The sequence below is a fragment of the Actinokineospora baliensis genome (assembly GCF_016907695.1).
GTDB lineage: Bacteria > Actinomycetota > Actinomycetes > Mycobacteriales > Pseudonocardiaceae > Actinokineospora > Actinokineospora baliensis.
Map to the genome: position 1 here is coordinate 3497843 of NZ_JAFBCK010000001.1, position 115343 is coordinate 3613185.

101 protein-coding genes (1 of these 101 cut by a window edge) are annotated in these 115343 nt (G+C 70.1%); 46 read left to right on the forward strand and 55 right to left on the reverse strand.

Annotated features, from left to right (window positions below; all coding sequences use genetic code 11):
- Positions 1-264: 264 nt before the first annotated feature.
- The 4 genes from JOD54_RS16590 to JOD54_RS16605 form a co-directional block, all read right to left on the reverse strand.
- Positions 265-1116: an LLM class flavin-dependent oxidoreductase gene (locus JOD54_RS16590; RefSeq protein WP_204451397.1), complete on the reverse strand. Its 852-nt coding sequence runs from the start codon at positions 1114-1116 to the stop codon at positions 265-267.
- Between the two features lie 40 nt (positions 1117-1156).
- Positions 1157-1552 (reverse strand): DUF5313 family protein, encoded by a 396-nt coding sequence (locus JOD54_RS16595; protein ID WP_204451398.1) that lies wholly within the window; start codon positions 1550-1552, stop codon positions 1157-1159.
- On the reverse strand, positions 1549-2058 hold the full coding sequence (locus tag JOD54_RS16600) for a MarR family winged helix-turn-helix transcriptional regulator (protein ID WP_204451399.1): 510 nt from the start codon (positions 2056-2058) through the stop codon (positions 1549-1551). The genes JOD54_RS16595 and JOD54_RS16600 overlap by 4 nt, the downstream gene beginning before the upstream one ends.
- Positions 2059-2168: 110 nt before the next feature.
- Entirely contained in the window at positions 2169-3131 is a 963-nt protein-coding gene (locus tag JOD54_RS16605) for an ABC transporter substrate-binding protein (protein WP_204451400.1), read from the reverse strand.
- A gap of 116 nt (positions 3132-3247) precedes the next feature.
- On the opposite strand from JOD54_RS16605, the gene JOD54_RS16610 reads away from it, so the two are divergent.
- The 8 genes from JOD54_RS16610 (at position 3248) to JOD54_RS16645 (ending at position 10071) form a co-directional block, all read left to right on the forward strand.
- Positions 3248-4051 carry a siderophore-interacting protein gene (locus JOD54_RS16610; protein WP_204451401.1) on the forward strand — a complete coding sequence of 268 codons (804 nt, stop codon included), beginning with the start codon at positions 3248-3250 and terminating at the stop codon, positions 4049-4051.
- On the forward strand, positions 4048-4851 hold the full coding sequence (locus JOD54_RS16615) for an ABC transporter ATP-binding protein (protein ID WP_204451402.1): 804 nt from the start codon (positions 4048-4050) through the stop codon (positions 4849-4851). Before JOD54_RS16610 ends, JOD54_RS16615 begins: the two co-directional genes overlap by 4 nt.
- Before the next feature lie 186 nt (positions 4852-5037).
- Entirely contained in the window at positions 5038-5826 is a 789-nt protein-coding gene (locus JOD54_RS16620; protein WP_204451403.1) for a 2,3-dihydro-2,3-dihydroxybenzoate dehydrogenase, read from the forward strand.
- A gap of 75 nt (positions 5827-5901) precedes the next feature.
- The gene (locus JOD54_RS16625) at positions 5902-7026 is read left to right on the forward strand and encodes an isochorismate synthase (protein WP_204451404.1); all 1125 of its coding nucleotides are present in this window, start codon (positions 5902-5904) and stop codon (positions 7024-7026) included.
- Positions 7023-8600, forward strand: coding sequence for a (2,3-dihydroxybenzoyl)adenylate synthase (locus JOD54_RS16630; RefSeq protein ID WP_204451405.1), 1578 nt, complete (start codon positions 7023-7025; stop codon positions 8598-8600). Before JOD54_RS16625 ends, JOD54_RS16630 begins: the two co-directional genes overlap by 4 nt.
- Positions 8600-9235, forward strand: coding sequence for an isochorismatase family protein (locus JOD54_RS16635; RefSeq protein ID WP_204451406.1), 636 nt, complete (start codon positions 8600-8602; stop codon positions 9233-9235). The genes JOD54_RS16630 and JOD54_RS16635 overlap by 1 nt, the downstream gene beginning before the upstream one ends.
- Positions 9232-9444: a phosphopantetheine-binding protein gene (locus JOD54_RS16640; RefSeq protein ID WP_204451407.1), complete on the forward strand. Its 213-nt coding sequence runs from the start codon at positions 9232-9234 to the stop codon at positions 9442-9444. The genes JOD54_RS16635 and JOD54_RS16640 overlap by 4 nt, the downstream gene beginning before the upstream one ends.
- Before the next feature lie 135 nt (positions 9445-9579).
- Positions 9580-10071, forward strand: a complete 492-nt coding sequence (locus JOD54_RS16645; RefSeq protein WP_204451408.1) for an RICIN domain-containing protein — start codon at positions 9580-9582, stop codon at positions 10069-10071.
- A 65-nt stretch (positions 10072-10136) separates the two neighbouring features.
- On the opposite strand, the gene JOD54_RS16650 is transcribed toward JOD54_RS16645, so the two are convergent.
- Positions 10137-10301: a hypothetical protein gene (locus JOD54_RS16650; RefSeq protein ID WP_204451409.1), complete on the reverse strand. Its 165-nt coding sequence runs from the start codon at positions 10299-10301 to the stop codon at positions 10137-10139.
- Positions 10302-10436: 135 nt separating this feature from the next.
- Positions 10437-11354, reverse strand: coding sequence for a TauD/TfdA dioxygenase family protein (locus JOD54_RS16655; RefSeq protein WP_307860111.1), 918 nt, complete (start codon positions 11352-11354; stop codon positions 10437-10439).
- Positions 11355-11631: 277 nt separating this feature from the next.
- Here JOD54_RS16655 and JOD54_RS16660 point away from each other — a divergent pair, with 277 nt between their 5' ends.
- The 6 genes from JOD54_RS16660 to JOD54_RS16685 are packed head-to-tail and all read left to right on the forward strand — an operon-like array spanning position 11632 to position 20170.
- The gene (locus JOD54_RS16660; RefSeq protein WP_307860112.1) at positions 11632-12882 is read left to right on the forward strand and encodes an ROK family transcriptional regulator; all 1251 of its coding nucleotides are present in this window, start codon (positions 11632-11634) and stop codon (positions 12880-12882) included.
- Between the two features lie 19 nt (positions 12883-12901).
- On the forward strand, positions 12902-14470 hold the full coding sequence (locus JOD54_RS16665; protein ID WP_204451410.1) for an ABC transporter substrate-binding protein: 1569 nt from the start codon (positions 12902-12904) through the stop codon (positions 14468-14470).
- Positions 14467-15426, forward strand: a complete 960-nt coding sequence (locus JOD54_RS16670) for an ABC transporter permease (protein WP_204451411.1) — start codon at positions 14467-14469, stop codon at positions 15424-15426. The genes JOD54_RS16665 and JOD54_RS16670 overlap by 4 nt, the downstream gene beginning before the upstream one ends.
- Positions 15423-16277 (forward strand): ABC transporter permease, encoded by an 855-nt coding sequence (locus tag JOD54_RS16675; protein WP_204451412.1) that lies wholly within the window; start codon positions 15423-15425, stop codon positions 16275-16277. The genes JOD54_RS16670 and JOD54_RS16675 overlap by 4 nt, the downstream gene beginning before the upstream one ends.
- Positions 16278-16293: 16 nt before the next feature.
- Positions 16294-18603, forward strand: a complete 2310-nt coding sequence (locus JOD54_RS16680) for an arylsulfatase (RefSeq protein ID WP_204451413.1) — start codon at positions 16294-16296, stop codon at positions 18601-18603.
- On the forward strand, positions 18590-20170 hold the full coding sequence (locus JOD54_RS16685; protein ID WP_204451414.1) for a dipeptide ABC transporter ATP-binding protein: 1581 nt from the start codon (positions 18590-18592) through the stop codon (positions 20168-20170). Before JOD54_RS16680 ends, JOD54_RS16685 begins: the two co-directional genes overlap by 14 nt.
- Here JOD54_RS16685 and JOD54_RS16690 read toward each other — a convergent pair.
- The 4 genes from JOD54_RS16690 to JOD54_RS16705 all read right to left on the reverse strand — a co-directional run bounded on the left by JOD54_RS16690 (position 20167) and on the right by JOD54_RS16705 (position 23772).
- Positions 20167-20997 carry a LamG-like jellyroll fold domain-containing protein gene (locus JOD54_RS16690; protein WP_204451415.1) on the reverse strand — a complete coding sequence of 277 codons (831 nt, stop codon included), beginning with the start codon at positions 20995-20997 and terminating at the stop codon, positions 20167-20169. The genes JOD54_RS16685 and JOD54_RS16690 overlap by 4 nt on opposite strands.
- Positions 20994-21845 carry a S24/S26 family peptidase gene (locus JOD54_RS16695; protein ID WP_204451416.1) on the reverse strand — a complete coding sequence of 284 codons (852 nt, stop codon included), beginning with the start codon at positions 21843-21845 and terminating at the stop codon, positions 20994-20996. The genes JOD54_RS16690 and JOD54_RS16695 overlap by 4 nt, the downstream gene beginning before the upstream one ends.
- A gap of 4 nt (positions 21846-21849) precedes the next feature.
- On the reverse strand, positions 21850-22497 hold the full coding sequence (locus JOD54_RS16700; RefSeq protein WP_204451417.1) for a hypothetical protein: 648 nt from the start codon (positions 22495-22497) through the stop codon (positions 21850-21852).
- 450 nt (positions 22498-22947) lie between these two features.
- Complete coding sequence (locus JOD54_RS16705) at positions 22948-23772, reverse strand: ArsR/SmtB family transcription factor (protein WP_307860113.1); 825 nt, start codon at positions 23770-23772, stop codon at positions 22948-22950.
- Between the two features lie 202 nt (positions 23773-23974).
- Between JOD54_RS16705 and JOD54_RS16710 the strand changes: the two genes are divergently transcribed.
- Positions 23975-25756 carry a PLP-dependent aminotransferase family protein gene (locus JOD54_RS16710; RefSeq protein ID WP_204451418.1) on the forward strand — a complete coding sequence of 594 codons (1782 nt, stop codon included), beginning with the start codon at positions 23975-23977 and terminating at the stop codon, positions 25754-25756.
- 54 nt (positions 25757-25810) lie between these two features.
- Here JOD54_RS16710 and JOD54_RS16715 read toward each other — a convergent pair whose 3' ends face one another.
- The 5 genes from JOD54_RS16715 to JOD54_RS16735 form a co-directional block, all read right to left on the reverse strand.
- A complete protein-coding gene (locus JOD54_RS16715) occupies positions 25811-26407 on the reverse strand; it encodes a hypothetical protein (RefSeq protein WP_204451419.1) in 597 nt (198 codons plus the stop codon).
- Between the two features lie 14 nt (positions 26408-26421).
- Entirely contained in the window at positions 26422-27117 is a 696-nt protein-coding gene (locus JOD54_RS16720; protein ID WP_204451420.1) for a hypothetical protein, read from the reverse strand.
- 315 nt (positions 27118-27432) lie between these two features.
- Complete coding sequence (locus tag JOD54_RS16725; protein ID WP_204451421.1) at positions 27433-28254, reverse strand: glycosyltransferase family 2 protein; 822 nt, start codon at positions 28252-28254, stop codon at positions 27433-27435.
- 379 nt (positions 28255-28633) lie between these two features.
- Positions 28634-29167 (reverse strand): DUF11 domain-containing protein, encoded by a 534-nt coding sequence (locus JOD54_RS16730; protein WP_204451422.1) that lies wholly within the window; start codon positions 29165-29167, stop codon positions 28634-28636.
- A gap of 141 nt (positions 29168-29308) precedes the next feature.
- Entirely contained in the window at positions 29309-30427 is a 1119-nt protein-coding gene (locus JOD54_RS16735) for a substrate-binding domain-containing protein (protein ID WP_204451423.1), read from the reverse strand.
- A gap of 47 nt (positions 30428-30474) precedes the next feature.
- On the opposite strand from JOD54_RS16735, the gene JOD54_RS16740 reads away from it, so the two are divergent.
- Complete coding sequence (locus JOD54_RS16740; protein ID WP_204451424.1) at positions 30475-30903, forward strand: MarR family winged helix-turn-helix transcriptional regulator; 429 nt, start codon at positions 30475-30477, stop codon at positions 30901-30903.
- Positions 30904-30913: 10 nt separating this feature from the next.
- On the opposite strand, the gene JOD54_RS35060 is transcribed toward JOD54_RS16740, so the two are convergent.
- A complete protein-coding gene (locus tag JOD54_RS35060) occupies positions 30914-31036 on the reverse strand; it encodes a hypothetical protein (RefSeq protein ID WP_275592662.1) in 123 nt (40 codons plus the stop codon).
- Between the two features lie 203 nt (positions 31037-31239).
- Here JOD54_RS35060 and JOD54_RS16745 point away from each other — a divergent pair, with 203 nt between their 5' ends.
- Both JOD54_RS16745 and JOD54_RS16750 read left to right on the forward strand, forming a co-directional pair.
- Positions 31240-32625 carry an APC family permease gene (locus JOD54_RS16745; protein WP_204451425.1) on the forward strand — a complete coding sequence of 462 codons (1386 nt, stop codon included), beginning with the start codon at positions 31240-31242 and terminating at the stop codon, positions 32623-32625.
- Complete coding sequence (locus JOD54_RS16750) at positions 32622-33620, forward strand: acetamidase/formamidase family protein (RefSeq protein WP_204451426.1); 999 nt, start codon at positions 32622-32624, stop codon at positions 33618-33620. The genes JOD54_RS16745 and JOD54_RS16750 overlap by 4 nt, the downstream gene beginning before the upstream one ends.
- Positions 33621-33672: 52 nt before the next feature.
- On the opposite strand, the gene JOD54_RS16755 is transcribed toward JOD54_RS16750, so the two are convergent.
- Positions 33673-35082, reverse strand: coding sequence for an ATP-binding protein (locus tag JOD54_RS16755; RefSeq protein WP_204451427.1), 1410 nt, complete (start codon positions 35080-35082; stop codon positions 33673-33675).
- Positions 35079-36758, reverse strand: a complete 1680-nt coding sequence (locus tag JOD54_RS16760; protein ID WP_204451428.1) for an NAD(P)/FAD-dependent oxidoreductase — start codon at positions 36756-36758, stop codon at positions 35079-35081. The genes JOD54_RS16755 and JOD54_RS16760 overlap by 4 nt, the downstream gene beginning before the upstream one ends.
- A 314-nt stretch (positions 36759-37072) precedes the next feature.
- Here JOD54_RS16760 and JOD54_RS16765 point away from each other — a divergent pair, with 314 nt between their 5' ends.
- Positions 37073-37549 (forward strand): helix-turn-helix domain-containing protein, encoded by a 477-nt coding sequence (locus JOD54_RS16765; RefSeq protein WP_307860543.1) that lies wholly within the window; start codon positions 37073-37075, stop codon positions 37547-37549.
- A gap of 420 nt (positions 37550-37969) precedes the next feature.
- On the opposite strand, the gene JOD54_RS16770 is transcribed toward JOD54_RS16765, so the two are convergent.
- On the reverse strand, positions 37970-40876 hold the full coding sequence (locus tag JOD54_RS16770; RefSeq protein ID WP_204451429.1) for a BTAD domain-containing putative transcriptional regulator: 2907 nt from the start codon (positions 40874-40876) through the stop codon (positions 37970-37972).
- A gap of 507 nt (positions 40877-41383) precedes the next feature.
- Between JOD54_RS16770 and JOD54_RS16775 the strand changes: the two genes are divergently transcribed.
- Entirely contained in the window at positions 41384-43030 is a 1647-nt protein-coding gene (locus JOD54_RS16775; RefSeq protein ID WP_204456324.1) for an MFS transporter, read from the forward strand.
- Between the two features lie 121 nt (positions 43031-43151).
- Positions 43152-44363, forward strand: coding sequence for a trypsin-like serine peptidase (locus JOD54_RS16780; protein ID WP_307860114.1), 1212 nt, complete (start codon positions 43152-43154; stop codon positions 44361-44363).
- Positions 44364-44428: 65 nt separating this feature from the next.
- Here the strand turns inward: JOD54_RS16780 and JOD54_RS16785 are convergent, their stop codons facing one another.
- A complete protein-coding gene (locus JOD54_RS16785) occupies positions 44429-45622 on the reverse strand; it encodes a helix-turn-helix domain-containing protein (protein WP_204451430.1) in 1194 nt (397 codons plus the stop codon).
- A gap of 150 nt (positions 45623-45772) precedes the next feature.
- On the opposite strand from JOD54_RS16785, the gene JOD54_RS16790 reads away from it, so the two are divergent.
- Positions 45773-46090, forward strand: a complete 318-nt coding sequence (locus JOD54_RS16790) for a DUF6191 domain-containing protein (protein WP_204451431.1) — start codon at positions 45773-45775, stop codon at positions 46088-46090.
- On the opposite strand, the gene JOD54_RS16795 is transcribed toward JOD54_RS16790, so the two are convergent.
- Positions 46087-46740 (reverse strand): M15 family metallopeptidase, encoded by a 654-nt coding sequence (locus JOD54_RS16795; RefSeq protein ID WP_204451432.1) that lies wholly within the window; start codon positions 46738-46740, stop codon positions 46087-46089. The genes JOD54_RS16790 and JOD54_RS16795 overlap by 4 nt on opposite strands.
- Before the next feature lie 68 nt (positions 46741-46808).
- Positions 46809-47444 (reverse strand): DinB family protein, encoded by a 636-nt coding sequence (locus tag JOD54_RS16800; protein ID WP_204451433.1) that lies wholly within the window; start codon positions 47442-47444, stop codon positions 46809-46811.
- A 112-nt stretch (positions 47445-47556) separates the two neighbouring features.
- On the opposite strand from JOD54_RS16800, the gene JOD54_RS16805 reads away from it, so the two are divergent.
- Entirely contained in the window at positions 47557-48345 is a 789-nt protein-coding gene (locus JOD54_RS16805) for an META domain-containing protein (protein ID WP_204451434.1), read from the forward strand.
- Here the strand turns inward: JOD54_RS16805 and JOD54_RS16810 are convergent.
- Positions 48338-48865, reverse strand: a complete 528-nt coding sequence (locus JOD54_RS16810) for a TetR/AcrR family transcriptional regulator (RefSeq protein WP_204451435.1) — start codon at positions 48863-48865, stop codon at positions 48338-48340. The genes JOD54_RS16805 and JOD54_RS16810 overlap by 8 nt on opposite strands.
- A 76-nt stretch (positions 48866-48941) precedes the next feature.
- On the opposite strand from JOD54_RS16810, the gene JOD54_RS16815 reads away from it, so the two are divergent.
- Positions 48942-49391, forward strand: a complete 450-nt coding sequence (locus JOD54_RS16815; RefSeq protein WP_307860115.1) for a nuclear transport factor 2 family protein — start codon at positions 48942-48944, stop codon at positions 49389-49391.
- A 47-nt stretch (positions 49392-49438) separates the two neighbouring features.
- On the opposite strand, the gene JOD54_RS16820 is transcribed toward JOD54_RS16815, so the two are convergent.
- Positions 49439-50329: a phosphotransferase gene (locus JOD54_RS16820; RefSeq protein ID WP_307860116.1), complete on the reverse strand. Its 891-nt coding sequence runs from the start codon at positions 50327-50329 to the stop codon at positions 49439-49441.
- Positions 50326-51609 carry a helix-turn-helix domain-containing protein gene (locus JOD54_RS16825; RefSeq protein WP_204451438.1) on the reverse strand — a complete coding sequence of 428 codons (1284 nt, stop codon included), beginning with the start codon at positions 51607-51609 and terminating at the stop codon, positions 50326-50328. The genes JOD54_RS16820 and JOD54_RS16825 overlap by 4 nt, the downstream gene beginning before the upstream one ends.
- Before the next feature lie 524 nt (positions 51610-52133).
- Between JOD54_RS16825 and JOD54_RS16830 the strand changes: the two genes are divergently transcribed.
- Entirely contained in the window at positions 52134-53318 is a 1185-nt protein-coding gene (locus JOD54_RS16830; protein ID WP_204451439.1) for an MFS transporter, read from the forward strand.
- Between the two features lie 4 nt (positions 53319-53322).
- Here the strand turns inward: JOD54_RS16830 and JOD54_RS16835 are convergent, their stop codons facing one another.
- Positions 53323-54753, reverse strand: a complete 1431-nt coding sequence (locus JOD54_RS16835; RefSeq protein ID WP_204451440.1) for a M20/M25/M40 family metallo-hydrolase — start codon at positions 54751-54753, stop codon at positions 53323-53325.
- 121 nt (positions 54754-54874) lie between these two features.
- Positions 54875-55054 carry a hypothetical protein gene (locus tag JOD54_RS16840; protein ID WP_204451441.1) on the reverse strand — a complete coding sequence of 60 codons (180 nt, stop codon included), beginning with the start codon at positions 55052-55054 and terminating at the stop codon, positions 54875-54877.
- Between the two features lie 31 nt (positions 55055-55085).
- Between JOD54_RS16840 and JOD54_RS16845 the strand changes: the two genes are divergently transcribed.
- On the forward strand, positions 55086-56669 hold the full coding sequence (locus JOD54_RS16845) for a methyl-accepting chemotaxis protein (RefSeq protein ID WP_204451442.1): 1584 nt from the start codon (positions 55086-55088) through the stop codon (positions 56667-56669).
- 62 nt (positions 56670-56731) lie between these two features.
- Here the strand turns inward: JOD54_RS16845 and JOD54_RS16850 are convergent, their stop codons facing one another.
- A complete protein-coding gene (locus JOD54_RS16850; RefSeq protein WP_204451443.1) occupies positions 56732-57706 on the reverse strand; it encodes an AraC family transcriptional regulator in 975 nt (324 codons plus the stop codon).
- Positions 57707-57831: 125 nt separating this feature from the next.
- Here JOD54_RS16850 and JOD54_RS16855 point away from each other — a divergent pair, with 125 nt between their 5' ends.
- From JOD54_RS16855 to JOD54_RS16865, 3 genes are all read left to right on the forward strand, one after another.
- Positions 57832-58629 carry a Rossmann-fold NAD(P)-binding domain-containing protein gene (locus tag JOD54_RS16855; RefSeq protein WP_307860117.1) on the forward strand — a complete coding sequence of 266 codons (798 nt, stop codon included), beginning with the start codon at positions 57832-57834 and terminating at the stop codon, positions 58627-58629.
- A gap of 4 nt (positions 58630-58633) precedes the next feature.
- Complete coding sequence (locus JOD54_RS16860) at positions 58634-59020, forward strand: DUF4345 domain-containing protein (protein ID WP_204451445.1); 387 nt, start codon at positions 58634-58636, stop codon at positions 59018-59020.
- A 74-nt stretch (positions 59021-59094) separates the two neighbouring features.
- A complete protein-coding gene (locus tag JOD54_RS16865; protein ID WP_204451446.1) occupies positions 59095-60129 on the forward strand; it encodes an SDR family oxidoreductase in 1035 nt (344 codons plus the stop codon).
- Between the two features lie 718 nt (positions 60130-60847).
- Here JOD54_RS16865 and JOD54_RS35550 read toward each other — a convergent pair.
- From JOD54_RS35550 to JOD54_RS16905, 8 genes are all read right to left on the reverse strand, one after another.
- Positions 60848-61591 carry a GNAT family N-acetyltransferase gene (locus JOD54_RS35550; protein WP_204451447.1) on the reverse strand — a complete coding sequence of 248 codons (744 nt, stop codon included), beginning with the start codon at positions 61589-61591 and terminating at the stop codon, positions 60848-60850.
- Between the two features lie 26 nt (positions 61592-61617).
- Positions 61618-62664, reverse strand: coding sequence for a transporter substrate-binding domain-containing protein (locus tag JOD54_RS16875; RefSeq protein WP_204451448.1), 1047 nt, complete (start codon positions 62662-62664; stop codon positions 61618-61620).
- Positions 62664-63911, reverse strand: coding sequence for a GlnX family signal transduction membrane protein (locus tag JOD54_RS16880; RefSeq protein ID WP_204451449.1), 1248 nt, complete (start codon positions 63909-63911; stop codon positions 62664-62666). Before JOD54_RS16880 ends, JOD54_RS16875 begins: the two co-directional genes overlap by 1 nt.
- 66 nt (positions 63912-63977) lie before the next feature.
- Positions 63978-65579 carry a dipeptide ABC transporter ATP-binding protein gene (locus JOD54_RS16885; protein WP_204451450.1) on the reverse strand — a complete coding sequence of 534 codons (1602 nt, stop codon included), beginning with the start codon at positions 65577-65579 and terminating at the stop codon, positions 63978-63980.
- Positions 65576-66412 (reverse strand): ABC transporter permease, encoded by an 837-nt coding sequence (locus JOD54_RS16890; RefSeq protein ID WP_307860118.1) that lies wholly within the window; start codon positions 66410-66412, stop codon positions 65576-65578. The genes JOD54_RS16885 and JOD54_RS16890 overlap by 4 nt, the downstream gene beginning before the upstream one ends.
- Positions 66405-67364, reverse strand: coding sequence for an ABC transporter permease (locus JOD54_RS16895; RefSeq protein ID WP_204451451.1), 960 nt, complete (start codon positions 67362-67364; stop codon positions 66405-66407). Before JOD54_RS16895 ends, JOD54_RS16890 begins: the two co-directional genes overlap by 8 nt.
- On the reverse strand, positions 67361-68974 hold the full coding sequence (locus JOD54_RS16900; protein WP_372440323.1) for an ABC transporter substrate-binding protein: 1614 nt from the start codon (positions 68972-68974) through the stop codon (positions 67361-67363). The genes JOD54_RS16895 and JOD54_RS16900 overlap by 4 nt, the downstream gene beginning before the upstream one ends.
- Positions 68975-69157: 183 nt before the next feature.
- A complete protein-coding gene (locus tag JOD54_RS16905; protein WP_204451452.1) occupies positions 69158-69748 on the reverse strand; it encodes a TetR/AcrR family transcriptional regulator in 591 nt (196 codons plus the stop codon).
- Between the two features lie 83 nt (positions 69749-69831).
- Between JOD54_RS16905 and JOD54_RS16910 the strand changes: the two genes are divergently transcribed.
- Together JOD54_RS16910 and JOD54_RS16915 are read left to right on the forward strand one after the other, a co-directional pair.
- On the forward strand, positions 69832-70578 hold the full coding sequence (locus JOD54_RS16910; RefSeq protein ID WP_204451453.1) for an SDR family oxidoreductase: 747 nt from the start codon (positions 69832-69834) through the stop codon (positions 70576-70578).
- A gap of 195 nt (positions 70579-70773) precedes the next feature.
- Positions 70774-71964 (forward strand): esterase-like activity of phytase family protein, encoded by a 1191-nt coding sequence (locus tag JOD54_RS16915; protein WP_204451454.1) that lies wholly within the window; start codon positions 70774-70776, stop codon positions 71962-71964.
- Between the two features lie 52 nt (positions 71965-72016).
- Here the strand turns inward: JOD54_RS16915 and JOD54_RS16920 are convergent, their stop codons facing one another.
- Positions 72017-72631 carry a DUF4230 domain-containing protein gene (locus JOD54_RS16920; protein WP_204451455.1) on the reverse strand — a complete coding sequence of 205 codons (615 nt, stop codon included), beginning with the start codon at positions 72629-72631 and terminating at the stop codon, positions 72017-72019.
- A 588-nt stretch (positions 72632-73219) separates the two neighbouring features.
- Here JOD54_RS16920 and JOD54_RS16925 point away from each other — a divergent pair.
- Entirely contained in the window at positions 73220-73873 is a 654-nt protein-coding gene (locus tag JOD54_RS16925) for a helix-turn-helix transcriptional regulator (RefSeq protein WP_204451456.1), read from the forward strand.
- Here JOD54_RS16925 and JOD54_RS16930 read toward each other — a convergent pair.
- Both JOD54_RS16930 and JOD54_RS16935 read right to left on the reverse strand, forming a co-directional pair.
- Entirely contained in the window at positions 73870-75372 is a 1503-nt protein-coding gene (locus JOD54_RS16930) for an FAD-binding oxidoreductase (RefSeq protein ID WP_307860120.1), read from the reverse strand. The two genes, JOD54_RS16925 and JOD54_RS16930, sit on opposite strands and share 4 nt — an antisense overlap.
- Positions 75373-75455: 83 nt before the next feature.
- Positions 75456-75920 (reverse strand): carboxymuconolactone decarboxylase family protein, encoded by a 465-nt coding sequence (locus JOD54_RS16935; RefSeq protein WP_204451457.1) that lies wholly within the window; start codon positions 75918-75920, stop codon positions 75456-75458.
- Positions 75921-76059: 139 nt separating this feature from the next.
- On the opposite strand from JOD54_RS16935, the gene JOD54_RS16940 reads away from it, so the two are divergent.
- A complete protein-coding gene (locus tag JOD54_RS16940; RefSeq protein ID WP_307860121.1) occupies positions 76060-77232 on the forward strand; it encodes a 4-hydroxybenzoate 3-monooxygenase in 1173 nt (390 codons plus the stop codon).
- A gap of 12 nt (positions 77233-77244) precedes the next feature.
- The gene (locus JOD54_RS16945) at positions 77245-78420 is read left to right on the forward strand and encodes an MFS transporter (RefSeq protein WP_204451459.1); all 1176 of its coding nucleotides are present in this window, start codon (positions 77245-77247) and stop codon (positions 78418-78420) included.
- On the opposite strand, the gene JOD54_RS16950 is transcribed toward JOD54_RS16945, so the two are convergent.
- The 3 genes from JOD54_RS16950 to JOD54_RS16960 are packed head-to-tail and all read right to left on the reverse strand — an operon-like array spanning position 78417 to position 81413.
- Positions 78417-79427: a methyltransferase gene (locus JOD54_RS16950; protein ID WP_204451460.1), complete on the reverse strand. Its 1011-nt coding sequence runs from the start codon at positions 79425-79427 to the stop codon at positions 78417-78419. The two genes, JOD54_RS16945 and JOD54_RS16950, sit on opposite strands and share 4 nt — an antisense overlap.
- A gap of 25 nt (positions 79428-79452) precedes the next feature.
- A complete protein-coding gene (locus tag JOD54_RS16955; protein WP_204451461.1) occupies positions 79453-80208 on the reverse strand; it encodes an aminotransferase class IV in 756 nt (251 codons plus the stop codon).
- Positions 80208-81413: an FAD-dependent monooxygenase gene (locus JOD54_RS16960; protein WP_307860123.1), complete on the reverse strand. Its 1206-nt coding sequence runs from the start codon at positions 81411-81413 to the stop codon at positions 80208-80210. Before JOD54_RS16960 ends, JOD54_RS16955 begins: the two co-directional genes overlap by 1 nt.
- A 49-nt stretch (positions 81414-81462) precedes the next feature.
- On the opposite strand from JOD54_RS16960, the gene JOD54_RS16965 reads away from it, so the two are divergent.
- Genes JOD54_RS16965 through JOD54_RS16985 form a run of 5 tightly spaced genes read left to right on the forward strand, consistent with a single transcriptional unit; the run spans position 81463 to position 88547 of the window.
- Positions 81463-82794, forward strand: a complete 1332-nt coding sequence (locus JOD54_RS16965) for a 3-deoxy-7-phosphoheptulonate synthase (protein WP_204451463.1) — start codon at positions 81463-81465, stop codon at positions 82792-82794.
- Between the two features lie 21 nt (positions 82795-82815).
- Positions 82816-84900: an aminodeoxychorismate synthase component I gene (gene pabB / locus JOD54_RS16970; protein WP_204451464.1), complete on the forward strand. Its 2085-nt coding sequence runs from the start codon at positions 82816-82818 to the stop codon at positions 84898-84900.
- Complete coding sequence (locus JOD54_RS16975) at positions 84900-86381, forward strand: class I adenylate-forming enzyme family protein (protein ID WP_204451465.1); 1482 nt, start codon at positions 84900-84902, stop codon at positions 86379-86381. The genes pabB and JOD54_RS16975 overlap by 1 nt, the downstream gene beginning before the upstream one ends.
- Positions 86374-87909 carry a class I adenylate-forming enzyme family protein gene (locus JOD54_RS16980; protein ID WP_204451466.1) on the forward strand — a complete coding sequence of 512 codons (1536 nt, stop codon included), beginning with the start codon at positions 86374-86376 and terminating at the stop codon, positions 87907-87909. The genes JOD54_RS16975 and JOD54_RS16980 overlap by 8 nt, the downstream gene beginning before the upstream one ends.
- Positions 87909-88547, forward strand: coding sequence for a class I SAM-dependent DNA methyltransferase (locus JOD54_RS16985; protein ID WP_204451467.1), 639 nt, complete (start codon positions 87909-87911; stop codon positions 88545-88547). Before JOD54_RS16980 ends, JOD54_RS16985 begins: the two co-directional genes overlap by 1 nt.
- On the opposite strand, the gene JOD54_RS16990 is transcribed toward JOD54_RS16985, so the two are convergent.
- Positions 88524-89714: an MFS transporter gene (locus JOD54_RS16990; RefSeq protein ID WP_307860125.1), complete on the reverse strand. Its 1191-nt coding sequence runs from the start codon at positions 89712-89714 to the stop codon at positions 88524-88526. The two genes, JOD54_RS16985 and JOD54_RS16990, sit on opposite strands and share 24 nt — an antisense overlap.
- 195 nt (positions 89715-89909) lie before the next feature.
- Between JOD54_RS16990 and JOD54_RS16995 the strand changes: the two genes are divergently transcribed.
- A complete protein-coding gene (locus tag JOD54_RS16995; RefSeq protein WP_204451469.1) occupies positions 89910-90788 on the forward strand; it encodes a hypothetical protein in 879 nt (292 codons plus the stop codon).
- 515 nt (positions 90789-91303) lie between these two features.
- On the opposite strand, the gene JOD54_RS17000 is transcribed toward JOD54_RS16995, so the two are convergent.
- The 4 genes from JOD54_RS17000 to JOD54_RS17015 all read right to left on the reverse strand — a co-directional run bounded on the left by JOD54_RS17000 (position 91304) and on the right by JOD54_RS17015 (position 93942).
- The gene (locus JOD54_RS17000) at positions 91304-91801 is read right to left on the reverse strand and encodes an energy-coupling factor ABC transporter ATP-binding protein (RefSeq protein WP_307860126.1); all 498 of its coding nucleotides are present in this window, start codon (positions 91799-91801) and stop codon (positions 91304-91306) included.
- Positions 91798-92352: a biotin transporter BioY gene (locus tag JOD54_RS17005; protein WP_204451470.1), complete on the reverse strand. Its 555-nt coding sequence runs from the start codon at positions 92350-92352 to the stop codon at positions 91798-91800. The genes JOD54_RS17000 and JOD54_RS17005 overlap by 4 nt, the downstream gene beginning before the upstream one ends.
- Positions 92353-92362: 10 nt before the next feature.
- The gene (locus JOD54_RS17010; RefSeq protein WP_204451471.1) at positions 92363-92959 is read right to left on the reverse strand and encodes an energy-coupling factor transporter transmembrane component T family protein; all 597 of its coding nucleotides are present in this window, start codon (positions 92957-92959) and stop codon (positions 92363-92365) included.
- A 134-nt stretch (positions 92960-93093) separates the two neighbouring features.
- Positions 93094-93942 carry a DMT family protein gene (locus JOD54_RS17015; RefSeq protein WP_204451472.1) on the reverse strand — a complete coding sequence of 283 codons (849 nt, stop codon included), beginning with the start codon at positions 93940-93942 and terminating at the stop codon, positions 93094-93096.
- 169 nt (positions 93943-94111) lie between these two features.
- Between JOD54_RS17015 and JOD54_RS17020 the strand changes: the two genes are divergently transcribed.
- Positions 94112-94735 carry a dihydrofolate reductase family protein gene (locus JOD54_RS17020; protein ID WP_239573400.1) on the forward strand — a complete coding sequence of 208 codons (624 nt, stop codon included), beginning with the start codon at positions 94112-94114 and terminating at the stop codon, positions 94733-94735.
- Here JOD54_RS17020 and JOD54_RS17025 read toward each other — a convergent pair.
- From JOD54_RS17025 to JOD54_RS17035, 3 genes are all read right to left on the reverse strand, one after another.
- Positions 94716-97538 (reverse strand): hypothetical protein, encoded by a 2823-nt coding sequence (locus JOD54_RS17025; RefSeq protein WP_204451473.1) that lies wholly within the window; start codon positions 97536-97538, stop codon positions 94716-94718. The two genes, JOD54_RS17020 and JOD54_RS17025, sit on opposite strands and share 20 nt — an antisense overlap.
- Before the next feature lie 860 nt (positions 97539-98398).
- Complete coding sequence (locus JOD54_RS17030) at positions 98399-99751, reverse strand: NACHT domain-containing protein (RefSeq protein WP_204451474.1); 1353 nt, start codon at positions 99749-99751, stop codon at positions 98399-98401.
- A 38-nt stretch (positions 99752-99789) separates the two neighbouring features.
- On the reverse strand, positions 99790-100770 hold the full coding sequence (locus JOD54_RS17035) for an SEFIR domain-containing protein (RefSeq protein ID WP_204451475.1): 981 nt from the start codon (positions 100768-100770) through the stop codon (positions 99790-99792).
- A 212-nt stretch (positions 100771-100982) separates the two neighbouring features.
- Between JOD54_RS17035 and JOD54_RS17040 the strand changes: the two genes are divergently transcribed.
- The 4 genes from JOD54_RS17040 to JOD54_RS17055 are packed head-to-tail and all read left to right on the forward strand — an operon-like array spanning position 100983 to position 106862.
- Positions 100983-101561: a toll/interleukin-1 receptor domain-containing protein gene (locus JOD54_RS17040; RefSeq protein WP_239573401.1), complete on the forward strand. Its 579-nt coding sequence runs from the start codon at positions 100983-100985 to the stop codon at positions 101559-101561.
- Positions 101561-103174: a tyrosine-protein kinase family protein gene (locus JOD54_RS17045; RefSeq protein ID WP_204451476.1), complete on the forward strand. Its 1614-nt coding sequence runs from the start codon at positions 101561-101563 to the stop codon at positions 103172-103174. Before JOD54_RS17040 ends, JOD54_RS17045 begins: the two co-directional genes overlap by 1 nt.
- A gap of 2 nt (positions 103175-103176) precedes the next feature.
- The gene (locus tag JOD54_RS17050) at positions 103177-103812 is read left to right on the forward strand and encodes a hypothetical protein (protein ID WP_239573402.1); all 636 of its coding nucleotides are present in this window, start codon (positions 103177-103179) and stop codon (positions 103810-103812) included.
- Positions 103809-106862, forward strand: a complete 3054-nt coding sequence (locus JOD54_RS17055) for an ATP-binding protein (protein WP_204451477.1) — start codon at positions 103809-103811, stop codon at positions 106860-106862. The genes JOD54_RS17050 and JOD54_RS17055 overlap by 4 nt, the downstream gene beginning before the upstream one ends.
- A gap of 4 nt (positions 106863-106866) precedes the next feature.
- Here the strand turns inward: JOD54_RS17055 and JOD54_RS17060 are convergent, their stop codons facing one another.
- A complete protein-coding gene (locus JOD54_RS17060; RefSeq protein ID WP_204451478.1) occupies positions 106867-107694 on the reverse strand; it encodes a GNAT family N-acetyltransferase in 828 nt (275 codons plus the stop codon).
- A gap of 183 nt (positions 107695-107877) precedes the next feature.
- On the opposite strand from JOD54_RS17060, the gene JOD54_RS17065 reads away from it, so the two are divergent.
- Complete coding sequence (locus tag JOD54_RS17065; protein WP_204451479.1) at positions 107878-109833, forward strand: SpoIIE family protein phosphatase; 1956 nt, start codon at positions 107878-107880, stop codon at positions 109831-109833.
- A gap of 489 nt (positions 109834-110322) precedes the next feature.
- Here the strand turns inward: JOD54_RS17065 and JOD54_RS17070 are convergent, their stop codons facing one another.
- The 4 genes from JOD54_RS17070 to JOD54_RS17085 all read right to left on the reverse strand — a co-directional run.
- Complete coding sequence (locus tag JOD54_RS17070; protein ID WP_204451480.1) at positions 110323-111843, reverse strand: sensor histidine kinase; 1521 nt, start codon at positions 111841-111843, stop codon at positions 110323-110325.
- A gap of 121 nt (positions 111844-111964) precedes the next feature.
- Positions 111965-112684 (reverse strand): type VII secretion target, encoded by a 720-nt coding sequence (locus tag JOD54_RS17075; protein WP_204451481.1) that lies wholly within the window; start codon positions 112682-112684, stop codon positions 111965-111967.
- Positions 112685-112854: 170 nt separating this feature from the next.
- Complete coding sequence (locus tag JOD54_RS17080) at positions 112855-114987, reverse strand: carbohydrate binding domain-containing protein (protein ID WP_204451482.1); 2133 nt, start codon at positions 114985-114987, stop codon at positions 112855-112857.
- Positions 114988-115224: 237 nt separating this feature from the next.
- Positions 115225-115343, reverse strand: partial view of an XRE family transcriptional regulator gene (locus JOD54_RS17085; protein WP_204451483.1) — the 3' portion only. It continues 772 nt past the right edge of the window; 119 of the gene's 891 nt are visible here — the last part of the coding sequence; its start codon lies off the right edge, out of view; it ends in the stop codon at positions 115225-115227.

The following is a 115343-nucleotide window of genomic DNA, read 5'->3' on the forward strand; positions in this document are numbered from 1 at the left end:
TGCAATGCCCGGCTGTCGTGCGCGGCTTCGCCGCACCGTGCGCCTAGTGGCCCGCTGGTGGGCCACTAGGCATCCCGAGCGGCGGCTGCTTCGGTGGTTGGGGATTAGTTCGCTGTGCGTTGTCCTGCCACGTTGCTCAGATCTCGGTGCCGCGGCTTCACCGGCTCATTGCGCCTGCCAGCCGCTCCGTGGCGCGGCACAGGATTGGCTCCAGCCGGTCGAGGTCAGGTTGGCCCGCGTGGTGGTGGCAAGGAACCGCCTCGGTCACAGCTCCGGCGGGCCGCTCTCCACCCGACGCAGGACCGGTTCTAGCCGGTCGAGGTCTGGGCTTGTTTGCAGGGTTCGTTCGTCCCACCAGGTGGCTCCGAGGTCGGCTAGGGGACCGATCACGTCCGCTGCTGTGTGGGGGTCTGTGGCGCCGCCGAGCACGATCTCCATAGGGGTTGGGCGGAGGTCGCGTACATATGTGATCAGCTCGCGCGCCAACGGAATCGGTGGCACCACGCCGTGGCGTGCCTGGTCGAACAAGGGCACTACGCCGTCCCACCGCACTGCGCGGCGGATCGGGCGGCGGTGGGGCCAGAAGCCGCCTACCCACACCGGGGGCCTGGGGCGCTGAACGGTGGCGGGCAGCAGCGTCACGTCCCGCACCGTGTAGTGCTCGCCGTCGTGGTTGACGGGTTCGCCGGACCAGTAGCGGTTGAGCAGTTCCAGGCCCTCGTCGAGTTGTGCGGCTAGGACGCGGGGGTCGGTTTGCCCGCCGAAGCTGCCGTACTCGTCGGCGACGGGGCCACCCAAGCCGGTGCCGAACACGACCCGGCCGCCGCTGAGCGCGTCCAGGGTCGCGACCTGCCGCGCCAGCTGCTCCGGTCGCCGCCTGGCCACCGGGGTGACCAGGGTGCCCAGCTTGATCCGCGAGGTCGCCAGCGCCGCCGCCGTCAGCGCCATCCACGGGTCGCTGAACGGGACACCTCCGCTCGCGGCCTTGTCGTGCACGACGTGGTCCCAGATGAACAGGCCGTCCCAGCCCGCTTCCTCAGCCGCCGCGGCCACCCGCGCCACCGCCCGGACATCCGCGAAGTCCCCGAAGTTCGGGATGTTGATCGAAAAGCGCATCCAGCCATGCTGCGCCGCCCACCCCGACCCGGCAACCTGATTACTGGCGCCAAGCCGCCGCGTAACGCTCTTCCCGCAAGCGATCCCGCTCCGCTGTACGCGCCCGCCGCGCCTGCTGCGCCGATCCGTGCGGGTGGCCATAGCGGGTCATCCGGTACTCGGTGCTCTCGATGGCGTAGGACAGCATGAAGTACACGCCGACCACCAACCCCAGTGCGCCGCACGCCAGCGCTAGGCCAACCGGCGCGTCCAGGCCGAGCAGCAGCCCCAGCGTGATCACCGCGGTGAGCGGGACCATCCGCAGCAGCGTGCGCAGCGCGAACCACGCCAGCCAGGACGGGCGGGCCGCGTCGGTCAGGACCCACTCGCGGTAGTGGTCGGGGACACGGCCGCCCAGTAGGTACCAGGCGCGCAGCAGGGGGCCGGGGGTGTTCATGGTTGTCCCTTCTCGCCCGCCGCTGTGGTGTCCCGCTCGCCTGCGGCTGTGATGTCCCGCTCGCCTGCGGCAGCGATCACGCGGGTGAGCGAAGCGTGCAGCAACTGCAAGTCCTCGATCCGCATCCCCAGCTTCTCGATCACCGCGGCCGGGATCGCCAGCGCCCGCTCGCGCAAGTCCGCACCGGTCGGGGTCAGCGTGACGGCCAGTTGCCGCTCGTCGGTGACCGCTCGGTCGCGCCGGATGTAGCCCATCGCCTCCAGGCGCTTGAGCAGCGGCGACAGCGTGCCGGGGTCGAGCGCCAGCAGGCCGCTGAGCTCCTTGACCGACAGCGGGGTGCGTCCCCACAGGGCGAGCATCACCAGGTACTGCGGGTGCGTCAGGCCCATGGGCTCCAGCAGCGGCCGGTACAGGCCGATGACACTGCGGGAGGCGATGGCCAACGCGAAGCAGACCTGCCGCTCCAGCGCCAGGGGGTCCTCGTGGTTGCTTGGTGTGCTAATCATTAGGGCACCATGTTATGTCACGCGCGCCTGCCGCGACAGTGCGAGCCGCGACACAGACGACAAGGCGGGGCCAGTCCACAGTGGACTGACCCCGCCTGGTGCGAGTGGGCTCAGAGCTTGCCGAGCACCGCGTCGACCTGGTCGAGCACGCGCTGCGCGTCGCCGTAGTCGATGATGTTGTACTCGCCGTCGAACACCTTGCCCGCCTTGACCGCGGCGATCGAGGTGAACAGCGGGTCGGCCTTGAGCTTGGCGCCCGCGCCCGGCGCGGTCACCGGCGGGCCGAGGTCGTCGAACAGCAGCACGGTGGCGCTGTTGAGCTGGTTGAGCTGCTCGATGGAGTACTGCGACAGGTTGGCGTCGGCCACCTTCGTGGTCGCCTCGTCGAACTGGATGCCCAGGTCGGCCAGTGCGGTGGACGGGCCGCCGACCTTGTCGTAGAGGTACCAGCCGGACCCGTCGTAGGTGCCCAGCGTCGCCCACTTGCCCGCGGCGATCTTGTCCTTGTGCTTGTCCTTGATCTCGGTCACCCGAGCCTGGTACTTCTTCTCCAGCTCGTCGACCTCGCCGCCCTTGCCGATCGCCTCCGCGACCGCCTTGACCTGCGGCTTCCAGCCGGGCTGGTCGCCAGCGGCCGGGATCAGCACCGTCGGGTAGCGGTCCTTGAGCTTCTCGTACTCCGGCTCCTGGTAGTCACCGGCGAGGATCAGGTCCGGGTCGAGCTCGGCGATCTTGTCGTAGTTCAGCTCGCCCGCGTCGGTGCCGATGATCGTCAGCTGCTTGAACGGCTCGCCGTCCTTGGCCGCGGTCAGGTCGATCGCGCCAGCCAGGTTCGCCTTGAGGTCGAGCAGGATGTAGGGGATCTGGAAGTCGATCGCGACGATCTTCTTCGGGTCGCCCGGCACCTCGACAGGGCCCTTGGGGGTCTGCACCGTGCGCTTGGCCGGGGCGGCCGCCGCGGCGCTGGACTGCCCGCCCGCGCCGGGGGTGGGTTCCGTCGAACCGCAGGCGCCGACCGCCAGCAGGACGGCTGTGCCCAGTGCGATCAGGCGCGAATGGGCTGTCGCTCTCATGTGGCTACTCCAAGTGACTTCACGCATCGCCCGAATGGGCGGCGATGACGCGGAGATTAGGTGAGGCTATCCTATGTTGACAACGCGTCCGCTGTCACAGGAAGGGCTCGGGCACCATGACCGCATATCGCGCGACAGTCGTGCGGACTGCCGCGATCACCCCGCTGATGCGGCGGGTGACCCTCGGCGGTGACGCGCTGCGCGACTACCAGGGCAGTGGACTGCCCGACGAGTCCTGCCGGATCGCCTTCGGTGCCAACCTCACCCGAAACTACACGATCCGCCGTCGAGATCCACTCGCCCAAGAGATCGACATCGACTTCGTGCTGCACGAAGGCGGCGTCGCGGCGACGTGGGCGCGCACCGTCCACCCGGGTGCGCAGATCACCATCAGCGGTGCGCCCGCTGGCAAGTACGCGCCGGACCCCGCTGTCGCATGGCGACTGCTCGTCGGCGACGCGACCGCGCTGCCCGCCATCGGCCGTGCCGTGGAAGAACTCCCCGCCGGTGCGCGGGCGTCCGTCGTCGCCATCGTCGACAACGCGGACGAGCGGCAGACCTTCGACACCAACGGTGACGTCGGCATCGAATGGGTGTACGCCCACTCGGGCGAAGCGGGGAATGCCTTGCGCCGCGCGGTCATCGACCGCGCGTTGCCCGACGGTGACGGCTACCTCTGGGTCGCGGGCGAGGCCGCCGCGACCCGCGACATCCGTCGCCACCTGCGCCACACCCTGGGCCTCGACGCCGACCGCTACGACACCATCGGCTACTGGCGCCTCGACGCCGAGCGGTGGGAGCGGCGCTACCAGCAGGTGGCCGCCGAGATCGACCCCCGGCTGGCCGCGGCCGACGCGATCACCGACGACGAGCAGTACTTCGACGCCGTGGACGACATCTACGCGGAGGTTGGCCTGTGACCCGGTTGCGCGCAGACGGTGTGACGCTCGCTTACGACAACCGCGTGGTGGCGAGCGAATTGGACGTCACCATCCCGGACGACTCGTTCACCGCCATCGTCGGTCCCAACGCGTGTGGCAAGTCGACGCTGCTGAAAGCGTTCGCGCGCGTGCTCAAACCCGCCAAGGGCGCGGTCTACCTCGACGGTGAAGTCATCGCCTCCTATAGGTCCAAGGAGGTCGCCCGCAGGCTGGGACTGCTGCCGCAGTCGTCCATCGCGCCGAGCGGGATCACCGTCGGCGACCTCGTCGCCCGCGGCCGGTACCCGCACCAGGGCCTGCTGCGCCAGTGGTCGACCGACGACGAGGCGGTGGTCACCGAGGTCATGGCCCGCACCGGCGTCACCGAACTCGCGGGCAGGCTGGTCGACGAGCTCTCCGGCGGCCAGCGGCAGCGGGTGTGGCTGGCCATGGTGCTCGCGCAGCGCACCTCGATGCTGCTGCTGGACGAGCCGACGACCTTCCTCGACATCGCCCACCAGGTCGAGGTGCTCGACCTGTGCGCGGAGTTGCACGAGCAGGACGGGTTCACCCTGGTCGCCGTGCTGCACGACCTCAACCAGGCCTGCCGCTACGCCACCCACATGATCGCGCTGAGCCCCGGCGGGATCGTCGCCGCGCAGGGCCACCCGACCGAGATCGTCACCGCCGAGCTGATCGGCGACGTCTTCGGCTTGCGCTGCCGGGTGGTCGAGGACCCCGAAACCGGGACGCCCATGGTGGTCCCGCTCGCCCGAGTGGCGCAACGGGTGTCCACGTAGGACCTCCGGGGACCGCGACGATGGCCACACCGGCTTGACCGGGGACTGCCGGAAAAAGGTAAGTTAGGCTAACCTAAATGACGCGGTGATCACCTCATCCGGTGATCACCGGCGTCGCCGCCGCCACAAGGGGTCAGCCATGGCACACCGAGCCGCCGCCGTCCCGTTATCCCCGGGAGCCCACTGATGTCCGGTCACCCAGCCCGCTTCGGTGACCGGGTCGCCGTGGTCACCGGCGCGGGCCAGGGCATCGGCGCCGCCGTGGTCGCCGCGCTGGCCGCCGAGGGCGCCACCGTCGCCGCGGTCGACCTCGACCAGGTCCGGGTCGCCGCCGTCGCCGCCGAGCACCAGGCGCAGGGCCGCCGGGTCCGGCCCTACCCCGCCGACGTCTCGCACGCCGACGCCGTCGAGCGGGTCGTCACCCAGGTCGAGGACGTCCTGGGTCCGATCGACGTGCTGGTCAACGTGGCCGGTGTGCTGCGGCCCGGCCCGGTGGTCAAGTCCACCGACGAGGACTGGCTGAGCACCTTCGCGGTCAACTCCGACGGTGTCTTCTTCTTCTCCCGCGCGGTCGCCCGCCGGATGGTCCCCCGCGCCGCGGGCGTGATCGTCACCGTCGGCTCCAACGCGGTCGGCGTGCCCAGGATGGACATGGCCGCCTACGCCGCGTCCAAGGCCGCCGCCACCATGTTCACCCGGTGCCTGGGCCTGGAACTGGCCCAGCACGGCATCCGGTGCAACGTCGTGTCCCCCGGCTCCACCGACACCGCCATGCAGCGGTCGTTGTGGACCGGCGACGGCGCGCGGCGGGTGATCGAGGGTTCCCCGGAGAGCTTCCGGGTGGGCATCCCGCTGGGGCGCATCGCCGACTCGGCCGACATAGCCGACGCGGTGCTGTTCCTGGCCTCGGAGCAGGCGCGGCACATCACCATGCAGAACCTCTACGTCGACGGCGGCGCGACCCTGGTCGGCTGACCCTCCATTGTGGATAGAGATCCAGTGGACACCTGATCACACAAGAGTGGACACCCGATCAGAACGGAGCAGTCTGTGCCTGTCCTGGGAACCCTTCCCGTCGAGGCCCGTCCCGAGGAGCTGACCGCGGCCTACCGGCCGGGCGCGTTCCTGTTCACCTCCCCGACCGGGGTGCTGCTGGCCGAGGGGGAGCGCGCCGTGCTGGGCTCCCCGGTGGAGGCCGCCGGTGCCCTCGACGACGGCGAGATCGTCGTCGGCGCCCTCCCGTTCGACCCGGCCGCGCCGAGCAGGCTGGTGATCCCCGAGCACGTGCGCCGCGCGGGCCCGCTGCCCGCCGTCGCCAGGCAGGCGCCCCGGGTCGGTGCCCGCTGGCTGGCGCAGCACACCGACGCCGAGGCCTACCGCACCGGCGTGCGCCGCGCGCTCGCGCTGATGGAAGCCGGTGAGCTGAGCAAGGTCGTGCTCGCCCGCAGGCTCGACCTGGTCGCCGCCGAGCCGGTCGACGTGCTCGACCTGGTCCGCGCGCTGGCCGCCCGGGACCCGCGCGGGCACACCTTCGCCGCCGACCTCGGTGACCGCACGCTGCTGGGCACCAGCCCGGAACTGCTGGTGCGCAGGCAGGGCCGGATCGTCTCGTCCAACCCGCTGGCCGGGTCGCGGCCGCGCTCGGAGGACCCGGTGCTCGACGGCCGCAACGCCACTGAGCTGCTCGGCTCCGCGAAGGACCGCCGCGAGCACGCCCTGGTGGTGACCGCCGTGGCCGACGGCCTCGCCCCGTACTGCAAGCAGCTCACCGTGCCCGCCGAGCCGGAACTGCTGCCCACCCGGGCCATGTGGCACCTGTCCACCCAGGTCACCGGTGTGCTGGCCGACCCGGACACCCCGGTGCTGGAACTGGCGACCGCGCTGCACCCGACGCCCGCGGTCTGCGGGTCGCCGACGGCCACCGCGCGCCGGGTGATCGGTGAGCTCGAGCCGTTCGACCGCGGCTTCTACACCGGGGTCGTCGGCTGGTCGGACGCGCGCGGCGACGGCGAGTGGGTCGTCACCATCCGCTGCGGCGAGGTCCGCGGCGCGACGCTGCGGCTGTTCGCCGGTGCCGGGCTGGTCCCCGGGTCCGACCCCGAGGCCGAGCTGGCCGAGACCGGCGCGAAGCTGCGCACCCTGCTCGGCGCGCTCGGCGTGGAGGAATCGGCGTGACCGACTGGGTTCCGTTCCCGGACGACCTCGCCGCCCGCTACCGCGAACTCGGGTACTGGGCGGGGGAGACGTTCGGGCAGTTCCTGGCCGACCGCGCCGCGCGCTTCGCCGACCGGGTCGCCGTCGTCGACGACCGCCAGCGGTGGACCTACCGGGAACTGGACGAGCGGGCGACCCGCATGGCGCACGGCTTCGTCGCCAGGGGGATCGAGCCGGGCGACCGGGTCGTGGTGCAACTGCCGAACGTGGCGGAGTTCGTGTCCGTCGTGTTCGGACTGTTCCGCGCGGGCGCTGTGCCGGTGTTCGCGTTGCCGCCGCACCGGTCCAGCGAGATCTCGTACTTCTGCGCGCACACCGGGGCGGTCGGCTACGTGATCGCCGACAAGGTCGGCGGGTTCGACTACCGGACGCTGGCCGAGCAGGTCGGTGTGCGGGAGGTGTTCGTGCTCGGGGATCCCGGGCGGCACACCGCGTTGGCCGACGTCCCGGTCGACCCGTCCGGCGAACTGCCCACAGTGGACCCCTCCGGTCTCGCGTTCCTGCAGTTGTCCGGTGGTAGCACGGGAGTGCCGAAGCTGATCCCGCGCACGCACGACGACTACCTCTACAGCGTGCGGGAAAGCGCCGACATCTGCGGCCTGGACACCTCGTCGGTGTACCTGGTGGCGCTGCCGGTCGCGCACAACTTCCCGATGAGCTCGCCGGGGATCCTGGGGGCGCTGCACGCGGGGTCGACGATCGTGCTCGCGTCCGCGCCCAGCCCGGACGTGGCGTTCGGGCTGATCGAGCGCGAGCGGGTGACGATCACCGGGGTGGTGCCGCCGATCGCGCTGGTGTGGCTCGACGCCGTCGCCACCCGCTCGGAGGACCTGTCGTCGCTGCGGGTGCTGCAGGTCGGCGGGGCGAAGTTCGCCGAGGAAGCGGCGCGCCGGGTCCAGCCGGAGCTGGGGTGCGCGCTGCAGCAGGTGTTCGGCATGGCCGAGGGGCTGGTCAACTACACCCGCTACGACGACCCGGACGACCTGGTCGCCCTCTCGCAGGGGCGGCCCATCTCGCCGGACGACGAGCTGCTGGTGGTCGACGCCGACGACGTCCCGGTCGCCGCCGGCGAGGTCGGGCACCTGCTCACCCGCGGGCCGTACACGATCCGCGGCTACTACCGGGCCGCCGAGCACAACGAGGTCGCCTTCACCGACGGCTACTACCGGACCGGGGACCTCGTGCGGGTGCTGCCCTCCGGGCACGTCGTGGTCGAGGGCCGGGCCAAGGACCAGATCAACCGCGGCGGCGAGAAGGTCGCCGCGGAGGAAGTCGAGAACCACTTGATGGCCCATCCCGCCGTGCACGACGCCGCCGTCGTCGCCGTGCCCGACGCGTTCCTCGGCGAGCGCACCTGCGCGTTCGTGGTGACCGCCGCGCCCGTGACCGGTCCCCAGCTGCGGGCCTTCCTGCGCGAGCGGGGCCTGGCCGCGTACAAGATCCCCGACCGGGTGGAGTTCGTCGACGAGTTCCCGCAGACCGGCGTCGGCAAGACCAGCCGCCGCGACCTGCGCCAGGCGCTGGGGGGCCGGTGATGGGTCTGCCCACGATCGCCCCGTACCCGATGCCGACGTCGTTACCCGAGAACCGGGTCCAGTGGACGCCGGACCCGGACCGCGCAGTGCTGCTGGTGCACGACATGCAGAACCACTTCCTGCGCGCGTTCGCCCCCGGCGCCCAGCCGCTGGTGGACCTGGTCGCCAACATCAGCACGCTGCGCGAGGCGTGCAGGCGCTTGGGCGTCCCGGTCGTGTTCTCCGCCCAGCCCGGCGGCCAGAGCCCCGACCAGCGCGGCCTGCAGCTGGACATGTGGGGGCGCGGCATCGGCCCGGACCCGGTCGACGCCGAGATCACCGCCGACCTGCGCCCAGGCGGCAGCGACCGGCTGATGACCAAGTGGCGCTACAACGCCTTCCACCGCACCGAGCTCGAAACGCTGATGGAGGGCCGCGACCAGCTCATCGTCACCGGCGTCTACGCCCACATCGGCTGCCTGATGACCGCGACCGACGCGTTCATGCGCGACATCCAAGCCTTCCTCATAGCCGACGCCGTCGCCGACTTCTCCCCCGAAGACCACGACATGGCCCTGCGCTACGCCGCCACCCGCTGCGCCACCACCATGATGACCACCCAGGTCATCGACCTACTCACCCGAGGCCCCCGATGACCCCAGAAGAGCTCCGCGCCCAGGTCGCAGCCCTCCTCGAAGTCCCCGCCCGCACCATCTCCTTCGACGACAACCTCCTCGACCACGGCCTCGACTCCATCCGCGTCATGACCCTCGTCGAGTCCTGGCGCACCCCCACCATCGCCTTCGCCGACCTCGCCGAAACCCCCACCATCACCGCCTGGGCCGCCTTGCTCAACCGTCAGTAACGGTGTCCCGGTAGCCGTCGCACCGCACGCCTGAGGCCACCCGATCGGGTGGGAAGTGGGGGTGGGGCGGGTCGGGTGGGCCGGTGGGCGGCAATGTCCTGAGTGGACCTGTGTCGATCCCTCAGGAGGAAGACCATGCGCGCGTTGTTGCTTGCTGCCGGACTTCTGGTGCTCACCCCCGCCGTCGCGGTCGCCGGGCCCGTGGCGGGTGTCGGGCCGGTGGAGGGGGAGGTGCACGTGCGGTCGGTGTCGACCGGGCAGTGCCTCACGCGGCCGGTGGAGGCGGGGGTGGTCTCCGGTGAGGCGTGCACCCCGCTGGACCGCCAGGCCTGGCAGTTGACCGCCACCGACGACCTCCGGGTGGCCATCACCGCCGCCGGGACCGACCTCTGCCTCTCCCACACCGACCTCGACGACGTCGTCACCCGCCCGTGCGACGAACTCGACAAACCCCAGGCCTGGCGACTCGTCGAACAGGACAACGGCTACTGGCTCCAAGCGACCAAGGACGACGCCGGGATGGCCTGGTGCCTCTGGCACGCCGCCGACAGCCAATACATCGGCCTCCAACCCTGCGACGGCTCGGTCGAGGGCGAACGCTGGGAGCTGCCCGCCTTCGGCAGCTAACCACCCGTCCCCGGCTCCACCACACCGCAATGACCCGTGTGGTGGAGCCGGGCAACAGAACCGCCCTAGTCCGGGCCGAACGCCAAGCTGTTGCCGAGATCCAGTGGCCACTGTGGACCAATCCCGTCCGTCTGGCCCCGCAACCACTCCACCACCCCAGGCCCCACCAACGGCCCCTCGACGGCGCCGATGTCGAAGTGCCTCACGACCACGACTCGCGTCCCGTTCACCAACATCCCCGACACCGCACCGACTCGGTCTCTGGCCGTACGCGGGCACCGGTGCGGTTCGGGAGTTCCTTGACGGGGCGGCGGTTCTCACCGGGTGAGGTCCGACTCACCCGGTGAGACCACAAAGGACAGTGGTCACACGGTCGAGAAGTGTGACGCGTCTCCGGTGCGCACGGCGCTGGGGGTTCCGTCGATGCTCACCGGGACGTCGCCCGCGAGGGTGATCCGGTGGAGGCGGCGGGGCTGGTCGTCGTAGTCGGCGATGGCGTAGTGCTGGGTGGCGCGGTTGTCCCAGATCGCGACGTCGCCGTTTTGCCAGTGCCAGCGGACGGTGTTCTCCAGGCGGGTGATGCGGTTCTGCAGCAGCTGGTACAGGGTCTGGGACTCCACTGAGGACACGCCGATCAGGCGCTTGACGAAGTGGCCGAGCAGCAGGGAGCGCTCGCCGGTCTCCGGGTGCACGCGCACGACCGGGTGTTCGGTCTCGTAGAGGTCGGACTGGAACTCGGCGCGGTACTGCTCGGTCTTGACGTCCACGCCGCCGATGCGCAGTTCGTCGATGTTGGCGGCGTAGTCGTAGGCGTTGGTGTGCACCGCCCACAGCCCGTCGACCAGGGCCTTCAGCGACAAGGGGAGCGACTCGTAGGCGGCGACGGTGTTGGCCCACACGGTGTTCCCGCCGTAGGGCGGCAGGTGCACCGCGCGCAGGATGCTCACCGACGGCACTCTGTCCACAAAGGTCACATCGGTGTGCCAGCTGTTGGCCTTGCCGTACTCCGAGTCGATCGGCAGCACCTGGGGGTTGACCACCCCGCGCACGGTCGGGTGCGCCAGCGTCACCTCGCCGAGCAGCGACCCGAAGGCCAGCTGACCGGCGTCGTCGAGGTGGTCCTGGCCGCGGAAGAAGATGACCTTGTTCGCCAGCAGTGCCGCGCGGATCCGCGCCACCACCGGGGCGGGCAGCTCGCCACCGAGGCGGACGCCGTCGATGCGCGCGCCGATCGACGAACCCAGCTTGACGACCGACACCTCGGTCTCCACGGTCTGGCTCACGGTAGGGGTCCTTTCCTGCGGTGGTGGGGTGGTCCGAACCTACGAACGCCGCGGCGGGGCCAACAAGCTTCCGGCAAGCACTGAAATAAAGTGGGCACCCCGGTTCCATATCCCGGACGCCGTTGACATCCCCTGTGGACAAACGGATTCTTGCCCTTGTGCGCCGTTGTCGATGATCGCCGCTGTCTCGCCGCCCACCGCGTGGGTTCGTCTCCACGTGAGTTCTTTACCCGCTCGAACAAAAGCGGGTGACCCCGTGCCCTGAGGAAGGTCGACCGTGCCAGACACCCCGCGCCGAACCGGTGTGCGCGCCGCCAACGCCGCGGCCGTGCTCGCGGTGATCCGCCGCGACGGCCCGCTCTCGCGCGCGGCCATCGGCGAGCGCACCGGGTTGAGCATGCCCACGGTGAGCAGGCAGGTCGGGGTGCTGATCGAGTTGGGTCTGCTGCGCGAGTTCCCGGAACTGGTCCCGGTCGGCGCGATCGGCCGCCCCCGGGTGCCGATCCACCTCGACGACACCACGTTCGCCGCCTGCGGGGTGCACATCGGGGTGAGCACCATCACCTACGGCCTGGCCGACCTGCGCGGCACCCTGCTCGACTCCGAGGAGATCCCCACCCCGCCCGGTGGACCCGAGGACGTCGTGGCCCACATCGCGGGCAAGGTCCGCGCGTTCCTGCGCCGCTGGCCGCGCCGCCGCGTCGTGGGCATCGGCCTGGCCAGCGGTGGTCTCGTTGACGCCGAGCACGGCCTGCTCGACCACGACCGGCTCGGCTGGCACCGGGTGCCCGCCGCGGACCTGCTGCGCCGCGCCACCGGCTACCCCGTGCACCTCGACGGCCACGTCGCCGCCATGGCCAACGCGGAGCTGCTCTTCGGGTGGGGGCCCAGGGTGTCGAGCCTGCTGTACTTCTACGCCCGCGAGGTCGTGGGCATCGCGTTCTCCATCGACGGTGTGCTGCACCGCGGCCCCGGCGGTGGCGGCAGCATCGCGCACCTGCCGATCGGCGGCGACGTCCGATGTCCGTGCGGGGCCACCGGGTGCCTGGAGGCCACGGTCGCCGACCGCACGGTCGCCGACCGGGCCCTCGCCGCGGGCGTGGTCGACGAGCCGGACATCCGGTTGGTCCGCGCCGCCGCCACCGCCGGTGACCCCACCGCGTCCGGTCTGCTCGCCGACCGCGCCGCCGCGCTGGGTCGGGCCGTCGGCCTGCTGCGCGACGCGCTCAACCCCGACCGGGTGGTGCTCGGCGGGCAGGCGATCACCGACCCGGCCGAGCGGCTGCCCGACCTGCTGCGCGCCTTCGCCGCCACCACGACCCTGCCCGGCACCGACATCGTCTCGGTGACCAGGTTCGGCCCGACCCTGCAGGCCACCGCCGCGTGCACCGGCCTGCTCAACCGCCTCTTCGACCACCCGCTCGACCTGCTCGACCAGGCTCCCCGCCCCGACCAGGTCGCCGGGACCCACCAGCCAGCCCACCCCCGAACGCCCCCGCGCACCGCCGACCCGGTCGGCGCCCCGTGAAGCACAGGAGATCGCCCCGATGAACCCACCGTCCAGACGCCAGGCGCTCAAGGCCGCTGCCGCCGCCGCACTGCTGCTCGCCGCGACCGCCTGCCAGTCGGCCGTGGACGCGCAGACCAGCTCCGCGGGCGCCTCAGCGGCCCCCAAGCCGGGTGGGGTCGCCGAGGTCGGCGTCACCCTCGACCTGGTGCCCGCCAACCTGTTCACCAACAGCAACGTCTCGATCACCACGGTCGTCGGGTTGGTCTACGACACGTTGGTGCGCTACGACCGCACCACCCTGGAGCCCAAGCCCAGGGTCGCCACCGAGTGGGCGCAGTCCGACGGCGGCAAGACGGTCACCCTGAAGCTGCGCACCGACGTCAAGTACCACTCCGGCCGGACCCTGACCTCGGCCGACGTGAAGTTCGCGCTGGCCAACTACGCCGACCCGAAGTGGAACGGACAGCTGCTCAGCACCGCCAAGATCATCACCTCGGTCGACACGCCCGCCGCCGACCAGGTGGTGCTGCACCTGGAGCACCCGGTCAGCAACCTGTTCGACCTGCTCGACACGGTGCCGCTGGTCGACTCCGAGACCGTCGCCGACATCGCCACCGGCAAGAAGTTCGTCGGCACCGGCGCGTTCACGTTCGACTCGTGGCGCCCCAACACCGACCTGACCTTCAGCAAGAACGCCGACTACTGGGGCGGTTCGCCCTACCTCGACGGCGTGCACGTGCGGGTCATCCCGGACGCCCAGTCGCTGGCCGCCGCTGTCAAGTCCGGTCAGGTCCACCTCGGGCGCGGTGTGGGCTACCGGGACGCGGAGTCCCTCGCGGGCACCCCCGGCGTCAAGGTCACTTCCCTTGAGGGCGCTGAGTTGCAGTCCTACGTGGGGCTCAACGTCACCGCTCCCGGTCTCGACGACCCCAAGGTCCGCCAAGCCATCGCCTACGCGCTGGACAAGGAGCGGATCATCAAGGAGGTCTTCCGGGACAAGGGCTACCCGATCTCCCTGCCGTGGCCGCGCACGAGCCCGGCCTACGACCAGGAGCTCGACAGCCGCTACCGGCGCGATGTCGCCAAGGCCAAGCAGTTGCTCGCGGAGTCGGGCAAGCAGGTGCCGGAGATCCCGCTCGCCTACGTCGGCAACGACGGCGTCTACACCGCGATCGCGCAGATCATCCAGAACAACCTGGCCGAGGCGGGCATCAAGGTCACCCTCACCCCGGTCGACTCCACGCAGTTCGTCAAGCAGCTGATCGGCGCCCAGTTCCCGGGTCTGTGGACGACGAGCCACTCCTGGGCGCAGTTCTCGCCGTCGACGCTGACCGTCAGCGCGTACCCGTTCAACGCCCGCCGCAACGCCTCCAAGTTCAGCTCGCCCGCCTACACCGCGGCCGCGGAGAACGCGTGGAAGTTGGCGTCGGCGACCGGCCCCGAAGCGACCGCCGCCTACAAGGAGCTGTCCACCCAGCTGCTCGACGGCGCTTTCCTCGCCGAGATCGGGGTCGTCTACGAGCTGGCCGCCACCCGCGACACCCTGCACGGCCTCGACTGGTCGCGCAGGCGCGAGCTCGACTTCTCCAAGGTGTTCCTGGCATGACCCGGTACCTGCTGCGCCGCGCGCCGTCGGCGCTCATCGTGCTCTGGCTCGCCTCGGTGCTGATCTTCCTGGTCATCCGGGCGATCCCGGGCGACGCGGCCGCGGCGATGGCAGGTCCGGACGCCTCGCCGGAGGTGGTGGCGGCCATCCGCCACGACCTCGGGCTCGACCTGCCGGTGGCCACCCAGTACCTGCACTGGCTGGGCGGGTTGTTCAGCGGTGACCTCGGCAGGTCCTACCTGATCGGCGGCGACATCGCCGACCTGGTGGCGGAGGGCTTCGCGAACACCCTGACGCTCACCCTCGCCGCCCTGCTGATCGCGGTCCTGGTCGCGCTGCTGTTGGGTCCACTGTGGGCGGCCACCACCAACCGCTGGGTTGACCGCGTGCTCACCGGTTTCCACACCGCCGCGGTAGCGCTACCGCCATTCGTCACCGGCGTGGTGCTCGTCATCGTGTTCGGGGTGTTCTTCCGACTGCTCCCCACGGGTGGTGTTCCGCCCAAGGGGATGTTCGACCGCCTGGACATCACCGCGCAGTACCTGGTGCTGCCCGCGGTGTGCCTGGCGCTGCCGGTGGCCGGGGTGCTCACCGGTTTTCTCGCCGAAACCCTGCGCGGAGAACTAAGGCAGGACTACGTGACGACGGTGCGCGCAGCAGGAGTGAAGAAACGGGAGGTGGTCGTACGGCACGCAATGCGCGGCGCGCTTCCGGTCGCCATCACCACGCTCGGCCTGCAAACCGGTGCACTGCTCGGTGGCGCCGTCCTCGTCGAGTCGATCTTCTCCTGGCCGGGGCTCGGTCTGCTGGTCGAGCAGGGCATCACCCGGCGTGACTACCCGGTGGTCCAGGTGCTGCTGATGCTGTCGGTCGCGGTCTTCGTCCTGGTGCAACTACTCACCGACGTCATCCACGCCGCGCTGGATCCGAGGATCAGGTTGGGAGCCCAGACATGACCGCGACCCTGGAAACGCCAGAACCGGTCGAGGTCGCCGTCCCCGTCCGGCCCAAGACCTTCTTGCGGGGCAAGGGACTCGTCGGCCTTGTCCTGGTCGGCTTGGTGATCGCGGCCGGGCTGATCGGGCCGCTGCTGGTGTCCTGGGACCCCTACGAGCAGATCGCGGGGGCGAACCTGCTCGGTCCGTCCGCGGCGCACCCGCTGGGCACCGACGACCTCAACCGCGACGTCCTCGCCCGGCTGCTGGCCGGGATCCGCGTGGACCTGCTGATCGCGTTCACCGCCGTCCCGGTCGGTGCGCTGATCGGGTGCGCGATCGGCGCCCTGGCCACGGTCAACACCGTGCTCGACGTCGCCGTGCAGCGGCTGTTCGACGTTCTGCTGGCCTTCCCGCAGCTGATCCTCGCCATCGGTCTGGCCGCGGTGATCGGACCGGGCACCACCTCGGTGGTCATCGTGATCGTCTGCGTGGAGATCCCGATCTTCGGCAGGCTGTTGCGCACCGCGGTCCTGCGGGTGCGCGAGTCACAGTTCGTGACCGCCGCGGAGGTCATCGGCGCGGGCAAGGCCCACGTTCTTCGCCACCACGTCCTGCCCAACTCGCTCGAGCCGGTGCTCGTGCAGCTGGCGCTGTCGCTCTCGGTAGCGGTGTTCATCGAGGGCGCCATGAGCGTGCTGGGCATCGGGGTGAGCCCACCGCACCCCTCCATCGGCGCGGTGCTCACCACCTCATTGCGCTACCTCGATCTCAACCCACTTTTCGCAATCGGACCACTGGTGGTGACAGCGGTGCTCGTGTTGGGCTTTCAGTTGATCGCCCAGGCCACGAACGCCGCGCGCGGCGCATGACCAGGAAGGGCTAGACATGACCTCCTCGAGCAACATCCCGGACCACGCTCGCGGCTACGACGGCTTCACCGGTTCCATCGGCCGGGTCTTCGCCGAGTCGCGGCCCGGGTGGCCAGCCGAGCCGCGCGCGAAGGGCCCCAACATCGTCGTCGTCCTCGTCGACGACCTGGGCTACGCCGACATCGGCCCGTTCGGCGGCGAGATCGCCACCCCGACCCTGGACGCGCTGGCGGCGGGAGGGCTGCGGCTGACCAACTACCACACCACCCCGCTGTGCTCGCCCTCGCGCGCGGCGCTGCTGACCGGCCTCAACCCGCACCGCGCGGGGTTCGCCTTCCCGGCCAACTCCGACCCCGGCTACCCGGCGTACTCCTTCCAGTTGCCCGACAACGCCCCGTCGTTGCCCGAGTCGCTGCGCGCCGCCGGGTACGCCACCTTCGCCGTCGGCAAGTGGCACCTCACCCGCGACGCGGCGGGCCACGACGCCGCCGACCGGTCGTCGTGGCCGCTGCAGCGCGGCTTCGACCGGTACTTCGGCAGCCTGGAGGGCCTGACCAACCTGCACCACCCGCACCGGCTGATCTGGGACAACAGCCCCTACGAGGTCGACGCGGGCGGCGGCTACCCCGAGGGCTACTACCTCACCGACGACCTCACCGACCGCGCGGTGCGCATGATCGACACCCTGCGGGCCAGCGACCCGGACAAGCCGTTCTTCCTCTACTTCGCCCACCACGCCATGCACGGCCCGCTGGGCGCGAAGGACACCGACCTGCAGCACTACCGCGGCCGCTACGCCGAGGGCTGGGACGTCATCCGGGAGCGGCGCTTCGCCAAGCAGTTGGCCGAGGGCCTGTTCCCGCCGGAGACCGTGCTCGCGCCCCGCAACGGCGAGCCCGGCCGCGACGTGCGGCCGTGGGACGAGCTCTCGCGGGAGCAGCAGGAGCTGTTCGCCAGGTACATGGAGGTCTACGCGGCGTCGCTGGACAACGTCGACCAGAGCCTCGGCCGGATCGTGGACACCCTGCGCAAGCACGGCGAGCTGGACAACACGATCATCGTCTTCACCTCCGACAACGGCGCGACCGCCGAGGGCGGGCCGGAGGGCACCCGCAGCTACTTCAGCCAGTTCGTGCACGTGCCCGGGGTTCCATCCACTTGGGAGCGCGACGTCGAGCGGGAGCTGGACCTGCTCGGCGGGCCGCGCACGACGATCCACTACCCGCGCGGCTGGGCGCAGGCGTCGAACACCCCGTTCCGGCTGTTCAAGTTCGACACCTACGCGGGCGGCGTGCGGACCCCGTTCATCGTGCACTGGCCCGCCGGGCTCGACGCGGGCCTGCGCCACCAGTACGTCTACGTGACCGATGTGGCGCCGACGCTGCTGGAGCTGGCGGGTGTCGACCGGCTCGGTGACCGCCAAGGCGTTAAGGCCGTCGAGCAGGACGGCGTCAGCGCGGTGCCGGTGCTGCGCGAGGACGCCGCGTCCGGGCACACGACGCAGTACACCGAGACCGGCGGCAACCGCGGCTACTACGCCGACGGGTGGAAGATCGTCACCCGGCACATCCCCGGGAAGCCCTTCGACGACAGCGAATGGGAGCTCTACCACGTCGACTCGGACCCGACCGAGACGACCAACGTGGCCGCCGAGCACCCGGAGAAGCTGGCCGAGCTGGCCGCGGCCTGGGAGCACGCGGCGTGGCACAACACGGTGTTCCCGCTCAACGACCACAGCCCGGCCAACCACCTGCGCCGCCCCGCCGACGCCCGCTTGGAGCGGCCGGTCACGCTGTACCCGGGGACGCCGCTGCTGGAGCGGTACCGTTCGGCGCAACTGGTGCAGTTCCGGAACTTCACCGCCGAGGCCACTATGGACTCCGAGCCCGGTGACCGCGGTGTGCTCTTCGCGCACGGCGACCAGGGTGGTGGCTACGTCGTCTACATCGAGGACGGGGCCGCGCACCTGACCTACAACGCCTACGGTGTCCTGCACCGCAGCGGCCCGGTCCCGCTCGGTGGCGGGACGGTCCGGTTGTCGGCCACCGCACTACCCGACTTCCAGTGGTCCTTCGTGCTGGAGACCGGGGCGGGCTCCACGACCCTCGGGCCGGTCGCCCAGTTGATCGGCCTGGCCCCGTTCACCGGGATCAGCGTCGGCGCCGACCGCGGCGGCCCGGTCGACTGGGACCTGCACACCCGCGAGGCCACCTTCCCCTACACCGGAACCCTGCACCACGTCCGCTACGAGCCGGGCGCGCAGGCTGACTACGACCCCAAGCTCATCGCACGACTCTGGGCGGAGGCCGAACGTGTCTACGACTGATGTCCTCGCGGTAAGAGGACTTCGGGTCTCCTTCGGCCAGGTGGAGGCGGTGCGCGGCATCGACTTCACCGTGGCCGGAGGGGAGATCCTGGCGCTGGTGGGGGAATCCGGCTCCGGCAAGTCGGTGACCGCCCGCGCCGTGCTGGGGCTGCTGCCCGAGACCGCTTCGGTGCGCGGTAGCGCGCGGCTGGGGGACCGGGAACTGGTCGGGGCAGGCGAGGAAGAGCTGCGGCGGGTGCGGGGGCAGCAGGTCGCGATGGTCTTCCAGGAGCCCGCGACCGCCCTGAACCCGGTGCACACCATCGGTTGGCAGATCGCCGCCGTTCTGCGCGCCCACCAGCCGCTCACCAAAGCGCAGGCATTGGCCGAGGCCGTCCGGCTGCTCGACCTCGTCGGCATCCCCGATCCCGCGACCAGGGTCCGCCACTACCCGCACCAGCTCTCCGGCGGCCAGAAGCAGCGCGTGGTGATCGCCATCGCGCTGGCCAACAACCCGCGGCTGATCATCGCCGACGAGCCGACCACGGCGCTGGACGTGACCGTCCAGGCGGAGATCCTGTCCCTGCTGCGCGACCTGCGGGACCGCCTGGGGACCGCGATCCTGCTCATCACCCACAACATGGGCGTGGTGGCCGACCTGGCCGACCGGGTCGTCGTCATGCGGCACGGGGAACTCGTCGAGCAGGCACCTGTCGAGGACCTCTTCGCCCGGCCCGCGCGCGCCTACACCCAGGAGCTCTTGGCCGCCGTGCCCCGCTTGGGTCACCGCGCTCCCGCGACCGTTGCGGTCGACGGACTCGCATTGCACCTGGACCAGGTCGTGGTGCGCTACAAGGACTTCCTCGCGGTCGACGGGGTCGACCTGCGTGTCGGTCGGGGTGAGGTCGTCGGCTTGGTGGGGGAGTCGGGCTCGGGCAAGTCCACCATCGGCAAGGTCGCGGCGGGCTTGCTGCGCCCGTCCTCCGGCTCGGCGACCGTCCTCGACGGCGACCCGGTGGCCGCCCGCCGTGCCATCGGGTTCATCTTTCAGGACCCCGGTGGCTCCCTCAACCCTCGAATGTCCATAGAGGACTGCATCGGCGAACCCCTGCGCGTCCACAAGGTCGCCCGCGGCAAGGCGTACCGCGACCGCGTGGCGGAGCTCTTGGACTCCGTGCGTCTGCCCACCTCATACGCCCACCGCCGACCCCGCGAGCTGTCCGGCGGCCAACGCCAACGTGTGGGCATCGCCAGGGCTCTAGCTCTGAACCCCGCGCTGCTGATCGCCGACGAACCCACCAGCGCGCTCGACGTCTCGGTCCAAGCGGCTGTTCTCGACCTGGTGACCGACCTGCAGCGGACCCTCGGCTTCGCGTGCCTGTTCATCAGCCACGACCTGGCCGTGGTCGACAACCTGGCCCACCGCGTGACTGTTCTGCACCAGGGCCGAGTGGTCGAGGAGGGACCGCACCACGAGGTCCTCAGAACCCCGAGCGCGCCTTACACGCGCCGCTTGGTCGCTGCCGTCCCCATCCCCGACCCGGTCGAACAGCGCCGTCGTTCCCGGGAGGCCGCCCCGGTTCACTAGTTGTGCAGGGCGTAGTGCTGCGACACCTGCGTGGCCGACAGCGCGAAGGGGTAGTACGACACGAACGCCATGTAGTCCCAGAAGTGGGCCAGGTCCTGGTCGGTGCCGAAGCCGTTGGTGAAGCCGTTGGTGTTCTCGTAGCCGATCCGGAAGTACCCGGTCAGCGCCGAGGGGTGGCCGTTGACCGAAGCCCGCTGCACCCCGTCGACGTAGAGGATGAGCCCCGACGCCGCGTCGTGCACCCCCACGACGTGGTGCCAGGCGCCGTCGTTGAGCGAGTACGAGGTGGCGATCTCGTAGTTCGACGTGCCCTTCACCAGGAACGCCACCCGGCCGAGGCTGGTGATGATCAGCAGATTCGTCTTGTTGGTCGACGCGCCGGTCTGCGTGCTGCCGAAGCCGCAGATCACGCCCTGGCTGTTGACCGTGCGGAACCAGGCCTCCTGGCTGCTGCTGGTGCCGGGGGCGATCGAGATCGTGCCCGGGGTGGAGACCCAGTGGGTCTGGTCGAGGCGGGCGTACCAGTCGATCGGCCGGGCGCACGGGTAGGGGTTGGCGGCGTTGGAGTTGCGGCCGCCCTGGTAGGTGCCGTCCGCGCCGGTCGGCGAGGCGTCGTAGGCGATGACGCCGCCCGCGCCCTCGTTGAGCGGGTAGTGCCGGGTGGCGCCGTCGGCGAGGGGGACCTGGGTGCAGTCGAGGATCGCGGACTTGATCGTGTTGGTGGTGTTGACCACGCGCGCCAGGAAGGCGCTGACGGTCGGGCTGGTGCCCAGCCAGGTGACCAGCAGCAACACGCCGACGAGCGCGGCGAGTCGGCGTCTGGTCATGTCACCACCCTTCGACCCAGCAACAGCGACGCCCCCAAGGGGACGCAGCACAGCCCCAAGCACACTGTCCACCACTGCCACCCCATGTGCGCGTCGATCGTGAGCGGCACTTCCCCGGAGGCGTTGGCGATGTGGCTGACCAGGTCGGCGACCTGGCCCGCGTGCAGGTCGGCGTAGACCCCGTCCGGGTCGGCGACCCGCACCGGCAGGACGCCGGTGCCCACCACGGTCGCCGTCGTCGACCCCTCTTCGCCCAGCGTCATCAGCAGGCTGGCGTTGACCAGCGGCCGCAGCACCAGGATCGCCGCGCACAGCACCAGCGGGACCCCGACCAGCCGGGCAGCGGTGCGCCAGCGCGGCGCCGCCCAGCTGGTCAGCAACCACACCAGCGCGGCACCGGGGACCACGATCGGCAGCGACCGGACCACCCACGCCATGCCCCACCAGCGGGCGACGACCTTGCCGACCAGCTTGTCGCCCGCCACCGGCCACGGGTCCTCGGCGCCGTTGATGTCGCCCTTGGTGTACACCCGCCCGTCGGCCACGCGCGACACCCGGTGGGTGTGGATGGGCCCGCCGTCGGGCGGGGTGAACGAGACGATGTCGCCGACGCGGACCTCGGCGAGCTCGACGGGCCTGGTCAGCACCAGCGTGCCGACCGGGGCCGCCTCGCCCATCGACGGCGTGTCGACCGAGAGCCACCGGCCGCCGGTCACCCACCAGCCGACCGCGAGTGCGATGCCCAGCAGCACCAGGGCGGTGCTCGCGGCCAACCGGGCCCGGGCGCCCGGGAGCCGGGCGGCGCGGTGCTTGCCACCACGCCGCCCGGCTGCCGGGTCGGTGTTCATCGGATCAGGAGCTGAACGTCCAGGTCAGTGCCTGGGACGCGGTCAGGCCCATGTAGCTGTTGCCCAAGCCGGAGGGCAAGCTCACCACAAAGGTGTACGGCTGGGACCCCGCCGGGGCCAACGCGGTCAGCGAGAGCGGGGTGGTGAACGCGGACAGCAGTCCGTTGTAGATGGTCGGACCGGTCGCCGTGGCCGCGGTGTAGATCTTCAGCGTCACCTGGGCGCAGAAGTCCGACGCGGGCGTGATGCCGCTGACCGAGCCGGACTGGCTGCAGGTGCCCGGGGTCAGGGTGAAGGTGGCTGGGGTGATGGTGCCCTGGTTGGACAGGGTGACCGTCTTGGTCGCCGACCCGCCCGGCAGCAGCGTGTTGCCGGTGTACTTGTTGATCGTGGCGCAGTTCGCCGAGTTGGTCGACGAGCTGTTGCTGGTGCAGGTGTTGCTGCCGTCGGTCTCCTGCATGATCAGCGAGCCGGTGGACACGGTGTCGGTGGTGTTGGTGATGGCCGCGGTGAACGCCGAGAGGGTGCCGGTCAGCGACAGGGTGAGCAGCGTGGTGCCGATGAGACCGCCCAGGACCACGATCAGCGCTGTCCTGCGGTCGCGCGCGCGCCTGCGCGCCGCCCTCGGTGTGGGGCTCGACTGAGCGGTCATGGCAAACCCTTTCTCGGTCCGGCATGGGTGGTGCCGGCTGGGCGGGGACGCGGTTCTCGCACGGGTGCACCACACAGTCCATCGCGGACCGTGGGGCATTCCTTATGCGTTGACACGTACGAGTTTGCTCCGGGTGACGGCGGAGCCCTTCCCGTCCGGGTGATGTGGACGGTCCAACTCGGACGCTCTGTGGCATTGGCGATGCGGCGACCCCGCTCACTGCCGTCTGGGCAGCCTTGAGCGGGCTATAACTACACGCTGAGTGTGAAAATCGGCGCAGTGAGCGCGCTTGAGTCGCTGAATCGGGTGAAGTTCGCCGATTTCGCGATGATCGACCGGGTCAGGTTACCTGGGTCACACCATGTGGTGGTTCCTGTTGTGCACCCGGTTACTTCACCACCCCTGGGTGGGCGATCCCGGTGTACCTCGGTAGCGGGAGGGGTGCGCAGACTACCTCGTGGCGGCGGGCAGCGGTTCCCCGGTTTCCAGCAGCGTCTTGAGGCTGGACACGATCTCCGGCCACCCCTGGCTCACGCCCGCGACCAACTCGCTGCCCGGCTCGAACCCGTCGTGGGTCACCGTCAGCCGCACCCGGCCCGCCAGCGCCTCGATGTCGAAGGTCACCTTGGACCGGCGCTGCGCGGCGAGCACCGCGATCTCCGCCGGGTCGAACCCGTGCGAGTCGCGCCACTCGTCGCTGAGCGTGTGCCAGGTGTAGGACAGCCGGGTCGGCCGGTCGGCGACCAGCACCACCTGCTCGGGGTCGGTAATCGTCACCCCGTTCTCCCGCCAGCTCATCGGCGCGCCCGCGACCCACTCGGTGGTGAGCTCCACGCCCCAGTACCGGCTGGTGAACGCCGGCTCGGTCAGCGCCTGCCAGAGCTTCTCCGGTGTGGTGTCGATGTAGGTGGTGTAGACGAACTCGGTGGGGCCTTCGGTGCTGCTCACGGGCTGCTCCAGTGCTCGTTTCAGGTCGGCGAGCGCGCGCACGCGCCCCCGGTCGTACTGCTTGATCCAGCGGTCGGCGATGGCGTTGACCGGCTCGGCGTTGAGGTGGTGCAGCTTCTCCCTGCCCCGCCACACGGTGCTGACCAGGTTGGCCGCCGCCAGCACGGCCAGGTGCTTGCTGACCGCCTGCCTGCTCATCGCCACCCCGGCGCACAGTTCGCGCAGGCTCAACCCGTCGTGCTCGTTGAGCCGGTCGAGCAGTGCGCGCCGGTGCGGGTCGGCCAGCGCGCGGAACACGTCGTCGACGTCCCCGGTCTCCACGTCCACCCCCAAACAGGCAACCCGGCGGCTGCATGTTCAGCATAGGCAACTGCTGGGTTGCCTGTAAACCCCGGCCGGGTGGCCACCGGACCCGGGCGGGTGGTCTCGCCCGCGCGCCGTTCAGTCCGCCCGCCCGCTCCGGTAGGCCGGGGTGGTGGCGCCGACCGCCCGATCGGCACCGAACCCGAGGAACGAGGGAAGGACCGCCATGACGCAGGTCGACAGCCGCCCGGCCGCGGTGCGCGGCGACGTGTTCACCGAGGACCTGGTCGTCGGGGACCAGGAGATCTGGACCCCCTACCCGTCAGCGCCGCCGACCGCCGAGCAACTCAAGCTCAAACGCACCGGGCTCACCCCGGCCGAGCGCGCGGCCGTGCTGGACCGGCTGGCCGCGCACCTGGAGCACAAGCGCGACCACCTGCTCGGCTACCAGGTCAACGAGAACATGGACGGCTACGCCGAGGACCTGGGCCGGTTCCTGCGCACGCACATCAACAACATCGGCGACCCGTTCCAGGACGGCGGCTTCAAGGTCAACTCCAAGGTCGTCGAGCAGGCCGTGCTCAACTACTTCGCCGAACTCTGGCGCGGCAAGCCGTACGCGCGCGCCGACCGGGAGTCCTGCTGGGGCTACGGGCTGAGCATGGGGTCCACCGAGGGCAACATGTACGCGCTGTGGAACGCCCGCGACTACCTCTGCGGTCGGCGGCTCCTCGGGGAAGAGGAGTCCGACAGCGCCTCGCTGACCTACGCCGACCCGCACGACGCCGCCCCGGACAACACCGCCTACCAGCCGGTGGTCTTCTACTCGGAGGACACCCACTACTCGTTCAACAAGTCCGTGCGCGTGCTCAACCTGCCGACCTTCGGCGAGTTGGGCCGCAAGCTCTACCCGAAGCAGTGCCCCATCAACGACGGCGTCTGGCCGGACGAGGTGCCCTCGGCGCTGCCGAGCACCACCCACCGCGACGAGCAGTACTCGACCTACGGCCCCGGCTCGATCGACGTCGACAAGCTCGTCACCCTGGTGGACTTCTTCGCGGGCAAGGGCCACCCGATCATCGTCAGCCTCAACTTCGGCAGCACCTTCAAGGGCGCCTACGACCCGGTGCGCGAGGTCGCCGACCGGCTGCTCCCGATCTTCCACCAGTACAAGCTCATCGACCGCGAGATCCACTACGGACCCGGCCGCCGGACCGACCACCGGCGCGGCTTCTGGATCCACGTCGACGGCGCGCTCGGCGCGGGCTACGTGCCGTTCCTGATCAAGGCGGAGCGGGACCCCAAGTACGGCTACACCCCGGACGCGCCGGTGCCCGAGTTCGACTTCGGCATCCGCTCCCGGTACGCCCCGGCGGGCGCCGACCCGGTCGAGCTGGACATGGTGGCCTCGATCGTGGTCAGCGGGCACAAGTGGATGGGCGCGCCGTGGCCGTGCGGCGTGTTCATGACCAAGGTCAAGTACCAGATGCAGCCACCGAGCAAACCGGACTACATCGGGTCCCTGGACACCACCTTCGCCGGGTCCCGCAACGGGTTCTCGCCGATCGTGCTGTGGGACCACATCGCCAAGAACCCGGACGGCAAGCAGATCTCGCTGGCCGTGCACTCCCAGCGGATGTCGGCCTACCTCGTCGAGCAGCTGCGCAAGGTCGAGGCCTACCGGCAGCTGAAGTTCAACGAGGACACCCTGTTCATCGACCGCACCCCGCTGGCGATCACCGTCCGGTTCCGCCGACCCAGTGCCCGCCTGGTGGCCAAGTGGTCGCTCTCGACGGTGAGCACGCGGATGAAACCCGGTGACGACGGCAGCATCCGGCACCTGGCGCACGCGTTCCTGATGGCATCGACCACCCAGGACAAGATCGACGCGTTCGTCGCCGACCTGTACGCCTACGACGCGTTCGACGCGATCGACACCCACGTCGAGCTCTACCGCGCCGCCGCGGTGGTCGCCGACACCCCGTTCGTCGACCGGGGATTCGCCTGATCCACAGTGGACCGAGGCCCGATCCCCCGGTGGGACCGGGCCTCGGTGCCTGCTCTAGCCGATCTTCACCGTCACGTCATCGATGTAGTACGTGCGGGTGTTCGGCCACGTCGCGCCGATGCCCGCGGCCACGTGGAGTTCGTAGGCCGACAGCGTGTTCACCGTGGTGGTGAAGGTGTACTTCACCCACGTGTTGGACGTGTGCGTGATGGACTGGTACTGCCACCCCGCGCTCGGCGACCCGGAGTCGCTGTGCGGGTTGACCGTCGAGGCGTACGCCGCGGCGTTCCACGAGTTCACCGGCCCGCTGCCGGGGGAGCGCACGTAGAAGCTGATCTCGATCGGCAGCGCCGCCGACTGCTGCGGGCTGGGGTAGAACCACTGGATCCACGGCTTGCCCGAGGAGGTGTAGGAGCGGATCCGGAACCGGGCGGACTGGGTGCCGCTGCGCGCGGTGGTGGTGTCCTTGTCCACCCACCAGCCCGAGGAGCCCCCGTCGTCGTGCTGCATGACGTCGTCGAGGTTGTCGAAGTCGTAGGTGTGGGTCACCGCGGCGGCGCCGGTCGGGCTCGCCGTGGCGTCCGCGGCGAACACGGCCGCACCGGCGGTCAGCACGGCGGCCGTGACGGCCGCGATCTTCCTGCTCAGCATCGTTTCGCTCCCGATCAGCCGATGGTGACGGACACGTCGTCGAAGTGCAGGTAGTCCCGCACGGTCTCGAAGTTCGCGTGCAGCGCGATCGCGACGTTCACCGTGCCGCCCGAGGTGATCGTGTTGACGTTCGCGGACTTCGTGTACTGGTGCCAGCCGCCGTAGTAGTTCTCCGGCGTGGTGTCCCAGGTGCCCAGGTTGTCCCACGGCGGGTTCGACGCGGTGGCGCCGAGGTCGTGGTCGGTGCCCTTGATGGACGCGGTGGTCAGCCAGGTCCCGGCGCTGGGGCCCGCGCTGGTGGGCGACCAGGCCCAGTAGGTGACCGTCACCGGGACCGAGGTCCCCGACGGGGCGCTGAACTGCCGCTCGATCCAGATGGTGCCGTTGTCCCAGGTGCCGTCCAGTTGGTAGTTCAGCGACTGGCTGCCGCCGTGCGCCTGCGCGGTGGTGTGGTCGATCCACCAGCCCCTGGTGTTGCCGCCGTCCTCCGGTGACCAGCCTTCCCAGTCACCGCCTTCGAAACCGCTGGTGTAGGTGGTCGACGTGGCTCCCGCCGGTGCCGCGGGCGCGGTGTGCGCCGTCGGTGCCGCCAGGGCTGGTGCCGCAGCGCCGAGCGCGGCGACGAGCCCGACGCCCGCGACGAGGGCGGCGAGTCTGGCCGTTGTGGACTTCCGGTGCGCTGACCGCGTCGGCGGCCGTCGTGAAGACATGCGTGTCCTCCCAGTGGTGGTGCCAGTGGTGTGGTGCCGCTTGCCCTGCGAATGCCCGCGCGGCGACGACCGGTGGACACGGCGCGGCGCCGTGCCAACCGGTGGTGTACCGCGGGTTTCGGTGGTCGATCTCCCCAGATGCCTTCCGAAACCCAAGCTAGCAGCACCCCGAGGACGCCAGTCAGCGCCGATTGGGTGTATCCCAATAAAGGGTAAAGAACCCTTCCGGTAGTGGCGCGCGTGATCGGCGCCAGAATTCGATATTCCTCAATGGACCATTTGTGGGTCGATTCCGCCGCTCGGCGCGACAGCCCCTCAGGCGCGAACCGCGGTCCGGCTGGAATGGTCGGTGCCCCAGCCGACCTCGCCGCGGTGGGCGCTGACCCACAGCCGGGCGAGCAGCGTCACACCGACGAACACCGCGGCGTCGAGAAGGTAGGCCTGCCTGGTGCGCACGAGGCCGAGCACCGTGGCCAGCCCGGTGCCCGCGGCGCTGCTCTGCTGGATGCGCGCGTTGCCGCTGTGCACCCGCGCGCGCCTGCGGACCAGGCTGCGCAGGTCCCGCGGCGCGGCGATGGTGACCCGGGCGCTGTCGACGACCGCGCGCACGGGTACCAGCCGGGAGACGTACCCGTCGTCGCTGATGAGGTCGGCGGGCAGCGGGAACACCCGCTCGTGCGCGTCGCGGCCGAGCACGTAGACGCCTCGGCCCGCCGACGAGCTGTGCACCGAGGGCAGTCGCTGCCAGACCGCGTAGTAGCGGCGCACCAACCAGGACGCCCCGGTCAGGTCCAGCCGCGCCGCGGGGATGGACGCCTCGACGCCCGGTTCCCGCGCGGCGTGCGCGAGCGCGTCCAGATCAGCGCCGCCGAGTTCGATGTCGGCATCGATGTAGGCTCGCGGAAAATCGACACACACCGCGTCGCCCGCGTTCAAAGCCCCTGCTTTTCCCGGTTGTTCGACTTCGATGACGATGGGTGCGCTGAAGTGCGCGCGGGCCAGTTCCGCGGTCCGGTCGGCACATCCGTTGGCGACCACCACCACCCTGTTCACCTGGGTCGACTCGGCGAGTCTGTCCAGGCACCCGGTGATGCCGAACTCCTCGTTGTGCGCGGGCACAACGACATCCATGTCCATCCCCCTCGGCCATCCCCCGATGATCACGCGACGCACTGAGAGTCGCCCGGAACCGGTTGCTGTTACTGGGTTCTCGGTATCGCAACGCTAGCGCGTCAGGTGATCGGCGGTGGCCGATGGGCCGGATGGGGATCAAGATCAACAGACAATTCGGTCAATGCCGCACGAAATCGGAGATCGTCTTCACTGAATGTGCGGGTCACAGCCGTGGGATTGCTCCTGCCGTGTCCACCGGCCCGTTCGCGGCTACTCACGGTTTGCTGCTTGTTCGGCTTTCCGCCGACCGGATGTGATGATGTGACATTGCCGACGTCGGCTCGGCGGATTCGGCCGACCGGCGCATTCCGGACAGTAGCAACCGGCCTCGGCGCGGGTTCGGTCAGTCGGTGCCCTCGCGCGAGGACAACCGGCGCCTGGCGAAAAGGGCGATTCCGGCGGCCGCGATGAACCCGCCCGCGATGTACCACCGGTTCCTGGTCACCCAGGACTCCGCCGCCGCGGCGACCACCCGGGCCGAGTGCGACGCGCACACCACCGGTGGCCCGTCCTGCGTGGTCCGCGCGCACGCGGTGGTGGCCACCCTGGGGTGCTCGCCGACCACGGTCATCGTCGAGCGGATCACCGCCTCGCCGCCCGCGGCGAGGTCGACCGACCACGCGACCGCGGTGGTGCCCGCCGTGCCGCTCGGCTCGGCGGCGTCGAAGCGCAGCCCGGTCGGCACGCTCTGGGTGAGCGCGAGGTCGTCGACCGCGCTCGCGCCGAGGTTGCGCAGGGTCAGCGTGTAGGTCAGCCGATCGCCCTCGGTCGCCGCCGCCGCCGCGTTGTCCACCGTGATGCTCAGCCGCGGCCAGGAGTCCGCCGGGGCGGGGAGCACGGCCAGCAGGACAGCGGACAGTACTGCGGTCGCGATCACGGCGGCTCCTCGGCTGGGATTTCCCCGCGCTGGCCCTCGGCATTGTCGCGGCATTTCCACGCGGTGCGGCCCCACCTTACGGATCACCGCTGAAATCGCCCTTTCCTGCCACCCGATCGTGTAGCGGAAATGGGGGTGCGGTCAGGGCAGGGAGGTGATGACCGTGAGGTCCAGGCCGGTGGCGCGGGCGAGGAACGTGCCCGCCCTGGGTGGCCCGAGCGGTGCGGCGGACCAGGGGCGGCGGTCGCCCGAGGTGAGCAGGGCCGCGGTGGCGGACTGGGCCAGGGCGGCGGTGAGCGAGCGCGTGCTCGCCAACGCCGCGGCGAGGTGGACGCCGTCGTAGCAGGCTTCGGCGTAGGCGTCGAGGACGGGGGCTTGGTCGCCGAAGAGGGTGTGGTGGCGTTCGGCCAGGGCCATACGGCGTTCGTCGCCTTGGCCCGCGAAGGAGCGCATGGCGGCGTAGAGCTCACCGGTGTCGTCGCCGCCCGCGGCCAGCAGGCCGTTCTCCTCCAGCGAGCCGGAGAGGCGGACCACGCGCTGCGCCAGGGGCGAGGCGGCGAACGCGCGGTTGAACTGCGCCAGGTCCCGGCCGACCAGGCTGAGCAGGACCGCGTCCACCCGCTCCCTGGCCAACCCGGCCACGATCGCCTCCGCGTCGATCCCACTACCCGGGAACGGCACCAGCCGCCGCGACACGACCTGCGCGCCCAGCCCACGCACGATCCCCGTCGCCGCCTGGTGCACCGCTCGCGGCCAGATGTAGTCGCTTCCCACCAGCGCCCACCGCCGGGCACCGCGCCGCGCCACCAGCCAGCGGACCGCCGGGGCGAGCTGCCTGGTCGGGCTGTCGCCGAGCAGGACGACCCCGGCTCGGCGGCCGCCGCCCTCGTGCGGCGGGGTGAAGATGTAGGGCACCAGCCCGCCCAGCGCGACCTCCAGCGCCCGGTGCACGTCACTGGTGTGGAACCCCACGAAGGCGTCGACCAGACCCACCAGCGCGGTGGCCTCGGCGGCGACCTCGACCGGCGCCCTGCCCGCGTCCACCAGCACCAACTGCACCGGCCGCCCGAGCACCCCGCCCGCCGCGGTCAGCTCGGTCGCCGCCAGCGCCGCAGCCATCAACCCGGACGGCCCGGTCAGCCCCAGCGCCCCCGACAGCGGCAGCAGCAGCCCGATCCGCAACACCGCCGGGTCCGGTCCTGTCAGCGCGACCTCCACCCGGTCCCGCACGACCGCGCGCACGACCGAGGTGGAGTCCATGACCGGACAGTATGCTCGCCGAGAGGTATCCCGGCGAAAGGCTCGTCATGGCCGCTCAGCGCGACACCCAGGTCCCCGACCTGGTCGACCTGCTGACCCGCGCGCAGCGCGCCCTCGCCCGCGACCTGGGCACGGTGCTCGAAGAGGAAGCCACCACCGTGGACCAGTGGCGCGTGCTGCGCGCCCTGTCCACCGCCGCCGACGGCTGGTCCATGGGCGAACTGGCCATCACCGTCGAGATCCCGCACCCCACCCTGACCCGCCTGGTGGACGCCCTGGTCGACTCGGCCCTGACCTACCGCACCCAGTCCCCGGAAGACCGCCGCCGGGTCTCGGTGCACATCTCCGAACTGGGCCGCGCCAAGCTCGACCGCCTGGAAGCCCTGGCCGCCGCCCACGAGCGCACCCTGGTCGACCGCCTCAGCGCCGACACGGTGACCACGCTGTCCGCATTGCTGCGCGACCTGCGCCTCTGAGCCCCGCCGGTCAGAGGTCGGTGCGCTGCAGGGGGTCGTCGGTGGTGGCGGGGGCCAGGGCGGTGGGTTCCAGCCGCTGCATGCCCACGGCCCCCAGCATCAGCGCGAACGGGATGGCGAGCGCGATCCACATGGGATGGTCCTCTTCTCCGCCGGTCGGTCTGGTTCACCGAGCAGGTACCCCCGGGCCCGGCGGCCTACACCGGACGGGTGTCGATGTGGCCCCGCTCACCCGGTCGCGCACCGACCGTGGCCGAAACCGGCCGGGTCGAACTATTTCCAAATGGAAGTAATCGCTCTACGCTTCGCGCACCACGGGCGATGTTGGAGGCAACGATGAGCGAGGACGGTGGGCTCGGCCGCTACGGCTACACCCAGGAACTGCGGCGCACGCTGGGCTTCCGCGACCTGCTGGTGTACGGGATGATCTTCATGGTGCCGATCGCGCCATTCGGCATCTTCGGCAGCGTGTTCTCCGGGTCCGGCGGCATGATCGCGCTCGCCTACGCCATCGGCATGCTGGCCATGCTTTTCACCGCCAACTCCTACGCCCAGATGGCCAAGGCGTTCCCGATGGCGGGCTCGGTCTACACCTACGCCGGGCGCGGCATCGCCTCCCCGGTCGGTTTCCTGTCCGGCTGGATGATCCTGCTCGACTACGTGCTGGTGCCCAGCCTGCTGTACCTGATCGCCGGTATCGCGATGAACTCGCTGCTGCCCGCCATCCCGGTGTGGCTGTGGCTGGTGGCCTTCGTCGTGCTCAACACCGCGGTCAACTACCTCGGCATCGAGATGACGGCCAAGGTCAACCGGGTCATGCTGGTCGCGCAGCTGGCCATCCTGGCGATCTTCATCGTGATCGGCGTCGTCGCGCTGACCCAGGGCAAGGGCCGCGGCTTCAGCTTCACCCCGCTGTTCGACGGCGGCACGTTCTCCTGGGCGCTGGTGTTCGGCGCCGTGTCGATCGCGGTGCTCAGCTTCCTGGGCTTCGACGGCATCTCCACCCTGGCCGAGGAGAACCGCGACTCGGCGCGCGCGATCGGCCGGTCGATGGTGGCCGCGCTGCTGGTCACCGGGGTGCTGTTCATCGTGCAGACCTGGGTCGCCGCGCTGCTGGTGCCCGACCCGGCCGGGCTGATCGCCAACGGCGACGCGGCGGGGACCTCGTTCTACGACGCCGCCCGGGTCGCCGGTGGCGGCTGGCTGGCCGTGCTGACCGCCGCCGCGACCGCCGTGTCCTGGGGTTTCGCCAACTCGCTCGTCGCGCAGGCCGCGACCTCCCGGCTGCTCTACGCCATGGCCCGCGACCGGCAGCTGCCCGGCTTCCTGGCCAAGGTCCACCCGACCCGCAAGGTCCCGGTCAACGCGACCCTCTTGGTGGCGGGCGTCTCCCTGGCGCTGGGCCTCTACATGCAGTCGCGTGACGACGGCATCACGCTGCTCAGCTCGCTGGTCAACTTCGGTGCCATGACCGCGTTCCTGGTCCTGCACGTCTCGGTGGTCGTGCACTACGTCGTGCGCTCCCGCAGCCGCGACTGGTGGAAGCACCTGATCGCGCCGGTCATCGGGTTCGGCATCCTGGCCTACGTCGTGATCAACGCGAAGGTCGCCGCGCAGGCGCTCGGCTTCGTCTGGCTCGGCATCGGCGCGGTCGTGCTGGTCGGCCTGCTGCTCACGGGGCGCAAGCCGGTGCTCGCCGGGATCTCGGGGGAGGACAAGTGAGGGTAGAACAGCTGGTCTCCGAGCCCGCCTACACCTTCGGCGGGCGACCCGCGGCGCTGACCGTCGCACCCGGAACGGTCGTCGAACTCTCCACAGAGGACTGTTTCGGCGGTGCCGTCCGCGGTGTCGACGACCTGCCGAGCCAGGTGTGCCAGTTCCCGTACCTCAACCCCGTCACCGGTCCCATCGCCGTCGAGGGCGCCGAACCGGGGGACACGGTCGCCGTCCACTTCGTCGACATCCGCCCGCGCCGCGACTGGGCCATCTCCTCGACCTTCCCGCACTTCGGCGCCCTGACCGCCACGCACACCACCGCCATGCTCCACGACGCCCTCCCCGAACGCGTCTGGCGCTACGAGGTCGACGTGGAGCGCTGGGTGTGCCGGTTCCTGGCCCGCTCCAGCGACTTCAGCGTCGAGCTCCCCCTGGACCCCATGCACGGCACCGTGGGCGTCGCGCCCGCCGCGAGCGAGGTGATCATGAGCATCACCCCGGGCGCGCACGGCGGGAACATGGACACCCCCGAGATGCGCGCCGGGACCACCGCGTACTTCGGCGTGAACGTGCCGGGGGCGCTGATCTCCCTCGGCGACGGCCACTGCAGGCAGGGCGAGGGCGAGGTCTGCGGAACCGCGGTGGAAGCGGCGATGTCGACGGTCGTGGTGGTGGACCTGATCAAGGGCGTGCCCTGCCCGTGGCCCCGGTTGGAGGACGACCGGTACCTGATGTCCACCGGGTCGGCGCGGCCGCTGGAAGACGCCTTCCGGATCAGCCAGCACGACTTGGTCGGCTGGACCGGCGAGCTGCTGGGACTTGATGCGCTCGACGCGTACCAGCTGGTGAGCCAGGCGGGTTTGGCGCCCGCGGGCAACGTCGTCGACACGAACTACACGATGCTCGCCAAGATCGCCAAGGACATCGTGGCGCCGCAGGCTTTCGACGGTGTCCACAACAGACTCCGTGCTACCGCGCGGGAGTACCTCGCGCAGCGGTAGCGGCGGACCGGATGCGGTGGCGTCCACGCAGGGTGGCGCCACCGCATCTCCCTCACCCTTGGCGCAGTGGCAGTCGAACCTCGAACTCGGTGGCGCCGGGTGCGGAGATGACCCGGATGTCGCCGTGGTGTTTGTCGACCACGATCCGCCAGGAGATGTCGAGGCCCAGTCCGGTTCCCTCGCCGACCGGTTTGGTGGTGAAGAACGGTTCGAAGATGCGGCCGCGCACCTCGGCCGGGATACCCGGTCCGGTGTCGGCGATCCCGACCAGCAGCCGGTCGCCGTCGAGCGCCGTGCGGACGGTCAGCGTGCCGGTGCCCGCCATCGCGGCGACCGCGTTGTCGACCAGGTTCGTCCAGACCTGGTTGAGTTCCGCGGCGTACCCGGGCAGCGGCGGCAGGGAGCGGTCGTAGTCGCGGACCACCTCGATCCCGTGGCCGATCTTGCCGCCCAGCATCACCAGGGTCGCGTCCAGCAGTTCGTGCACGTCGACCACCTGGAACGGCGCCCGGTCGAGTTGGGAGTACTGCTTGGCCGCGCCGACCAGGGTGGACACCCGGGTGGTGGCGTCCTCGATCTCGTTCATCAGCGCCTCGGTCTCCACCGTGTACGCCAGCCAGCGCACCGCGGCCTCGGTCGCCGTGGCCGGGCACTGGGTGACCGCGCGCTGCAGCCACTCCACGTCGAGCCCGTTGGTGACCAGGATCGGTGCCAGGTCCCAGCCGCCCGTGACACCGAGGTCCTCGAGCCAGTCGGCCAGTTCGTCCTCGCGGTCGCTGGCCTGCATGGGGCTCAGCTTCGGCGCTTTGGCGACCCGCTCCACGGCCTCTTCCTGCAGCCGCACCAGCGAAGGCAGCACCGCGGGGTCGATCGCGCCCCCGGCGAGCAGGGCGAGCTTGTGCCGCATCCCGGCCACCCGCTCGCGCAGTGACGCCGTCGCGCGCACTGCGGCCGCCGCCGGGTTGTTCAGTTCGTGGGTCAGCCCGGCGGTGAGCGACCCGAGGGCCAGCAGCCGTTCCCGCTGACCCACCACGGCCTGCGTGTTCTGCATCCCCCAGAACAGGCCTTCGAGCAAGTGGATCCCCATCGGGAACCACGACCGGACCGCGGGGCCGAACTCCGCCGCGGGCAACTGCAGCAGCCGCACATCCGTCACGGCGACGACGGTCATCAGATAATTCCGCCTGGTTGCGCCTTCGTCTTGCAGATAGGCCTGCGTCGCTCCGAAATAGGCGCCCCGGTGGTCGGTGCGGGAGATCTCCGCGCGTTCCCCGCCGACCGCGCGCAACAGCGAAACCGAGCCTTCGAGCAGCACGGAGAAACACGTGGCCGGTTCGCCTTCGGTCAGCAGTTCGGCGCCGCGCGCGAAAGACTCCTCCACCCCGTGCTCGGCCAGCCAGGCCAGTTGGTCGTCGTCGAGGCTCTCGAACAGGAACAGGCCGCGCAGCTCGTCGGGGGTCATGCCTTCTCCAAGTACCGGTGCACCAGTGTGACGGCCATCGCGCCCTCGCCGACCGCGGAGGCCACTCGTTTGACCGATTCCGCCCGCACGTCGCCCGCCACGAACACCCCGGGCAGGCTCGTCTCCAGGTGGTAGGGGTCGCGGTCGAGGTCCCAGCCGAGCGGCCGGGTGCCGTCGACCACCAGGTCGGGGCCCGCGACCACGAACCCGTTGCGGTCACGGGTGAGCGTGCCCTCCAGCCAGTCGGTGCGCGGCGCGGCACCGATGAAGGCGAACAGCCAGGACGCCTCGACCGTGCTCGTCGCGCCGGTGCCGTTGTCGCGCAGGGTCAACGACTCCAGGTGCTCGGTCCCGGTGCCGCCGACCACCTCGGTGTGGGTGAGCACCTCGATCGTCGGCACCTCGGCGATCTGGTCGATCAGGTACCGCGACATCGACCGGTCCAGCGAGTCGCCGCGGACCACGAGCACCACGCGCTTGGCGTGCCTGGCGAAGTACATCGCCGCCTGGCCCGCCGAGTTCGCGCCACCGACGATGTAGACGTCCTGGCCCGCGCAGCTGGGCCCCTCGGTGGTGGCCGCGCCGTAGAAGACGCCGCGACCGGCCAGTTCGTCGAGGCCGGGGGCCGCTAACACCCGGTAGGACACGCCGGTCGCCAGGATCACCGTGTGCGCCGCGAGTTCCGTGCCGTCGTCGAACCGCACGACCCGGGCGGCGCCGCGCGGCTGCAGCCCCACGACCTGGCGGGTGGTCAGCACCTCGACCTCGAACTTCGCCGCCTGCCTGCGCGCCCGCTCGGTCAACTGCTCGCCGGACACGCCGTCGGGGAAGCCGAGGTAGTTCTCGATCCGGCTGCTGGTGCCCGCCTGCCCGCCGGTCGCCATCCGCTCGACCAGCACCGTGCGCAGCCCCTCCGAGCCGCCGTAGACGGCCGCGCCCAGGCCAGCGGGGCCGCCGCCGACCACGATCAGGTCGTAGAAGTCGGTCGCGGGGACCGTGCTGAGCCCGACTTTCGCCGCCAACTCGGCGTCCGTGGGCTCGACCAAGGTCGCGCCGTCCTCGGTGACGACCACCGGCAGCCGCGTGCCGTCCTCGTCGGCCGCGAGCAGCAGCCGGTCGCCTTCGGGGTCCTCGCCCAGGGTGTACCAGCGGAACGGCACGCAGTTGCGCGCCAAGAAGTCCCTGACCTCGTAGGACCGGCTCGACCAGCGGTGCCCCACGACCCTGACCTGCCGCGCCCGCCCCTTGGCCGCCGCCGTCCAGGACGCGAGCAGGTCGTCGAGCACCGGGTACAGCTTCTCCTGCGGGGGGTCCCACGGTTTGAGCAAGTAGTGGTCGAGGTCGACCACGTTGATCGCCCGGATCGCGGCGTCGGTGTCGGCGTAGGCGGTCAGCAGCACCCGGCGGGCCAGCGGGAAGACCTCCATGGCCTGCTCGAGGAACTCGATCCCGGACATCCCGGGCATCCGGTAGTCGGCCAGCAGCGCCGCGACCTCCTCGCCGCGCAATTTGATCTCGCGCACCGCCTCGAGCGCCTGCTCCCCGGTCTCCGCCCGCACCACCCGGTAGGCCTCGCCGTACTGCCTGCGCAGGTCCCGCGCGATCGCCCGGGACACCGCCGGGTCGTCGTCAACGGTGATGATCGACGCTCGCCTGGTCGCGTCCGCGGTGCTCATGGCCGCCAGTCAATCACCCGCCCGGCGGGCCCGGTAGGGGCGCGGACGGGCGTTCACGGGCATTCACCGGCTCCGTGTGAACGCCGAGGTGGGTGGGATCGGCACCGCTGTGAACGGGTTACCCGGTGATCACAGACGGTAGGACTTCGATCACAAGCCCTCGCGGTGGCCGACCCCGTGGAGCAAGATCATCACGCGTTTCCGGCCCCGTCGAAAACGCGCGGTGAAACGCCGGGCGCGCCGCGGTCGATGACTATCCTTGGCAACGAGGGACGAGTTCCAGGGGGCCTGGTGTGAGCGACCGTCGGGAACGGGTGCTGACCAATCCAGCCCTGTTACGCGCGATCGGGCACGAACTGCGGACAGCGCGCGAAGCGCTCGGCTGGACGAGGGCGCAGCTGGTTTCCCAGCTGGATCGTGAAGTGCATTCGCAGACTATCGCGACCTACGAACTCGGAATCCGGCAGTGCACCCTCGGCCGCTTCGTGGCCATCTGCGACGCGCTCGGCATCCCCGCACCGCAGGTGCTGACCAACGCCATGCGCCGGGCCGGTGTCGAACCGCACCTGCTGGCGTGCGCGGTGGATCTGCGACTGCTGGTGCGCGATCGTTCCCCGGACTTGGAGCCGCTGCGCCGGTGGGCGCAGCACCGGCTCGACGCGGGCGTTGACGAGGACGGCATTGTCCACTTGGAACCCACACTTGTCGCTGAGCTCGCGGTGTTCTGCGGCCTTGCCCATGTGGAGTTGTTCCGCAGGCTAGAGGTGTTCACCTCCGACAGCGGGCTCTGACGCCGCTGTCCACACGGGACTGATCAGCGCAGTCGCCACCACGCCATCGCGGTTTCCAGGTCGTGAGTGGTCACGATGTAGACGACCACGGCGGCCGGGGCGAGCAGGAGTGCGGCGACCGCGAGGACCTTCTTCAGCAAGGTGATTCTGGCTTTCTCGAGGCGCTCGACGACAGTGGCGAGCGCAACTGGATCATCTGCCGGCAGTCTCCACCACCCGTTCGTGGGTAGTCAACCCACTGGCGGCCGATCAACCCCGTGTTGTTCGCACCGGCCGCACCGGCGCGCGGCGCTGACCTCGATGATCACCGAGAGCGGCCGAAGGTTGCTACGAAAGAGATCACACGTTCGTGGTGGAATGTGGCCGAGGGCAATGCCCCGGTGGCATTCGGCTCGGTGCCTCCACGAACGGGGTAGCTCGTCAGCGGGAGAGGTCAACGATCTTGGTGTAGACCCGGTGTCTGCCCGCCGTGCTGCCTAGGCGGTGGTAGAGCTCATCGGCTTCCAGCCAGGTCCGCCGGGCCTGGGCGTGCCTGCCCTGCGCGGCGAGGACGTCGCCCAGCACTTCGGCAGCTCGGGCGTGCACCGGGACGTCGTGCACCCGCTCCGCGAGGGACACCGCGCGCGTGGCCAGCAGTTCCGCGGCCGACCACGCCCCCGTCGCGAGTTCCACCTCGGCGAGGGCGGTGCAGGTGGTCACGATGGCGCCCGCGTTGCGCGACGCTTCGGCGGCGTTCATCGCCTCGATGCCGAAGGAGGCCGCCTTCTCGTGCTCGCCCTGTGCGAGCGATACCGCGCTGATCCCGGCCAGGACCAATGCCAACGCGTAGTCATCTCCCGCCTCGGCGGCGTGCTGTTGCGCCTCAAGCAGGTGTAGCAGCGCTTTGTTGAGGTCACCGGCGAGCCGCAGTGCGTCTCCCAGTTCGTAGTGCGTCCACCGCTTCGCTTCTGTGTCGTCGGTTGCCCGCGCGAGTTCGAGGCTCTCGCCGAGGAGCCGGACTCCCGCGGCGGTGTCGCCGACCAGGATGGCGATCCTGCCCAGGCTGAACCGGCTCGCGCATTGGCCGCGTTGGTTACCGGATTTGTCGGCGAACACCATCGCTTGGTGCAGGCACTGTTGCGCCTCCCGCAGCCTGCCCAGGGTCATGTGGCTGCGTCCAAGGTCGGCCAGCGTCGCCGCTTCCGCTTCCTCGTCGCCGTCGGCTCCCGCCGAGGTCACGGCTGTCTGCAGCGCCCGCTGGTAGTCCTCGTGGTAGCCGAACTGCTCCAGGTACACGCCCATCGCGTGGGGTAGCCGCCAGGCGAGGTCGTGGTGGCCCGCGGCCGCGGCGACCGCGGTGGCGTTCATCAGGGTGCTGTGCTCGACGGCCAGCCAGGTCCGCCCCGCGTCCGCGTCGGCGAAGTCCAGCGGACTCACCTGCGTGGGCAGCTCGAACGGCGGGCCGGGGTCGCTGTCGGGGTAGAGGGCGTGGTGGGCGGCGGTGGCGGTGGCGAGGTAGAAGGCGAGCACCCGGCGTTCGGCGGCGTGGCGGAGCTCGACGGGTTCGTCGGTGGTGGCGAGGTTGCCCGCGCACTCGCCGATGAGGTCGTGCAGGCGGAAGCGGTCGAGGGAATCGGTCCGCTCCACCAGGTTCGAGCCGACCAGGGTGGTCAGGGCCGCACCGGTCTCCGCCTCGTCGCGGCCCCAGCAGGCCTGCGCGGCGGCCACGGAGAACTCGGTGCCGGGGTGCAGCCCGAGCAATCGGAACAGCCGCCGGGGTGCCTGGGGGAGCGCCCGGTAGGACCAGGTGAACAGAGTCTGCGGTGAGTTGTCGCCGTCGGCGTCGATGCCCAGTTCCAGCAGCAGGCGCCGCGGCGCGACCCCCGCGTGGTCGCGCCGCAGCCGGTACTCGGCGATGTTCTGGCCCACCACCGCGATGACCAGCGGGAGGCCGCCGCACAGGCGCACCACCTCGGCCCGCAGCCCGGGATCGGAGTCCGCGCCGAGCCTGGTTCCCAGCAGCGAGGTCGATTCCGCCTCCGACATCGGCTTCACCTGGATCCGCCGCGCGTTGTACTTGGCGCCCAGCGCGGTCAACGAGTTGCGGCTGGTCACCACGACCAGGCACTCGGCCAGCAGCGGCAGCAGCTCGCGAACGTGGTCGGAGTTGCGCGCGTTGTCCAGCACCACCAGCGTGTGCCGGTTGGCCAGCGTCCGGCGCAGTGCCGCAGCGCGGGCCCGGGTCGCGTAGGCGTCCGGTTCCTCGCCCAAGCCGAGCAGCAACTCGTCGATCACCGAGGCCTGCGTCGCAGCGGGGGTACCGGAGTATCCGTGCAGGTCGATGAACAGGTCCCCGTCGGGGAAGTGGGTGCGCCTGCGGTGTCCCCAGTGGACGGCGAGGCTGGTTTTGCCCACCCCGGGCATCCCCTCCAGCACGACGACCCCGCGCACCGGCGTGCCGTCGTCGTCGAGCGCCAAGGTGTCCAGTTGGGACAGTTGGTCCGCGCGGCCGACGAAGTCGTGGACGTCGAAGCGGAGTTGGCGGGGCGGGTGGTACTCCTTGGGCGCGGCCCACGGTGCGCTGTGCGCCCGGGTGATCAGCGATTCGTAGTGGCGCCGCAGGTGGTCGGCGGCCTGGGGGTCGCCCTCGGTGCGCAGCTGGCGGTACACGTGCAGGTAGTACTCGCTCGCCTCCTCCGCCCGGTCAAGCGCGTGCAGGGTCACCAGCCGCGCTTTGTGCAGCGCGAGGCTTTCCTGGTGCTCGGACTGCAGGTCGTCGAGCAGCACCAGGGCCTCGTCGGCGCGGCCGAGGTCGATCAGGGCGCTCAGGTGGGTGGTGTGCGCCGGGATGAGCTCGTCGCGCTCGAAGCGGCCGCGCCAGGCCAGGGCCCCCGCCGAGCGCAGGTCGTCGAGCGGGCGCCCCCGGCTCAGCCGTAGCGCCAGGTCGGCGTAGTGGGCGGCTTCGGCGGAGCGCCCGTCCCGGAAGTGCCGCTGCGCGGTGGCGACGAGGTCGCGGAACTGGAAGTAGTCGATGGCGGCCCGGTCCGTGTCCAGGCGGTACGTGCCGCGGTGCCCGCGCAGGGTCGCGGTGACCGGCAACCGCTTGAGCAGCTTGCGGATGCGGGTCGCGTAGGTGTCCAGTGCGCCCGTGGTGCGCGTCGGCGGGGGCTGTTCCTGCGACCACACCCAGCGCGCCAGCGCCTCACCAGGCAGTGTCCGCCCAGGGGCGACCAGTAGTGCCGCCAACATCGCCTTGGGTTTGGGTGATTCCCACTCCGCGTCGAGCACCCCGTCGAGCCGCAGTGCCGTCGCGCCCAGGATCCCGAACGCCGCCTCCACCAGCCTCACCCCTCGACCTGGATTCCCCGGATCCGGTAGCCGCCCGCGGCGGCGGAATGTGCGTTGGCGCAGTATTGGAGTCTAGTGAACCGCGCGGGTGGGCCACAGCGCCGTTTCGGCTCCTGTCAGCCGCATGGCGCAACGATTCCGGAAAACGACGCCGCCGATTCCCGCGTTCGGCCTACCTCGTTGGTTCCGCGCTGTCCGGCTTGTGGCAGTGCGCCCGCTGCGGGAATGTGAAACGGGAACCGCGTCGAACAACAGTCGGTTTGGCGGGGTGCGCACAGTTTTCTTTTCGCGGCGTTCCGTCGACGATTATTCGAGCGCCGTTCATTTCGTGCGGCCAGGGTAGCGCGGGCCGGTCACCGTCGGGTGTGACGGCAGTCATTGCCGAAGGGCAAGCGTTTTGCTTAGCATGGCTAAGTGACTCGGACCGGGCAGGCGGGCCGCGCGGACCAGGGGTTCGCGCCGGGGCCGCGGTACAAGTGGATCGCGCTGTCGAACACCACGCTGGGGATGCTCATCGCCACGATCAACTCGTCGATCGTGCTGATCGCGCTGCCGGACATCTTCTCCGGCATCGGCATCGACCCGCTGGAGCCGGCCAACACCGGCTACCTGCTGTGGATGATCATGGGGTTCCTGGTGGTCACCGCCGTGCTGGTGGTGGGCTTCGGGCGGCTGGGGGACATGTACGGCCGGGCGCGGATGTACAACCTGGGCTTCGCGGTGTTCACCGCGTCCTCGGTGCTGCTGGCCGCCACCTGGTTCACCGGCGACGCCGCCGCGCTGTGGCTGATCGGCTGGCGGGTGGTGCAGGGCGTCGGCGGAGCGCTGCTGATGGCCAACTCCTCGGCCATCCTGACCGACGCCTTCCCGGCCAACCAGCGCGGCATGGCGCTGGGGATCAACGGGGTGGCCGCGATCGCCGGGTCGTTCCTCGGCCTGGTCATCGGCGGGCTGCTCGCGCCGGTGAGTTGGAACCTGGTGTTCCTGGTGTCCGTGCCGTTCGGGGTGGTTGGCACCATCTGGGCCTACCTGAAGCTGCACGACACCGGCGTTCGCAAGCACGCCGAGATGGATTGGTGGGGGAACCTCACCTTCGCCGTCGGTCTCATCGCGCTGCTGGTCGGGATCACCTACGGCATCCAGCCCTACGGCGACTCGCAAACTGGGTGGGGAAGCCCATTCGTGCTCACCTGCCTCATCGGCGGTGTCGCGGTGCTGGCCGTGTTCGTCCAGGTGGAGCGCCGGGTCGCCACTCCGCTGTTCGACCTTTCGCTGTTCCGGTCGCGATCGTTCACCTGGGGCAACGTGGCCAACTTCGCCGCTTCGCTGGGGCGGGGCGGGCTGCAGTTCATCCTGATTGTCTGGCTGCAGGGCATTTGGCTGCCGCAGCACGGGTACAGCTACGAGCAGACCCCGCTGTGGGCGGGCATCTACATGCTGCCCATGACCGTCGGCTTCCTGTTGTCGGCACCGGCGTCCGGCATCGTGTCCGACCGCGTGGGCAGCCGGGTGCTCGCGTCGGTCGGGTTGCTGGTGACGGCGTTGTCGTTCGTGCTGCTGATCGCGCTGCCGGTGAACTTCCCGTACCCGGCGTTCGCGGCGGTGCTGGTGCTCAACGGCATCGGTATGGGGATGTTCTCCTCGCCGAACCGGGCCGAGGTGATGAACAGCCTTCCCTCGCACGCCAGGGGCTCCGGTTCCGGGATGATGACGACGTTCCAGAACACCGCGATGGTCCTGTCCATCGGCTTCTTCTTCAGCCTGATCATCGCCGGGTTCGCCGCAACCTTGCCCGACGCGATGCGCACCGGCCTGCAAGCCCACGGCGTCCCCGCGGAGTCCGCGTCCCACGTGGCCGCACTCCCGGCCGTGGCGGTCCTGTTCGCCGCTTTCCTGGGTTACAACCCGATCCGCCAGCTCCTGGGCGACCAGCTCGCGACCCTCCCACCGGACCAGGCCACCTACCTCACCGGACGCGGCTTCTTCCCCAGCCTCATCTCCCAGCCATTCGCCCACGGTCTGGCCATCGCCTTCGGCTGCGCCATCGCCCTCTGCCTCATCGGCGCGGTCGCGTCGTGGCTGTGCGGCCCCGTGACCCGCACCGAACCCGTGGGGGCCGACCTCGCCGCGGCGGCGGGGGAGCGGGTCGGGTAGTCCTTTGTGGACATGACTGGGTTGACAGGAGGTCAGTCAAGGTCGGACGGGTATCGGGCGGGGTTCGGGGCCGCGTATACCGGGTGGGATATGTCCCGTTCACGACTGTTAGGAGGGGAACGTGGCCCGAACCCCGATCGTTGTGCTCGCCCTTGCCGTCGCGGCTGGCAGCGCGATGTTCGGCCCTGCGTGGGCTTCGTCCGAACCCGCACCGACCGCGGCGGTGGCTCCTTCGGGGGCCATGAAGGTCGGCGAGGAAACGGTTCTCGGCAGCTCGATCGCCTACACGGGCGCGCAGCGGCGGGAGATCCGACAACCGGGTGCGACCTACATCAAGGTGCACTTCGAGTCGCTCAAGCTCGCCCCCGGCGATTACGTGACCGTCGCGGATCCGACCGGGCGCGAGGTCCACACCTACCACGGTGATCCCACCGCCGGTGGGGCGCGCACCGGGGACAGCGACTTCACCCGGCACGGCCGCAAGGGCTTCGCCGCGATGTCGATCGACGGTGAGGCCGCTGTTGTCACCCTGCACAAGGTGGGGGGCTCCGCGGTCGCCACGCGCGGGCTCGGGTTCTCCATCGACCGGTACTGGCGCGGGTACAGCCCGGACGAGGTGAGGGCCAACAACCCCAGCTTCTTCAGCATCTGCGGCACCGACGCCCGGCGCGACACCGTGTGCTACAAGAGCAGCCACCCCACCGAATACGCGAAGGCGAACGCGGTGGCCCGGTTGCTGATCAGCGGCGGCAGCCTGTGCACCGCCTGGCGCGTCGGCAACACGAACCGGGTGCTCACCAACAACCACTGCATCTCCACGCAGTCGGCGGTGTCGTCCTCGGAGGTCCAGTTCGCCTACGCCTGCGCGACCTGCGGCGGCAACAACCCCGCCGCGGGCACCAAGGTCAGCGGCGCGACCTTCTACAAGACCAGCCCCGGCGGGTCCAGCAGGCTCGACTACACGCTGTTCTCGGTGAACAACTTCGCCTCGATCCAGCAGTTCGGCACGCTCTACCTCGACCCGCGCGCCCCCGTCGCGGGCGAGCGGATCTACATCCCCGGCCACGGCGACGGCAAGCCCAAGCGGCTGTCCATCTACGAAGAGGCCCAGGGCGGTCCACTGTGCACAGTGCGGAGCGCGGCATCGGACTCGTACAACATGAGCTACAGCTGCGACACCTCCGGCGGAAACTCCGGATCTCCCGTGCTGGCGGCCAACCACAAGGTCATCGCACTGCACCACCTCGGTGGCTGCCCCGGCAACCAGGGCGCCCGGATCAACCTGATCTACAACGAGATCAAGGACCTGATCGACAACACCGCGCGGATCTGACCACCCGCCGCCCCTGAATGCCTGGCCGGTGCCCGCCTCGCGCGGCACCGGCCAGGCGTGCTCGGCTAGTTCGGCAGTGTGGTGCGCACCAGGTCGGTCAGCTCGCGAACAGCGCCGACCGTGGGCCACTGCTCGGTGAGCGCGGTGTGCACGACCCGCATCTCCGCTCTGACGCGGGCTGATCCGTGCGGGCCGGATGGGGGGCTCAACAGGGTTGTCAGCACCGATGCCGCTTCGTCGGGTTGGCCCGCGTGGGTGTGGGAGCTCGCGAGGCGCGTGGCCACGACGGCGCGGTCGTGTTCGTTCGCTACAGGTACGGCCGCGAGAGCGCGGGTGGTGTGGTCGACGGCTGTCGTCGCCAACGTTGACCGGGTGTCCCGGGCAGCCAGATCGCGGTAGCAGGTGCCCATGGCGAGCGCCAAGACCGACTGCGCGGCCCAAGGCTCGGTGCGTGGGTCGGCGGCGCGCAGCAGCGTTGTCGCGTCGTCGAGGCGTTGTTCGCACGAGCGGCGGTCACCGGCCAGGGCGTGTCCGCGCGCTTCCGCCAGGCACGCCCAAGCGCGGACGCCGGGTCTGGTCCCCTCGACAAGGCGGGCGCGTTCGGCCAAGGCGATGGCGCCCGCGGCGTTGCCGACCGACCAGTGGACCGAGCTCTGGCGGGCCAACAACCGGCTCATCAGGTCGCGGTCGTCGGCGAGGGTCGCCCAGTGCTGGCCGCAGGTGTACCAGAACTGGGCGGTCGAGTAGTCCGCGCCGTCGAAGCGGGCCCAGCCTGCCAGTTGCGCGAACCTGGCCGCCAGCCGGGCGAGCTCGGGGTCGGAGGACCCCGCCTGCCACTGCACGACCGCGCGCGTGTGGTGTTCGAGCGGCACCACCAGGTCCCGACTGCCCAGCTGCGAGCCGACGTCGTGGTAGGCCTCCAGCAGCGCAGCCATTGCCTCGGGCGCGGTGGGGCTCGACGGTGTGGACGGCGGGACCGCCTCGACCGGTCTGGCCCCGGGACCCTCCTGCCGTTCCCGCTCGACCAGCGGCCACAGGGCGGCGAGTTCGCCGCCGGTGTCCAGGACCCGGTCGGCCCGGTCCGGCAGGTCCGGTGGTGGCCACCGGTCCCCGCTCTCGACCTTGCTCAGGTGGGAGTCCCCGTACCCGAGCCGAGCACCCAGCTCGGCCTGCGACAACCCCCGTGCGCGCCGCCAGTGGCGCAGCCGCCACCCGAAGTAGGCGCGCACGGAACCGGCGGGCTGAGGTCGCCGTGACATGCCCGTCCTCCTCGCTCCGTACGCCCGCCCGAGGGTTCGCCCAGCATGGTCGCTGCGACCGTCAGTGGACAAGAGCGGCGCTGGACCAGTGCGTGCCAATTACCGGTTTTGTCCGGGAACTGTGATGGCCGCGCCGGTCGTTGGAGCGGCATGGGCTTGCTGTGGGCGATGAGCCTCCCCGGTCTGGTGGTGCTGCTCGTGGTGCTCGCCGCCCTGGAGCGCTTCGGGCTGTGGATGCACCAGCGCAGCTGGCTGCCGTGGCGCCGCAACCGGACGGGAACGCCGGTCTCCGCCGCGGGTTTCGACGAGCTCGGCGCCTTCTTCTCCGGCCCCAAGCGGGAGGAACTCGAGTACCGCAAGACCGAGTTGATGCTGCGGGACGACTCGGACGACGGCGCACCACCCCACACCACCGTCGACCTCGACGGCTACGGCGTGCGGGTGGTGCTGCCGAAGAAGCCGGTCTAGGGCTTCTCGAAGTGCTGGTAGTCGATCGGCGTCGTCCAGTACCCGCCCCAGTCCCAGCCGCGGCGCTCGAAGGTGCGCACGGTCGCGTCATCGGCGTGGATGAGGCCCGGGTCGGTGCGGGTCCGGTCGACGTACGGGGCGCCGTTGGGCGGGTAGACCGCGCCCGAGCCGGAGATGTAGGGGTTGACCACCGGGTTGATGTCGATCGCCCGCCCGTAGGAGTGGTTCGACCACCGCGTGCCGCCGGTGATGGGGCGGCAGTTGAACGCCGAGGTGTTGTTCGCCGCCATCGACTTGTCGTCGTCGGCGTCGTACTTCTCCACCGTCAGCATCCGCTCGATGGGGTACCTCGCCCGGTAGAGCTCGCCGAACGCGGTCGCGACCTCCACCGCGACGTCCTTGGCGACCACCAGCTCACCCCGGTGCACCCGACCGTCGAACCCGATGGTGCTCATCGTGACCAGCGCCAACCCCTCTGGTCCGACCGGGCAGCCGGGGCGCCAGCTCTTGCCCAGCCGTTCGGCGGTCACCGGTCTGATGATGGCTACGTACGGTGCTACCGCGTCGACCTCGGTGGTACTCGCGGAAGCTTGGTGCGCCCCACCGGCCACAGTAGTGGCCAACAGGAGCGCGATCAGCGCAACGCGCATGGCTGCCACCTCCGCCACCGAGTCTATCCGCGGCCGCAAATGTCCTCAGTGGAATGTCCACAGTGGAGTTATCGTGGGGTGCCGTCCCACTGCCACTTGGTCAGGCGCGGCCTGCCTGGCAGCTCGATGCGCCCAGCGCACCACAGCAGCGACCGCCATCCGTGCACGTCATCGGGTGCGTAGGGGAACAGGCGCGCCAGGATCCGGTCGCACAACGCGTCCGGCGGGTTCCAGTCGATCCCCAGCCCCTCGGCGAGGTCGAGGCCGTGCACCAGGGTCTCCACCACGCCCATCGCTGCGAAGCCCTCGGGGTCGGACTTGCCGTAGGAGTGGTACGCCAAGCCCGTGGGGCGCGCGGTGGTGACGATCGAGGACAGGATCGTCCCGCAGGTCTCGACGACCTGCATCAGGCCGTCGACCCCGGCCGCGGGGTTGGCGAAGATGATGCCGCTGGGGCCCCCGTCGCGCCGCGTCCCCCAGTCGAAGGGCTGGGTGGTGGTCGGCGGGACGCGGGTGCCCAGTTGCCCGCCGTAGAAGAACAGGCAGTCGGCGATGTGCTCGGCGGTCTCCCAGCAGGTCCAGTCCAGGGAGCCCGCCCGCTGCTGCCACCGCTCGGTGGGCACACCGCCGAAGGTGGCGATGGCGAGGTCGACCGCGGCACCGACGTCGTCCGGCGTGACCGGGCCGGGGTGTGGAGTAGGCATCACCGCAGCGTAACGACCGTGTGGCGGCGAGTCGTCCGATTTGCCGGCAACTGGGATGGTGAATCCGCGCGATCCGGACAACCCGCCGGGCCGTGGGCTCCGTCCCCCTGACATGCGCACACGACTGCTGACCTCGACGCTGGTCGCCCTGCTCGCCCTCGCGGGGTGCGCCCAGGGTGGCACCACGCCCGCGAAGCAGGGGGAGCCCCCGCAGAGCGGGCCCACCCCGTCCGGCAAGACCTTCACGGCGAACTCCGCCACCGACAAGGGCGCCCCGCACGCCCTGGTGCCCGGCTCGTCGGTCAGCCTGAACTTCCACGAGGACGGCAGGCTGACCGCCAACGCGGGCTGCAACACCATCGGCGGCACCGTGTCGTTCTCCGGCGGCACCCTGCAGCCCGGCGAGCTGAGCATCACCGAGATGGCCTGCGACGCCCCGCTGCACGACCAGGACCAGTGGCTGGCCAAGCTGCTGGAGGCCAAACCGACCTGGCGCCTCGACGGCGACAAGCTGACCCTGGCGTCGGCGGAGACGGAGCTGGTGTTGACCGAGCCCAAGAAGGCCGCCCTCGCCGGTCCCAAGTGGACCGTGGACTCCCTGCTGGCCGGGGAAACCGCCGCCTCCAACCCCGACGCGGGCAAGGCCTCCCTGACCTTCGCCGCCGACCGCGTCGACATCCAGACCGGCTGCAACAGCGGCACCGCCACCTACACGATCGCCGGGTCGACCCTGAAGTTCGACCCGCCCCTGCTCACCAAGATGGCCTGCGCCGACGGCACCTCCGAAGTCGAGAACACCATCGTCGCCGTCCTCGGCCAAGCCACCGAGTACACCATCGAAGGCCAAACCCTCACCCTCACCAACGGCGACAAGGGCCTGCGCCTGCGCGCTTCTAGCTGAGCGCCCCCTCCGCGGCCCGGCGCGCGTGCTGGGCCGCGGAGGGATCTCCACCCACCGCCGCCATCGAGATCGCCCCTTCGACGAGCAGCGCCAAGTGGCTGCTCGCGATCCCGGTCTCGTCGGCCAATTCCGCCAAGTAGGCCCGTAGTGCCTCCTTGTGCTCCAGCGCCACGGCGACAACGGCCGGGCAGGTCGCCCCGAGCTCGCCGACCGAGTTGACGAACGCGCACCCGCGGAACCCCGGTTCCCGGAACCACCGGTCGAGCCAGTCGAACACCGCGAGGACGTCCTGCCCGTGCTCGGCGACGTACGCGCGCAGTGACCCCATCCACCGGGCGTGCCGCCGCCGGAGGTACGCGACGACCAGGTCCTCCTTCGACGGGAAGCACTGGTACAGCCGTTTCAGCGACACCCCCGCGGTGGACCGCAGGTCGTCCATGCCCACGTTGTGCACGCCGCGCTCGTAGAACAGCCGCTCGGCGGTGTCCAGCAGTCGCCCGGTGGCCTCGGCCACGTCCACGGTGCCCCCTTGCGGCGGAGAACGGTCGTTCTCTACGGTAGCCGGAGAACGCTCGTTCTCCACCATGGGAGCCGCCGTGCCGCTCGTACCGCCGTTCACCGCCGAGACCGCCGCCCAGAAGGTGCAGGCCGCCGAGGACCTGTGGAACACCCGCGACCCCGAGCGGGTCGCCCGCGCCTACACACCGGACTCGCTGTGGCGCAACCGGGACCGGCTGCTCACCGGCCACGCCGAGATCGTGGCCTTCCTGCAGGAGAAGTGGGACACCGAACGCGACTACGCCCTCCGCAAGGAACTCTGGGGCTTCCGCGGCAACCGCATCGGCGTCCGCTTCCAGTACGAGTGCCAGGACATCACCGGCCAGTGGTGGCGCTCCTACGGCAACGAACTCTGGGAGTTCGCCCCCGACGGCCGCAACCGCCGCCGCGAGGCCAGCATCAACGACCTGCCCATCGACGAACGCGACCGCCGGATCACCGGTCCCCGCCCCACCGCCGAACACGGGCTCCTGCTCCCCGTGCTCTGACGCGCCGGGGTTGTTGTTCGGGGAGTTGGCGACGGGGCTGGGCTTCATCAGCCGGTTGAGGCCCAGGTCCAGGGGCGTGGACCGTGCAGTCCCCGCAGGCATGCGATCCGATGGCCCGCCTCCCGGTGCAGGTCGGCATCGCGAGCGGCGCGGGCGGCGAGCCAGCAGGTCATCCGCGTTTCCCGCAGGTCCCGGAGTAGGCGGTAACCGGGCCAGTTCGTGACGTCGTGGCCGTAGCCCCCGGTGAACTCGGCGTACTCGTCGCCGGTGATCGTGCCGAACGAGAAACGCTTGATCGCCGTGGAGACCAGGTCCCATTCGGGTGGTCCCACGCTGACCCGTTCGAGGTCGATGAGCAGGGTGGTGGGCACACCGGTCGTGGTTGTGACGATGTTGCCGGGCCAGGCGTCGCCGTGCAGGACGCGGTGGGGCAGTCCACGCGGAAGATCGGCGTAGTCGCCCGCGAGTCGGGTGATCCGGTCGCGGAGCCAGCCCCGATCACTCTCAGTGAGGGTGTGGGCGGCGTCAACGCGATCCGACAGACCCGCGACCGGGTTGAGGGGGAGTAGACCCAGCCCGCCCGGAATCGGTTGGTCGTGCAGGGAACGCAACGCGTTGGCGATCTCGCGCGGGCGCCCTCGGCGGTGGTCAGGCAGTTCACGCCAGACCGTGACCGGTCGCCCATCGACGACAACGGGCTGATCGGGGTCCGGATGGGCCTCGACCGCCGGTACCCCGACCTCCGCGAGCCACCGCGCCACAGCGAGCTGGCGGCAGGCGCTGTCCTGTGTGCCGAACGCACCGATCCGCACGACCCAGCCGTCGGCCAGGCGCACCACCGTGTTCTCGGCCTCTCGCAGAAGTGTGACGCGACCCGGCGCTAGACGAAGTCGAGCGCACGCGCGCAACACCGAAGCGTGCCACCAAGGGGGCTTCACGCGGAACGCGCTACCTCGCGGATTCGGTCGTGGAGCACCGCCACCGCGGGATTGCTCCGATGGGGAACGCAGTAGCGGGCGAGTTCGGCGAGGTCCTTCGTCGCGCGTGCCGACCGGAGGTGCACGAGGTTTCGCATGGCGCTGCCACCCACCTGGGCCGCTTCGTCGGGATCACCGACCGCCATCCGCAACGAGGCGAGCTTGAGCTGGGACATGGTGATCGACCGAGCGTAGTGGGGGTGGTGACCGACGACCGCGGCGTGCAGCCGGTCTGCGGCGTGCCCACCTCCGGTAGACCCTTCCAGCGCCAAGTCGAACAACGCGTGCCCACTGTCACCCTGGTGCTGTGCGGCGTCGTGGTAGCGCATCCACCCGGGCTCGTCTGCGGGGCGAACCCGCTCGAACTCCCTGTCAGCGGCGTCGACGGCCGCTCGAGCCTCGCCGTCACGCTTCATCTTCGCCAGCGCCCTGGCTCGGGCGAGGTGCAGGATGGTCCGCAGGCCTGGAGTCAGTTGTCGCGCCCTGGTGAGCCCGTAGTCGGCCTTCAACAGGCCCTCGTGCGGGTGTTTGTCCCAGATCTCCTGCCGCGCCGCACTGGAGAGGATCTTGGCCCACATCAACCAATCCCCGCTGTCTTCGGCACATCGAAGCCCGAAGAGGAACAGCCTCCGCGCGTCCTCGTGCTGCTCGGTGTCGAAGCTGGCGAACCCCGCCGTGTGGGCGAGATGGGCGACAGCGGCGGTGAGGTCGGCACGGACCCTGCTGCCGCACTGTGCGCCGAGCAGACCGTTCGCGTAGTTGAGCTGCGCGTGGATCGCGTCCCGGGTCAGCGAGCCCCCGAACCTGTTGGACATCCGGGCGAACTCGCTGGTGAGGGTGCGAACAAGGTCGACGTCGTGCTCGCTCACGCGGGTGGGGATGGCAGTGGGTCTCACCGCGGTGACCTCGCGGTGGACCAGCCCGGAGGCCAACAACCCGGCACCCACGCCCAGGGCCTCACGTCGACGCACGGGATCTTCCCTCTCCTGTGACAACCCCGCCGACCCGTCCGGCGTCGGCGAAGTCGATCGAGCCGGACCATCGATCAAGTCGACCACCGCGTCTAGGGACAACTCAAGAGCAGCGGCCAACCTCAGTCTGGCTGACGGCTGAGGCGCTTGTCCGCCATGCTCCCAACGGGCAACCGTCGACCGCTCGACCCCGAGCACGGCGGCCAACGACTCCTGAGTGAACCCCCTGGCAACCCTGCGCAATGCCAACGCCCGCCGTCGCGATGCCATGACTTCCCCATCCACCACCGGATGAGGACGCACCGGTGAGCGCGAACATGCTGTTCAGGCACGGAACGTGGCGTCCGCGAGGTACGCCACGTGATCCACCCGCCGAGTTCCGGCTGTTTCGTATGACGGACCAGCAAGGTCCTAGTGATGTCTCATCTGACTGTTGACGTCTACGCCAACCTGACCGCACTTTCGGTGGGCGCGTGAGCGGGGGGCAGATGATCACTTTCACGGGTGACGCGCTCCGTGAGTTCCTCGACCTCGCCACTGAGGCGCTCGACAGGCTCCCGCGGCGGTCACGGCGGGAGCAGGCGGTTTGTGTGCCAGCGAAGTAGCGGTTGCCCGTCGAGCTCCTTGCGGTGGCTGTCTGGCGAGGGCTGAACGCCTGCACGGGGGCTGGCCCGACGCGACGCGTCGGGCCAGCGGGGGCTCTGGTGCTGGAGCTCACAGCTCCGGTTCTCGTGGTTGGCCATCATCGCCGCCGATTGGGGTGTTGAGGCGACTATGAGGGCTGGGGGCGACCGATGACCGCGCTTGCGCCGCCGAGGGTGGGGACGACGGTGTCGGCGGGGTGGTTGCCGCTGTTGGCGGCGCCGATCGCTATGGCCAACAACTCGCCGGGGTTGTTGTTCGGGGAGTTGGCGACGGGGCTCGGTACGTCCGTCGTGGCGGTGGCTTGGGTGATCACGGCTTTCGGGCTGGGGTTGGCCGTGGGGACGCCGTTGGCGGGGCACTTCATCCGGGGGCGGGGGGCTCGGGGCGCGTTGATCACCAGCGCGGTGGTCTTCCTGCTCGGCATCGCCCTCGTGCTCGTCGCGCCGACGTTGCCGTGGTTGGTGGTGGGGCGGGCGGTGCAGGGGGTTGGCGGTAGCGGGTTGATGGTGGTCGCGATCAACGCGGCGGGGACGGTCGCGCGGGCCGGGTTGGTGACCGCGGGGGCGGGGGTCGGTGGGGCGCTGGGGCCGGTGGTGGGGCTGAAGGTGGCCTCGGTGTCGTCCTGGCACGTCGCGTTGGCGGTGGGGGCGGTGGCGTTGATCGCGGTGCCGTTCGTGGTTCGGCAGTTGCCCGCGGCGGCCCCGGCGCGCGTCAAGTTCGACACCGTGGGTGCCTTCTTGTTCCTGGGGCTCGTGCTCGCTCTCGTGCTCAGCACGAGGTTCTCCGTCGCCGCCGTGATGGTGGTCGTGACGCTGGTGCCGCTCGTGCTCTGGATCCGCGCCAAGCCCGACGGGTTCGTGCCGGTCGAGCTGGTCCGCAGCAGGCGCTACCTGCTGTCGTGCGCGCTGATCCTGGTGCTGTCGGTCGGCTACTTCTTCCTGCTCTACCGGGTACCGGCCGAGCTGCGCGGCGCCGACTGGGACCCGCTGGACATCGGCATCGCCCAGCTCGTCGTGCTGCTGGCGGGCTCGGCGCTGTCGATGGTCCTCGCCGCCAACTTCGAGCGGTTCGGCCGCCGCCGGGTGCTGGCCGCGGTGCTGGTGCTCGCCGCGATCGCCCAGGCCTTCGGCGAGCTGGTGCACCTCGACCCGGTGCTGCCCATCACCGGCCTCGGCCTGGCCGTGCTGGCCATGGTGTCCGCGCAGGCGGGCCTGATGATCATTGGCACCGAGCGGCTGAGCCAGGCCCACCGCCCGGTGGCGGTGGGCCTGTACTCGCTGTTCTTCCAGCTCGGCGGCGCGTTCGGCCCGCTGCTGGCCGCCCTGCTGTTCTAAGCCACTAGCTGGACTGGATCGGGATCGGGCTCATCACCGACTGCAGCAGCAGCGCCTCGGCGAGGGTCATGTGCTCCAGTTCGGACTGGCTCACGCTCTCGTCGGCGCCGTGCGCGTGCGCGACCGGCTCCTCGCAGCCCCACAGCACGATGTCGGCTTCCGGGTTGGCCGCCTGGAACGCGCTGACCAGCGGGATCGACCCGCCCTGGCCCGCCTTGGCCACCGTGCTCGCGTGGTAGGCCTCCAGCAGCGCCCGCTCGATCACCCGGCTGTGCTCCCCGGTCGTCGAGGCGATGAACCCGGAGCCGGACGCGGTCCGCTTCACCGACGGCTTGAGGCCCCACGGCGCCGCGGACATGATGTGGCTCTCCAGCAGCGCGTAGGCCTCGTCCGGGTCCTGGTTGGGCGCCAGCCGCATGCTGATCTTGGCCTTCGCCTTCGGGCACAGCACGTTCTGCGCGCCGCTGACCAGCGGCAGCCCGCTGAGCCCGACCACGTTGATCGACGGCTTGCCGTAGAGCAGCTTGGCGATCGTGCCGGACCCGATCAGGCTGGTCGCGGGCAGCACCCCGGCGTCGCGCCGGTAGGTCGCCTCCGACACCGTCGGCCAGGTGTGGTCGTACTGGGTCAGGCCCGGGATCGCCACGTCCCCGGTCTTGGGGTCCTGCAGCGAGGCCAGGATCTGCACCAGCGCCATGAACGCGTCCGGCACCGGGCCGCCGTACATGCCGCTGTGCACCTTCGTCGACAGGGTCTCCACCACGACGTCGGCGGCGATGATGCCGCGCAGCGTCTCGGTCAGCGTCGGCGCGCCGCGTTCGACGTTGCCGGTGTCGGCGATGATGACCAGGTCGGCCTTGAACCGGGGGTCGTCGGGGTTGGCCGCCAGGTGCTGCTCCAGCACGCTGGTCCCGGACTCCTCCTCGCCCTCGAGCACGAGCTTGATGTTGAGCGGGATCTGGCCGCGGTCCCCGCGCAGCGCCTTGATCGCGCCGAGGTGCATGACCACACCGGACTTGTCGTCGGCCGCGCCGCGCCCGTAGAGGCGCATGTCGTGGTGCTCGTCCATCTTCTCGATGGGCTCGAACGGCTTGGTCGTCCACTGCGTGATGTCCGCGGGCTGCACGTCGTAGTGCCCGTAGAGCAGCACGGTGGTGACCCCGGCGTGCGCGACCTCGTCGGCGAGCACCAGCGGCGCGGAGGTCCGGTCGCCGTGGGTGATCGTCTCCACCCGCGCCGAGCTCAGCCCGGCCCGCTGGAACAGCTCGGCGATCGTCTGCGCGGTGACCGCCAGCGGCGGGTCCGGGTTGGCCGCGACGGACCGGTGCCGGACCAGGTCGGCCAGCGTTCCCCACAGCTCCGGCACGAGCCGGTGCACCCGTTCGCGGACCTGCTGTTCGGGTAGGACCATCGTCATGGGGGAGTCCGGACTCATCGACGGCTCCTCTCGCCGGGGGTAGCGGGTCGGCCGACCCGTCCGCTCACCACAGCACGTCCCGCCTGTGGGGGAAACCTGTATGACCTGATCAGGCGACAACCCGGGCGCCGCGCGATTCTCACTCGAACGGGCGGTCCGATTTGGTCAGGTGCAGCTCGGGTGCGTCGATGAGGACCGGTGATGCTGGAACCAACGCGGGTTGGCCATGCTCGCCGCCGCCGGAACCCGGTGGTGCTCGAGCGGCGCCACGCGGCAGGACCTCGACGAAGGGCGCGACGGCTATGACCCAATCGACCACCGAAGATCCCGTGACGACGGGCCCTGGGGGCGTGCGAGGGGTGTTCGCCAACCGCTCCCTGACCACGAAGATCCTCTCCGTCGTGGTCCTCTCGACGCTGGTCACCATCGCGGTCGGCCTCGTCGGCGTCTTCGCGCTGAACTCCGCCGCGGACGCCACCAAGCGCATCGACAACAACGTGGCCGCGCTGACCGACCTGAACACGCTGAACTCCGCGGGTTCCGGCGGCACCCTGTACATGCTGATGGCCACCGCGATCGGCGACCCGGCCGAGGCGCAGAAGATCCTCGCCGAGGCCAACGCCAAGATCGACGTGTCCTTCGCCGCCTACGAGAGCTACCAGAAGCGCGGCACCTTCGACCAGAAGCTGATCGACGAGTGGAACGCCGCCAGCGCCGCGTTCGGCAAGGTCCTCGGCGAAAAGGTCATGCCCGCCGCGATGAGCGGTGACGCCGCGACCGGCGTGCAGGCCTTCTACACCGAGGCCCTGCCGCTGCTGGTCAAGTTCAACGAGGTCTCCGCCCGCATGCTCGAGGCCGAGCGCCAGCGCACGCTCAAGGAGATCGAGTCGGTCAGCGCCGAGCGCGACAGCAGCATCGCCATCGCCGTGGTCCTGCTCGGTGTCGGCCTGGTCGTCAGCTTCGGCGTCGGCGTGCTGATCACCCGCTCGATCACCAAGCCGATGCGCGGGCTCTCCGCCGCGCTGGAGGCCGTGGCCGACGGCGACCTCACCCAGCGGGTCGAGGTCCGCTCCAAGGACGAGGTCGGCCGGATGGCCGCCGCGCTCAACAAGGCCACCGACGGCACCCGGGCCATCGTCGGCACCATCTCCCGCGGTGTCGGCTCGCTGAAGGCCTCCACCCAGCAGATGGCCGAGATGTCCACCCAGGTCACCGCCTCCGCCGAGGAGACCTCCGCCCAGGCCGGTGTCGTGACCGCCGCGGCGGACCAGGTGGCGCGCAACGTGCAGACCGTGGCGACGGGTGCGGATGAGATGTCGGCGTCGATCAAGGAGATCGCGCAGTCGGCGAACGAGGCCGCTGGTGTGGCCGGTCAGGCCGTGTCGGTCGCCGCGGCGACCAACGGGACGGTCGCCAAGCTGGGTGAGTCGTCGATGGAGATCGGCAACGTGGTCAAGGTCATCACCTCGATCGCCGAGCAGACCAACCTGCTGGCGCTCAATGCGACCATCGAGGCCGCGCGCGCCGGTGACGCTGGTAAGGGCTTCGCCGTCGTCGCCAACGAGGTCAAGGACCTGGCCCAGGAGACGGCGAAGGCCACTGAGGACATTTCGCGTCGGGTGGAGATGATCCAGGCGGACACGGCGAACGCGGTGAACGCGATCGACGAGATCTCCGAGATCATCGGTCGGATCAACGACTTCCAGCTGACCATCGCCTCCGCGGTGGAGGAGCAGACCGCCACCACCACCGAGATGAACCGCAACGTCGGCGAGGCCTCGGCCGGTGTCTCCGAGATCGCCGCCAACATCGGTGGCGTCGCGGAGAGCGCGGGCAACACCACCGGCACGGTCACCAAGACCACCGACGTCCTCGACGACCTGTCGCGGCTCTCGGCTGAGCTGCAGAGCCAGGTCAGCCGGTTCCACCTCTGATCTGGGCGCCCTCCCAGCCCGAGCGGCCGGATCCCCTCGCGGGGGTCCGGCCGTTCGGCGTCTCAGCCGGTCATCTGTCCCGGTAGGACGGTCCGGGGCCGGTGGCGGGCCGCGCCGGGGGCGATGTCGAACTCCCGCTTGAAGGCCCGGCAGAACGCGGCCTCGGAGGTGTAGCCGAAGCGGCGGGCGACCGCGTGCAGCGGTTCGGTGGTCTCGCCGAGGTGCAACCGGGCCTGCTGCAGGCGCCACCCCGCCAGGTAGCGCATCACCGGCTCGCCCACTAGTTCGGTGAACCGGGCGGAGAACGCCGAGCGCGACATGCCCACCGCGGCGGCCAGCGACCCCACCGTCCACGGCCGCTCCGGCGCGCGGTGCACGGCCAGCAACGCCCGGCCTACCTGGTCGTCGCGCAGCGCGGCGAGCCAGCCGCGGCGGGCTTCCGGAGCGGTGTCGAGCCAGGCGCGGATGGACTGGATCACCAGGACGTCGGCGAGTCTGGTGAGGACGGTCTCGCCGCCCGGCCGGGGCGCCTGGGCCTCCCTGGTGATCAGGTTGAGCGTGCTGTGCACCCAGTCGTCGTCGAGGGACCGCAGGTGCAGGACCGCGGGCAGTTGCGCGAGCAGCCGGTGCGCCGCGACGTGGTCGAAGCGCATCACCGCGTAGGTCACCTGGCTGGGCGCGCCGCCACCGCCGTAGGTCATCGTCTCGAACCGCTCGCTGATCCGGGTCACGGCCAGGTCGAACAGCGGCTCGGTCGGCGCGTCGGGGGCGCTGCGCAGCCGGTGCCGGGAGCCGTGCGGCAGCAGCGTGAGGCTGCCCTGCGGGAGCCGGACGGGCGCGTCGCCCTCGACCTCGAGCCACGCCTCCCCGGCGGTCACGACCTGCAGGATCATGTACTCGCTCAACTCGGGCACGTCCACGCCCCACGGCGCCGTCAACTCCGCGCGGCAGTAGAGCGTGCCGGTCAGCCGCAGCAGGTGCAGCGCCTCCCCGAGCAGGTCGGTGCTGCCGGGGATGTCGCGGGTCGGGCTCGGCATGCGCCCACTCTAACCGACCGTCCGGCTGTTCTGGACGATCGGCATAAAAGAGCGGACTGGAGGTCATTGAACGTCCAGGATTCCGCCCAGAGACTGGACGCATCAACCAACCGTGAGGAGTGACCGTGTCCATTCTCGTCATCGGGTCCACCGGCAAGACCGGCGTCCGCGTCCTGCGCCGCCTGGAGCGCCTCGACCTCGAGGTGACCGGCGTGTCGCGCGGCACCGTCCCGAGGTTCGACTGGTCCGAGCCCGACACCTGGGCGGGCCCGCTCGCGGGCGCCGAGGCCGTCTACCTGACCTACGCCCCCGACCTGGCCGCGAGCGGCGCCCCCGCGGCCATCGAGCGCTTCGTGGCCCTCGCGGCGGAGGCCGGGGTGCGCCGGGTGGTGCTGCTGTCGGGCCGGGGTGAGCACAACGCGGGCGTGTGCGAGAAGATCGTCCTTGAGTCCACTGTGGACGCGACCGTGGTGCGGGCCAGCTGGTTCGCGCAGAACTTCAGCGAGGGCGCCCTGCGCGACTCGGTGCTCGACGGGGCGTTCGCGCTGCCCGCCGGGGACATCGCCGAGCCGCTGATCGACGCCGACGACATCGCCGACGTCGTGGTCGCCGCCCTCACCCAGGACGGGCACGCGGGCAAGGTCTACGACGTGACCGGTCCCCGCCTGCTCACCTTCGCCGAGGCCGCCGCCGAGATCAGCGCCGCGTCCGGCCGCCAGGTCGCCTACGTCCCGGTGACCCTGCAGGACTTCCACGCCGCGCTGGTCGAGGCCGCGGGCCCGGAGTACGCCGAGGTCGTCACCGCGGTCTGCGCGGAGGTCTTCGACGGGCGCAACGCGTCGGTCAGCGACGGCGTGCGCGAGGCGCTCGGCCGCGAGCCCCGCGACTTCGCCGACTTCTGCGCGTCAGCGTTCGGGGGCTGAGGTGGTGTCCCGGATCGTCCTCGGCCTCGCGGGCCTGGTCGCCATCGCGATCGGTGCCGCGCAGTTGTTCGCCCCGGCCGCGTTCCACGAGGCCAACGGGCTGCCCGCCGTCCACGACGCGGGGGCGTTGAGCGAGATCAGGGCCATCGGCGCGGCCATCCTCGCGATCGGGGTCGTGATCGCCGCAGGCGCGGTCAGACCGGCCCTGAGCAGGCAGGCCGCCCTGTTCGGCACCGGCTTCTACCTCGCGTTCGGCGTGGGCCGCGTCGTCGGCCTCGCCTTCGACGGCCTCCCGTCGGGGTCGCTGCTCGGTGCGATGGCCGCCGAACTCGCCCTCGGGCTGGCCTGCTCGTACGTGCTGGCCCGCTCCAGGGAGCCGATCGCGGCCTGACCGGCGGTGCGCGGCGATCACCGGCCGATGGTGCGAGGGTGGTCGGAGACCGGGCGAACGGGGCGGTGGGTGTCGTGGCTGGTGAACTGGTGCTGGTGACCGGTGGGTCCGGGTTCCTCGGCGCGCACGCGGTGGTCCGGCTGCTCGCCGACGGCTACCGGGTGCGCGCCACGGTCCGGTCGCTGGACCGGGTGGCCGCCGTGCGCGAGATGGTCCGGGTCGGCGGCGTCGACCCGCACAGCGACCTGTCCTTCGTCGCCGCCGACCTCACGGGCGACGCCGGGTGGGGCGAGGCCGTCGCGGGCTGCACCTACGTGCTGCACGTGGCCTCGCCCTTCCCGGCCGGGTCGCCCAAGGATGAGGACGCCCTGGTCGGCCCCGCGCGGGACGGGGCGCTGCGGGTGCTGCGGTCTGCGGGAGAGGCGGGTGTGCGGCGGGTGGTGATGACCTCCTCCTTCGCCGCCGTCGGGTACGGGCACCCGCGGACCGAGCGGGTCTACACCGAGGAGACCTGGACCAACCTCGACGGCCCGGGGATCACCCCGTACGTCAGGTCCAAGACCCTGGCCGAACGCGCGGCCTGGGAGTTCGCCCAGACCCCGCCGGTGGAGCTGTCGGTGATCAACCCGGTCGGCATCTTCGGCCCCGTCCTCGGCCCCGACTACGCGGGCTCAGTAGACCTGATCCGCCGCCTCCTCGACGGCGAACTCCCCGGCCTCCCCCGCCTCTCGACCTCGGTGGTAGACGCCCGCGACGTGGCCGACCTGCACGTCCGGGCCATGATCGCCCCCCAGGCCGCGGGCCAACGCTTCCTGGCGGCAGCGGGCGACTACATCACCATGCCGGAGATGGCCGAGATCCTGCGATCCCACCTGGGCCCCGCCGCCGCCCAAGTACCGACCAAGTCCCTCGCCGACTGGGTGGTGCGCTTGTCGGCGATCATGCACCGCCCACTACGACCGATCGTCCCGCTACTGGGCAAACACCGCCGGGTATCGCACGAGAAGGCATCCCGGGTGTTGGGGTGGCACCCCAGGTCCAATGAGGACGTTGTCGTCGCGACAGCGGAAAGCTTGCTGCGGCTGGGTTTGGTGGCCGCGGGCCACTAGGGGACTGCGAGCTGTTGCTGTGGTTGGGGTGGCTGGCCAGGCGGGTCGCGTCGGGTGCTGGGTGGCATCCTGGGCCTGGTGGGGACGTTGTGGTTGCGACGGTGGAGAGCTTGCTGGGGTTGGGTTTGGCGGCAGTCGGAGCAGCCGGGGCGGCAGCGGACTGGTGTGGCGATGGCACGGCTGATCGGCGCCGTTGTGCCGGTGCGGGCATCGGTGGGTGTCGCCCGAGGCAGTCTCGGGTTGGGGATGGCATTCCGGGCCCAGCGGGGACGCTGTTGTGGCGGCGAGCTTGCTGCGGCGAGGTTGGTGGCTGCGGGCCACTAGCGGGCTGTTGCGGCGATTGGGGCGGCTGATCAGGCCACCGTGGCGGTGCCACAGGTCTCGGGTGTTGCCGAGCGGGCGGTTCGGGTGCTGGGTGGCGCCTGGGCCTGGTGGGGATGGTGTCGCCGCAACGGCGGAGAGCTTGTGGCGCCCAGGTTTGGTGGCCGCTCGCCACTAGGGCAGCGGCCGGTGTGCTGTCGCTGTGCTCGTCTGCCGCCTGGTGTGTTGCCGTGGCTAATGGCACGGCTGATCGGCGTCGTCGTGCTGGTGCGGTGCGGGCATCGCCGAGTGCCGCCCGAGCGGCGCTGTGGGTGCCGGGTGGCACCCCCGGCTGAATGGGATGCCGTTGCCGCGACCGCCGGGAGCCCGCTGCGGGCAGCTTGGCCGCCGCCCGGTGTTAGAGGAGGGGTTGGTCCAGGCAAGCCCGGTGGGCCGCTGCCGCGATGGGGCGGCTGGTCAGGCCCAGCTTTGTGTAGAGAGTCCGGGCGGCGTCGTTCCAGCTGTCGACCATGAGGGCGGCTCGGGTGGTTTCGGCTACCAGGGTGTCGATGGTCAGGCCGCACACGGCGATGGCGTGGCCCCTGCCTCGCGCGGCCGGCGCGGTGATCACCCCGGCCAGGAACCCGACCTCCGGGGCCGACCACGCCTCGGCGGCCACCGCGACGAGTTCCCCGCTCTCGTCGCGCACCCCCGCCCAGCGGCGCACGCCCGTGCCGCCCGGCTGGGCGTACGAGCCGGGGTACTCGCTGTCGATCAGGGTTCGCACCTCGTCGGTGGCGTCGTCGGTCAGCCAGCGCGCTGTGCCGACGACCTCGGTCGGGTGCACCGTGTCCATCCACCAGAAGCGGTCCAGCAGCGCGATGTCCGGGAACTCGGCCACCACCTCGGTGACCGCCTCGTCGTCGCCGATCGGCCGGTAGTCGCGGCCGACGATCGCCAGGGCGTGGCGCACGAGGCCGAGTAACCGCCCGCCGGTGCCGTGCACGACGAGCCGGTGCCTGCGGGACAGGTCCGGGCAGGCCACGACCACGGCGTCTCCGTCGCGCCACGCTCTCACACCAGATCGCATGCCTTGGGCGCCCCACCGCACCAGTGCGTCGGAGGGGAGGTCGGTGCTGTCGGTCAACTGGGTAGGCGCCACGGTGACATCATCTCAACCCCGCGGCGTCAGTCGGCGTAGCGGGAAGGGGGGATGGGGCGTCGGGTGTCGACGGTCTTGAACCAGTTGTCGTAGGCGGCCTGGAGGCTGCCGTCGGCGCGCATGGCGTCCAGGACGCCGTTGACGAACCGGACCAGGTCGGTGTCTTCGTCGCTGATGGCGATGCCCGCCTCACCGGCTTTGGCGTCGCGGTAGGGGAGCAACACGGTGGTGGGGTCCTGCAGCCGGAACCCGGCCAGGATGAGCACGTCGGTGTAGATCGCGTCGACCTGGCCGCGCTGCAGCAGCATCAGGCACTCGCTGGTGTCGTTCACCGAAACCGGGATCACCGGGGTCTTGCCCTCGGCGCGCTGCCGGTCGCGGATCTGGAGCATCTCGTCGCTGTTGGTGGTGCCCGAGCCGGAGCAGACCTTGCGGTCGCCGAGGTCCTCGGGGGAGTGGACGTCGTGGTCGCCTTGGCGGACCATTAGCCCGGTGTTGGTGCTCAGGTACGGCGCCGAGTAGCGCAGCCCGTAGGTCCGCACCCTGGCGCAGGTGATGCTCACGTCCGCGATGACCAGGTCGACGACCGGGATGTCCTTGAGGGTGGCGTTGGCCTCGCGGGCGGCGCGGTTCATCGCGGTGTCGAGCGCGGTGAGCCTGCCGCCGGTCGGCAGGGACACCAGCCGCAGGCGGGGGTCGTTCGCGCCGATCGGTTCGCCGAAGAGCTCCTGCGCGATCCGCCGCACGATCTCCACCTCGAAGCCGGTGGCCTCACCGGTGGCCAGGTTGCGCCTGCTGAACAGCGGGGCTGTCTGGCTCACGCCCACGACGAGCCGCTTGTCGTCGTTGCGGATGCGGTTCACCGTCGGGGTCTGCGTGCGCGCGAGCCCGGCCGGGTTGAGGCTCAGGCCGGGGTCGGGGCACTGCTCCACCGGCGGCGAAGGCGTGGGGGAGGTGATGAACCCGTCCGGGTTGACCACGGGCGCCACGCGGTTCGGCCGCGCTACCGGCTCCGGGACGGTGCACCCGGCGAGAACCAGCACCGCGGCCGCGGCAGCGAGGATGACGCGCATCAGTAGTACTCCCGGATTCTCTCCCACATGCCCCACCCGGCCGCCGCCAGCGCCAGGAACATCGCCAAGCCCGTGATGACGCCGATGCCCGCGAGCGATTCCTTGGCCTCGGCGGTGGAGTCCGCCGCGTGGTCGAGGTGCCAGTTGATCGCGTCGCTCAACGCCTCGTCGAACTCCTGGGCGTGCGCCGCGTCCACGGTGCCGGTGATCAGCCCGGACGCGACCTGGTAGGGCAGCGGTGGGTTCGTCGTGCCCAGCGGGGTCACCGTGGTCTGCCACGCCCGCAGCGCGGTCGCCACCCGGTCGATCCGAACCGGTTCCGCGCCACCCGCTTTGCCCTCGCCGACCGCCTTCTCCACGGCGGTCAGCGTGTCCCGCAGCTCGCCGACGTCACCGACCTTGGGGAACACCAGGATCCGGACTTCGCCGCCGTCGGCTTTGCGGCCCAGGTTTCGCGCGGTGGCCAGCGGGGCGACGACCCCGTCGAACTCGTGCACGCTGTCGTCGGCGTGCCCGCGGGCGAAACCGACCGCGACCCCGACGGTGATCAACGAGCCGAGCACCAAGGCCGTCGACATCACCAGGCCGCGGTTGAACCGCCTGCGGGTGCGAAGTGAGAGGTAGCGTTGCGTCGCGACGAGCAGCGCGAGGGCGATGCCGCCGACGATGAACACTTCCCACGGTTGCTGCCCTGCCCTTCGCTGGGCATCCGACAGCGCACCCGCCTGCTCGGTGTGCAGCTTCTCCGCCTCAGGCAGCATGGTGCTGCGCACCAGGAAAGAAGCCTGTGAAAGGTACGAGGTGCCGACGGGTTGACCGAGCGCGCTGTTGGCCCAGCCCGCCTCGACGAGGCGGGAGTACTCGGGCAGGTAGTCGGTCAGCGACCGCACCCGCTCGGCGGAGGTTCCTTCGGGCGCGAGGGATGCCGCCATCCGCAACGCGTCCGCGACGGTGAACAAGTCCTCGCGGAACCGCTTGCGCTCGTCGGTGGACCTGCGCGGCTCCACCACCACCGCGTTGAGCGAGGTCGCGTCCGCGTCCGCCAGCGCCCGGTACACGTCCAGTGCCGCGGCGGTCAGCGCCCCACGCCGGTTGACGGCGTCGTCGAGCCGCGCGTCCCGCTCCCGCACCGCGATCTGCCCGAGGACCCCCAGCAGCACGATCGCCCCGCCGAGCGCGGCCGCGATCACCACCAACCGGCGCTCGGTCCGCTCGAACCGCTTGCCCCACCACGCCCAGGTCGCCACCGCGCCTCCCCGGCCCGACCGACGCTTGTCGATCATCACTAGCAGTCGCCGCGCGGGCCCCGCCCGTTACGCGGTGAGCGGGCGACTCGTCGACGCCTGTCCGGGGATAGCGGCCAGCAGGTCGCGCGTGTAGTCCTCGGCGGGGTTGCCCAGGACCGCGTCCGCGGGCCCGTGCTCCACCACCCGGCCGCCGCGCATGACGGCGATGTGGTCGGCGATCTCCCGCACCACGGCCAAGTCGTGCGTGATGAACAGGTACGCCAACCCCAACTCCTCCTGCAACCGCACGAGCAGGCGCAGGATCTGGGCCTGCACCGACACGTCCAGCGCCGACACCGGCTCGTCGCAGACCAGCAGGTCCGGGTTCAGCGCGAGGGCCCGCGCGATCGCCGCGCGCTGGCGTTGCCCTCCGGAGAGCTCGGCGGGTTTGCGAGCGAGCATCGCTGAGGGGAGCGCCACTTGGTCGAGCAATTCGGTGGCGCGGGCGCGGCGTTCGGCTTTGGTGCCGACACCGAAGGCGCGCAGGGGTTCGGTGACCACGTCCTCGATGGTGAAGCGGGGGTTCAGCGACGCGTAGGGGTTCTGGTAGACCAGCTGGAACCGGCGGCGCAACCGGCGTAGATCTTCTCGGCCGAGCCGGGTGATGTCGTGGCCGTCGAAGGTGACCGTGCCCTCGGTGGGGGTCTCAAGACCGACCACCATCCGCGCGGTGGTCGTCTTGCCCGACCCGGATTCCCCGACCAGCGCCAAAGTGCGCCCGCGGGTCAGGGTGAACGAGACGTCGTCAACCACGCGGGTGTGCCCGTTGAACGTCTTGGCGACACCGTTGACCGCCAGCAGCACTTCGGGACCCGCGTCCCTCCTGGGCCGCAGTGGCTCCCGCGCCAGACTTGGCGCTGCAGCCAACAACTCGCGGGTGTAGGCGTGCTCCGGCGTCGACAGCAACTCCCGAGCGGGCCCGGTCTCCACCACCTCACCCCGCGACATCACCACGATCCGCGCCGCGCGGTCGGCCGCGACACCCAGGTCGTGCGTGATCAGCAGGACCGCGGTGCCCGATTCCGCCGCCAGGGCTTCGAGGTGGTCGAGGATCTCCCGCTGCACGGTCACGTCCAACGCGCTGGTCGGCTCGTCGGCGATGATCAGCCGCGGCCTGCCCGCGAGCGCGATGGCGATCAGCACCCGCTGCCGCAACCCACCCGACAGCTCGTGCGGGAACTGCCTGGCCCGCCGCTCCGCCTCGCTGATCCCCGCCCGCCGCAACAGGTGCACGGCCTCCGCCGCGGCCGCCCGCCTTGTGGCCAACCGGTGCACGACCAGCACCTCGGCCACCTGGTCGCCCACCCGGCGCACCGGATCCAGCGACACCGTCGGATCTTGCGGTACCAGCGCGATGTCTGTGCCCCGAACCTCCTGCCACCGCCGGTCCGACAACCCGGTCAACTCCCGACCGGCGAAGGTGATCGACCCGCCCTCCACCCGCCCACCGCGCGGGAGCAGCCCGATCGCCGCGTGCGCCGTGGTGCTCTTGCCAGAACCGGATTCGCCGACAACCGCGACGATTTCGCCCGCGGCGACCGACAAGTTCGCCTTTCGCACAGCGGGCACCACGCCGGACCGGGTGTGGTAGGACACCGTGAGGTCGTGGATCTCCAGCAGGCCGGTCACAGCTGACTCCGTTCACCGTCGAGCGCCCGGGAGATCCGGTTCGTCGCCAGCACCACCGCCGCGACCGTCAACCCCGGGAAGGTCGTCATCCACCACGCGGTGGCCAGGAAACTGCGCCCACCGGCCACCAGCGAACCCCACTCCGGGGTGGGCGGGGTGGCGCCGTAGCCGAGGAAGCTCAGCGCCGACACCTCCAGCACCGTCGTGCCGAAGGTCAGCGTCGCCAGCACCACCACCGGGCCGACCGAGTTCGGCAGGATGTGCCGCAACAGCACACCGCGCCAACGCACCCCCGCCGCCCGCGCCGCTTCCACGTACACCCCGGAGCGCACCCGCAGCACTTCGGCGCGCATCAGCCGGGCGAAGGTCGCCAGGTTGGCCACGCCCACCGCGATCGCCACGTTCGTCGTGCCGAACCCGAGCGCGGTCACCAGGGCCAGCGACAACAGGATCGACGGCACCGCCTGCAGGACGTCGACCACCCGCATCACCAGCGAGTCGACCCACCCACCACGGCCCGCCGCGAGCAGACCGAGCGCGGCACCGGCCACTAGGGACACCAGGACCGCGAGCGTGGTTGCCCGCAATGACAGCGCCGCGCCGTGCACGACCCTGGCGAACACATCCCGGCCCGTCTCGTCGGTGCCGAACAGGTGCACTGCCGACGGTCCTTGGAGCCTCTCGGCGGGGACGCCCGCGATCGGGTCGTGCGAGGTGAACAACTCCGGTACCACCGCGCACAGCAGCACGAACACGATCACCGCGACCGACAGCACCAAGCCGGGACGGCGCAGGGCGAAGCCCGCCCCGCCGCGGAGGTCCACACTAGACACCCGACACCGCCTTCGCCGTGACCCGACCGGACAGCCGGGGGTCGAGCACCGGGTACAGCAGGTCCACCGCCAGGTTGATGAGCACGAAGAACAGCGCCGCCAGCACGATCACCGCCTGCACCACCGGGATGTCCTGCGCGGTGACGGCCGAGGCGGTCACCCGGCCGATGCCGTCGCGGGAGAACACCGACTCGGTGATGACAGACCCGGCCAACAGGTTGCCCGCCAACACGCCGACCAGGGTCAGCGCGGGCAGTGCCGCGTTGCGCAGCGCGTGTCCCCAGTGCACCCTGGCCCTGCTCGCCCCTTTCGCCAGCACGACTTCGATGTAGGGCTCGGCGAGTTGCGTGCGCAGGCTCTTGGCCAGCACCTGCCCGATGATGGCGCCGGTCGGGATCGCCAGCGTCACCGCGGGCAGCACCAGCGTCGCGAAACCGTCCGACCCCATCGCCGGGACCAGGCCCAACTGGAACGAGAACACCTGGATCAGCAGCAGTCCCACCCAGAACGGGGGCAACGAGTTGCCCAGCGGGGGAATCGCCGCGAGCAGGTTGCCCAGCCACCGCGACCGGGTGTAGGTGCCGACGATCGCGATGGCGCCGCCGAACACGACGGCGAACACCAAGCCGAGCCCGGTGATCGCCAGCGTCGAGGGCAACGCGTTCAACACTAACTCGTCCGCGTCCTCACCGGTCGCGATGGACCTGCCGAAGTCGCCTTGTACCGCAGCGAGCAAACGCTTGCCGTACTGCAGCACCACCGGATCGTCGAGCCCGTAGGCGGCGCGTTCGCGGGCGATGTCCGCCGCGGTGACGGTGGTACCCGCCTCACCGCCGAGCTTGGCGAGGACCGCGTCGCCCGGCAACAGGTAGAGGATCACGAAGGACAGCGTGAACGCCGCCCACAGCACGACCACCGCCTGCGCCAGGCGGCGCGGAACCCCGGTCGTCATCCGGCGATCCAGGCGTCGAACAGCTGCATCCGCGACGACGCCTCGAACCCGACCCCGTGCGTCTTGGGCCCAAGACCCCACACCTGCGTCAGCTCGAACACCGGGATCGAGTACGCCTGCTCCACGATCAGCCGCTGCGCTTCTTCCGCCGCTGGCCTGCGCGCGGACTCCTCGACCGTCGCGGCCTGCTTGTCCAGCGCCGCGTCCAACGGGTTGCCTGCGGTCAGCTTGCTCCGGTTGCCCGCCTTGGTGGAGAACAGCTGCCGCAGGATGTCCGGGTCGGCCCGCGTCGTGTTGTACCAGATGAAGTCGTAGTCACCGGCCAACGTCAGCTGCTGGGTCTCCGGGGTGGTCCGCTGCTCGATCTGCAGGTCGAACCCGATCTTGCGCAGCTGCTGCTGCACCAGCTCGAGCACGCTCTGGTTCTGGTTGAACACCAGCGAGAAGATGATTTTCGCTGACAGCCGCTGCCCGTCCTTGACCCGGATGCCATCCGGACCAGGCACCCAACCCTGCTCGTCGAGCAGCTTCTTGGCGCCATCGGGGTCGTAGGCGAGTTCCTTGGAAAGGTCCGCGTGCAGCGGAGTGGCCGAACCCAGGACACTGCTCGCCGGTTTGTAGTTCTTGGTGAGGACGGTATCGGTGACCTCTTGGCGGTTCACGCCCTTGAGCACCGCTTGCCGCACCTTGGCATCGGTGAGCACGCCACGGGTGGTGTTGGCCGTCAAGTTGAACACCACGCCAGGATTCGCGCGCACCGGCTCGGTGAAACCGTTGCCCGCGAACTGGGGTTCGTCCACGGGCTGCACGTCGGTGATCGCGTCCAGCTGGCCGGAAGCGAGGCTGCCGGTGCGCACACCCGGCTCCGGGACGATCCGGAACTCCACTTTGTCCAGGTATGCCTCACCCTGGTGCTTCCACTGCGGCGAGCCCCAGTTGTAGCCCTTGCGCTTGGCGATCACGACCTGCTGGTTGGCCTTGAAGCTCTCGAACACGAACGGCCCCGACCCGATCAGGCCCTCGCCCTGGCACCGCTGCTCCGGCGACTTCTGGTACGCCGCTGGCGCCAGGATCCCCAGCGACATCGTGGAACTGGCCTGCAGGAACTGCGCGCTCGGAGCGCTGAAGTCCAGTCGCACCGTCTTCGGGTCCACCACGGTGGCGCTCTTGTACGCGGCCAGGTATCCGTTGCCCAACTGCGCCTTCGGGCCCAACGCCTTGATGCCGTCGTAGCTGGTCTTGACCGCCGCGGCGTCCACCGGCGTGCCGTCGGCGAACGTGGCCCCGGTGCGCAGGGTGAAGGTGAAGCTGGTCGAGTCGGCGTTGACCTCCCATTTCTCGGCCAGCCACGGGATGATCTCGCCGCTGGTCTGGTCCTGGTCGGTCAGCGAGTCCACCAGTTGGCGGCCGACGTTGAGCGCGGCGTTGGTGCCCCACTGCTGCGGGTCGACGCAATCCGGGTTGGACGAGATGCCCAGCCGCAACGTGCCACCCGGTCGCGGCGGTCCGGCGTCACCGGTACCGCCGGTCGCGGCGCCGGTGCCACCGCAGGCCGCCGCGAGTCCGAGGACGGCGAGCAGACCGGCGGCGCGTAAGGGGAGTGTGGACACGGGTGTGCCTCCAGCGGGGTGGAACAGGGATCGGCACGGCCACGCTAACCGCGTTCCCGCGGCCGCTCCCACCCACTGAATGGCACTCCCACATGGCGGACGGTGATGATCCTCCCTTGACGGCGCAACGGATCCGCGGCGCCGACCACGGTGTGGGAACCGCCGTTCCACCAGGTGGCCGCCCTAGCGGCGGGTCACCGCGTCCCAGGCGGTCATCGCGGAGTCGACCACCGCGAGCAGGTCGGCGGTCGAGGCGCCGTCGCGGGCGCGCACCGACATTCCATAAAGGACTGAAAGGAAGAAGTCGGCGATGGTCTCGGGATCGGCGGCGAACTCGCCGTCGGCGTGCGCCCGGGTGAGGCGGGCGACGAGCGCGGCGCGGTCCTGGACGCGGATGTCGTGCAGCATCGCGCGCACCGGCTCGTTCTCCACGCTGACGTTGGTCGCGGCGAGCACCACCATGCAGCCCGCGGGCGTGTTCGGGTTGGCGTAGACCGACGCCCTGGCCCGCAACATCCGCTCCACCGATTCCCGCCCGGTCGGCATGGCGTAGAACTCGGGGTCGGAGCCGCTGCCGTTGTAGAGCTCCACCGCCTCGCGGAACAGCCGCTCCTTGCTGCCGAAGGTGGTGTAGAGGCTGCGGGTGCCGATGCCCATCGCGGCGGTGAGGTCGGAGATCGCGGCGCCCTCGTAGCCGCGCTCCCAGAACAGCCGCATGGCTGCGGCGAGCGCCCGCTGCCGGTCGAACCCGCGGGGACGACCCGGTCCCGGCATGGTCGCCTCCTCCTGGTTGACAGCGGTGATGCTACTGGTGCAGGGTAATTATGCAACGTTCGATGCAGAACTGGGGGATCGAGATGAGCGGTGGATCGTTGGCGGGCGCGGTGGCGCTGGTCACCGGGGGCAGTCGGGGGATAGGCGCGGCCATCGCCCGCCACCTCGCCCGCGCGGGCGCCGATGTCGCCATCACCTACGACACCGCCGCCGACCGGGCCGCCGACGTGGTGGCCGAGGTGACCGCGCTGGGGGTGCGCTCGGTCGCGGTGCGGACACCCGCGACCGAGCGCGGTGCGGTCGAGGCCGCGGTCCTCGAGGTCGCCGCGGCGTTCGGCGGGCTGGACATCCTGGTCAACAACGCGGGCATCGCCCGCTACGGCACCGTCGACCAGGTGACCGACGAAGACCTCGACGCCCTCATCGACGTCAACATCCGGGCGGTGGTGACGGGGACGAGAGCCGCCATCGGCGTCCTGCGCGACGGCGGCCGCGTGATCACCATCGGCAGCAACCTCGCCGACCGCGTCACCGACCCCGGGCTCGCCGTCTACGCCATGACCAAGTCCGCCCTGCTGGGCTTCACCCGCGGCCTGGCCCGCGACCTGGGCCCCCGCCACATCACCGCCAACGTCATCCAACCCGGCTCCACCGACACCGACATGAACCCCGCCCACCACCCCGCCGCGGCCGAGCAGCTGCGGACGAGCGCACTGGGCCACTTCGCCACCCCCGACACCATCGCCGAGACAGTGGTTCACCTCGCAGGCCCCACCGGCGCCCACATCACCGGCACAGTCCTCACCATCGACGGCGGCCAGAACACCTAAGCCTCATAACGGATTCCCCTGACGAGGTAGCGGATTCCCCTGACGGGTCCTCCCGTCGAGGAGCCGCCATCCGTGTTGGGCTCTGGGCGGTGACGTGGGGTGTTCCGTGGTGTGGGGGTGGTGGCCATGTGGTGTTCACCTGGGCTGCATAGCGTCGCGGCGGATCGGGGAGACCGTGGGAGAGGGAGATCGCGCATGCGCAGGTCGTTGGCCATCGGGGCCGCTGTGGTGGCTGCGGGGGTGTTCGCGGGGGTGCCGAGTGCGGCTACGCCGGATCGGGGGCGGGGGTTCGGGCAGGCGCAGCTGACCGGGTTCTCGGCGCTGCCCGCCGAGACGTTCGTGTCCGCCAGTGATCCGTCGGGTGCGGCGTTGGGGACCAACCCGGTCAACGGGGTGGTGCCGCCGTTCGCCGACCAGCCGGTGCAGGGGTTCAGCGGTATCGTGCGCAACGGCGACGGCACGTTCGAGGTGTTGTCGGACAACGGGTACGGCAACAAGGCCAACAGCGGTGACTTCGTGCTGCGGATCCACCGCATCGCCCCGGACTTCCGGTCCGGCGCGGTCGACGTGGTCGGCGGCGTCAACCTGACCGACCCCAACCGCAAGGTGCCGTTCGCGTTGACCCGGGCCGACCGGGTGCTCACCGGCTCCGACTTCGACGTCGAGTCGATCGTGCGCGCGGCGGACGGGACGTACTGGATCGGCGACGAGTTCGGCCCGTACCTGCTGCACTTCGACCGGGCGGGTCGCCTGCTGGCGCCGCCGGTCGCGCTGCCCGGGGTGTTCGCGCCGGAGAACCCGGCGGGCACGCCGAACCTCAACAGCAGCAAGGGTTTCGAGGGCTTGGCGATCTCGCCGGACAAGCGCACCCTCTACGCGCTGCTCGAGGGCACGGTCGCCGGTGACACCCCCGGCAGCCTGCGGCTCAACGAGTTCGACCTGGCCTCGGGCAGCTACACCGGCAAGCGGTGGACCTACCAGCTCGACCAGCCCGCGCACGCCATCGGCGACCTCACCGCGGTCGACCGCGACCGGTTCCTGGTCATCGAGCGCGACGGCGGCCAAGGCGTGGACGCCAAGGTGAAGAAGGTCTACCTGCTCGACAAGCGCGACCGCGACCACGACGGCAAGCTGGACAAGACGCTGGTGGCCGACCTGATGAACCTGGCCAACCCGCGCCACCTCGGCGGCTTCGCCGACCCGTTCACCTTCCCGTTCCAGACCATCGAGGACGTCGCCATCCTCGACGACCGCACCCTCGCGGTCCTCAACGACAACAACTTCCCGTTCTCCTCCGGCCGGACCCCCGGCAAGCCGGACAACAACGAGTTCATCACCATCCGCCTCACCGAGCGGCTCAACGCCGACCCGCGCGTGCTGCGGTGACCCCGTGACACACGGGTGCCCCCAACCGATTCCGGTTGGGGGCACCCGTCTTTCACGGCCGGGGAGCCTGCACGACCCGGTAGCCCAAGGCGTCGAACATCCCGGTCAGCATCGCAAGGGTGTTCTTCTCCGCTCGCGCGGTGAGCCCGGATTTCTGTGCCGCCTCGGCGATGCGCTTCTCCGCCGCGACGTAGAACTCGCGCTGGTCCTGCGGGGCGCTGACCAACGCGCTGAGTTGGTCGAACAGGCCGCGTTGCTGCTGGTAGAGGTAGCTGCGCTCGTTGTCCAGGTTGGGCTTGGACAGCTGCGCCTTCGGCAGTTGGATCCGCACGGTCTTGGCCTGCTGGTCGACCACGAGCGCGTTCTCCGCGAGACCGCGGAAGTCGATGAAGGCGTCGACACTGCCCGCGGCGACGAACAGCGTGCGCTCACCGGCGATCTCCGCCGGGACGTACCGGACGTCCTTCTCGATGTCGACGACCACCTGGTAGTCGCCCGCCGCGGCGTGGTACTCGCTGAGGTCGCGCACGGCCTGCAGCACCGCCGGTTGGCTGCGGTCGACGGTGTCGGTGCCCGGTGCCAGCCAACCGGACGCGCCGATGCCCACGGCACCCGCCGCGACCACCAGCACGAGCACGCCGACGATCCCGATCCACTTCTTGCGCACCAGTCACCACCCCACTAGGTATCACCCACTACGTGCCACCTGGCCGACGCGCTCAACCACCCGCGACGATGTTGGTCCGATCGGGTGAGTACCACCGTGCGGACCGCAGTGCTGTTCGTCGGCTCACTTTTCCGAATGGTGATTCCTGGTCGGTTTGCCGTTCACGAAACGCGGGAGCGCGACCGGACGCGCGCTGTGACCGGATCGGGATCGGCTACCCCCGTTCGGGGGTTCTTGGATAGTGTTCGCCCCACGGACGACTCGGTTCGGGTATCGGGGTCCACCGCCGTTGCGGTCGAACGGTCACACCGCTGATCGGGCCACGACAGCGCGCGGCGATCCCCGGTCTTCCCAGGTCAACGCCGCTGGGCTGGTGGGTGGGGGCGGGCGAAAAGTGCGGAGTAGACCATTCCAACAATGGGACCAAGCGGTGTGGCGCGTCACCAAAAGCGGCTATTCCCGTCCACTCCTTTCCGGTGTTTTCCTAACCGTCTGGCGCCGTTGACCGGGATGTGCCGCCGTGCCACCATGTGCGTCGGGGTTTGACCGCACGCGATCAGCAGGCTGGGGTCTTCAGTTGGGGGATTGATGACGAATGGGACGTTGTCCTGCCGCCGGGATGGTGCGTTACCGGCCGCGCCGAGGGGGGAGCGCGCCGAGGACGTCGTGCACTGCGCCAAGCAGCACGTCGCCGTGCTCTGGCGCGACGGGGTGCTGCCGCTGACGCCGAGGGCCACGATCGCGCTGTTCGCGGGGGTCGCGGGCCGGGGCGTGTCGGTGCAGGTGCTGTGCGCGCGGGAGAACCTGTGCGCGGCCGCGGAACTGGGCATGGTCGAGCTGGCGCAGCCCACCATCGAGGTGCACCTGGTCGACCGGTCGATGCCGGACGTGATCATCGTCGACCACCGGGCCGTGGTGTTCCCGCCCGGTCTCGCCGACGACGCGCCCACCGCGGTGCTGCGGCACAGCGGGGTGGTCGCGGCCGCCCGCGAGCTGTTCACCCTGGGCTGGCAGGCGGCGCTGACCCGGTACCGGGGGCCGCTCGACGGGGTCACCGGCGCGCAACTGCAGCAGGAGGTGCTCACCCTGCTCGGCCGCGGCCACACCGACGACACCGCGGCCAGGAAGCTGGGCATCTCGGTGCGCACCTACCGCCGCCACGTCGCGGCGATCATGCGCGATCTCGGTGCCGGGTCCCGGTTCCAGGCGGGGATGCTCGCCCAGGAGCGCGGGCTGGTCTAGCCGATGGCGTGGGGGAAGCGGAAGAGGCCGTGTGGGTCGTAGTGCCGCTTCACCCGCGCCAGGCGCCGGTAGTTCGACCCGTAGTAGGCGCCGCGCCAGTCCGACAACGCCGTGTCCGGGTAGTTCAGGTAGGTCCGCCCGGTCGAGTGCGGGTCGATCGCCGCGAACCCGTGGTCCACCCAGGCCGTGGCTGCCGCGCGTTCTTCCGCGTTAGGCTCGGGGACGTTGAGACCCACCGAGTAGACGCTGAAGAACGACGCGTCTCGGTGCACGTAGGCCGTGGAGTCCGCGGAGACGGCGTTGGCGTTGCCCCCCAACGCCAACATCCCTAGCCACCGGTACTGCCCCGCGCGACGGTTGGCGTCGAAGGCGGTCAACGCGTCCTCTACGCCAGACCGTGGCCAAGGCGAACCGAACATGCGGCTGCGGTGGTGGATGTACTGCTGGCGCGGCAAAGTCGCTTCAGGGTTGTGATCCACCAGGTCGCACTGCGCGGCCGTCTTGTCGCCGCAGCCGAACAGCCGCATCAACGCCTTGTCGTACGGCACCTCCTCGACCCGGCGGGCGAGTGGGGCAACCCCCACCGCGGCAACGAACTCCGACACCGCCGCCTCTGCCCGCTCCAGGCTCCCGAAGTACGCGCCGGACGCGACGGTGATCGGCGCTGCTCCCGCCGCGGCGTCGTTGAGCAGCACGCCCATGCCGGTCGCCAACTCCGGCGGGCTGTGGTCGATCCACTGCTGCCAGGCGGCGATCACCTGCGGTGCCGCGTCCCACGGCCAGCTGAGCGAGAACGTCGCCACCCGGGTGACGCGCAGCGGCGTGAGCTCGAACTCCGTGACCACGCCGAAGTTCCCGCCACCGCCGCCGCGCACCGCCCAGAACAGGTCCGGCTCCTCGTGCCGGGACGCGCGGACGATCCGGCCGTCGGCGAGTACGACGGTGGCCGAGCGGACCCGGTCGCTGGCCGGGCCGACGAGCCGGGTCTGCCAGCCGAGTCCACCACCGGAGACGAACCCGGCTTGTGCGACAGTCGGGCACAAACCGGACGCCACGGCCAGTCCGTGCGGCGACAGGGCGGTCGTGGCGTCGACCGCGGTGGCGCCGGGCCCGATCCGCACGGTCGACCCGCCGCGCACCGACACACCGTCCAACCCGGACACATCGATCACCAGGCCCCGGCCGCTGGACCAGCCGGTGAAGCTGTGCCCACCGCTGCGCACGGCGAACGGCGTGCCCTCGTGCGCGGCGAACCGCAAGCACTCCTGAACATCGCGCGGGGAAGCGCAGTAGGCGATCGCGCTCGGGTTGAGGTCGTCGAACTGCGCCGCGGCCAGCCGCTTCGCGATCGGGTACTGAGGCTCGCCTGGGAGTACCAAAGGGCCGGAAAGGGTGCGGCGCAGTCGGTCCCACCGGGTGGTGGCCAGGGCCGGGCCCGCCAGACCGGCGGCGAGTGCGGCGGCCGCGGACGCGCGCAGGAACACTCTTCTGGTCGGCACGGAATCCCCCAGACGCCGTGAGCGGGCGAGTGGTCACCGACCGGGCGGGCCCGGCCGGTGACTCGCGGTCAGGCTGGTCCTGCTCAGTCCTTCTTCTGCGGGGTGTACTGCCCCGCGGCCTTGCGCTGCGTGACACCGGTGCGGTTCCACGCGTTGATCAGGACGATGGTCATGATGACCTTCGCCAGCGTCTCCTCGTCGAAGACCGCCGCGGCGGCGTTGTAGACGTCGTCCGGCACGTGTGTGCCCGCCACGTCGGTGACCGCCTCGGTGAGCGCGAGCGCGGCCCGCTCCTCGTCGGTGTAGAAGTCGGTCTCGCGCCAGGCGTCGAGCAGCAGCAGCCGCTGCGTGGTCTCACCCGCGGCCAGCGCGTCGAGCGTGTGCATGTCCAGGCAGAACGCGCACCCGTTGATCTGCGACGCTCTGGTGAAGATCAGCTGGATGATCTTCGGGTCGAGCCCGGACTCGACCACCGTGCTGTGGAAGGCGAACAGCGCCCGGTAGCCCTCGGGCCACGCCTTGCCCAGATTGATTCGAGCATCGGTCATGGTCCGAAACCTACCGGAGCGCGTCGCGGCCGGTTTCCCGGGTGACAGGAAGTTGTCATGCCTGGTGGCGCCCGTCGCGGGTCGTCGACCATGGCCTGCGGGCGGCACTCGCGGACCGCTGGTCGGAGAGGGGTGGGCTGTGGGCGCGCGGCGGACTCAGGTCGGGATCGTCGGGGCTGGACCGGCCGGGCTCCTGCTCGGCAGGCTGTTGCACTTGGCGGGCCTGGATTCGGTGGTCGTCGAGCACCGCAGCCGCGACCACGTCGAGAAGCGCGTGCGGGCCGGGCTTCTCGAGCAGGGCACCGTGGAGTTGTTGCGGGAGGCCGGGGTCGCGCAGCGGTTGGACCGGCTCGCGGCCGTGCACACCGGGTTCGAGCTGCGGTTCGCCGAGGAGTCGGTGCGGGTCCCGTTCACCGAGTTGTCCGGGCGCTCGGTGTGGATGTACGGGCAGGCGGAGGTCGTGAAGGACCTGATCGCCGCCAGGGAGGGCGTCGCCGAGTTGCACTTCGACGCGCGGGACGTGGTGGTCGACGACACCGACGGCGACCGGCCGGTGATCCGGTACGCGCTCGACGGCGACCGGGTGGAGCTGCGGTGCGACATCGTCGTCGGCTGCGACGGCTACCACGGTGTCACCCGATCGGGGATGTCCGCTCTGCGCACGTATGAGCACACGTACCCGTTCGCCTGGTTGGGCGTCCTGGTCGAGGCGCCACCGGTCGCCGAGGAGTTGGTCTACGCCTGCCACGAGCGGGGTTTCGCCCTCTACAGCATGCGCTCGCCGACGGTCAGCAGGCTGTACCTGCAGGTGGACCCGACCGACACCCTCGATCAGTGGCCCGACGACCGCGTGTGGGCCGAGCTGCACACCCGGCTGGGCACCGATCTCGGCTACGGCCTCAACGAAGGTCCGGTCATCGAGCGCGGCATCACCTCGATGCGCTCGTTCGTGGCGGAGCCCATGAGCCGTGGTGCCGTGTTCCTGGCCGGGGACGCCGCGCACATCGTCCCGCCGACCGCGGCGAAGGGCCTCAACCTGGCCGTGGCCGACGTGCGCGTGTTGGCGGAGGGACTGGTGGACTGGTTCACCACCGGCGATCGCAAGGCGTTGGACGGCTACTCGGACCGCTGCCTGCGCCGGGTGTGGCGCGCCGAGGAGTTCTCGGACTGGATGACCGGTTTGCTGCACAGGTTCCCGGATGAGCGGAACATGCAGTTCCGCTTCAGGGAAGCCAGGTTGCGCTACCTCGCCGGGTCCGAGGCGGCCATGTCCAGTTTCTCCGAGAACTATGTAGGATCGGCCGTCGGGTGACTGGGGGAGCACATGCAGTCGGACTGGGCGCCGTTCTGGCGCACGGTGGCCGTGATGACGGTTGCCGGACTTGTCATCGTCGGACAGCTCTACGCCGTGATCCCGCTGCTGCAAGCGTTTGCCGCGGACTGGGGAACGACGGTTGGTGCCGCGACCGCGACCACGACGTTGTTCGGGATCCCTTATGCCAGTGGGTTCTTGCTGACTGGTCCGTTGGCGGACAGGTTCGGTAGGCGCACCGTCATCACCGCGGGTCTGTCGGTCATGACCGTGGCGACAGTGCTGGTGGGGTTGTCGGACTCGCTCGCGGTCGGCGGCGTTTTGCGTGCGGTGCAGGGGCTTGGCGCGGCGGCGTTTTCGCCTGCCGCGTTGGCCTACCTGACCGAGCGGATCGAACCACGCCGCAGGCCGAGCGCCTTGGCCTGTCTCATCACTTCGTTCTTGGCCGCGGCGGTCATCGGCCAACTCTTGGCGCAAGCGCTTTCTGGCTTGGGTAGTTGGCGATTCGTGTTCTACGGCAACGCTGTGCTGCTGCTGGTGCTGACAGTCGCGCTGCGGCAGGTGATGGCGCCTGACACCGCCGGTAGCAGGTTAACCCTGCGAGGGTCCTTCAAGGCCATGGGCACACTGGTAGCCAAGCCCGCGTTGACCGTCCTCTATGTGGCGACCTTGCCCGTGCTGGGCGGTTTCGTCGGCGTCTACACCGCCTTGCAGGTTCTGGCGCCAGAGGACTTGGTGGGCGGGTCTCACGAACTGTTCCTCTTACGCGCGAGTGCGTTGCCAGCGATGGTGTTGATCCCCTTCATCACCGGATGGCTGAGCCGCTTCCGTGCGACCCGCCGCACCGCCTTGGCACTGTTCGTCGCAGCAGCGATCCTCGCGGTACTTGCGGCCCTCGGTTTGCCTAGTGTGCCGGTCTTGGGTGCACTATTGCTGGTCTACGTCGCTGCGATCACCCTGATCTCACCGGGGTTGACCGAGTTGGTCGGGTCCATGGCCGGAGCGGCGCGGGCGACCGGGATCGCCCTCTATACGTTTGCGCTGCTGATGGGCGCCAGCCTGGGACCGCAGGTTGTGGTGTTGCTGCGGTCCCAAGGACTGGCGGTTGTACTGGTGGTGCTGGGCATCGCGCAGGCGGTCGCCGGTGTGCTGGTCCTGTTCGCCGACCGGCTGATCGGCCGAACTTAGGAGCGGGTCGCGACCAGCACGTGAGCGTCGAGCGGGAGCGCGTGCGTTGTCTCCAGGCGGAACCCGGTCTGGGAGAGCAGGTTCGCGAACTCACTGCGCGTGCGCTCCCGGCCCTGGCCCATGACGGCGAGCATGTGCATGTTGTAGCCCGGGGTCAGCGATGGGCCGCCGTCCTCGGGGAGCAGCCGCTCGACGATGAGCAGCTTGGCGTGGGTGGGAAACGCGTCCCGGCAGTTGCGCAGCAGCGCAAGGCAGCCCTCGTCGTCGAAGCAGTGCAGCAGCCGCGACATCAGGTACAGGTCGCCACCGCCGGGCGCGGTCTCGAAGATGTCACCCGCCACGAGCGCGCACCGGTCGGTGAGGTCGGCGAGGAATCCCTGCTCCTTGGCCTCGGCGATCACCTGGGGGCGGTCGAAGAGCATGCCGCGCAGCGCGGGCCGCTTGCCCAGGATCTGCCGCAGCAGCAGGCCGTGGCCGCCCGCGATGTCGACCACGAGGCCCGTCTCGGGGAACGCGTGGACGCTGTCGACCTCGCTGAAGAAGTTCGCCCCCGCGATCATCGCCCGCTCGTAGCGCAGCGAGGTCTCGGGGTGGGTCCGCAGGTAGGGGAAGAGTTCCTCGCCGAACGCGGCGGAGAACCCAGACCGACCCGTGCGCACGGCCTGCTCCAGGTGGCCCCAAGCCTGGTAGAACTCGGCGCCGTAGATGGTGGCGTAGTGCGCCATCGTGCCGGGGTTGTCCGACCGCAGGAGTTCTCCGACCTCGGTGGCGGTGTAGCCGACCTCGTCGTTGCCCGCCAGGACGCCCAAGGTGACCAGGAAGAGCAAGAGCCGGTGCAGGCTGTCGTGGTCGACACCGAGCCGTTCAGCCAAGGCGGCACTACCCAACGGTTCTTGCGCCAGCTGGTCGGGGATGCCGAGGTTGGCGGCGACGCTGATCGCCTGGGTCTTCCAGTACCCGGTCATCAGGTCGTTGAGCCGGTAAGCCGGAGAGTGCTCTGCGGTCATGGTGTGCCTTTCTGCGAACGGGCTGTCAGACGGGGAGCGGGACGCGGAGGGACTCCAGGACGCCCTGCCAGTAGGGCGCCCTAGTGGCCGGAACCGCAGGCACGGTCGGCCACGCGACGATGGGCCTTAGGCCGTGCAGTGCGTTGACCAGCCAAGCCTCTTTGTCGACAAGCTGGTGTGGCTGACGTCTCCGCCTGCCAACGGTGATCCCGAGCGCGTAGGCGTGCTCGATGATGACCCGAGTCGTGACGCCATCGAGCACAGGCAGGTCTTCGTCAGGGACGCAGAGAATGTCGTTCTCCCACCAGATGAGGCTTGCTGTGGCGGACTCCAACACGTACCCGTGGTCATCGACGAGGAGTGTCTCGTCAGCGCCCGCAGCACGTGCCTGCTCGCGGATGTTGTTCAGCAGCGGTAGATCGGGCCCCTTGCGCCTGGGGTGCACCCGCTTGTCGGGCTGGTCAGCGCGGTGAATCCGGATAGCCTTGCCTATAGGTGGGGATGGCCGGACCCGAAGTTGGAACGTGCCCGCCGGCGTCAGCTCTACCCGGGGAAACCAAGCGCCCTGTTTGGGGAATGCGGCCACAACGGCAGCCCAGAACGCGGTGGTGTCCCCGTGCCCGGTCTCGGTGCTCGCCTGTTGGAAACGCCGGTGGTGCCAGTGCAGTCCGCGCACGGCGCCGTCGAGCACCAGCCAGGAGTCCGCGGCCAAGAGGTCACCGGTCTGGAGTCCGCTTCGCTGGAGCGCGCCGTCGGCGAAGACGTATTCCACAGTGGACATCAGTACCGCCCTGACCGCTGGGGAGCCGTGCGGGGCCCGTAGGTGGCGTTCTCCAACCATGTGCCGAACCGGGGCACGACCGGCGAGAGCGCAGCCGCCGCGCGTTGCCGCGCTGATGCGTGCCAACGCTGGGGACGCAGGTGGGCCAGCGCCTCGCTGACCGCGGCGTTGTTGCGCAGCGCGGCGGCCCGGCGGCGTTCGGCGTAACCCGCGATGGCCGCTGCCTCGCGGATCGGGTTGTTGGCCGATCGAGCCAACGCGATGGCGTCCGCGGCGTCGAACGCGTCGGCGATTCCGCTGTTCATCCCGCGCGCGCCCAGCGGCGGGAACAGGTGCGCCGCCTCGCCCGCCAGCAGCACCCGGCCGTGCGGGTCGGCGAACCGGTCCGCGATGACCTGGTTGAACCGGTAGCTGGAGATCCACAGGATGTTCTCCAGGTGACGCCGGTCGACCACGTTCGGCAGCCACCGCCGCACCGCCTCCGGCGCGCTGAACTCGGCTTCGGTGTCCTGCGGGGCGCACTGCACGTCGATCTGGAACCCGCCCGCGAACGGCACCGTCATCACGTGCCTGCCGCCCAGGGCCGGGTGGTGGTAGTGGAACAGCCGCTCGTGGGGGAAGTCCGGGTCGGCGATGTCGACGGTCGTGTGGAATCCCTCAGATCTCCCGCCCGACATGGTGATACCCGCCGCGCGCCGCACCGTCGACCTGGCCCCGTCCGCGGCGACGACGTGGCTGCCGCTGAAGGTCCGGCCGTCCGCGGTGACCACGTCGACGCCGGTCGGGTCGACCCGCACCCGCTCGACCCGGGCACCCCAGTACACGCTCGCGCCCACCTGCTCGCAGGTCTTGCGCAAGAACCGCTCGGTGTCCACTTGGCGCAGACTCGTGAACGGCGGCTCGGCGTCGGCGGCGGGCTTGGGGTAGGTCTTCGCGAAGACCTCCCGACCGCGGTAGAGCGTCCGCTTGGTGTGCCACACCACGCCGAAGCCGGTCAGTTCGGCCGCCAGCCCCGGCGCGCCGGAATCCAGCAGGCGCAAGGACTCCCGGTGCACGAACAGCGCGCGGCTGCCCGGCCTGGCGCGGTCCTCGTCGTCGGCCTCCAGCACCGCGACGGGCAGGCCGACCGAGCGCAGGGCGATCGCCGCGGACAGGCCCACCGGGCCTGCGCCGACGACGAGGACGGGGTTCTCCTGGGTGACCACGTCCTCATTTTTCGTATTCGACCGCGTGCCGAGAGCCGTTGACAGGAACATGCCAACGCGACGGAGTCGGCGCGGTCGGTGTCAACACTGGAGGACGCGGCGGTGGCTCGTCGGTCGGGTGAGTGTGTCAGGCGAATGTGGAGAGTCGTATCAACGCTTCTTGTTACGGGGGACGGGCGTGCAACGATCGCGATGGCAGCCAGGTTCTTGGCGGGGGTTGACGGTCGACCAGCGGCCCCCGTGGCCGGACCAGGATGAACTGGCCGAGGCGTCGCTGAGGTTGCGCGGCCTGCCCGGTCTGACCGCGGCGGGTGAGGCGGCGGCGCTGCGCGCCAGGCTCGCCGAAGTGGCCGCCGGGCGCGAGTTCATCTTGCAGGGCGGGGATTGCGCGGAACCGCTGGGCGTCGAGGGTGTCATCGCCGCCCGCGCCCGCCACGGGGCCCTGCACGAGTTGGCCGACCGGCTGCGGACCTGGCTCGGCGTTCCCGTGGTCCGGATCGGTCGGCTGGCCGGTCAGTACGGCAAACCGAGGTCCGCACCCACCGAGGTGGTCGACGGCCGCGAGCTGCCCAGCTACCGGGGCGACATCGTCAACGGCGCGGAGCCGACCGAGGCGGCGCGGCGCCCGGATCCGCAGCGGCTGCTGCGCGCCTACGACTCGGCCGCCGCGGTGGTCGCCGAACTGCGCCGATTACCCGGTCCGGACCGGTTGTGGACCAGCCACGAGGCGCTCGTCCTGGAGTACGAGCAGGCGCTGACCCGGCGCGACCCCGAGACCGGCACCTGGACCCTGCGGTCCACCCACTTCCCCTGGCTGGGTGAACGCACCCGGCGCACCGACGGCGCCCACGTCGAGTTCCTCTCCGGGCTGGCCAACCCGATCGGCGCCAAGGTGGGTCCCACGGCCACGCCCGACGAGCTGCTGCGGTTGTGCGAGCGGCTGGACCCGGGGCGCGAGCCGGGCAGGCTCACCCTGATCACCCGCATGGGGGCGGGTGCCGTCGCCGAGGTGCTGCCCCCGTTGGCCGCCGCGGTGCGCGCGGCGGGTCATCCGGTGGTGTGGATGTGCGATCCCATGCACGGCAACACCATCCGCGCGTCCAGCGGGGTGAAGACCCGCCTGGTCGGGGACATCGTCTTCGAGCTGGCCCGGTTCACCGAGGTGCTGCTCGAGCTGGGGGAGTGGCCAGGCGGGGTGCACCTGGAGATCGGCGACCACGACATCACCGAGTGCCTGGGCGCGGGTGGCGCCACTGAGCCGTCCCAGCTGCTCAAGGCGTACCGGACGTTGTGCGACCCGAGGTTGAGCGTGCCGCAAGCGCACCAGGTGCTCACCGAGATCCAGCAACTGCTCGCCGCGCCCGCGCCGGTCACCGCGTAGGCCCCACAGCCGGAGCTGCTCATGCGAACCCTGTTGGTAGACAACTTCGACTCTTACACCTACAACCTCTTCCAGCTCATAGCGGGCGTGAACGGCATAGAGCCTGTTGTGCGCAGGAACGATGACCTGGCCGGAGTCGACTTCACCGACTTCGACAACATCGTGATCTCACCCGGGCCGGGGCACGCGGGACGGGACAGGGACTTCGGCGGAAGCGCGAGAGTGCTTGCCGAGACACGACTACCCGTGCTGGGCGTGTGCTTAGGCCATCAAGGCATCGCGGTCTTAGAGGGCGCGGTAGTAGACCTGGCTCCTCGCGCGCGACACGGCTTCGTCTCGCAGGTCGAGCATGACGGCAAGGGCATCTTCGCCGGACTACCGCAGGGGTTCGACGTTGTGCGCTACCACTCGTTGGCGGTGGCGGAACCGCTGCCGCCAACGCTGGAGGTGACAGCCCGCGCGGAAGACGGTGTCGTCATGGGGCTTCGGCACCGCCATCGGCCTTTATGGGGAGTCCAGTTCCACCCGGAATCGATATGTAGCCAGTTCGGCCACGAACTCTTGGCCAACTTCGCGGACTTGACCCGCCAGGGCGCGCAGCGCGAACGTGTCACCGCAGTGCCACGGCCGCCGGTGGTGTCGACTCCCTCCGCGGCGAGGAAGTACTTCCTGCACGTCTCGGCCGTGGACGAGCCGGTGGACACGGAGGCCGCGTTCGCGGGGTTGTTCGGCGAGTCCGACGAGGCGTTCTGGCTCGACAGCTCGCACGTGGAGGCGGGCCGCTCGCGGTTCTCCTTCTTCGGCGACGCCGCCGGTCCGCACGCGGAGTCCGTGTCATACCGGGTCGGGGGGCCGGTCCTGGTACGGGTGGGCGGGGCGGAGCGCGAAGAACCGGGCACGGTGTTCGACTACCTGCAGCGCGAGCTGTCCGCGCGGCAGGTGGTGTCCGATGTGGACCTGCCGTTCGACTTCCAGTGCGGCTATGTCGGGTACTTCGGCTACGAGCTCAAGGCGGATCTCGGCGCTCCCGGGCCGCACCGGCCCAGCACACCGGACGCGTACTGGCTCTTCGCCGACCGGCAGGTGGCCGTCGACCACGAGACCGGGCGGTCCTACGCGCTCGCGCTCAGCGACGAGAGCGCCGCCTCCGAGTCCGCTGCACAGGCGTGGGTGGAGTCGGTGTCGCGGTCACTGCGCGGCTTCGGCGGGACGGCAGCGGCACCCGTGGAGCGGCGACAGGTGCGCGTCGACGTCGAACCGTGGCTGCGCACCGACCGCGGCCGCTACCTCGACGACATCGCCGAGAGCCAGCGGCAACTGGTCGCGGGGGAGAGCTACGAGATCTGCCTGACCAACATGGCCACGGTCCCCGCGACCACCAGCGGGTTCGACCTCTACCGCGACCTCCGCCGCGGCAACCCCGCCCCCTACGCGGCGTACCTGCGGCTGGGCCGGGCCGAGGACGGCGTGGAGATCGCCTGCTCGTCGCCGGAGCGGTTCCTCAATATCGGCGCCGACCGGGTGGTGGAGACCAAGCCGATCAAGGGCACGGCACCGCGCGGGCGGACCCCGTCGGAGGACCTGCTGCTGCGCGCGGAGCTGGCGGGCAGCGCCAAGACCCGCGCCGAGAACCTGATGATCGTCGACCTGCTGCGCAACGACCTCGGTCGGGTCTGCGAGGTCGGCTCGGTGCACGTGCCACGGTTGATGGCGGTGGAGAGCTACGCCACGGTGCACCAGCTGGTCAGCACCGTGCGCGGGACGCTGCGCGCCGACACCGACGTGCTCGACTGCGTGCGCGCCTGCTTCCCCGGCGGGTCGATGACCGGGGCGCCGAAGCTGCGCACCATGGAGATCATCGACCGGCTGGAGACCGGGCCGCGCGGGGTCTACTCCGGGGCGATCGGGTTCCTGGCCTGCAACGGCACCGCGGACCTCAACATCGTCATCCGCACCGGCGTGCTGCGCGAGGGCCAGTGGCAGGTCGGTGCGGGCGGCGCGATCGTGCTCGACTCCGACCCGGCGGAGGAGTTCGCCGAGATGGAACTCAAGGCGGGCGCCTGGCTGGCGGCCCACACCCAGCTCGACACCGAGGCGGTGGCTTGATGAACCTCGCGGCGCGATTACGCCAACGGTCCACGGAGGCGGGGTGGGACCACCTGCCCGCGTTCCACACCCCGGACCGGGACTACACCCACGGCGAGGTGCACGACCTGGCCGCTCGCGCCGCGTCAGTGCTCTCGCAACGCGGCGTCGGCGAGCGCGACCGGGTGCTGATCGCTCTTTCGGACTCCATCGCCTGGGTTGTGACGTTCCTCGCGGTTGCTCGCCTCGGTGGCACAGCGGTCCCGGTGAATCCTGGTCTTACCGCCCAGGACCACTGCTTCCAGCTAGAGGACTGCGCTGCCAAGCTGATGGTGGCCGATGAGTCCCTGCGCGACCGAGCTCCCGCGTTCCTGTCATCGCAAGACCTGCTGTCACTCGCCGAAAGCACTACGGCTGCGGACGCGGTGGAGACCGACGCGCCGCTCTATGTCTACTACACCTCTGGGACCACTGGCCGTCCTAAAGGCGTTGTGTACGGACAGGACAGTCTTGAGATCTACCACCAGGCAGTAGGGCAAGGCGCGTTCGCGATCACCTCGGCAGACGTGACGCTGTCGGTGTCGAAGATGTACTTCGGGTACGGGTTCAACAACACCTTCGTCTTCCCGCTGCACACGGGCTCATCCGCTGTGCTGTTGGAAGAGCGGCCGACTCCTGAGGTGGCGCAGGATTTCGTGGCCCGGTTCGGCGTCACGCTGCTCTACTCGGTGCCGTCCTGGTACGCCCGTCTGATCGCGGAAGCCGACTCGGCGGCGTTCGGTTCCGTGCGAGCTGCCGTGTCCGGTGGCGAGGCCCTGACGGCTGATCTCGCGGGCAAGGTGGGCAAGTTCCTCGACGCACCCCTGCTGAACCAGTTGGGTGCAACCGAGGTTGGCTGCGCCATCACAGCCAACACCATCCACCACGACCGGCCCGGTTCCATAGGCAAGCCAGTCGGCTCGCTGGAAATCGAGGTGCGTGACTCGGCCGGGCGGCTAGTCGCCAATGGCGAACGCGGCGAACTGTGGGTGCGGCCGGTACAGATGCGGGAGTACCTGAACCTGCCCACGGAGACCGCGGAAGTACTACGGGCCGGGTGGTTCCGCACACGTGACCTCGTGGTGCGCGAGCCGGACGGCACCTACACGCACTTCGGCCGCGCGGACGACATGGAGATGGTCGGCGGGATCACGGTGGCCCCGACGGAGATAGAGGCCGTGTTGAGCAGCCATCCCGAGGTACGTGAAGCCGGGGTCGTAGCCGTACCCGACGAGTTGGGGCAGACGAAGCTAAGAGCGTTCGTGGTTCCCTACGCCGCCGAACCGCCTAGCGGGCTCGCGGAGGACCTCATCGAGCTCACACGGGCCCGGTTGGCCGCCTTCAAGGTGCCGCGCAGTGTCCACACCGTACCCGGCCTGCCCAGGACTCCCAGCGGGAAACTCCGCCGCTACCTGCTGCGCCAGCAGGCCGCCGAGCTCTGGAAGGGCGCCGACAATGCTTGAGACCAGCCGGGTGTTCCACATCGGACAGATGTTCCAGGACGCGGCGGTGCGCTACGGGCACGTGACCGTCACCCTGGACCAGCCGCTGGAACTCGCGCCCGAGCTGGGCGTCGACCTCACCGTGGGTCAGCTCGCCGACCTGGTCGACGAGCTGGCGGCGCGCCTGGCCGCCGCCGGGGTGCGGGCCGGGGACAAGATCGCGATCCACAAGACGGACAACTTCGACATCGCGGTGCTCGCCTGCGCGGCCGCGCGGATCGGCGCGGTCCCGGCGATGCTCTCGCCCGCGCTGGACCCCCAGGTCGTCGCCGCCCTGCTCGCCCGGCTGGACCGGCCATGGCTGCTCACCGACCCGGCCAAGCTCGACACCATGGCGCTGGACCGGGACACGGTGCGCGGCGTGCTGTTCTCCACCGGCGAGGACAACGGATCCCTGGACCGGTTCGCGGGCGCGCCCCGGCAGCGACCTGTGCGCACCGGCCCGCTGGAGCCCGCGCTGATCACGCACAGCTCCGGCACCACCGGCCTGCCCAAGCTCGCCGTGCACTGCGCGCGCGCCATGTGGTTCCGGCTGCTGCCGCAGAAGCTGGTCGCGCTGCCGATCCGCCGGGTGGAGACGGTCGCGTTCTGCATGACGTTCGTGCACTCGCGCTTCTACCACGCGCTCGGTGTGTTCCTGGCCTACGGCAACCCGCTGGTGATCGCGGTGTCGCCGGACCCGGCCACGATCGGCCCGCTGTTCGTCCGCACCCGCCCCGGGCTGCTGGAGACCCAGCCGAACACGTTCATCGAGTGGGAGTACATGGACACCGCCGCCGGGCGGCCGCTGTCGAGCGTGCGCTACTACAGCGCCACCTTCGACGCCATGCACCCGCGAACGATCCGCAGGCTGCTCGACGCCTCCGACCGGCGCGACCCGATGTTCTTCCAGTTCTACGGCCAGTCCGAGACCGGCCCCGTGTCCTGCCAGTGGTACACCCGCGCCTCCGCAGAGCACGCCGACGGCCGCTGCGTCGGCCTGCCGCTGCCCGGGTTCGTGCGGGTGCGCATCACCGGCACCGACGGCCGCCCGGTGCCGCGCGGGCGGATCGGCTACATCGAGGTCCGCAACCGCAGCCGGGCGCTGACCTACCACGGCGAGGACGAGCGCTGGCGGGCGCAGCTCAACGACGGCTGGTGGCGGATGGGCGACATGGGCAAGCTCGACGGCCGGGGCCGCCTGCACCTGATGGACCGCGAGGTCGACCAGATCGACGACGTCGACTCCAACCTGGAGATCGAGGACATCCTCATGTCCCGCCTGGCCGACCTGCGCGAGGTCGTCATCATCCCCGGCACCGACAACCGCCCAACCCCGGTCGTCTGCACCCGCGACGAAGCCCCGCTCGACGCCGCCGCCTGGGCAGCCGCCGTGCACGACCTCGGCACCCTCGCCGACCCCATCCACCTGCCCTTCCACGAAGTACCGCGGACGTCGACGTGGAAGGTCCGCCGCCCGGAGCTCATCCGCAAACTGCGAGAGGCCTGATGGACGACAGCTTCCTCACCGAGACCAGGTCGTCCTACGACAAGGTCGCGCCCTCCTACGCTCGACTCGTCCCGGGCGTCGAGACCAGCGCCATCGACCGCGCCCTGCTCCGCGCGTTCGCCGACGTGGTCGCGGGCCCGGTGGTCGAGGTCGGCTGCGGCACCGGCCGGGTCGCCGCGTACCTCGACGCCATCGGCCTCGACGTGTTCGGTGTGGACCTCTCACCCGGCATGCTCGCCGTCGCCAGACGGGACCACCCCGGCCTGCGCTTCATCGAGGGGTCCATCCTGGACCTGGCCCTGCCGGACTCCTCGGTGGCGGGCGTGGTCGCCTGGTACTCGATCATCCACCTGCCGCCGGACCGGGTGCCGATGGCCTTCGCCGAGTTCGCCCGCATCCTGCGCCCCGGCGGCCACCTGCAGCTCGCCTTCCACATCGGCGACCAGCGCAACCGCAGGACCGAGGGCTACGGCCACGAGGACATCACCCTGGACGTCTACCTCCTGCCTGTCGACCGCATCGTCACCCTGCTCGGCGAAGCGGGCTTCGAGCTCTGCCACACGACCGTGCTGGAACCCGAGGCGTACTTCACCAGCACCGTCCCCCAAGCCCGCCTACTCGCGCGGCGCCCCGGGTAACAGCCGCCACGCCACGAGTCCACTCAGGATGGTGGCGAGGCCCGCGAGGTAGGCCGCCCACGTCAGCGAAAGCGCTTGCGCCACAGCGGGTCCCACGATCGCGCCCACGAACGTGGCCACCGCTTCGCCGGTGAACACGACGGAGCTCACCCGCCCCAGCCCCTCGTTCGGCGTGACCCGTTGCAGTGTGGTCTGCGTGGCACCCATCGCCACCGACCCGACCGCGCCCACACCGACCGCCGCGAGCGCGGCAGGCGTGGTCGTGGTGGCCGAGAACACCGCGACGAACCCGACCCCGGTCGCTGCCAAAGCCCCGCCCACCAGCGGCCCCGGCGCCACCCGGTCGACCAGGACGCGCATCACCGGCGCCCCCAGCAGAAACCCGATGCCCAGCGCCGACAGGACGATGCCGATCTGGCCACTGCCACCCAACACGGTCACCCCGTACGGGACCAGCAGAGCGGTGAGACACGCATTGGCCCCGAGGAACAGCGACATCACCACCAGCACCCCACCCGCAGTCCCATTGGTCCGCAGAAACGTCAAGCCCCACCGCAGATCCGCCCACACCCGCCCTTCTCCACCAGCCCGCCGCCCACCCCGAGCGGCCGTCCGCAGCACCGCCACCGCCGACACCAGATAACTCCCCACGTCGACCATCACCAACACCCCGAACCCAACCCACCCCAACAACACCCCACCCGCCGCCGCGCCGACCAACCGCACAACCCCGTCGGTCACGGCGTTGACCGCGTTGGCACTGCTCAACACCGGCCCGGTCCCCACCACCGCGGGCGTGTGCGCCTGGGCCGCGGGCCGGAAGAGCACGGTCCCCGAGCTCTCCACCACCAACACGGCGTACACCAGCCACAGGTCCCCCACCTCCCGCACCAGCAGAAGGCAGGCGACCGCCCCAGCCCGAACCAGGTCGGCCACCACCATCACCCGCCGCCGATCCCACCGGTCGACCCACACCCCCGCCACCGGCCCGAACAGCACAGGCGGCAAGAACTCCGCGGCCAACGTCAGCCCAGTGGCCGCCATCGACCCGGTGAGCACGAACACCTGCACCGGCACCGCCACCACCAACAACCACGACCCGAGCTGACTGACGAACCGCCCGAACCACAACCACCGAAAGTCCCGAACCCCAAACGCCTCAAACACTTGTGCCCACCCCAGTCCGATCCCACACGGGCAACCACTCGCCAGCTCCTACTCCGTAGGAACACCGCCACCCCATCCCCGTTGCACCCCTCACCCGGGCGGGTCGGACCGAAGAAAGGTGATCAGCCAGAATCGGACACCCGGAATCGGACAGCCTGGGTCGCGGTCGGCTGCTCAGGAGAGGGGCGGGACTCCATGAACGCTGGGCCGCGCCGGGTGCGAAGTCCTGTTGACCCTGCGGACCGCCACTGGGCGACCATCCCGAGTCGCAAGTCGGTGCTGGTCCTGGTCCCGCACATCGTCGCGGGGACGCGGCTGTTCGACTTGCTGGAGTTGTTCGAGAACGACAAACGCCTGCAAGTGGTGTTCACGCAGCCGGAGCCCTGGGAGGCATGGCAGGCGACCGATGGGTTCCTGGCCGATCGAGGCGGGGTGGTCCTGCCCTGGGCTCAAGCCAGGCGCGAGCGCTACGACTTGGTGCTGGCGGCCAGCATCCGCGGTCTGGACGAGGTGAATGGGCCCGCGCCGCTCATCCCGCACGGAGGTGGCCTCGCCCAGTACCGCCGGTGGCGTCCGGCGACGACAGGGGAGTCGTGGGCGCCGGTGCTGAACATGGACCGGGATCAACTGATGCGGCACGGGAAGGTGTTGGCGGAAGCCATTGTGCTCACCCATGACGACGAGATGGAGGTACTTACCACCGCCTGCCCTCCCGCTGTGCCTTACGCGGTCGTGGCGGGAGACATCGCGTTCGACCGGATGACCGCCAGCTTGCCAATGCGTGATCACTACCGCGCGGAGTTGGGCCTATCGCCGGGGCAGGAGTTGGTGGTCGTCAGTTCGACTTGGTCGTCCGCGTCGGCGTTTGGTCGTCACCCGGACCTGTTCGACCTGGTACAGCGGGAACTCCCGGCGGATCGCTACCGGGTGGTGGGGCTACTGCACCCGAACGTGTGGTCGCACCACGGCGTGTGGCAGGTCAAGACGTGGTTGGCGGACAACATGCGGGCAGGTCTGGGGGTGTCCCACCGGAGGAGGGGTGGCGCGCTGCCTTGGTCGGCGCCGACTACGTGATCGGCGACTACGGCTCGGTCACGACTTTCGCCGCAGGGCTCGGGAGCCCGGTCCTCAGGTCCGCCGAGCCGGACGGCCCCCTGCGCCCTGGGAGCCCATCGGCTGTATTGGCGGACCTCGCGCCGCGTTGGGAGCTGCAACGGCCTCTAGAAGGTCAGTTGGCCGCCGCGCGTGTGGACGTGGGAGGCCGGATTCACGAACTCCTTACGTCACGTCCCGGGGCCGCGGCGGCGATCCTGCGCGAAACCATGTACCGGTTGCTGGGCATCGCCGAGCCCGACCGACCCGTCAAGCCTCGGCCGCTACCCGCGCCTACGTTGCTCTCCGCGTGACTACGGAGAGGTGTGCTGGGCGACGTAGGTCTTGAGGGTTTCTGCAGGGGGACCGTCGGCGGTGATGGCGCCTTGGTTGAGGAGGATCACTCGGGGGGCCGTGGCCGCAAGGTCCAGGTCGTGGGTGATGAGGATGGTGTGTTGGGGGAGGTCGGTGATCAGGCGGGTGATGCGGTGGCGGTTTCAGAGGTCCAGCAGGGTCGTGGGCTCGTCGAAGATGATGTGGGTGGGGTTGGTGATGAGGACCGCCGCTATGGCGAGGAGTTGCTTCTGACCGCCGCTGAGCAGGTGGGCGGGGTGGTCGCGGTGGGCGGTCAGGCCGTACTCGGTGAGGGCGGCCGCTACGCGGGCTTCGCGTTCTGGGCGGGGGACGCCGTGGTGTTTGAGGCCAAAGTCGAGGTCCTCGGCGACGGTGGGCATGATGATCTGGATGTCGGGGTCTTGGAAGACGAAGCCCACCTTGCGGCGGATCGCCTTGCCCTGCTTCTTGGTGTCTAAGCCGTCGACGAGAACTTGGCCCTCTGTCGGCAAAAGCAGGCCGTTGAGCAAGCGGGCGAGGGTGCTTTTACCGGAACCGTTGGCGCCAACGATGGCTATGCGCGGCTCGCTAAGAGTCAGGTCTATGCCGCGTAGGACATGGTGTTCGCCATAGCGGTGGTGGACGTTGCGGAGCTCGATCACGCGGCTTGCCTTGGCTGCACTAGAGGGTAGGCGCGGCGTACGGTGACCGCGGTCAGTGAGGCGACTATGACCTTGGCAAGGTCGCCGGGGAGGAAGACCACTGACCCGGTGATGGCCTTGCCTAGGGGCAGGTTCGCGGACACTGCCATCCAGGGGATCCCGATGACGTATAGGACGAGCGCCCCGCCTATAGCGTTGGCCAGCAGCGCCCAAGCCAGGTTGTACCGCCGCCACAGCCATTCGGTGATGAGACCGACCACGAACGCGCCGACCGGATAGGCGAGGATGAAACCGCCTGTGGGGCCAAGGATCACGCCGATGCCGCCGCGTCCGCCGGGGAGCACGGGCAGGCCAATGGCGACCAACGCGACGAAGAGCAGGATCGCCAGACCGCCGCGGCGGGCCCCCAGGATCGACCCGGCCAGCATGACGCCCAACGTCTGGGCGGTGAACGGGGCGGGCACCAGTGGCAGTTCGATCAGCGGGAACAGGCCCAGCACCACGGTGATCGCCGCGAACAGCGCCACCAGCGCGATGTCCTTGCTGCGCAAGGGAGTCCTCCTAGTCGGAACCGGCGCCGCGCGCCTCGAGGGCGTCCCCGAGGCCGTCGGCGAGCCGCAATGTCTTGATCAGCAGCGGGGTGAGGAACCGGGTGCTCCGCCGCACGCCCCTGGCCCGCTGCGCCGCCCGGACCTGGTCGGCCTGCTCCTTGAGCACGGGGATGAACCGGATGGTCATCGCCACGACCAGGCCGACCCGCTCTGGTCGCACCCCCAGTGGCCGCAGCGGTCGCAGCGCGGTCTCCACGGTGGCGACCATCGCCGAGGTGCGGGTGGTCAGCGTGACGAGGTTCGCCAGCGCCACCAGCACCACGATCCGTTGCCCAACGACCACGGCTGTCACCCAGCCGGTGAGCAACACCTGGGCGACGACGATGACCGCGAGTACCGGCACGATCGGCAGCAGGTGCCGGAGCCCCACCCGGGGCGGGACCCGGGCCAGCGCGTAGCAGAGCACCACCGCGCCCATCGCCGCGCCGAGCCCAACGATCGACCGCACGAAGAACAGCCCGGTCCCCGCGGCGAGCAGCACCAGCAACTTCGCCCCGGCGGGCACCGCGTGCACGGGGGAGCGCGCCTCGTGGAACAGGCTCAGCATGCTTCCCCGCAACATCGGATGGTCGGTTGATTCGCGGTCGAACCTACCAGCGGGATTTCCTCGTCAACCGATAGAGCTCACCGGCGCGCCGTTGTCCCCACCCGCTCTTGACAGCTCTCACCTGCGGAAACGCGCTACCCCTCGACGGTGGCGGGAACCGGGTCGGCCTCGCGCGCCCTGGCGAGCTGGGTGACCCCGAACGCGGCGACGATGCCGAACGCGGCGGCGAGGGTGAGCGCGATCGGCGACGCGCCGATGTCCTCGTTGAGGAACACGACGCCGATCAGGGTCGCGCTGACCGGGTTCACCAGGTTGGTCACGGCCAGCGGCGCCCCGAGGCCGTTGCGGTACGAGCGCTGCGTCAGCACGGTCGCGCTGATGGCGAACGCGGCGATGGCGAGGATGGTGAAGATGGTGACCGGCCAGAGCAGGAACGCCGGTCCACTTGCGCCGAAGTTGACGACCGCGGTCTGGCACAGCGCCGAGCACACCGCGAAGGCGAGCCCGCCCGCGGCCGCTTCCCACACCGTCGACGCGTCCGGGCGGCGTCCGCGTAGGCCGAGGACGGTGACTATGGCCGTCGCGGCGGCGAGTAGGACGGTCAGCTCGACGGAGCTCAGCGCCTCGGAGCGGCCCGCGGTGGCGATGATCATCGTCAGCCCGGCCAGGCCGACCACCGTGCAGGCCATCCCGCTCAGCTCCAGCCCGGTCACCCGCCGCTTGGCCCCGGCGGCCGCGAACGGCACGGCGATCACCAGCGTGAGCACGCCGAGGGGTTGGATGAGCGAGAGCGGGCCGAACCCGAGGGACACCACGTGCAGCGCCGCGCCACCCGCGTTGAGCAGCTGCGCGACCCACCACACCGGAACCCTGGTCAGCTCCCGGACCGACAGGTGGCCCAACCGGGCCTGGATGAGTGCCGCGATCGCGTAGATGATCGACACCGCCACGCACAGCACGATGGTGATCGCCAGGTCGCTCACCGGTCCGCCCCCTCGGTCTTCCTCCAACCGAGCAGGCACAATCCAGCGTCGGCGCGCAACCCCAGAATAGTCCGGGGCCCGCCCGACCTGAGCCGATTTGACCGAAGTCACACGGTGGTGACCGGGGTCACAGTCGGTCGGTGTCGATCGGGGCCCACCGCGCTTCGACATGGGGGCGACGGCAACCGAGGAGGACATGATGGGCAAGGTCACCTGCGACATCGCGATGTCGATCGACGGGTTCGTGGCGGGCCCGAACCAGAGTCTTGAGGCCCCGCTCGGCGTGGGCGTCGAACAGCGCCTGCACCGGTGGATGTTCGAGGCGGCCGAGGACAACGCCGCCGAACTGGCCGAGATCACCGCCGCGAAGGCCTACATCATGGGCCGGAACATGTTCGGCCCCGACCGCGGCGAGTGGGACCTGACCTGGACCGGCTGGTGGGGCGCCGAGCCGCCGTACCACGCCCCCGTGTACGTGCTGTCCCACCACGAGCGGGAAGACCTCCCGATGGACGGCGGCACCACCTTCCACTTCGTCACCGGCGGCATCACCGAGGCGATCACCCGAGCCAGGACCGCCGCGGGCGACGGCTCCATCTCCATCGCGGGCGGGGCGTCCACGGTGAACCAGTTCCTCGCCGCGGGCCTGATCGACGAACTCCGCCTGCACGTCGCACCGGTGGTACTCGGCGAGGGCGAACGCCTGTTCACCGGCGTCGGCCGCATCGACCTGACCCCGCTCACCGTCCGCCACACCGCCCTGGTCACCCACATCAGCTACGCAATCGGGTGATGACGTCCCGCGCCTCCTGGAGGCACAGGTCGCTCCACTTGGCCAGGTCCCCGGCAGCCCGCAGCCGGACGTGCCAGGGCACCCCGCCGTCGTGCGCGACCCGCCGGACGATGATCGCCGCCACCTCCCGGTAGCCCCGGTGGGTAGTGGCCATCGCTTCGGCCGCGCGCACCTGTGTGAGTGCGTCGGCATCCTTGGCGAGGGCTTGCAAGGCAATGACGGTCTCGGTCGGCTCGAACTCGCTGCGCGCCTCCAGCACCGGCAGGCTCGGCGGGAGGTCCTGGAGAAACCGGACCATCCTCCGGCGCGTGTCGGGCCGCTCGATCGCCAGCGTCCGCGCCGCCCCTGTCCTCGCGGTGATCGGGAGCGTCTCATCGTCGACGATGGCTTGGAGGGCCTCGGCGCCCCATTCGCGGCCCCGGGGACCGAAGGTCATCAAGTCGGCTGCGGCTCGCCAGCGGAGGGCGGGGCGGGCGGTGGTGGCGAGCCGCTTGAGGATGCGCGCGGCGGCAGCACGGTCGTCGGTGTGGCGGTCTTGCAGGGACATAGCGGCCATCCACCGGACGGCATCCGATGAGCTGGGGTCGTCGCGGATCGCGCGGATGGGAGCGAGGCCGTCGTACTGGCGGAGGTCGAAGAGGAGCCGGATCCGGAGTTGATCGGCGGTGCGCGGATCGCGGGTGACCTGGCGGAGGTGGTCGATGGCGTCGTGGGGGTCGGTGGGGGAGAGGCGGAGCAGGATGTGGGCCGCTTGGGTGCTGTCGGTGGCTCGGCGCGCCGCGGCTAGGACGGTGTCGCGGTGAGCGGGACCTAGATCGGCGCGAGCGGCCAGGCGGAGGGGGACATCGGCAATGGCTTGGGTGGCTTCGGGGATGAAGGTGGGGGACAGGTCGACCAGGGCGTTCGCTGCCTCAACCCGCTCCGCAGCCGTCCGCTCCGGTGCGGTGAACACGTCCCGGATCGCTGCTATGACTTCATCCCGGCACGGGATCCCGCCGTACATGTCAGGTGAAAGCACGCGAGAGGCAATGTCCAGTGCCCGGTCGGCGACAACTAGTCGAGCGGCGTCGAGTCTTGCGGTGCCCGTCAGTGATCGAGCCATTGTGGACCGTTCCGAACCTTGAACGGTGGGATCGCATACAAGCGCGCCGAGGAAACCTGAAATGGTCGAGGGTGGGGTGGCACGAAGGTGGATGAACACGCCGACCGCGTCCACACGTTCTGTTGCTGTCAGCGTCGGCCGGTTGGCCAGTTCGCTGACCCAGTGCAGGATTTCATGTGCGCGTTGTTGGTCTAAGAGCAGAATTGTGGAAGCGCACCGGACCCGGTCTCTGGTCGGTTCCCTTTCGTTGCTCAATGAGATAGAGAGGGCGTTCGTGATCTCATCGAAGGTTCCGGGTTCGGCTGCGATGAGGTTGCGAGCGGAAAGCCTGTAGATTTCGTGCTGGCGAAACGGATCTATGATCAGTTGGAGAAACTCGCTGATCGCACGTTCGGGGCCTTCGGGTTCCAGTTCCGCAAGGGTGTCCGCGGCGAACGTTCGACACCGCTGGCTCGTGTCCGTATTGGCTAGAATAGCGCGCAGTAACACGGGGGCGTTGTCAATATCCTTGATAAGACTTCGCGAGGGAGTAGCTTCCAGGTCGTTGAGCAACGCGCGGACAAGATGGCGGTCATTGAGGTTTGCGACGACGGCACCCCGTATCGCCCAGGGGGTCAGGCGGTCTTCTGCTATGTGGCGGTGGAGGTCCCGGCCAGGGAATCCGAGTGTACGAATCGCTCTTGCGGCTGACCACTGCTGTACCCGCAGGGCTGAGGAGTAGTGAGAACTGATGATTTCGGCGAGCCTTTCTCTCGCCGGTTCGGGCATATCGCGAAACTGGCGGGTCCAGGCGACGAGTCCGCTGTGGTGGATGTGGTCGATCAGGGTGATGGCGGCAGGCAGGACCTCGTCGTACAGGTGATAGCCCAACTGGGCAAGGCTATGGGCCGCGATGGTCGCCGTGATTGACCGCTTTGATTGATGGAGTGCCTCGCGTAGTTGCCTGACGGAAACTTCAAGATCGATGGTATCTGTTCGGAGCATGCGAGAGATATGAAGCTGGCCCACGTGGCGAAGGTCGCGCAGGCTCATGAGTTCCAACAGTTCAGCCTGCGCCTGTTCGCGGTGCTCGGCGAAGCCCTCGAGTTGTCGCCAAGCTATAAGTCGGGCGACGAAATCGTTTCCTTCCTGGCCGATCTCCAAGAGGGTCATCGAAGCTTCGGGATGAAACTCGGTACCCAAGTGGACGAGGCTGGCAGCCGCTCTTGCCCGACTGTACTCGTCCACGTTGCCGTCTCTGGTGGTTCTCTGCATAGCTGCGATAGCGCCAGATCTGTGCGGATCGCCCAATTGGGCAAGTTTCTCTAGTGCGAACTCACGTTCCCAGTTATCCGCAAGCGGATTCTCGGAAACGATCATCAAGGTCTGGGCCGCTTCGCTGTGTTGATCAGGTCCAAGGTCGATCAACGATACCGCAGCCCACAGGCGTCCGTTCTGATCAGTCGAGCGATCGGCGAGTATCGCGAGAAGCATACTGAGCGCGCGGTCGTAAAACCTTGGGCCGAGTTCGATCAGCGCGTCAGCGATCGTTCGTCGATATTGTTTGGTGGCGCTTTCATTCGAAATCGTACATAGCAACTTAGCTGCATTTGCGGTGCATTGGGATCCCAGGCTAGCCAGCGTTCGCATGGCTGTGATGCGCGTGTGCGGATCGGTGTCAGTCTCGGCGGTCGCCAGGAGGAGCGTGGCTGCTTCCTGCAAGAACCGGGGATCCATCCCGGCGAGTCGGGCGGTACCGGACCAGTCGGCGAGGGTTGGATCGTGCGATAGGAGCTTGAGAAAAGCAGTACTACTGCGGTTCTGGTCGGGGCTGATCGCGGCTAGGGCAATGGCGGCCTCGGCCAGAGTGGCATTGGTGCTCAGGGGATTGTCGAGCAGTGAACTTAGTGCGGTGATGGCGTGGTGGCGGCCACTCGAGTGGAGGCTTGCCAGGACGACGGCTGCATCGTGGATGGCTCGTGGTCTTGCCGACGTGGAAGCGAGGGCTGAGCGGAGGCCTCGGTCCGCCGCGGTTCTTTCGGTGGGGCCGCATTGGCTCAGTGCCTCGGCTGCTGCCAATCGGAGTTCGACTGGGGCTGAGTCGATGGCTTCGCGGAGGCAGGCAAGAGCTTCGGTGGTGTGTCTGCGGAGTCTGGTGGCTAGAGCGGTGGCGGTCTCCACTCTGGTTTGCCAAGGGGCTTGTGGGTTGCGCAAGAGGTCCAGCAGCCAAGTGGTGAGGCCTGGGTGGTGGGCGGCTCTAGAGGTCTGCTCAAGGATGTGACGGCTGGGATGGTGGGTTGTCATCGCCCAGGTTTGGACTGTGGCCAGGAAGGTGACCACTGCCGCTTCGGTTGCTGGGAGGTGGCGGGCTAGGAGGCGGGCGGCGAGGAGGTGGGCTTCGGAATCACCGGAGTGGAGGTGGGCGAGAAGGACGTCGGCTTGGGGTGGGTTGAGGTGGCAGTAGTGCAGGAGGACGGCGCGGGCGTGGCGGCCTCGGTCCTTGTGGCGGGCTGCGTGGAGCAAGTGGCGAGTAGAGGCGGGGGTGAAGGGGATGGGGAGGAGGCGGGCTTTGGCGGTGGCGGCTAGGTGTTCGGCGAAGCTGTGGTGCAGAAGCGGACGTCGGTGCTGTGGCGGAAGTGGGAGAGAGGGCCCGCTGCGGTGAGGAAGGTGGTCAGGTCCTCGTGCCAGTCGCCGGTGGGGGATAGGTGTTCGGCTACCCAGGTGCGGGCTGCGGTGAGGAGAGAAGTGTCCTCTTCGATGCGCACTTGGCCGAGGTGCTCCAGTAGCGGCTCGCGGACCTGGTCGAACTGGGTCGTGATGGGGCCGCGTGCTGTGCGCAGGTAGCGGAGGTAGGCCTCGTAGAGTTCGTACTGGTTGTCCGGCAGCGGGCGGTCGCCGTGTTCGGTGTGGATGATGGCGGCGATCGTGACCAAGAGGGGGACCGCGACCAGTTCGCCGAGGTGGGCTTGTTCGACCTGCCGGATGAACCGGCTCGCGGTTTCCGGCTCCTCGAACCAGTTCAGGGCGAAGGCGCGTAGGGCGTCGTCGTCAAATGGTTGGAGTTCGTAGCGTGCGGCGCCGCTGCGCTGGAGTGGGGCGAGTGCGGTGCCGTCGATCGGTCGACTGGTGAGCACGACCCGGTAGGGCGAACCGTCGTAGGTGGCCCACGAGGCCAGGACGGTCACCAGGCGGTCGCGGTCAGAGCTGTCGGCCACCTCGTCCAGCCCGTCCACGAGGAGTAGCCACCGGCATCCTGCGACTGGGTGTTCCAGGTCAGTCGGGTGGATCGCCGTTCGCAGCAACGCCCCGTACTCGGCCCGCACGCTCTCCGCCAACGACTCGGCGAACGGCAAGCTCAACCGCGCTGCCAACTCACTCGCCGACACCCGCAACGGCACCACGGGCTCCACCAGCGGCGGCTCTTCCGCGGGCCGCCCAATCCAACGCTCCCCAGCGTCTGCCGCCAACCTGAGCGACAGCGTCGACTTCCCCTGCCCGGGGCCACCTACGACCACAACGTGCTTGTCGCGGTCCAACGTTTGCCGCACAGTTCGCGTTGGTGGCCGCACCGACAAGCGGGTTACAGGGGTAGGTATCTCGATCTGCTCACTACGCCCATCCAGCATCGGAGTGGGGCGCGGTGTGTCCACCTGTTCTTCCGCACCGAGGTCCTGCCGCACGTAGACCGTCGCCAGCGAGGGCTTCCGGGCACCCGGGAGGCGGTACGGCAACTCTTTCGCCATCTCGACTTGGGCCCGCACCAACGACTCCACTGCGCGCGGCAGCTCAGGCAAGTCCTCCCAACCCACGTGCGCATCGACAGCCTCAACCGTGCGCGGCCGCTCGGCTGAGACCACGAAGTCCCCGTGCACCGTGATCTGGCCCGCCTGCACAACCGAACCCGCGACATCACGGGCAAGGTTCCTCTGTTCCACCGCACCCTCCGGAAGTCCGGCTCCCGATCATAGGGCGCTCACCGCACGGTCGGGTTCCCCCAAGCCAACTCCGGCGGACGGCGTGACAGTCCGCCGTTTTCCTTGCCCAGTGGGGAAGCGGGTGGTGCGGGCCGGAACATCTCCAACCGCAAACGCCTGGTGTCGGTCAGGTCGAGTGCGACGGGGAGCGGTTTGCCCAACACCACCGTCTGTTCCAAGCGCGGCTTCTCGTCCAGGAGAACCACGATCCGTCCGACCTGGAAGCGTTCCTCGGCGTCGTCGACGATGCCCACCACCGCGGTCAGTTTCTGGTAGATGCCCCTGCCGAGGTCGAACTCCAAGTAGCTGCGTGCTGCCAAAGCTGTGCTCGGGCGTAAGAGAAGGCTGTCGTTGTAGGGATTGCCGTCGATGGTGGCGCTGCCGGTGTGGATGTCGTCGCTGTGGTCCAGCCACAATTGGCGGTCGGTGAGCGAAAGGTGCGGGTGGTCGCGGGGTGTGCTCACCGCGCCGCGGCGCCAGGGTGCCCGTTCGGGCATCGGGTGTGCGCTCTCGCCGGTGATCGCGGAGATCAGGTAGGTCACCTGGGACTCGGTGAACTCGTCGATCTCGTAGCGCGTGGTGGAGTACGGGGTCAGGAACATCGGGATGTCCTCGATCGACCCGCCGGGCAGCACCACCGGCAGCACCCGTTCCGTGCCCTGCCGCAGGTTCTGGGTCAGGTGGTCGCGGATGATCGCCGCCTCGAACTGCGCGCCCCGCCCCTCGTGCGGCTCCGCCTGGCCTTCGGCCCGCCGCCGGTACTGCGGTGAGGCGATCACCAGGATGAAATCGGAGTCGCGCAGGTTCTCCATAGCCCACAACGACCAGTCCTGCCGCTTGCCGTCGGCCCACTGGTCCAGCTGGACGTCCAACCCGACCCGCGCCCGCAGGAAGGTCGCGAACTCCCGCACCGCCCGCTTGTGTCGCTCCGTGTCATGTGAATAGGTCACGAACACCCGGGGCGCCGAATCCTCCGACATGGTTCTCCTCCGCGTTTCCACCCGACTCGCGACACGCATTGTCGACGCCCACCGGCCACCGGTCGACCCCTGTCGCTCCATTGTCGCCTCCCTGTCGCGCCCCCGCGTTCTGTCCTCCTTTTGTCCTGCTTCTGTCAGGTTTTCGCCACTGTCCCACCCGCACACTCCCGCTTTACGATCAACCCCGCCCGCCGGAACCACCCGAAGGAGCGATGACACGCGTGTACCAGTACGACGTGTTCATCAGCTACGACCGGGAAAGCCGCACCGTGCGGCCCTGGGTGGACCGGCACTTCCACCCGAGGTTGATCGACGCGCTCGACGACAACGTGGCGGAGAAGGTGGAAGTCTTCTGCGACCAGTCCGGCAGCAGCGGGGCCAAGTGGCCGCAGACCCTGCGTTCAGCGCTCGGGAACGCGAAGATCCTCGTCGCGGTGTACTCCCCGAAGTACTTCACCAGGGAGTGGTGCATGGCGGAGTGGCATTCCATGGCCGAACGCGAGGAGGTCGCCGAGACCGGGGGCCGCGGGCTGATCTACCCGGTGATCTACAGCGACTCGGACAGCTTCCCGGAGTACGCGACCCAGCGCTGGATGGCCGACATGCGCAAGTGGCGCCAGCCGGACGTCCAGTTCCAGGACAGCCTGGCCTACCTGGACTTCCGCGACGCGGTGGATGACCTGGCGGTGGCGCTGGTCGACGGGATCCGGCAGTCCCCGGCGTGGCAGCAGTGGCCGGTGCGCCAGCCCGTCCCCGGTGTGCTGCCCCCGATGAAGTTCCCGGGGTTGTGATGCCAGGGACCGTGTACACGTTCTACTCCTACAAGGGCGGCGTCGGCCGCAGCTTCGCCCTGGCCAACATCGCCGTTCTGCTGGCGCGCTGGGGTTTCCGCGTGCTGTGCGTGGACTGGGACCTGGAAGCGCCGGGACTGCGCGACTACTTCGGCACGCTAACCGACAGCGCACCCACCGGCGGTGTCGTGGATCTGGTCGACGACTTCCGAGCGGGCGCCGTCGTCGACCGGACCGTCCAGGTGACCGGCACGCTCGACCTGCTCGCCGCGGGCGGCGACGACCCGAACTACGCGAGCAGGGTGCAGTCCATCGACTGGGGGCGGCTCTACGACGAGGGTTTCGGCGAGTACCTCGAGCAGTGCCGGGACCGGTGGACCGCGCGCTACGACTACGTGCTGCTCGACAGCCGGACCGGCATCTCCGATGTCGGCAGCATGTGCACCGCTCAGCTGCCCGATCGACTGGTGCTGTTGTTCACCGCCAACACGCAGAGCATCCGCGGCGCCGTGGACGTCGTCGGGTTGGCCGACGCGGCGCGCGATCGGCTGCCGCTGGACCGTCCCCGGCTGACCGTCGTCCCCGTGCTGTCGCGCTTCGACAGCCGCGATGAGTACGCCCAGGCCGAGCACTGGCGCGACGAGTGCGTGGACAGGACCAGGGGGCTGTACCACAACTGGCTCGACTCCCAGGTCTCGGTCGCCGCGATGTCGCGCCACCTGACCATCCCGTACGTCTCCTACTGGGCGCTCGGTGAGCAGTTGGCGGTGCAGAAGGAGAAGACCCCGTCCGCGGACCAGATCAGCTTCGCGCTGGAGACCGTCGCGGCCCTGATCGCGCACGACCTCGACCACACCGCGCTGCTCGCGGAGAACCGGGACGCGTTCGTCGCGGCGGTGCGCGACCGCAAGCAGGAGTTCGGCCAGGACCTCAGGGTCAGCAGCTCCCACGCCGCCAGGGGCGTCGCCAACAGGCTGATCGCCGAGTTGCGGGAACTGGGTCTCGCGGCCGAGTGGTCGTCCTCCGGAGACCGGGACCTGCTCACCCGCGCCAGCGACAACGCGCGGCACCTGTGCCTGGTCGTGGATGGCGAGTTGACCAGGTGGCAGCAGGCCGAGGCCGAGTTGTTCCTCTACCGCACCGTCGGTCAGGACCGCCGGGTCATCCCCGTCCTGACCGACGGCACGAAAGTCGTTGACCTTCCCGGTTTCGTGGCCAACCTGCGGCACCTGCGGATCGGGTCGTCGCGTGGGGAGAAGGCGGTCGCACGTGATCTGGCGGACCAACTGCGCGGCGCCGCGGCCGTGGTCGAAGGCGCACCAGAACTCGTAGGGCTCCTCGTGCGGGTCAAGGGAGTAAGGCTGGGTCGTTCGCGCTGGGAGTTGGTGGACGAGCTGGTGCGCGAGCTGGTGACCGCGGTGGGCTCGGGGGACAGCGCCCTGGCCCAGGAGTTGGCCGCCGTGCTCGCCAGGGCTATCGAGGTTCCGCCGGGCAGCAGGCACGACGTCCGCGAAGCGTTGCCGCCGCACACCCAAGAGGCGGTCGAGTGGGGCATCGGAGTGTTGGAGACCCGTGTGGTGAACCGCGTCGAACGCGGTCAACAGGAAGGATGATCATGTCAGAACGGTTGGGGCACAAGGAGACAGCGGTGATGTTGGTGCTGATGGCGTTGGCCAGGGAGGTGTCCAACCCGGAGTTGAAGGACCTCGTCGGGTACCCGCTCGACGGCAAGGAGCGGCGGCGGCTCAACGAGTTGCGGTTGGTGGAGAGCAGGTTGGCGCCGAAGCGGTTCTTCGTGCACGAGCTCACCGACAGCGGGTGGAAGTGGTGCGCGGACGAGTTCGCGGCCGGGTCTCCGCCGCCGCCGGTGGCTCGTAGTACGTTCGTGCCCGCGTTCTACTTGCTCCTGGCCGCGCTGGACCGGTATCTGCGGCGGGAGAACGTGAGCCTGGCGGAGGTCTTCACCTCCGACGTCGAGTTGACGCCGGGGCAGATCGAGGAGCGGGTGCGGGCGGGGTACTCGAAGCTGGCGCGCTCGGTGGGGGACTGGGTCAGCCTGGTGGACCTGCGGGCGGCGTTGGGCGGGGCGAACCGCGCGGAGGTGGACGCGGTGTTGAAGGAGATGAGCCGGACGGGGCGGGCGAACCTGGTGCCGGAGTCCAACCGCAAGGCGCTCACCGATCGCCACCACGCGGCGGCGATCCGCGTCGGCGGCGAGGACAACCACCTGATCTCGATCGAGGCGTCATGATCGAGGGCCTCGCCGCGCTGGCCACCCTGCGGTTCGACTGGGCGGACACCCCCGACCACGTCTGGCGCGATTCCCCGTACCACGTGGACGGTCCGCACGCCGACGTCGCCAGGGCCGTGGAGGGCGCGATCCGCGACGCGGCCGTCAGCGACGGGCCGAGTCCGATCGGGCTCGTCGTGCAGGGGCAGAAGGGCGTGGGCAAGACGCACCTGCTGGGCATGGTGCGGCGCCAGACCCACGCCGCCAAGGGGTACTTCTTCCTCGACAACGTCTCGGCCGGTGACGCGTTCTGGGAGAACGCGGTGGAGGCGTTGCGGTTCGGCCTCTCCCAGGCCGACGAGTCCGGTGAGACGCAGTTGCACCGTTTTCTGCGCCGCGTCTGCGAGCTCGGGGTCGTCGACCCCGGCTCGGCCAAGGTGATCCTGCGCGGGCACGGCCTGACCCGCAAGGACGTCGACGCGTTCGTCGCGGGGGTGCGGGCGCTCGACCGGCAGGTGGCCACGGAGTGCTCCGACACCGCGCGGGCCCTCGTGCTCTACGCCGCCGAGCCGGACTCGATCAACGACATCGCCGAGGACTACCTGGACGGGGCCGAGGAGTCCGAACCGGGGGAGCGGCGCGCGTGGGGCATCCGCCGACCACCCAGGTCGCCGCTGACCGTGGTGCGCGACCTGACCAGGCTGCTGGCGATCACCGGTCCCGTCGTGATCTGCGTCGACCAGCTCGACACCCTGATCGCGCGCACCGAGAAGCTCACCGAGGCCGCCGACCACAGCGGTGACGTGCTGCTCGCCCAGATCGCCGACGGCCTGATGCGGCTGCGCGAGGTGACCCGCCGGACCGTCACCGTGCTGGCCTGCCTGCCCGGTACCTGGAAGCAGATCCGGACCAAAGCGGCCGACACCGTGCCCGACCGGTTCCGCGAACTGCGCAGCCTGGGGCGCATCGCCGACGGCGGCATCGGCCGCGACCTCGTGGCCAAGCGACTCGGTGTGGCCTACCAGGCGATGGGCTTCACCCCGCCGTACCCCACGTGGCCCGTCGCCGAGTCCGCCTTCGCCGAGGGGTGGGAGCAGATCACCCCGCGCGAGCTCCTCAAGCGCATCGGCGCCCACATCGAGCTCTGCGTGCGCAACGACGAGGTCCGCGAACTCACCTCCTTCGACGAGGATGCGCCGCGACCCACCGCCGTGCCCCGCCCGGCGCCGAAACCGGACCGCTTCACCGAACTCGACGCCCTGTTCGCCGACGCCAGGGCCGAGATCGACCCGGAAGCGCTGTTCGACCACACGGTCGAGGACGAGCTGGTGCCCCGGTTGCTCTCCGCCGCCCTGCGGTCCTGGCTGACCGAGGTCGGCGACGACAACATGACCTGGAACCGGCCCAGGGTCGGTGAGGGCGGCGAACTGCACGCCTGGATCACCCGCACCCTCGACGAGGCGACCGACCTGCAGGAGCACTGGGGGTTCCGGGCGATCTACCACCCGCACCCGATCTCCGTGCTGCACCGCTTCCGCAAGGCCAAGACCGCGATGGGCCTGCGGCAGGGTGCCGACAACCGGCATCTCATCCTGCTGCGCAACGACGCCTGGTCCAAGGGTGCCAAGACGAAGGCGGAGCTTGGTGCGTTCGAGGCGGCGGGCGGTCGCCGGATGGCGCTGTCGGTCGACGACGCCAGGACGTTCTGGGCCTTGGACAAGCTGCTGACCCAGAACGTCCCCGGGCTGCACGAGTGGCTGGTGGACCGCCAACCCGCGAGCCGGTCCGACCTGCTCGCCGACACGCTGCCCGCCGTGCGGCGGGACGCGGAAACGCGGCCGCCACCGGGAGAGGTGGGGGTGGGGGTTGTGGTGGGGACCGGGGAGCCGGTTCGTGTGGAGTTGGCGGCGTTGCGCAAGCACGCTGTGGTGTTCGCCGGATCAGGTTCTGGGAAAACGGTTCTGTTGCGGCGGATCGTGGAGGAGTGTGCGCTGCAGGGGGTTTCGGCGATCGTGTTGGACCCCAACAACGACTTGGCGCGCTTGGGGGATGCGTGGCCGGAGGCGCCGAGTGCTTGGGGGGACGGGGATGCCGAGTTGGCGCGGCGGTACCTCGACGGCACCGATGTCGTGGTGTGGACCCCGGGGCGGGCGCACGGGCGGCCGTTGGCGTTCCAGCCGTTGCCGGACTTCGGTGGGGTGCTTGATGACGAGGACGAGTTCGGGGCGGCGGTGGAGGTCGCGGTGGCCAGCCTCGCGCCGCAGGTCCGGTTGACCGGGAGCACGGTCAAGGCGAACAAGGGGTTGGCGGTGTTGCGGCAGGCCGTGGTGCACCACGCGCGGACCGGGTCGCGGAGCCTGCCGGGGCTGATCGAGGTGTTGGCGGATCTGCCGGACGGGGTCAGCACGCTCAACGACGGCCACAAGATCGCCGCGGACCTGGCCGAGGCGTTGAAGGCGGCGATGGTCAACGACCCGCTGTTCGCCGGGGCGGGCACGGAGATCGACCCGGGGGAGCTGCTCACGCCCGCGGCGGGGAAGCTGGCGCGGGTTTCGGTGATCAGCTTCATCGGGCTGCCCGCGGAGGAGCAGCGGCAGAACTTCGTCAACCAGTTGCAGATGGAGCTGTTCGCCTGGGCCAAGCGCAACCCTGCTGGCGATCGACCGCTCGGCGCGCTGTTCGTCATGGATGAGGCGCAAACCCTTGCGTCGTCCGGAACCCTCACCGCGAGCACGCGCAGCACGATCGTGCTGGCCTCGCAGGCGCGCAAGTACGGACTGGGCCTGCTCTTCGCCACCCAGGCTCCGAAGGGCGTGCACAACCAGGTGGTGGGCAACGCGACCACCCAGTTCTTCGGTCGCCTCAACAGCCCGGCCCAGATCAACGCGGCCAACGAGATGGCACGGGCGAAAGGCAGCCAGGTGGCCGACATCGCGCTCCTCGAACGCGCCCAGTTCTACGTCACCAGCGAGGCTTTCGGCTTCCGCCAGGTCACCACCCCGCTGTGCCTCACCCACCACCCGGCCAGCCCGCTGCAACCCGAGGAGGTCATCGAACGCGCCCGCCGCTGACCGCTCACCCGAGCTCCAAAGTGGTCACTCCGTACATCTGTGACAGCGCCAGATCGGGCGCTGGCCCGGTGTACATGCGCGCCGCCTCGAAGGTCTGCTTGAACCCCGCCTCCTGGAACATGCTCACAGCAGCGGGATTGGCGTCGGGCACGTCAACGGCGACGGGGGTGTTCGCCGCCACGGAAGCGAGAAGTGCGGCGGCGATGTCCGGGGTGTCGGCGTAGAGGGGGCCGATTCGACTGGGGCCCTGGGCATCCCGGCGGACCGCCAAGCCGGTGATGGTGCTGCCGTCGAGGGCGATGCGGGCTGTCCGGTCGGGGAGGGCCAGCCAGGTGGCCAGGAACGCGTCGCGGGGTTCGGGGAAGAACCGGCGGTCGTACTCGGCGATGCGGTCGAAGGGCACGGACCTGGCGTCGACCACCTCCACGGGCGAGCGGGTGTCGGCCGCGGTGCCCTCGAACCGGATGTTGTTCCAGGCGTGGACGAAACCTGACTTGCGGTAGTTGTCCTGCTGGTCGACGACGCCGTCGAGGCCGATCAGCCGACCGGTGAGGTGCTCGGTCGCCGCGCGCCAGAGCTGGATCCCGTAGCCCTGGCCGCGCACCTGCGGCCGGGCGATGTAGAAACCGATGAACCCGAAACCGTTTCCGTACCGGACAGCCGAAACGCAGGCCACCGGCTCCCCGTCCAGCTTGCCGATGAAGAAGCCGCCCGGGTCGGCCGGGGCGAACGCGAGCGGGTCGGAAACACCGGGGTTCCAGCCCTCGTCGCGCGCCCACGCGCCCATCAGCCGGACCTCGTCCAGGCTCGCCACCCTGATCTCGAAGCTCATCGCCACCTCCGCCACGACTGTCCCACGACCGGGCGGGCAACCACCCGGTCAGTGGCACGGATACCCCTGATAGCGCGGGATCGGCCACCCCGGTGGCGTACCCGCCCTCGACGTGCCCACCCGCCCGCCGGGTGGCAGGGTGTCGCCCGGACGGCGGTGCCGCCCGGAGGGTGAGGAGGACCGGTGGAGCTCGATCCGGAGCGGCTCGTCGGGGGCGCCGACGCGGTGCGGGCGGTGTTCGAGGGGCTGCCGATCATGCTCGCCGGGCTGGACGGGCCGGAGTTGGTGATCGTGGCGGCCAACGCCGCGTACCGGACCGCGATGGGCCGCGAGCAGCTCGTCGGCCTGACCCCCTGGGAAGCCTTCCCGGACATCGTCGGGCAGCAGACCATCGAGATGGTCTACCGCGTCTACCGGACGGGCCGCCCTGAGTCAGGGGTCGAGTGGCGGGTGCAGTTCGACCGCCATGCCACCGGGGAGGGCGTAGTCGAGGCGTACTTCGACTTCACCACCGCGCCTCGGCTCGATGACAAGGGGAACGTGGTCGGGGTCGTCCTGTTCGCCCATGACGTGACCGATCGCGTGCGGCAGCGGCAGACCGCCGAGCGCAAGGCGGCGGAAGCCGAGCGGCGCTACGCCGAAGCGCGGGAAGTGATCACCGCGCTCCAGCGCCAACTGCTGCCCCCGGGGCTGCCGGTGCTCCCGTCGGTCCGGATCGCGGGGAGCTACTTGCTCGCCGACGGCGCCGACGCCTCAGGCGGGGACTGGTTCGACGCGGTGCCCCTGGCCGATGGGCGGGTGGGGCTGGTGGTCGGTGATGTGGTCGGGCACGGGGTGGCGGCGTCCGCGGCGATGGGACGGCTGCGCGCGGTCCTGCGCGACCGGCTCGAGGAGACCGGCGACGTCCGCACCGCGGTGGCCGCGGTCGACCGGATGGCCCGCCGCGGCCGCGACACCCACGCCGCCACGGTGTGCGTCGTCGTGCTCGACCAGGGCGGCGACTTCGAGTACTGCACCGCGGGGCACCCGCCGCCGCTGGTCGCCGGTGCCGGTCAGGCCAGGTACGTGCCGCTCAGCGGGGGCGGCCCGCTCGGCACCGGCTCCACCCACGCCGTGGCCACCGACCGGCTCGACCCCGGCGACGTCCTGCTCCTCTACAGCGACGGGATCGTCGAACGCCCCGGCCGCGAACCAGCCGCCTCCTCGGTCGAACTCGCCCAAGTCCTCGCCGACGCCGTGGCCGACACGGGCTACCGCACCCCGGGGCTGCCCGCGGTCGAGCGGGCCACCGCGCTGACCCTGGAGATGATGATCCGCACCACCGGCCACGCCGACGACATCACCCTGCTCGCCGCCCAGCGCGTCGCCCCGGTGGACCCGCTGCACCTCACCCTGCCCGGCGACCTGGAGGTCGTGCGGGCGGTGCGCCGCGCGCTGCTGGCCTGGCTGGTCGAGCTCGGCGCCGGTGAGCAGGACGTCGTCGCCCTGCAGCACGCCGTCGTCGAACTGGTCACCAACGCCGTCGAGCACAGCAGACCTGACCGCGCCGACGGCACCATCACCCTCGACGCCGCCCTCGCCGCCGACGGCGTCCTGCGGATCAGCGTGACCGACGACGGCCGCTGGCTGCGCCGGTGCAGCACCACCGACCAGGACTTCCACCTTGACCACGGCCTAGGCCTTGCCATGGCAGGCGGCCTCGCCGACGAACTCCACATCGCTCGCACCACCCACGGCACCACCGCCACCCTCCACCGAGAACTCAGCCGCCCGGCGCGCCTGCTCACCGCGGACCAGGTCACTTCCGGTGCGCCTGCCGGAGGCGGTGAGCCAGGGCTGCTGCTGGTGCTGGACCAGCCGCAGACCGAGGACAACCGGGTGGCGCTCGACGGGCCGCTGGACGTGACGACGGGGGCGCAGCTGACGGCGGAGCTGGATCGGTTGACGCTGGGGGGCAGCCATGAGCTCACGGTGGACCTGACGGGGGTGACGCATGTGGCGAGTGTGGCGGTGGCGATCTTGCATCGGGCGGTGGAGCGGGGGGAACGCAATCGGGCGCCGTTGTGGTTGTACGCGCCTGCTGGGTCGGTGGCGGACCATGTGTTGACGTTGGTGTCGTTGGAGCATGATCGCGGGTAGGCGGGCTTGTCCACAACGGCCTTGGTTGTCCACAGGCTGCTTCTGGGGCTGTTGTTCTGTTGGTGGGCCTCGGTAGGCTGGAAAACGGGGGATCCCGGGTTAGATGATCTTCGGCTCGCCTTCGGCATTGCACGCCGATCCGCGACAAAGCGAAAGCTCGATGCGGTGGACCTGTTTTGTGCGGGGCCCCTGCGCCGCCCGTGGCAGGACCGCAAAGCTGGGGCCGAAAAGCATGGCCCTGCAGCGCACAACGCTACGGACGCCGCACCCCCACACAAAACAGGTCCACCCCATCGAGCATCTGGCACCAGCGACTTCCGAGTGTCCAGTGGTTGGCAATGCTGTCTGAGTAGGGGTGTTGAGGTGGCACGCTCCCTTCCGGGAGCGGTGGCTGGGTTGGCGGGGCTGGGCCGGAGGGCTGGTTTGGCACCAGCGGGTTCCGGGAGCGGTGGTCGGCCTGGTGGGGTTGGCTCATGAGGCCCAAAGGTTCTACGTCGTGGGCTGGGTCTGGTCGTCCTCCGGTGGGGCGGGGAGGGTGAAGGAGACCCTGGTGCCGGGGGTGTGGGTGGTGTCGATCCAGATGGAGCCGCCGTGGAAGGTGATGATTTTTCGGCACATTGCCAGGCCTATGCCGGTGCCGGGGTAGGAGTCCTTGGCGTGGAGGCGTTGGAAGATGACGAAGACGCGGTCGGTGTATTGGGGTTCTATGCCTATTCCGTTGTCTGTCACGGAGAATAGCCAGTTGTCGCCGTCGCGGGTTGCGGTGACCGATACCTCGGGTGGGGTGTCTCGGCGGAACTTCAGGCCGTTGCCGATGAGGTTCTGGAAGACCGAGGTGAGCAGGGGGGCCTCGCCGTGGATGGTGGGGAGGTTGTCGGCGATGGTGACGGTGGCTGAGGTGGTGTCGATGGTGTCGGCGAGGTTGCGGACGGCTTGGTCGGCGAGGGTCTTCGCGGAGTGGTCGGCGTGTTTGCCGGTGTGGCGGCCGACGCGGCTGAAGGAGAGGAGGTCGTTGATCAGGTCCTGCATCCGGCGGGCGCCGTCCACGGCGAAACCGATGTACTGGCGGGCCTTGTCGTCGAGTTGCTCGGCGTAGCGGCGCTCGAGCAGCTGGCAGAAGCTGGCGACCTTGCGCAGCGGCTCCTGCAGGTCGTGCGAGGCGACGTAGGCGAACTGCTCCAGTTCCTCGTTCGACCGGGCCAGGTCCCGGCCCGCCGCCTGCGCCCGGTCCAGTTCGGACACGATGCGCCGCCGCATGGTGTCGACGTCGGCGCTGAGGGAGACGACCTCGCGCGGGCCGCGCACGGTCACCTCGTGGGCGAAGTCGCCGTCGGCCACCAGGCGGACCTGGCCGGTGAGCCTGCCGAGCGGGCGCACGACCGACCTGGTCATCAACCACACGCCGACCAGCACCACCACCAGCAACCCGCCGAGGGCAACGACGCAGGTGGCCGCCAACCGGGACACGGCGGTGTTCAGCGCGGCGCGCGAGGCGCTGCGCTCGGTGTCCAAGTCCGACTGCAACGAGCTCAGCGCCGCCCGCACCTCGTCGAACTCGACCTTGCCCACCTCCAACGGCGGTGGCGTCGCCCCGGCGCGGACGGCGGCGATGACCGGCTCCGCGTAGTTCACCCGCCACCCGACCATGGCCCGGTCCAGCTCCGCGAGGTCCTCGGCCAACCACGGCAGACCATCGGGGTCGATCCCGGCCCTGATCCGCTCGGCCCGGTCACGCCCGCCGTCGTAGGGCGAGAGGAACTCGTCCAGACCGCTGAGGGCGTACCCGCGGACCCCCGTCTCCTGGTCGACCAGCGAGGTGCCCAGCTGCTGGGTGCTCACCACGGTGGGTCCCACGGTGTCGAGCAGGTGCACCCGCGCCGAGGACAGGTCCGCGATCGCCCACGCGACGCTCGCCATCGCGCCGAGCAGGGCCGTGATCACCACCGCGGCCGACACCAGCCACCACCGGCGCAGCGACCAGCGGGCGGACGGGAGGGGGACGGTGTTCATCGGCAGCCGCGCTTTCGCTCCGTGCGGGGGTCCCCGCAGGGGTGGTGGCGGCTGTTCGCTCAACCGTCCGCTTGGCCGAAGATCCTAACGGTCGGCACCGGAGGCCACCGCGAGCGCGACCTCACAGGCCCAGCTGCCGCCTGACCTGCGCGCGCTGCTCGGCGGGCATCGCGGCCAGCCACTTGTCGCGGCTGTCGACGAGCAGGTTGTAGCGGTTGTCGGCGGTCAACATGGAGCCTGCCCAGTTGCCCCGCTCGGAGTTCCAGAACTTGGTCTCGGTGACCGCCAGCTCGCGCAGGTTCTCGTTCGTCGGCGGCTTGGCCAGCACGTCGGCGACGTCGCGCTCGTAGTGGTCGCCGATCTTCGCGGCGGCGATCTCGCCCACCGCCAGCTTCAGCATCCGCACCGGCGGCAGCGCGACCGTGGCGACGCTGATCTCGTGCTTGGCCGAGATCCGCTCCAGCACCTCGATCGCCTTGCGGCGCTGCCGGTGCGAGTACGGCTGCTCCGGCCCGTTGACCGGCAGCACCGCAGCGTGCGTGGCGTCCCCGCCGCCGAACACCCTGGCGTGCGCGTCGTCGATCTCCTGGTAGTCGGCGGCGACCGCGCGCAGCCCATCCTGCACGTCGGCGAACGCCTTGGCCGTCTTGGTGATGGCCTCGCGCACGTCGTCGCTTGCCAGCGCGATGGCGCTGGCGAAGAACGCCCCGATCACCCCGTACGCGTCGCCACCCACTGTGGCCTGCGCGATCCGCAGGGCGGAGTTCACCTCGGTGGAGATGGTCGCCACGGTGTCGGCGTGCGCGCGCACCTCGCCCAGGTTGATGTCGAACCCGCTCATCCCGCCCCTTCCCACGTCCCGCTCGCCCCCGATTCTGTCGTACCGCCCAGGCCCCGTCCGCCGAACCCGGCAAGTCGCCCCGGCTCACCCGAACGGACCAGCCCCGGAAACGGACCGGGCCCGCCGAGCGCTGGGTGTGCGCTCGACGGGCCCGGGTTGCCCGGTGGTCGTCAGCTCGTGGTGACGGCCACCGTGTCCACGAGGAAGTCGGTCTGCAGGTTGCTGTCCTCGGTCCCGTAGAACCGCAGCGTGATCGTCTTGCCCTTGTAGGCCGACAGGTCGACCGTCTGCAGCGCGTAGCCGGAGTTGGCGTTGGCGTTGCTGTAGGTCTTCAGGTTGGTCGTGGTGGAGCCGCTGATCGCCTGGACCCGCAGGTAGTCGTAGGCGGTGCTGCCCGACTCCGCCGTGGCGACCCGCAGGTAGAACGTCAGCGTCGCGGCGTTCACGTTCGCCGGGATGGTGATGTTCTGGCTCACCGTGTCGGTGTTGACCTGGCCGTTGCCGCCCAGCCACGCGTAGTAGCTACCGGCCTGGGCCTTGTAGTAGGTCCAGTTGCCGACCGAGCCGCCGGTGACCGTCCAGCCGGTGGAGCCGCTCTCGAAGCCGCCGTTGGTGATCAGCTGGGTGCCCGGGTTCGGGTTGGTGGTCGTGGTCGGCGGGGTCGTGGTCGTCGGCGGGGTGGTGGTTCCCGGCGGCGTCGTCCCGCTGCTGCGGTAGTCGATGGTGTGGGTGTAGATCAGGTTCATCGTGGTGGTCGAGGTGTCCAGGCCCTTGGTCGGCCGGTCGGTCACCACGAACTCCTTGAAGCTGCTTGAGGTGTTGCCCACCATCAACCCGAACGTCCCGAGTGGACCGTTGTCGACGCGGCGCCACAGGTCGATCAGCGCGCCAGCGACCCGGCCCTCGACCTTGTCGCCGTCCTGCATGTTGGTGCGACCAGCGGCCTGGTTGGGGTTGTACCAGTTGGTCTGCATGAGGTCGATCCAGCTGCCGTCGGCCCAGTAGTAGCGGCCGTCACCCATCACGTAGCCCGCGACGGCGTTGGCGAAGCCCTCGGTCCACGCGCAGTTGCTGCCGGTGACCAGGTGCAGGTAGTGCGGGGACGGGCAGTCGCTCGCCGCCCACCAGCCGCCGTAGAGCATGTCCATCAGGAAGTGGCCGGACTCGTGCAGCACGGTGTGCTCGGAGTCGGGGTCGGCGTCGGTCAGCGCGATGTAGCGGTTGGCGACGGCCACGCCGTTCTGGAAGTAGGTGCCGTCGGTGCTGCCCGGCTGCCAGTGGATGACGATCTTGCGGCAGTTGCTGGTCTCGCGGGTGGTCCAGCAGGTGCTGCTGCCGTGCGCGGCCCACAGCTTGTTGACCGTGTCGAAGGCGTGCCAGGCGCGCATGTTCGTCGAGGTCGGGGTGCTGGTGCCGAACGCGGCGTCGGTGCCGCTGGCCACGTTGGTCTTGGCCGAGGTCGACAGCGTGTAGAGCGAGGTGCCCGCGTTGTTGGTCACCTTCCACATGGTCGAGTCGGTCGAGAACTCCACCCACACCTGGTACTGGGTGGTGGTGGCGTTGAAGCACAGCGAGTACTTGCCGTCGCTGCCCGTGGCGCCGGTGGCCACGTACGCGGCCGTCGACGAGGAGGTCGCCTTCGCCGCGACCTGGACCTTGACGGTGCGGCCGGGCAGGTAGGTGCCCGCCTGGTTGGCGTACTGCAGCGCGCCGGTCGCGCAGATCTGGCCGGGCGCGGCGAGCGCGGCGATGCGCGCCTCGGGTGCCTGCTTGGTCACCGCGAGCGAGCCGGTGGCGCTGACGCCCGCGGTCGAGGCGCCCTTCTGCTCGGCGACGGTCAGCAGCGCCGAGCCGTGCGCGGAGCGCTCCGCGGCCGGGCTGTCCACACTGGTCACGTCCGCCTGGATGTTGGCGGGCCCCGCGCCGAGCGCGGTGACCTTGAACGAGACCGTGCGGCCCGAGCGCGAGAGCGCGAACTGCTGGTCGGCGACCTGGTCGAGGCCGACGGTGCGGGCGGCGGACAGACCGCTGGCACCGGCGTCGATGCGCAGGGTGTCGGGGACCTTCACCGCGAGCTTGGCCGTGGCGATGTCCACCTCGGACCGGACCTTGACCGTCACGGTGGCCGACTCGCCCACCGCGGGCAGCCGGTCGAGCGAGACGTCGGCGGCCACACAGCTGGGCGCCTTCTCGGACTTGGCGTTCGGGGTGCTCAGCGAACAGGCGGGCGCGGCCGCCGCCGCGGAGCTCGCCGGGTTGGCCGCGGTGGCGGGACCGGTGACCGCGAAAATGGTGCCGGCCACGACCGCCGCGGAAAGGGACAGGGAAAGCGTGAGGGGAATTCTCCCCATTGTGCGCTGCATACGGGGTGCCTTTCGGACGACTGAACCGTCGTCACTCGCAGGGTGACGCCCGATAGAATGACCGCAGCGACGGTGAGTAAGCAATCTCGTCGGTGTAACTCTCTGCTGGTACGCGAATACTGTGAACCGCGCGCCGTGAACTCGGGTTGACCAACGGTTAAACTGTGAAGAACTCGCTCACCAGCTCCAGCGGGTCCCGAAGACCCCCGGCGCGAGGTTGAACCCGACCTGGCTCGCCGCCCCGGACGGGCCCACGGCCAGCGGCTCGGCGACCTCGGGGGCACTGGGGTTGGCCT

What these genes read in the sequence shown, in the direction of transcription:
- JOD54_RS16590 (WP_204451397.1), bottom strand. Translation starts at nt 1,116, where the DNA reads ATGCGCTTTTCGATCAACATCCCGAACTTCGGGGACTTCGCGGATGTC.
- JOD54_RS16595 (WP_204451398.1), bottom strand. Translation starts at nt 1,552, where the DNA reads ATGAACACCCCCGGCCCCCTGCTGCGCGCCTGGTACCTACTGGGCGGC.
- JOD54_RS16600 (WP_204451399.1), bottom strand. Translation starts at nt 2,058, where the DNA reads ATGATTAGCACACCAAGCAACCACGAGGACCCCCTGGCGCTGGAGCGG.
- JOD54_RS16605 (WP_204451400.1), bottom strand. Translation starts at nt 3,131, where the DNA reads ATGAGAGCGACAGCCCATTCGCGCCTGATCGCACTGGGCACAGCCGTC.
- JOD54_RS16610 (WP_204451401.1), top strand. Translation starts at nt 3,248, where the DNA reads ATGACCGCATATCGCGCGACAGTCGTGCGGACTGCCGCGATCACCCCG.
- JOD54_RS16620 (WP_204451403.1), top strand. Translation starts at nt 5,038, where the DNA reads ATGTCCGGTCACCCAGCCCGCTTCGGTGACCGGGTCGCCGTGGTCACC.
- JOD54_RS16635 (WP_204451406.1), top strand. Translation starts at nt 8,600, where the DNA reads ATGGGTCTGCCCACGATCGCCCCGTACCCGATGCCGACGTCGTTACCC.
- JOD54_RS16640 (WP_204451407.1), top strand. Translation starts at nt 9,232, where the DNA reads ATGACCCCAGAAGAGCTCCGCGCCCAGGTCGCAGCCCTCCTCGAAGTC.
- JOD54_RS16645 (WP_204451408.1), top strand. Translation starts at nt 9,580, where the DNA reads ATGCGCGCGTTGTTGCTTGCTGCCGGACTTCTGGTGCTCACCCCCGCC.
- JOD54_RS16665 (WP_204451410.1), top strand. Translation starts at nt 12,902, where the DNA reads ATGAACCCACCGTCCAGACGCCAGGCGCTCAAGGCCGCTGCCGCCGCC.
- JOD54_RS16670 (WP_204451411.1), top strand. Translation starts at nt 14,467, where the DNA reads ATGACCCGGTACCTGCTGCGCCGCGCGCCGTCGGCGCTCATCGTGCTC.
- JOD54_RS16675 (WP_204451412.1), top strand. Translation starts at nt 15,423, where the DNA reads ATGACCGCGACCCTGGAAACGCCAGAACCGGTCGAGGTCGCCGTCCCC.
- JOD54_RS16680 (WP_204451413.1), top strand. Translation starts at nt 16,294, where the DNA reads ATGACCTCCTCGAGCAACATCCCGGACCACGCTCGCGGCTACGACGGC.
- JOD54_RS16690 (WP_204451415.1), bottom strand. Translation starts at nt 20,997, where the DNA reads ATGACCAGACGCCGACTCGCCGCGCTCGTCGGCGTGTTGCTGCTGGTC.
- JOD54_RS16695 (WP_204451416.1), bottom strand. Translation starts at nt 21,845, where the DNA reads ATGAACACCGACCCGGCAGCCGGGCGGCGTGGTGGCAAGCACCGCGCC.
- JOD54_RS16700 (WP_204451417.1), bottom strand. Translation starts at nt 22,497, where the DNA reads ATGACCGCTCAGTCGAGCCCCACACCGAGGGCGGCGCGCAGGCGCGCG.
- JOD54_RS16710 (WP_204451418.1), top strand. Translation starts at nt 23,975, where the DNA reads ATGACGCAGGTCGACAGCCGCCCGGCCGCGGTGCGCGGCGACGTGTTC.
- JOD54_RS16715 (WP_204451419.1), bottom strand. Translation starts at nt 26,407, where the DNA reads ATGCTGAGCAGGAAGATCGCGGCCGTCACGGCCGCCGTGCTGACCGCC.
- JOD54_RS16720 (WP_204451420.1), bottom strand. Translation starts at nt 27,117, where the DNA reads ATGTCTTCACGACGGCCGCCGACGCGGTCAGCGCACCGGAAGTCCACA.
- JOD54_RS16725 (WP_204451421.1), bottom strand. Translation starts at nt 28,254, where the DNA reads ATGGACATGGATGTCGTTGTGCCCGCGCACAACGAGGAGTTCGGCATC.
- JOD54_RS16735 (WP_204451423.1), bottom strand. Translation starts at nt 30,427, where the DNA reads ATGGACTCCACCTCGGTCGTGCGCGCGGTCGTGCGGGACCGGGTGGAG.
- JOD54_RS16740 (WP_204451424.1), top strand. Translation starts at nt 30,475, where the DNA reads ATGGCCGCTCAGCGCGACACCCAGGTCCCCGACCTGGTCGACCTGCTG.
- JOD54_RS35060 (WP_275592662.1), bottom strand. Translation starts at nt 31,036, where the DNA reads ATGTGGATCGCGCTCGCCATCCCGTTCGCGCTGATGCTGGGGGCCGTG.
- JOD54_RS16745 (WP_204451425.1), top strand. Translation starts at nt 31,240, where the DNA reads ATGAGCGAGGACGGTGGGCTCGGCCGCTACGGCTACACCCAGGAACTG.
- JOD54_RS16755 (WP_204451427.1), bottom strand. Translation starts at nt 35,082, where the DNA reads ATGACCCCCGACGAGCTGCGCGGCCTGTTCCTGTTCGAGAGCCTCGAC.
- JOD54_RS16760 (WP_204451428.1), bottom strand. Translation starts at nt 36,758, where the DNA reads ATGAGCACCGCGGACGCGACCAGGCGAGCGTCGATCATCACCGTTGAC.
- JOD54_RS16775 (WP_204456324.1), top strand. Translation starts at nt 41,384, where the DNA reads ATGCTCATCGCCACGATCAACTCGTCGATCGTGCTGATCGCGCTGCCG.
- JOD54_RS16785 (WP_204451430.1), bottom strand. Translation starts at nt 45,622, where the DNA reads ATGTCACGGCGACCTCAGCCCGCCGGTTCCGTGCGCGCCTACTTCGGG.
- JOD54_RS16790 (WP_204451431.1), top strand. Translation starts at nt 45,773, where the DNA reads ATGGGCTTGCTGTGGGCGATGAGCCTCCCCGGTCTGGTGGTGCTGCTC.
- JOD54_RS16795 (WP_204451432.1), bottom strand. Translation starts at nt 46,740, where the DNA reads ATGCGCGTTGCGCTGATCGCGCTCCTGTTGGCCACTACTGTGGCCGGT.
- JOD54_RS16800 (WP_204451433.1), bottom strand. Translation starts at nt 47,444, where the DNA reads ATGCCTACTCCACACCCCGGCCCGGTCACGCCGGACGACGTCGGTGCC.
- JOD54_RS16805 (WP_204451434.1), top strand. Translation starts at nt 47,557, where the DNA reads ATGCGCACACGACTGCTGACCTCGACGCTGGTCGCCCTGCTCGCCCTC.
- JOD54_RS16825 (WP_204451438.1), bottom strand. Translation starts at nt 51,609, where the DNA reads ATGGCATCGCGACGGCGGGCGTTGGCATTGCGCAGGGTTGCCAGGGGG.
- JOD54_RS16830 (WP_204451439.1), top strand. Translation starts at nt 52,134, where the DNA reads ATGACCGCGCTTGCGCCGCCGAGGGTGGGGACGACGGTGTCGGCGGGG.
- JOD54_RS16835 (WP_204451440.1), bottom strand. Translation starts at nt 54,753, where the DNA reads ATGAGTCCGGACTCCCCCATGACGATGGTCCTACCCGAACAGCAGGTC.
- JOD54_RS16850 (WP_204451443.1), bottom strand. Translation starts at nt 57,706, where the DNA reads ATGCCGAGCCCGACCCGCGACATCCCCGGCAGCACCGACCTGCTCGGG.
- JOD54_RS16875 (WP_204451448.1), bottom strand. Translation starts at nt 62,664, where the DNA reads ATGCGCGTCATCCTCGCTGCCGCGGCCGCGGTGCTGGTTCTCGCCGGG.
- JOD54_RS16895 (WP_204451451.1), bottom strand. Translation starts at nt 67,364, where the DNA reads ATGACGACCGGGGTTCCGCGCCGCCTGGCGCAGGCGGTGGTCGTGCTG.
- JOD54_RS16905 (WP_204451452.1), bottom strand. Translation starts at nt 69,748, where the DNA reads ATGCCGGGACCGGGTCGTCCCCGCGGGTTCGACCGGCAGCGGGCGCTC.
- JOD54_RS16910 (WP_204451453.1), top strand. Translation starts at nt 69,832, where the DNA reads ATGAGCGGTGGATCGTTGGCGGGCGCGGTGGCGCTGGTCACCGGGGGC.
- JOD54_RS16915 (WP_204451454.1), top strand. Translation starts at nt 70,774, where the DNA reads ATGCGCAGGTCGTTGGCCATCGGGGCCGCTGTGGTGGCTGCGGGGGTG.
- JOD54_RS16925 (WP_204451456.1), top strand. Translation starts at nt 73,220, where the DNA reads ATGACGAATGGGACGTTGTCCTGCCGCCGGGATGGTGCGTTACCGGCC.
- JOD54_RS16935 (WP_204451457.1), bottom strand. Translation starts at nt 75,920, where the DNA reads ATGACCGATGCTCGAATCAATCTGGGCAAGGCGTGGCCCGAGGGCTAC.
- JOD54_RS16945 (WP_204451459.1), top strand. Translation starts at nt 77,245, where the DNA reads ATGCAGTCGGACTGGGCGCCGTTCTGGCGCACGGTGGCCGTGATGACG.
- JOD54_RS16950 (WP_204451460.1), bottom strand. Translation starts at nt 79,427, where the DNA reads ATGACCGCAGAGCACTCTCCGGCTTACCGGCTCAACGACCTGATGACC.
- JOD54_RS16955 (WP_204451461.1), bottom strand. Translation starts at nt 80,208, where the DNA reads ATGTCCACTGTGGAATACGTCTTCGCCGACGGCGCGCTCCAGCGAAGC.
- JOD54_RS16965 (WP_204451463.1), top strand. Translation starts at nt 81,463, where the DNA reads ATGCCAACGCGACGGAGTCGGCGCGGTCGGTGTCAACACTGGAGGACG.
- pabB (WP_204451464.1), top strand. Translation starts at nt 82,816, where the DNA reads ATGCGAACCCTGTTGGTAGACAACTTCGACTCTTACACCTACAACCTC.
- JOD54_RS16975 (WP_204451465.1), top strand. Translation starts at nt 84,900, where the DNA reads ATGAACCTCGCGGCGCGATTACGCCAACGGTCCACGGAGGCGGGGTGG.
- JOD54_RS16980 (WP_204451466.1), top strand. Translation starts at nt 86,374, where the DNA reads ATGCTTGAGACCAGCCGGGTGTTCCACATCGGACAGATGTTCCAGGAC.
- JOD54_RS16985 (WP_204451467.1), top strand. Translation starts at nt 87,909, where the DNA reads ATGGACGACAGCTTCCTCACCGAGACCAGGTCGTCCTACGACAAGGTC.
- JOD54_RS16995 (WP_204451469.1), top strand. Translation starts at nt 89,910, where the DNA reads ATGAACGCTGGGCCGCGCCGGGTGCGAAGTCCTGTTGACCCTGCGGAC.
- JOD54_RS17010 (WP_204451471.1), bottom strand. Translation starts at nt 92,959, where the DNA reads ATGCTGAGCCTGTTCCACGAGGCGCGCTCCCCCGTGCACGCGGTGCCC.
- JOD54_RS17020 (WP_239573400.1), top strand. Translation starts at nt 94,112, where the DNA reads ATGGGGGCGACGGCAACCGAGGAGGACATGATGGGCAAGGTCACCTGC.
- JOD54_RS17035 (WP_204451475.1), bottom strand. Translation starts at nt 100,770, where the DNA reads ATGTCGGAGGATTCGGCGCCCCGGGTGTTCGTGACCTATTCACATGAC.
- JOD54_RS17040 (WP_239573401.1), top strand. Translation starts at nt 100,983, where the DNA reads ATGACACGCGTGTACCAGTACGACGTGTTCATCAGCTACGACCGGGAA.
- JOD54_RS17045 (WP_204451476.1), top strand. Translation starts at nt 101,561, where the DNA reads ATGCCAGGGACCGTGTACACGTTCTACTCCTACAAGGGCGGCGTCGGC.
- JOD54_RS17050 (WP_239573402.1), top strand. Translation starts at nt 103,177, where the DNA reads ATGTCAGAACGGTTGGGGCACAAGGAGACAGCGGTGATGTTGGTGCTG.
- JOD54_RS17055 (WP_204451477.1), top strand. Translation starts at nt 103,809, where the DNA reads ATGATCGAGGGCCTCGCCGCGCTGGCCACCCTGCGGTTCGACTGGGCG.
- JOD54_RS17060 (WP_204451478.1), bottom strand. Translation starts at nt 107,694, where the DNA reads ATGAGCTTCGAGATCAGGGTGGCGAGCCTGGACGAGGTCCGGCTGATG.
- JOD54_RS17070 (WP_204451480.1), bottom strand. Translation starts at nt 111,843, where the DNA reads ATGAACACCGTCCCCCTCCCGTCCGCCCGCTGGTCGCTGCGCCGGTGG.
- JOD54_RS17075 (WP_204451481.1), bottom strand. Translation starts at nt 112,684, where the DNA reads ATGAGCGGGTTCGACATCAACCTGGGCGAGGTGCGCGCGCACGCCGAC.